Source organism: Vibrio sp. PSi01 (assembly GCF_054960695.1).
In genome coordinates, this window is sequence record NZ_JBHNYN010000004.1 from 230,687 (window position 1) to 346,029 (window position 115,343).

Here is a 115,343-nt window from a genome sequence, read left to right on the forward strand (position 1 = left end):
GGTTCTTACTTTTGGCGAAGGCTACCATAACTTCCATCATATCTTTGAAAACGACTACCGTAACGGCATTTACTGGTGGCAATACGATCCCACTAAATGGTTGATTAAAAGCGCTTCATTGATGGGTCTAGCAAGTAAACTTAAGAAAACGCCTCAAGCTCGTATTGAAAAAGCGGAAGCATCAATGCTATTGAAACGCACGCAGCAAAAGATCATGCACCGTGCCGACAAGCAACAAATAGCAGACAAGCTTCAGGAAGAGTTCGATGCACTTGTATCAAATATGAATGAGTACTATGAAGTTAAAAAGCAGCTACTTGAAAGCAAACGTGAAGACGTCGTGAAAAAGTACGAGCATTCAGTACTAAAAGTTCGATACCAGCAGATCAAAATGAATTTTGAACAACAAAAGAGAAATTGGGCAATGACAGTGGATCAATATGCTTAGTAAAACAATGCGCTTAACACCCCAATAACAACGTTGTTTAGTTCTAACTCAAGAGCCCTCATATTACTATGAGGGCTTTTTAATTTACGCTTCTAATTAAATATATGGAATTTTTGTCTTTATTAAAATAACAAAGGTTAGTTCCAAATATCACACTTTCAATGTAACACCATGTCGATCATCAACTTTCAATGTGACGACTATCACTTACAGAACGATATTCATTCCATAACATTTGCATCCCACAATTCTTTCATGCAATTAGCGGATCCATTTTATGAAATTGTTAAAAACATCTATCGCTTTCGCCATTTCTTCAGCTCTTTTAATTGGTTGCAGCAGCGACACTGATTATGTTCAACCTGAAGAAGTCAAAATCGCAACTTACAACCTGTCTTTTGACCGAACAACCTTTGAAGCTCTTGTAACAGAAATGCAAATCGAACCAAGTGTTCAGGCAACGCTAGTATCCGATTATTTGGATAACACGATTGGTGCTGCAGACAAAGAGACAGCGGCCAAAGTGATTCAGATCCGTAATGTAGCAGCCGTGATTCAAAAGAATCGTCCTGACGTACTTATGATGGCTGAGTTTAACAATGACGGTACTGGCACCGACAAATCGGCGCTAGAAGGCTTCCAGAAAAACTACCTTTCTGTCGCTCAAAGTATTGAAGGTGCAGGCGGCGATGCTAACCTAGAGCCAATCTCATACCCATACTTTGAAAGCTACTCAACCAACACCGGCTTATTGAACGAATTTGGCTTTGATTTAGACAATGATGGTACTCCTGGGACACTACCCGGAGATGCCTGGGGTTTCGGTTTCTACCATGGTCAATACGCGTTTGCTTTGATGTCTAAATACGAAATCGACACGGCAAACACTCGTACATTTCAAGAATTTAAATGGAAAGATCTTGAAGGTTCAACCATCCCAACAATCACAGTGTGTGATGATCCTAGTAAGTTCCCTGTCGGTATGGGTTGTGGCGAAGAGTGGTACACAACTGCTGAGTGGGAAGAAGTTCGTCTATCATCAAAAAACCACGTTGATGCACCGATCCTAATTCCAACTAAAAACGGGACAGAAACCGTTCACTTGCTGATGTCTCACCCTACTCCTCCGGCTTTTGATGTGGGTAAGAACATTGAGCAAAACGCAGCAGAAGTCGACTTCTGGCACCAATACATTCAAAATAAATCGTTCATCTATGATGATTCTGGAAAAACGGGAGGCCTAGAACAAGGCAAGCACTTTGTCATGATGGGTGATCAAAACCTAGACCCAGTAGATGGAGACGGTATTAGTTCTGTAATGCAAGACTTGCACAACGATGCACTGGTTAATCAAGAAGTCACCAATGGTCATTTATACCCGACCAGTTATGGTGCAGCTGAACATGCCGTGGATAAATCGTCATCTCACCCACAACCAAACCGTATCACTTCAACATTTGGACTTGCGGTTGATTACGCTCTTCCATCAGCCACATTAAGTATTATTGAATCTGGTGTTTATTGGTCAGCTTCATATGAAGAAGGACGTCAGTTATTCAATGACTCACGAATTGGTGATTATGGTAACGGTAAAGATGTTTCATCTGACCACCGTATGATCTGGGTAAAAGTAGGCTTTTCAAAGTAGCTGCGTCCCCCCCCCTAAGCTAAAATCATTACTCGATTTTAACTAGCAACAAAAAAGCCCATAGGTCAGAGAACCTATGGGCAAATCAGAGAACATAAACTCTGAGATTTACCAATAAAGCGTTACATTAATGCGCTAACGTCGGGGGAACTAATTAAACGCACGAGCCAATGTGCCGCTCCCTTGATATTGGTAACTGGTTGCGCTGTGGCAAACGAACGCAGACTCACCGGCTTTCAATTTCACGGCTTTCTCTCCGCACATAATTGATACTTCACCTGTCATGCAGAATAAGATTTCTGCACTTCGAACAAACTGCGAACGGCTTTCTCCTTCAACACACTCAAGTACTTCAAAACCAAAATCGTCGACTGGGATTGCGTAACCTAACTTACCGTCCATTTTAGTCGGCGCCAAACGTAAGTCTTCATGATTGATAGACTCAAATTTGGTGTTATCAATCAGCTCAACCACATCCATGTGCTTAGGTGTTAAACCCGCGCGAAGTACGTTATCTGAGTTCGCCATGATCTCTAAGCCAGTGCCTTGTACATACGCGTGTGGCGTCTCAGCATGCAAGAACATCGCCTCACCCGGCTCTAACTCGATCACGTTAAGAATCAATGGTGAGAACAAGCCGATGTCATCTGAATATTCGTCAACGAAGCTCTTAATCAGATCAAAGGCTTCACGTGCTTTTGCTGTGCGTGGACGTTGTTCCATTGCGATTTTTAGCTCGTTTAACGCGGTTGTTTTCTTTTCTCCAGAAAGGCTCATCACCACAGTAAAGAACTGTTTCAAACCTTGGGATGTTGGGAGAGCTTTAAGCGCGTCTAGATCTTCGTTAAGCGTTACAATGTTCGCCTGTTCAAATAAAGAAATAATTTCTGCAACAGGTCTGAATCCGTTCATCGCTTTGTAGAAAGTCAGCGCGTAAACCAACTCTGGCTTATGGTTGTCGTCGCGGTAGTTTCGGTTCGAAGCACCTAATTCAATACCTAAGTCATTCTCTTTTGAGAAGCCAATCTGTGCTTTATCTCTACGAGGGTGAACCTGTACCGACAGTGCTTTATCAGCTGCCAAAACTTTGAACAAGTAAGGAAGATTACCAAAGCGCTGAACGGTGTAATCACCCAATACTGAGATAGGATCTTTCTTGATCAAATCAGAAAGCAATTCGCCATTCTCAGCAATTTTTGAGCAACCATTTGGGTGAGCACCCATCCAAATTTCAGCTTGTGGCTCGTTGTTTGGATTTTCGATACCAAACAGATCATTCATCGCCACTTGGCTGCCCCAAACATAGTTTTGAATAACGTTATCAAGCTTGAATAGATTAGTTTGCATAGTAATTCTCACTGTTGTCTTTTATTGCTAACTGATCGCCTTTACTTTGCATGGGCGTTGGAGTAGATAAAATTTGTTGGCCTAATTGCAGAGTCGCTGCGACGTTTCGAGAGGTACGAATCAGGTTTTGTTCCGATTCACCAAGCACTTGAGACAAAGACTGAGGAGAACGTACGGTTCCAAACAAGCTAGACATTGAGCCGTAAAGCTTTTCAACCTCTTTACCCAAAGAGCCTGCAATACCAATGGTTGGAATATTCAGTTTTTGAGCGCGCTGAGCTATACCAAAAGGTGTTTTACCTTGCAGGGTTTGGTTGTCCATCTGTCCCTCTCCGGTCAAGACCAGTGAAGCACCTTCAAGAACCTTATCTGCATCCAAAGCATCTAGTACCATCTCAATACCCGCTTTAATTTGGATATTGAATGCCAGACTTAACCCCAAAGGTGTACCGCCAGCCGCACCAAAACCAGCGGTGTCGCGGTGATTAGTACCTGTATGTGTTTGAGCGATATCGGCAAAGTGATCGATCGCAGTATCAAGTTGTTCAACTTGAGCTTGTGAAGCCCCTTTTTGTGGACCAAACACGGCACTTGCTCCGCTTTCGCCACACAGTGGATTATTCACATCACATGCGACCACGAACGTCACTTCTTTGCATCTAGGGTGCAGTCCATCAAGATCGATGCTTGCTAACTGGCTTAACTCGGCGCCGCCACCAGATAGCTCGTTGCCTTTTTTGTCGAATAACTTGCCTCCCAACGCTTGTAAGATGCCAGCACCCGCGTCATTAGTTGCGCTGCCGCCCAGACCAATGATGATTTGTTCAACACCTTGATCTAATGCATCTTTGATCAATAACCCGGTACCAAACGAAGATGCGATTAGCGGTGCTCTTTCTTCTACTGTTAATCGGTCTAAACCCGATGCTTGAGCAAATTCCACCAAAGCAGTTTTTACGTTGTCGCCATCAACTGTCTGTTCTAAAGATGCCCAGTAAGCCGAGCAATCCCGTCCGATTGGATCCGTCGTTAGCAACTGCTGCTTCTTGCCATTGAGCGCCGCTAACAACACATCTACGGTGCCTTCTCCACCATCGGCGAGTGGCATTTTCACAAACTCTGCGTGAGGGAAAACGTCAGCAAATCCGCGCTCAATACAAGACGCTACTTGATGGGCGTCGAGTGATTCTTTAAATGAATCGGGGGCAATTACAATTTTCATTGTCGTTCACCATTCCCGCCCACTAAGGTGAGCGGGTCATTGAAATTAGAATTTGATTTGGAATGTTTTCGCTTGGCAAGATGCCAATTCACCAAAAGATAATTCGCCAAAAGACAAGTCACCAAAGGTTTCAATTGCTACATCACCTTCACGAACGCGCTCGTCCATACTTGTATCTTTCCAGCTTGAAACCGCTTGAGTGAAAGAGATTGAGTCCGATACTGAACCACTTTCTGCTGGGTTGTAGACACGCATGATCAACGCATCTTCGTCTTCAGCTTTCTTAAGCACACTTAATACCGCACCCGCTTGTTGCTTCGATAGCAAGCTGAAGCTCATTGGTAGGTTTTGTTCGCCCACATTCAGCTTCATCGCGTTGTAAGGGATCTTGTTGTAGCATTCGATTTGAGTGACATTGTCACGTGCTTGCGCCATGATGTTCGCGTCAATGTGGTTACCCGAGAAGCCACACAGTGTGAATTCACACACTAACTTGCCGCGCACTTGTGAATCTGGGGTCGGGATCTTGATACCAGAAGGACGCCCCGGACGAAGCAATAGCTCTTCTTTACCCAACACGCCAATACCACGGAATAGTGTCAGTGCGAAGGTATCTCTATTTTCGTCACCTTTAGATGCAATCACTTCAAATTCACGCAGACCATTCGACATAATAGCCATACCCGCTTTGCCGTTTTCTAGCGCAGCAAAGTTCATTAACTGATACACAGGAACCGGTGCTTCTTTCCACTTCTCTTCTTCCCAAACCGCCATTGCAGGGTCATTGGTTGGTCGAGTAATACAACCGAACTGGTTATCTGCTACTACAGTTTCAGAAATAAATGGCGTAGGTACTAATACACGTACACGGTGGTCGTCGGCTTGGTTGTCCAATTCCATACGGACTTCGATGCGGCGAGAACCTTGCTTCAATACCACTTGGCATTGCGCTTCAACGAATCCATTTTGACCCGTGCGTTCTTCACGCTCTGTAAGGTTTGCTGGCACGTTCATGCGGAAAGCGATGTTTGCTACCGATTGGAAACCTTGGTGGTCAATTGATGTTTCTACCGGGAATTCATCAGAGTACAACAGCCACTCTTGACGAGATGGAGAGTAATCGTACTCATCGCCGTCATCAGAACCATCTTCTAAACGAAGTGCTTGGTCGAATACTTGCTCTGTCTCTTTATCGAAAATAGTCAGAGTACCGTTGTCGTTTACATTAATTCGGTAGTATTCGTTCTCTAGCAAGTAGTCTTTCTGCTCTGCGACTTTAACTGCGCCCTTCTCATTACCTTGGATGTGTAACGTGGTGAAACCCATCGCTGGCACAGTGCGTTTGATTTGAATATCAAACTCCATGAAAGGGTCGTAGTTGCCGTAGTGAACGATTTGACGGTCTACTTTACCTGGGTCGATTTGGCGCTTGTCTTGGATGAAGTATTCAACTGGGTTTTCGTTTTCATCAAAGATAGAAAATTCTTGAGCACGGATAGTGATGGTTGTGTTCACCACTTCTTCACGCTCATACGGAGAAAGGTTAAACATCGCCAGTTTGTCGCAACCTTCGCGATCCGGCATATGGTCAACGATTTTACGTTTGTAGAAGTGGATTAGGTTTGTCGCCATGTCGTCCGCAAGGATGTAACGGTTTAGGATTTCAGCGTGTACCTTGTCTGAACAACAGCAACCAATAGAGTCATGAGCATGGTTCTTCATGCTCTCTTTCCACATTTTCTCAATCAAACCGTGGTGATATTCGAAACCTAATGTCCAAGCGATAGACGCTAGAGGTTCTAGGATGTTTACAATCTTGTTTTCGATTTCCGCATGGATCAGTTTGATGTCCATACGTGTTGACGAAATCGTGCGGTGAACACGCATGTATTTACCGTCGTTGAATTCGCCTTTGATTGTGTCGAGTTGGTCGCGCGCTGCTTCTACTTTCTCGAATACTTCTTCAAAGCGACTCATTGAGAACTCGCGATCTGGGTAGATTTCGCGAAGCTTGTCCATTACTTCAAAGATATCTTTTTGAATCGGCATTTGATCGTGGCCGTTCGGTAGCAAGATATCTTTAGTCACCGATGGCTTTTCTAGCACTGGGAAGTACTTATCTAAACGAGCACGCAAGCCTTCTTCGTCTTGTGGAAGGTATTTACCAATCGCGTAACCTAGCGGAAGCACTTGTGCCACCACTTCACTGCCGTCATTAGACTGCCATAAGAATTCTGTTTTGTTTGTGCCATGACGCTCTGAACAACCACGCCAGAACATTGCACGCGTGATGTCGAAGCCGTTGTAGATCATTGGCAGCTGTGAGCTCATGCTGAATGAATCTGGTAGGTAACCAATCTTCATTGCATCGCCAAACTTCATGCAGTCACGAATACCATACATCATGTTACGTACAATTGACTCACCAGAAACTTGCATTGTGTCGGTTTGAGAATACCAAGGGCCAATAATTAACTTGCCCGCTTCAACCAATGCTTTTACGCGCTCTGTGTTTTCTGGTTTGATTGCAAAGTAATCTTCTAGAACGGCGGTTTGACCATCTAGAACGTAATATTTGTATTCTGGATCGCTCTCCAGACGGTTCATGATTTCTTCCATGTTGTTCACAAGAAGAATACGAGACTCTTCTGTTGTGAAATACCATTCACGATCCCAGTGCATGTGAGGAGTAATATGTACGCGTGATGTAGTCATAATCATTTACCTAAATGTGTCGCTTCGAGTAAATCTTAAATTCGAGCTCAAATACGACTAAATTAAATTTTTTCAAGGGGTTAAGATTGGCTGCCACTAAATTTAGGGTGCAGAAAACCACGCCCAGAATCTGTGTGAATAAAACCGCTAGGAGCACAGGTATTTAGGACAGCCAGTTGTTTGTTATTTTTATATATTGATTTCGCAGTGAGTTAGGAGCTAACCCAAAATTCAGTTAGTTCTGTGTTGCAGTACTTGCTTCAAACTTACCCTTTTTTACAGCGTGACCACGCCACATCAGAAGAGTAATCGTTGAAATTACTGTGCCGACAATCGCAGCACCGAACCAGATTGCAGCAGCAGAGAATGCGCCCAAACCAGAATCGTGTAACAAGAAGATAGAGAAGATACCTGCACCCGGAGTCGATAAACCAATACCTGCCGCGCCAACCATTGCACCTGTAACCACAGAGCCTAGTAAGAATGAGCCGATTACACGGATTGGATCTTCAATCGCCATTGGGATTGCACCTTCGGTAATACCCGCAAGGCCAAGTAGCCATGTCGATTTTCCGGTTTCAATCTCAAAGTCTTTGAATAGGCGTGGAGCAATCATGGTTGAAGCCGTTACAGTGAACGCCGATACCATTTTTACTGAACCAAATATTGCGTATGGGCCATAAACACCGTTCGCCATTGCACCTAAGCAGAATGCGTAAGCAGCTTTGTTTACAGGGCCACCTAAGTCGAATGATACAAACAGACCAAGAATCGCACCCAATAACAGCGCATTGGTGCCTGACATACCGTTCAACCAGTCCGTTAGACCTTGGTTTAGGAACGCTACAGGTTTACCGATAACAAACAGCATCAAGCTACCCGCTACCAAAGTACCAATCACAGGGTAAAGGTAGAAAGTAAGGAATCCGTTAAACGCAGGACCTAAGCGAACATGCTCTTTTACCCAACGCATCACATAACCAGCAATCAAACCACCAACAACACCGCCTAGGAAGCCTGAGCCAATGATGTTTGCTGCAATACCCGCGGCAAAACCAGGACCAAGTGCGGGTTTGTCTGCTAATGAGTAAGCTGTGTAAGCCGCCAGTACTGGCACCATCAATGTACCCAGTAGGCCGCCACCTAGTTTGCGATACATCCATAGCCAAGAATCTTTTGTTGCGTAGAGCTCTTGCAGGTCAAAAATTTGCGCGATAAGAACAGCAACCGCAAGAACAGTACCACCAGCAACGATAAGAGGAACCGCGTAAGAAATACCAGAAAGCAGTGCTTGTTTAAGCTCAGTTTTCAACGGCAGTTTTTTCGGTTTGTCATCGGTAGCCATTTTACGTTCTGCACCGTTACCTTTTTTCGACTCTTCAATCGCTTCATTAAGAATGCGTTCACCGTGCTTAATCGGTTCTGCAACTGGGGTTTCAACACGAGGAATGCCATTAAAACGCTCAGATCCTTTAATCGCTACTTCAGCAGCAAACACACACGCCACAGCATTATTAAGTTGTTCCGCAGTTAAGCGATCTTCAATACCGTTTGCGCCCTGCTTTTCAACATGAACCTTGTAGCCAAGCTTTTTGCCGGCTTTTTCTAGGTACTCTGCCGCCATATAGGTATGAGCAATACCTGCAGGGCAAGCAGTAACACATACAATTGTCGGTGCATTTGTATCTAAGTTGTCTTGTTTTTCTTCTTGTTGATTGTCGCCATCAAGAAGCGCAAAGATTTCTTCAGCCGTTGTCGCTTTTAATACCGCTTCGCGAACATCGTCGTCGACCAATGTAGTTGTCAGTGCAGTCAGCAGATGCATGTGGGTAGAACCCGCTTCTGCATTTGGAATCGCAATTAGGAAGATAAGATTTACATCTTCGTCTTCGTCCAAGCCTTTCCATTTCATGTCTTCTTTAAGCGTTGCGACAGCGAAGCCAGCTTCTTTAACCGCGTCAGTCTTGCCGTGCGGTACAGCTAGGCCTTCACCAAGCGCTGTCGGGCCTTGCTCTTCACGAGCAAATACTGCATCAAGATACTCTTGCTTGTTATGCAGTTTGCCTTGCTGATCCAGTTGGTCAGCAAGTGCGTAAATCGCCTCTTCTCGACTGCTAAACGTAGTTTGCAGATTCACGAGCGACTTATTCGTTAGAGTAGTAAGTTTCATAACCTTTGTCCCATAGTCACGGATTAGTACGACAGTCGTCCCTGTCGACGAGAAGAATAATACAACTTCAAGACATTTAATCCGTGATCACGATCTCACCAATACATATTTGTATTTAATTTGTATTTAAATCGTATTGGTAAATCCTTTAAGAAAGCTTGTTATGTATCGTTTAATTTGTATTATATGTACTACAAAACGCCGATACGACGCTCACACTAACCTTTAAAACAAGGCTTATATAGAGCAAATTTACGTATTTAAGGTACAGGTTGTTAATCAAAGTCTAGTTGTTCTAGCGCACAAACGAGGCAAAAATGGCAAGACTCCCGATGTATCGCCAAATCGCAGATGCAATAAGAGAAAAGATCAGTTCTGGTGAGTATAAGGTTGGAGAAGCACTCCCAACAGAAGCGCAACTGCGTGAAGTTTTTTCTGTAAGCCGTGTAACGGTTAGACAAGCGCTCAAGCTCCTGATCGAAAATGATGAACTCGAAAGCGTTCAAGGCAGCGGCACTTATGTCAAAGAGAACAAAATCAATTACGACATTTACAAACAGTCGAGCTTTCAAGAAAAGTGGGCGCATTTGGATGTGGTTACACACAGTGATGTTCTAGCCTTTGAAATGAAGCCCTGTTCTTTGGCGATGTCTGAACATCTAGATATTAAAGAAGGCGAATTAGTTTTCTACGTAAAGCGTGTTCGCTTCATAGACAACAATCCAATCACGGTTGAAGAAACTTGGTTACCTGTTGCCCTATTCCCAGATCTCACCTATCAAGTGATGCAGACATCAAAGTACGACTTTATTGAGAACACCAAAGGCATGGTGATTGATAGAAGTGAGCAAGAACTGGTGCCGATTCTTCCGCCTGAAGACGTTGCTAAACAGTTAGGGATTGACCCAACTCAGCCTATCATTGAAAAACGTACTCGAGGTTACCTCGCCAATAACACGGTGTTCGAGTACAGCCGTAACTACTTCACATCTAACGATTACAGATTTACTTTGGTCGCAAGACGCCAGAGATAATACTCATCAGCAAGTTTCTATAACAGTAGATGACCAACACAGAGAGCGCCTTGTTCTCTGTGTTTCTGTGCTGTTATCTCAATCATAAACCTAACTTTCTCCCCAAAATATTCCTAAACCAATATCAAGCAACCTCACGAAAGATCATTCACGTTCATTTAAATACTGTTCGCGCACTTTGAACATAAACTAAGCGCCAAATGACAAGAACAACAGTCGACAGGAATGTAGATGAATACCAAACAACTTGAGGACGCTGTAAGTGAAGTGACCTTGTTCAACCAGCACCTGCACTTAATCCAATCCGTGCATACCATTCCGACCCCAAAAATGAATTGGGAGTCGATTGCGATAGAACCTGCACCAGTAATGCCAACAGTTCGATTCGATCATAAAGTCAAAGCCATAGAAGCGCTTGATGAATACAAACCATACTGGCTAGATATTCTGTTGGGTAACAAGTCTAAGTTTCACACCCTCACAAGCAATGTCGAGCGAGCAGCAGAAAAAGACATAGAGCAATATAAAACGGAATTTGTACATTGGGTTCAGAACTACAGCTACTGGGTAAAAAGCAATCAGTTATCGAAAGGCGTTTTGAATAACGATAGCCAAGCAAAGTTGTCTGCCCTTTCTAAAGCTCAGCAAAACCTGATGAACGTAGCGGTGGTCGACACCAAACTGATTAACCATAACTTCAATACCTATAAGAATGGTCACCTGTTAGAAATCAACATTCAGGTTAATAAGCACAACGTGATCCCTAAAGAAAAAAAGGTATTGTGCCAAGGCGAAGTAAAGCTTGAAACGATGTCTCTTTATGAAAGCAATACCTTATATCGTGAGTACGTGTGCAGCTGTATTCTTAAATGTGCGCAAGATGCTTTCAATGTCTTACCCGAGACGAGCGTCTTGGTCAACGTTGAACAGATTTCAGCAGATCAATCGAGCGAAACCATCGTTTCATGCCATGTAGAACAAGGACTACTCGAGTTCTTATTAATCGAAGACGATAAACCCTCTGAGACACTTGAATTCTTTGTCCACATTGAAGATTTTAATCCTCATCGAGGTAATGGGTTCTCAGCGATAAAAACGATCTTTTCGCCTTTGCCTATTGCGTCGTAACTCACTCGCATTTTCGATTCAATCATTGACGACTCTTCACGACTAACCTTGCGTTCATCGTGTTCAATCACCTTATATACCAAACCATTATGTCGACACACGCTATCTCACAAACAACGCGCCCATTAACCAACACAGTTTCATACACACGATCCTTAATAAAGCTACCTTTAGTTCTAATCGCTATCTCTATGCCCGTATTTGCCGAAGAAGTTGAAGAAGTAGAACTCGAGGGCGACATCGTATTAAGCGAAGGTTCTGACTTACAAGAAGAAGCTCAAGCATCCCCTTTTACAACCCTGACCAAACTCGGGTTTATCTACTCACAAAACACCAGCTCATCTTTGTCGATCAACTCTGGAATCTCTGTTGGATACAAAAAAGAGAACTGGGGCCAACGAGTTCAGTTTGATACCTACTATACCGATGCTGAAAACGATGAAGACGGCACCAATCGCTATACCACCAACTATGGCATCAGCTATGACTTGAACGAAGTCACCTATTTGGTCGCGACAACACGTTTTGAACACGACCACTTTGGTACTTATCGTAAGCAATTTATAACGGCTACAGGATTGGGTCGCCACTTTTATGATACTGAAAGAATCAAACTTCAAGGCTCTGCTGGTCCGGGTTACCGAATCAGTCAACGGCAATCCTCCGATGAAGAGTTCCCGAACAAAGAGAACTATGAACTGATCGTGAATGCCAGTGTTGATGGCTCTCTGACGATCACAGAAACGTTTTCTATGGGGGCAACGGCTAACATGGCTTACGGTGAAGAGAACACCAATTACAACCTCAAAGGCTATCTAAAGAACATATTGATGGGCAATTTAGCTCTGACTTTTGATACCGAATACATCTACAACACCACTGTCGCATCAGACCAAAGTAACGCCGAAATCTACAGCTCAATGAACCTCAACTACGATTTCTAAATTACGCTTCCCCATCGAACATGCAAAAGGATTTGCATGATCGTTCAGAGAATCATTACTAAGCCGTATACGAAAACCAACCTCATTGACTCTAGCTCTAGCTCCATAACTAGAAAAATTGTATTGAGATGTGTTTTTGGGATCGGTAGCTCAAAGCTCTGTCAACAAAATGTAAAACCGCTCTTTAGCCAATGAAAACCTCATGGTTTATCGATAAAGTTTGCTCACCTTTTGTATTACAAATTATTTTTATGTTCAACTATCAACAACCTTTAAAATACCTCAAAGTTGCTGCGTTTATCTCTAGTGGATTATTACTCGCTGGCTGTGAAGCTAATGCTAAAAGCGAACAAGCAGAGCTTAAAACATGCACAGATTGCAATTGGAACATCGAGCAATGGAAAATCACCCTTCCAGTCAGTGGTGACGATTACTACAACAATGGCCGTAGCAGCGCAGCCGAGCTCATTCCCCAAGAATGTAATGGTAAAGAGTACTTAACCAACGACACTCATCTTCCTTGGTTCTCTCGTGAGTCTGTTAATGGCGAAGAACGTCTAAAATTCACCGTTGATCTTGGTGGTCAAGTTTCAACTACAGCAAACACAAAATACGCTCGTTCGGAACTTCGTGAATTGTATAAGTTCAATACCGAAAATCGATGCAGCACTAAAGACCAAAACTGGGCGGTAACAGGGACACATGAACTTAAAGCGACAGTGAGCGTTGATCAGTTCCCGAATAAAGACGTGACAGGCAGTGACCCAAAAGTCGTTCTCGGCCAAATTCATGGTAAAGACATTAAACAAGCGCTAGTGAAATTGCAGTGGGATGGTGAAAATAAGCCGGTACGTGTTGTTCTGAACGATTCATTTCTACCAGGAAACAAAATGTGTAGCGACTGTCAGCCATTCAGTGTCAACCTAGGAGTCGCACCTGCAAACCTAGATTGGGATTACACGATTCGCCTCGATGAGCAAGGTATTTACCTTTCAACACTCATTAATGACGAATTATCAGAGCGCTTCTTACCTTGGGGCATCGAAACAGAAGATCGTGATGGTAACAAGGTTACGTTGTCAAAAGCATGGTTAAAGGAAGAGTACTACTTTAAAGCCGGTCTTTACGCCCAAATAAAGCCTTCAAGAGAGTTTGCTGGTCAAGTATTCTCGGTTAGCTTTTCGAAGATCAATATTGATCATAGATAGAATGTCACCCCATCAGTTGTGTCTAAAATCACTACTGATACTTGAAAACGGCGTGTGGGTATCTCATCCATACGCTGTTTTATCACTGATACGCCCACGACATCGCAACTCGCTAAGTTAAACTTGCGTTCAAATGACCTCGCCTAAGCAAGGACTGAAAGCTTCTTAAAGTAACCCCTCCTTCACGCTGATTATATAGAAAACGTTAATTCTGTTTTGCCCAGCGGCCCGTTTATCTACAAACCTTGGTGTAATAGATTGGTTGCAAGCAAACAAAAGGAGCGAACACATTATGTTATCTAATCAACTAGAGCGCGCACGTGCCATCGATTTACCAACACGAGAAGCGATGCTTCAACGAGCTCCTTCTGTACAACAGTTTTGGGACAACAATAAGGGCTTGTTCAGCGAGGCTTGGAAAGAATGGGAAGCAAGCGCGGAAGGCAGTCAATTGGGTTTCGACGATTCGCTGTTAGATGCCCGCCTGCGTGAAGCTGTTAGAGAAGCTTGGCAAGATCCAGAGAAAGAAATCGCGGTAAAAGACTTACTCGAAGAGATCTCTCCTGGGGTGTTTAAGTTTCAGTTCTTTGATGCTGAACGTCTCGCTGAGTTGCGTGATTACTTGGAAGCGGTCTCTAACGCTCAAATCCCGCTGCGCCCACCATACGGCATAGTGCTTAACCGTGGTGGAGCAATGTTAGACAGCCGATCTGAAGGTTATTTAGCCGCGCCAAGTTTCCAAGCGTTTTACCGAGATTTACTCGACAGTTACATGCGCCCTATCGCTCGCTTATTGTTCCCTGAAATCATGGGTTACGATACGCAAACTTTTGGGTTCTCGATTCAGTATCAAGCGAACAAAGATACCTCTTTACGCCTGCATACTGATGCGTCTTCTGTCACGCTCAACATTAATATAAATATGCCAGATGAAGAGTTTTCAGGGTCAGAACTTAACTTTTATGATCCTGCTACAGGTAAGATGAACGAAACGACATTCACACCCGGTGTCGCTATGATTCATCGAGGAAACGTTGCCCATGCGGCACTGCCGATAACAAGTGGTGAACGTTCAAACTTGGTATTGTGGTTGTATGGCGATCGTGGACAAATACCACACCACAATTCGTCATTAGAGCCTATAAATGCGCATCAACGCTGGACGATACCAACCGCGGTACATGATAATTTTGCACCGTTCTAGGCGATTTTGAACAGTTCTAGACAGCTTCGCACCATGTTAAATGATACAAACTCTCCTAACCATTCACTGCAATTGAGAGAATAAATACAAACGCGCCCACCATGGCCATGGTAGGCGCGTTTTAGTTTTCACTTCAATTAACTGGTCAATCTATATGGCGAGTTATGCGGGTTTCGTTCTCAACCGAGTCAGTATGTCCATCTGTTTTAGATTCGCCATACCAACGTAAGCCACTGGCACTAAGAACAGTGAGAAGAAGGTTCCGGCTGTCAAACCGCCGACTAATACCAAACCAATATTGATTCGACCTAAGGAACCCGGGCCATCCGCCAATGCCAATGGCAATGAACCGAGGATCATCGTCAGTGAGGTCATCAAAATTGGACGTAACCTTGAACGCGCACTGCTGATCGCCGCTTCTTTCGCACTCGCGCCAGATTTACGTTTCTCGTTGGCAAACTCCACCAGCAAAATACCGTGTTTGGTCACGAGACCAACCAGTGTCAGCAATCCTATCTTCGAGTAAATATTCAGGCTTTGACCAAATACCGAAAGCGTCAAAATCGCGCCCACAATACACAATGGAACCGTCAGCAAGATTATCATTGGGTCAACAAAGCTTTCAAACTGCGCCGCCAAGATCAAGAAGATGAAAATCAACGCCAATACGAACTGCACTTGTGCGCCCGCGGTTGAATCAACCAGATCTTTAACTACACCATTGAACTCGTAGCTCTGAGCAGGTTTCAACAGGCTTGGTACCGTGTCATCAATGTATGCCTTCACGTCGCTCGCCGTATATCCGGGCATCAAGTCCGCGGTGATTTCAGCGCTGTCTTTACCCATGAACGTCTTGAAATTAGATTCCGACGTCACTTGTTTAATCGATACAAACTGAGATAAAGGAAGCCTTTGACCCGACTGTGAATCCACATACAGCTTATCGAGCACCTTGAAATCACCAAGATCACTTCGGTTCACTTGAGCTTGAATCGGGTATGTATAACCGTCGTCCGCTTGCAAATCTGCGGCTTTAACAGAACCAAGGAACGTCGATAACGCATTGGTTACGTTACCGTAATCAACACCAGACAATACAATCGCATTGCGATCAATCGACAAGTCATAACGTAACTGGTCACGCAGCATTGAGTTCTTAATGTTGGTCACGCCCTCGTAATCCTCAAGCGCCTTAACGACTTCGCTCGCGGTTTCAGACAACACAGTGGTATCACGGTTAACCGTCGTCAGTTCAAGGATCATGTTGGTTGCAATGTTCAAGTTATCTGCTGAGCGAACCTTGAAGGACATGCCGTAAGCAGAGACTGAACTTTGTGCCTTAGCGATAAACTCGTTTACCAATTCATCAGCTGACTGATCACGCTCGCCCCATGATTTCAATAAAACGTGATTGGTCGGAGTCCCTTCGATGTAAGATAAATTCGCTTCTACTGAACTATCACCTTTGAACACATTGTTAAGTTCCGCGTTGTTATCTAGATGGTATTGACGGCCAACACCTGTTGGTGGTGTAGAGGTCACCTCAACAAAACCGGTATCTTCCGTTGGAAGCAATACTTGAGGCATTTTCCAAACCGCTAAGGCCGATAAAGCGATCAGCATTAAAGCAATACCACTCATCAGAGCCTTACGATCAAACCATTTGCCTAGCTCTTTGGTGTATAAATCCGATAACATATTCAGTTTCGCATCAACTTTTTGATACCACTTCGCCGGGGTTGATACCGGCTTCATTAAGTAAGCACTCATCATTGGTGAGAGCGTTAACGCCACAAACCCAGAGATGATCACCGCTGCTGCAAGCGTGAACGCGAACTGCCTGAATAGATCGGCGGTTAGGCCTGCCATCAAGCCAATTGGTAAGTAAACAACCGCCAAAGTCAGCGTCATCGCAATCACTGGAAAGACGATCTCTCGACACCCTTTAATTGCAGCATTGAACGGCGTTTCACCCTCTTCGATATGACGGTAGCAGTTTTCAGCCACAACAATCGCATCATCAACCACCAAACCAATGGCGAGAATGATAGCGAGAATCGTCAGTACGTTGATACTAAACCCAAGTAAATGCATGACGGCAAATACGCCTATCACACACACCGGGATGGTGATGATCGGAATTGAAGCGACTCGAAAAGAGCCAAGGAATAGAACCACCACTGCTGAAACCAAAACAATCGCTTCAACTAAAGTCATGAAGCCTTCATCAATTGCAGCTTTAATGAAATCCGCTTGGTTGTAGACCATCTTCATCTCAATGCCTTCTGGCAACTGAGGCTGAATCACATCGATTTGTTTCTTAACTTTATTCGCTACTGTGACTGGGTTTTCACTTTTTAGCGGTAACACCTGAATCGACATTGCTAAGTTGTCATCGACTCGAAGAATACTCGGGGTTAAGCTTTCTTCTCCCATTTTAACTTCTGCAATATCGCCGACACGAATGATCTTGCCGTCATCAACACGGACCACCAAGTCTCGTACATCATCAACACTGGTCACTTGATTGACTGGGTTGATTGAGAAATCTCTTACCTGACCTTTGATGGTACCCGCTGTAAACGTCGCATTGTATGAACTTAATGTACCTACCACGTCTGATGCGCTCATATTGAGCGCCATCATGCGATCCGGTTGCAACCAAACTCGCACCGCTTTTTCGCTGCCACCATACGGTCCCCAAATGCCACCCACACCTTGAATATGCTTAAATTGAGGCACTACTTGCTGGCTAATGTAGTCGTACATATCTTGCTTAGACATCTTGCCAGTATTCACAAACGTGATGATGTTACTCGGCATACTGGTGTCAGAAGAGTCATCCGTGACCGTTGGCTTATCCGTCATACTTGGCGGGAAATCACCAATCGCTTCCACGCTGCTGCGCAGGTTGTTCATCAAACTGGTGTATTCGACGTCATCAATGTCATCTTCAAAGATGATTTTTAGATTACACGTGCCCTCCTGACAGTCCGTCGTCATGGTTTTCACACTGTCGAGGCCGGTTGCAGCAGTAATCAGTTTGTCGGCCACATTGCGCGACATAAATTCAGCGCTCGCGCCATTGATCGCAGCCGTTACCGTGGCTGAAGGTGTTTTATGTTCAGGGAAATATTGGATCGATAGTTTCTGAAATGACAGCAGGCCAAATAAGACAATTGCGATACTCAGAACTGACGCAAACACAGGGTGCTTAATACAAATCTCAGGAAGCTTCATTCAGATTCTCCTTCGCTACAGCTTCCTTGCTTAGTGTGTCCTTACTGTGAGTTTCCTTGCTGTGAGTTTCCTTGCTGTGAGTTTCGCTCGATGAATCCTCAACAGTCGCACGGGTCTCTGCTTGCTCGCTGTTTTCCTTGATCGCTTCGTCTACACCTTTCGATGCTTCCGTCCAATCAACCGAGGGTTCAATCGGATGTGGTTCAGGTACTAGCTCAACGGTTTTCTGCTCAGCATTTGGGTTCATGACCTTAACCAACGACGCTTTCTTGAGGTTCTGCTGTCCCGTCACCACGACGTCATTGCCAAGCTTCAAGCCTTTCTCTACAACAACGTAACCATCGTTAGTATTCACACCTAATTCGACAATGCGTTGCTCGATTTTTTCACCATTCACAACCCAAACAAAACGCTCTGTATCTTTGGCTTGAACGGAGTTTTGAGAAACCACCATCTGCGTTGAATCTTCGCTGGTCATCTGACTTACTTTAGCAAACATACCCGGAACTAAGCGATGCTCTGGGTTAGTCACGTGCGCGTGCACCTCTACACGGCCTGAGCTCTCGTCCACTGCTGGCGCAATGTAATCCACCACACCAGAAAACGCTTCATCGATAAATGCATCAACTTGTATGGATACATTCTGCCCTAGTTTTGCGTTACCCAAGTCAGACTGTCCAATTGAATACTGAACTTCGACAGGATCGAGTTTGATCAAACTCACCAACGCAGTTGAGCTATCAATCTTACTACCCACTGAGTGGGTAAAATTTGTTAGCTGCCCATCAAATGGCGCAACCAACAAATAGTCATTCATCAGCGCTTCTTTCTGACGAAAATCAGCAGCGGCTAGGTTCGCCTGTTCGCCCAGTTCTTCCACATCTTGTTGAGACATCGAGTCAGGCTGTTTCTTTAGTAATTCTTGTACACGCTTTAATTTCGACTTTGCTAACGCTAGAGAGCTTCTTGCTTTGTCTAAATCGGCTTTCGCTTTGGTATTGTCCAACTGGGCGATCAGTTCGCCTTTTTTAACTGGATCTCCATCTTTGAAATGGATATTAAGAATTTTGTCGGAGGCACTAAATGTCAATGCAGCAGAATCCGTTGCCCTGATTTTGCCAACCTCGTTGATTGAAGAAGTGAAGGCTTGTTTGTGCGCTTTTTCGATAGTCACAGGAATTAAGTTTGAGTCTTGGGCAAACGATGGAGAGATATGTAAGGCAAACAGTGCCAAACAGATTGTTTTACTAAGCTTTGTAAATTTCATTTTTAATAACCATAACCGTTGAATTCGTCTGAATTAAAACGTTTTTCTAAGCAGCTATTTCTTACTTAATGAGCTTCCAGCTATTTAAATAATGCTAAAACAGCTAATAATGAGAAAAGGGCTCAACTCACTGTCGAGCCCTGCAATTTTTATATGATTCCTAAATTTTTACGTTCTGAACTCCAAAGTAAAAGTTAAAAACGATGCTGATACTGAACACCGATCAAGAGAGCATCGGCAGTCACATCAGCAGTTATATTGGAACTCGTTCCTGGGATCGTCGTCAGGCTTTCGTCAATATCTTGTGATTCTCCGATGATAAATCCGACACCAATGTCCACAGAACTGGCAGCCGTGAAGTTATATGTCCCTCCGACCGTGAGCCAATGACGGTTAACATCAGGAATTGATAACGATGTAAGTTCATCAGTTGGGGAAATGTCGTACATATAACCCGCTCGTAGAACGATGTCTTTCGACATGGTGTACGTACCACCGACAGAAATATGCCCTGCATCTTTCCATTGATACTCTTTAATTGAGTCGTCATAAGAGTCAGATGTTAGCGAGTCAAATTCAGACCAGTTCACCCACTGCAGGCTGTAGTGAAAAGCCCACTGTTCGTTGAGCTGGTGCCAACCGGAAAACTCTAGAGTGTCAGGTAACGGTACATTCATCTTGTCGGCAGGGACACCACCTTTAGTAATGTCACCTTCCACTTCGATATCTGGGCTGTAACGGTAGGTAATACCAAATCTATTGCGTTCATTAACCTGATAAGTCATACCAACATTAGCCCCCAAACCGAAACCATCGGCATCTACGTTTAACAAGTTTTGGCGGTATATTTCGCCCTCACCGTAAATAACATCTAGCCCTATGCCCAAATTGATTTTTTTAGACAACTCGTAAGCCACAGCGAAACCCACATTGATACTGGAAAGCGCCGTTTTTCCTCCAAACTCATCCGCTTCGAACGAGTTATCAAATTCTACGTCGGTACCAAAATTAGAGTGCACCGTCGCCCCCAGAGTGAACTTAGAACCTTCGATTGGATGTACATAATGAATGTTCGGAACTAATGTCCCTGCGTCTAATGATTGGTCATCTAACATTTCAGTATCACCAATCATTGGTGTGTAGCTAACGCTAGACACATCAATACCACTATCGATATAGATAGCGCCGACAGAGAGTGTTGGTTGCTCGATGTAAGCCATCGCAGCGCTGTTTTTAGCAACAATTGCCGCGCTATCTGCCATCACTGCATCACCGGCGAATGCACGACCTAACCCGGTTGCAGACTGCGCGTTAAGTTGAAAGCCAGCCGCATTAGTCAGGCAAGGGACAAGAGCAGCGGCAGTGCTCAGTAAGAATTTATTCTTCATCTTGAGGCACCTCGGTTTCGATGTGATCTTCGTTATTAATGACGACTACTGCACCGTCACTCATTACCATAGAAGCAACGGCAATTTGTTGAGTGTCCACCGCTTCACGAACGTCTGACATGTTTTCACCTGGTGTGCCCGGTAAGCCATTTTCATCAACGGGACCTTCATAGGGGAACAGATACGTACCATGCCCGCCGGTTGTGGTTCGTACTGCTCCACGCTTTTCATTAATATTTTCTGATGTGCCTGTTATTGGGTCTAAGCCAAGCGCAGTAATCAGTGGTTCAGTACCAGTACGAATGTTACCTGGCGCGGTATTGGGAATTACGCTATCTGGGACATAGTCAACACCAACGTCACAAGTCTCCCCGCAATCTCCAACGGCAGCTAACAAAAGAGTTGGCTGCTCAGCAGCGACTTGGCGAGAGATAAAGCTCGCAGGGTCAGCACTATCAATTGTTGCTTGGACCCCTTGTTTAAGGTCTGTCACAACCAAATCGAAGATGTCATCCTCTAGCTGACTAACAAGCAGCGCGTTATCTGTTGAAAGTGCGACAAAATCACGAAGCGCTTCAATGCACTGCTGATTCGTTGCTTCTGTTGTACATGTATCTGGTATCACCGTTTCAGCAATGCCGCGCTGAACATCTGGGGATTTCTTAACCCCTTCTGACATTTCAGGGCCTAAGGTTTGAGAGGACAGAACCAAGTTAGTTAGCCCCTGTCCCGGAACAACAAAGTTTACAGTGTTGAAAGTAAAGTCTGAGTTAGCCGTAAGTGCTCGAGACGCTTGACTGAATTCACTTACCATCACCGACATGATTCCTCCCAACGATTGCCCAATTAGATGAACGTTATTGTTATCAACCCAACCTTCTTGGCTCAACGCATAGCGTAGACCCAAAAAATCAGAAACAGACTGCTGGAGGTTAGAACGAAGCGCTAAAGGGGAATCAATATTGATGAAGAAGGCTTTGTTTGCTCGGGCACTAATTTCCACGTGCTCAGGGCTTGAGTCATAACGTATCCGCTCACCGTGATATGGCATATCGATCGCAACCACGGCATAACCTTTATCAGTATATTCCGCAGCCATTAAAGAAGCAGTGCCGCGCTCTGCTGTAACACCATGAATAAAAATAGCGACAGGTAACTCTATAAAACTATTCCAGTTAAACTCTTTTGGTACGTATATATCTGCCGTCATCTCAAGGTCTTCTGTTTTTTGAGGCATTGGATTCTCCGCAGTTGGAAAACTACCGGAAGTGTTGGTAATCCATTCATACAGTGGTGGGCAATTTTCTTTCGGGTCAAATTCATCGACGATACATTCCGCCTCCCTCTCTTTTGTAAAAGGTAAGTACGACGGAATTTTTAGCACTTTTGTATACAGGTTATATCCCCGCTTTTCCTCTACAATTACAAGCTCTTCTTGGGTGAATGAACTACCATATTGCAGATGGTTTCTTTTCATTGCATCTAGCGACGAATACGAACTCTGTGTTTTAAACTGCGCAGCATAAACGGGAATACCTTTCTCTGGATTTAACGCATAATATGATTCAATAGCACTCAATACTTGATCTTGAAGGACTTCTTCTTTTTCGTTATTTAATGGGACGTCTGAATAAATCAACTCATCAAAACTGGCATCTGCTTTTAAAGGCTCATTAAATTCAGTTTTTACCCCGTCAGTAACAACGATCGAATAAGTCGTCCCCTCTTTTAATCCTGATTCGCACTGAATAATTATATTGGAACCATCGGCCGATATTTGAGTGTCAACTTCATCACCTGTTATTTCATCAATTAATACAACATTCCCGGCTAAGGTTTCGTTATTGAGTGGATAACGTTTATCAGAATTAACACTTTTTAGAGGAATCAAAATCGGTTCTGCACAAAGTCCCCAACCGTCTAGGGCTGCGTATGAGTTGTTGTAGTCCTGATAATACGCGTCGTTAGTCGATGACATTACGACAACGTCTTCACCGACACCGGATATTGTTCCATCCTCGTCATACCCATAACCATCGTTCGGTTTTGGTAATTCATTAATGTTGTAGGGAACTAATATCAATACGGCATCTTGAGCCGAGTCTTCAGACTGACAGCCGAGTAAGGCAAGCGTAATTAGTCCACATATATACGGCTTATTGAAATCTTTCAAAACAGCTCCTTCGTAGCTTTCGCATTTAACTGGTGTGGTCATGCGATTTATCGTTATTTGAATTGCCGATTGAGTCGGAGGTAAGCTCGACTTTTATTCGTAGAGAGCAAGGCAACACAGAGTTGGAATGACACGTTGATAAAACTACGTAAGAAATTTGAGCAGTTAACCCACACCCACTAAATCAGCGTCACCCGTTAATGATCTAATAGCGACTGGCGGCAAGCACCTGAAACCACATTAAACAACCTCAAAAAGGTTTATAAGGGAATATAAAAAGAGGGATAATCAAACAAATTCAATTATTTAAACATAAAATAAGACAAAGTGAGTGAGTTTATATTTATAGTGGTATTTGTTATATTTAAGTGAGAACGCTTATAACAATGAGAACCCAGATGTCTGCTGAATTTATTATCAATGATGATATACAGGTCAATTTAGAAGAGAGTGAAATCCATCACTTTAAGACAGGTCGTACGTACCCAATAGGTTCTAACGAATCAGAGCTACTTAAGTTTTTTATCTCGAGACCCAATGAGGTGATCACGCGCCAAGTTCTTATTGAACAAGTGTGGGTGTCTAAAGGTATCTACGTTGAAGATGGCAGCCTAATGCAAACCATCTCGATTTGCCGAAAAGCGTTAGAAGATAAAAGGGGGATAATCATCGTCACTGAGCGCGGTAAAGGCTACCGATTTGCAGGACAAGTGACACAAGACAAAGAACGCGCGCTGCGTATAATTCAATCGCAACCAATACAAGAAACGAAACAACCTGAAGACAACACAGCGCCAGAAAGATCACCAACCGCGGCTAAGAAAAAAACAATTAGTGTACTAGCACTGATTGTATTATTTGTAGTGACTGCAGGTTTATCCCATTATCTGTTTTCTTATTTAGATAGAAATAGCCTAGGCGAAGATCTCGTGGGTCAACATTTTATCTCTTGTAAAATCGAATCCGACGAGTTCACTTTTAATGAATTATTCAACGTGACGCTTTACGAATATAAGGGAAGAAAAATCATCATCGATAATTCAGGAAAATCTCTGAGCTTCCCAAGTGAATTTAAAGGAGTGACTTGTGAATAAAGAAAAACAGATCTTCGTTGCAATCGCCATAATCGGTATTATGGCCGGATGGATGACAACCTTTATTCCTCAAAGTTATCTTAAAGGTCATTATTTATCCAACACAGCCTCGGTGGTCAACCCACAAGAAAAAGTCATTTATAATCAAGCTGCCGTTAATATCGAGTTTAAGAAGAATAACAGCTATGAATTGTTATATGTCTCTACGAAAGAAGCTGGCTTTGCGTCGTCAGGTACTTACGTGGTAACCCAACACGACATTTCTTTAGACGAGACTCAACATGAACAAATCATACCAAATAGAGAGCTCACATTTTACGAAAAGGTGATGATCAGTGAAGGTGCAGTGCTTTCTTCAGATGCCATGGCTTATATCCCACTAAATAATGATGAATTATTATTGGTCACTCAGCGCGGAATGATTCACTTCTGTAAAAAAGTGATATGCGCCGACCTGCCCACTTACTCGAATGCAGATCCTGAATTGAACATTAACTAATCGTTTAACTATCAACTATTTCGGTCAGTAGCTGTACTTAAGCCAATACGTTAGGAGCTATGCATTTCCACATCAATTCAACTCTCGCTGAAGCCTACTTAACTTTCCATTCCCAGTAGGCATCAGTTCATAAATTAATCCGATATCATGTAAAAATACACACTTCTTTTTAGTTCTGCACGTTAGGCTCCAAAAGTCATAGATTTATAAATCCACACCTTTGTATACAACTCCTCACTATAAAGGTGATCCAAGTTATATTCTATTGAGATAGATAATTTGTTTATTAACATCTAAACAACAGTAGTTGTTCATGATTTACAACCACAATTAACATCAAAGAAAATGTTTGTCTTAGATCATATCAACCTCAACTATGCCTCGTGCCACAGTGCAGTTTTCTGTACATTCATTGTCATATTCTGAAACACTTTCTTATATTTTTTTAAACTTTGTGGAGATTTCTATGTTAGAGCTCTTGATCGGATTAGTGATTACTATCGCTGTTGGTTACTTTATTGTGAAAGGCTATAAAGCGGCAGGTGTATTACTGACAGCTGGCCTTGCCCTACTTCTTATTACTGGCCTTATAGGTCACACAGTCTTACCCGCTAAGGTCGCTTCAACAGGTAACATGGTTACCGACTCACTAGAATTCGTTAAGTACATGCTTCAGTACCGTGGAGGCGGCCTAGGCATGCAAATCATGCTTCTTTGTGGCTTTGCTTCTTACATGACGCATATCGGCGCAAACAATGTGGTAGTAAAACAATTCTCTAAACCGCTTGCTGCTATCAAATCTCCATACGTACTTCTTGTTGCGGCTTACATCGTAGCGTGTCTAATGTCTCTAGCAGTAAGTTCTGCAACAGGCCTTGGCGTGCTATTGATGGCGACCCTATTCCCAATGATGACGGCAATGGGTATTTCTCGTCCAGCAGCGGTGGCGGTTTGTGCATCACCTGCAGCAATCATTCTTTCACCAACGTCGGGTGATGTGGTTATCGCAGCAGAAAAATCAGGTATGTCTCTTGATGTGTTTGCTGTTCAAACGGTACTGCCTGTTTCAATATGTGCAATCATTGTGATGGCTGGTGCCGCTTTCTTCTGGAACAAGTACCTAGATAAGAAAGAAAACACGCCAATGGAAAAAGTAGACGTTTCAGAAATTGAAACGAATGCGCCGGCTTTTTATGCTGCTCTTCCATTCTTACCTATTTTTGGAGTATTTCTATTCAACGGTCGTACCATTCCGGGCCTTTCACTTGATATCTACACCATCGTAGTAGGTTCAATTTTCGTGGGCGCTGTTATCGATTACGTTGTGAAGAAGTTTGACGGCGAAAAAACACTAGAAGACCTAGATTCTTGCTACCAAGGTATGGCCGAAGCATTTAAAGGCGTAGTAATGCTGTTGGTTGCGGCGGGTGTATTTGCTCAGGGCCTAATGTCTATCGGTGCAATTGATAACCTAATCGGCCTTGCTGAATCAGCTGGCGCTGGCGGTATCGCATTAATGCTTATCCTGACTGGTCTAACAGTTGCTGCTGCTATCGCGACAGGTTCTGGTAACGCGCCATTCTATGCATTCGTAGAACTGGCTCCGTCACTTGCTGCGAAAATGGGCTTGAACCCTGCGTTCCTAATCATCCCAATGCTTCAAGCGTCTAACTTAGGCCGTACAATTTCTCCTGTTTCGGGTGTAATTGTAGCGACTTCTGGCATGGGTAAAATCAGCCCGTTTGAAGTCGTTAAACGTACTTCAGTACCAGTAATCTGTGGTCTTATCACGGTGATCTTCGGTACGCTTGTTCTAGTACCAATGGCAGCTTAATTGTCAGTAAAACAGACATGATTATTTGGATATAAAATGCCCTAATAAAAAGGCGCTGAACTTAGTAAGTTCAGCGCCTTTTTTAATGTCACAGTTCAATATCATTCGAAGTATCGTGAGAGATTATCGTAATAAGCTCATGTTATTTGATCCTACATTTGAAATAAACAATACGGCTTGAAATAGTTTTACTTCAAAAGAATAAGCCCTACTTCATTTCACCATAACGTTCTAGATACAGAACCGTCGCGGCAGTACGAGAAGGCACTTGCAGCTTTTTAAGAAGGCTCTTCATATGTACCTTAACTGTCGATTCAGAAATAAACAGATGGTCTGCGATCTGCTTGTTACGATAACCTTTCGCAACTTCTTGAAGGATCTGCATTTCACGCTCAGTTAGTTGGTCGAAGATGTCGTTACGGCTCTCAGCATCATTTAAGTAGCGAGATACAACACTGCTGTAGGCTTTATCACCACTATGCGCTTGCTTAAGCAATTCAATGAGTTCATCTGGTTCAGTGTCTTTCAATAAGTAACCATCAGCGCCCGCTTTTACGATAGCTTCGATGTCTGCGGGGCTATCTGATACTGTTAGAATGACAATGTTAGCGCTAGAGCCATCAGTACGAAGTGCTTTCAAGGTATCTAACCCTGACATGCCCTTCATATTAAGATCAAGAAGGATCAAATCAGGTTCTTCTTCATGAGCAAGAGCAACTGCTTCAGTGCCGTTGCTCGCTTCTGCAATCACTTCGAATTCGTCTTCAAAGCTCAGTAATTGGCTTATACCTCTGCGCATCAATGGATGATCATCAACCAGCATTACTTTACAAATCGTCAACTTTAACTTCCTTCAAACTTTTATATTTCAATATGACTGTACAGCCTTCACCTTGAGCTGCTTCAATCGATAAGTCGCCATTCAGTCTTGCCGCACGCTCCTGCATAATGCTCATCCCATAGTGGTTCATTTTGGAACTACTTGAGTCAAAGCCGTCTCCATTATCTTTAATCACGACTAACACTTCACCGTCCTCATCGATACAGCATACATCTATCAAGTCAGCATTGGCGTGTTTTATGGCGTTTATTGTTGCTTCACGAATCAACTGAAGCAAATGAACCTGACTATGAGCATCAAGTTCAATGGATGAAAGATTATTGTTTAGGTTAATCTTCGCATCCGTTCTTTCACTGAGTTGTTCAAGCATGGTACTCAAAGCATCTCCAAAGTTACCCTCTTTTATCGTTAACCTGAACGTAGTGAGCAACTCTCTTAATTGAGTATAAGCACCTGCAATACCATTACCGATCTCTGACGCTATTTGTTCAGACTGCTCGCGGTGCTTTTGTTCGGGTAGTTTACCAATAACACGCTTCAATAGCGTCACTTGGATCTTTAAATACGATAATGATTGAGCCAAGGAATCGTGTAGCTCACGAGCGATCGTCGCCCGTTCTTCCATAATAATCAGTTGCTCAGCTTTCTTTTGAGCTCGATTATAATAGATAGCTCTCGATAACAGTTGAATAAAGCTCTCAATCAATGCCTTAGTAGAATGCCCATGATGATACGAGCAATAGAGATAACCGAGAATAAGTTCGTTATCATCAAGCTTCATTTCGAACTTTTCATAGTCTTGAGTCGAGTCATATCCCTCGTCCATGACCAATGAGCGACCTGAATTATCAACAATCTCTAGCCTCAATGATTCAATGCCCTCAAGGCTAACTAGGTGCTGCAAAATCGCTCTAAAATTTTCTGGGGCGATACGCGTAACGGTCAACTCTTGTGAAGAATTATAAAGCGCCTGCAACGATTGGTTAGCGTTTTGCAGTTCTATTGTTTTCGCGTCAACAACATCCTCAAGATTTCGATAAAGAGCACCTAAATCCTTGGCCATAGAGTTAAAGGTTTTGGTCAAAATACCCAGTTCGTTGTTACTCGTAATGTTTAACTGAACCTCAAAGTCTCGGTTTTTGATTCTCTGACTTGCTCGAACCAACGCGTGTAAAGGTTTAACAACTTGTTTACGAACAAAATGAACAACAAAAAGAGATATGACCAGAATGCCACCTAGACCGATTCCCCCAGCCCACGCCAATTTTATCAATTTGTATTCTGAGTACTCTTGTAACTTGTAAACAAAGCCATCAATTTCGGCAACAAAATTTTCAACTAAAACTAAATAATGTTTTCTGTCTTCACTATTCAATACCCGCTTGAGCTCATGCCAACGACCAATAATTAAATAATAGTCTTCCGTTATGTCTGTTGGTACATCCCAGCTAACCAATTCAGCCATTGAAGGCGAATACAAAGATTTTTCAAATTCATGAATGTGAGAATCGTAATCAACTGATTCTATTTGAATATCATGCGCTAAACGGTAGCTCTGCATACGCATAGAGCCTGCCACGTTGACTGCTTCTGCATCGTTGAGACTAGACGCCAATGTGAAGATTGCAAAACCTGTAGTAGCAACCGAAAGAAGCAATATAAATAGCAGAGATTTCGCTATTGTACTTGTTACAGATGAAACCGGTTTAATAAGCAAAAGCAATGTCCTAGGTAAAGATTAGTGGCTAGCGGAAACCTATTGTCACACATCAAAAAACAGAGCTCCATTCAATATGTGACCAAACGCTTCGTAATTTATTGATCTAAGACAATATAGGATCCCATTTAGCCCTTAAGGGGTATTTATACAAATATTTCTAAAACTACACTACTTGTGAGGATAAATGACAAGATATTAACAAAACAATGATCTACAATTACAACATCTTAGCAACATTAGCAGGCAATCAGTGGTAGACCTATCGAAACGCCGCCTATTTTCTAGGCGAAAAGTAGATTCAAGCCAGATTCGTTTGCCTTGGATAAAAAGCCTAGAAAGCTTCGCAGATGATTGTACACGTTGTGGTAAATGCATCGAAAGTTGCGAGAGTCACATCATCATTGTTGGCGACGGTGGTTTTCCTACTGTCGACTTTTCTAAAGACGAATGCACGTTTTGTTATCAGTGTGCTGACGTTTGTCCTGAACCCATTTTCAAGCCCAAGGAAGAGACGCCTTGGCTGGCTAAAGCAAATATCTCTGATAAATGCTTAGCCCAACAAAATGTTGAATGCCGAAGCTGTGGTGACATGTGTGAACCTATGGCCATTCAATTTCAACTTAGAGCAGGCAGTGTTGCTCTACCAAAAATCGAGTTAAATGAGTGTAACGGTTGTGGAGCTTGCGTAGCAGTTTGCCCTACTTCAGCTATCCTTGTGAGTAATGCATAAAACAAAAATAACGAGAGCAATTTATGGCACTAAATGAAGTGCATATATCAAGTTTAGTCGTGCATGTGAGCCCAGAGCACCTAAACGAGATCAAAGCTGAAATCGAACAATTTGACAACGCCGAGATTTTCGGAGACAGCCCTGAAGGCAAGATCATCGTGGTCCTAGAAACCGAAAACCAAGGTTTTGTAACGGATACCATCGAAGCAATAAATAACATTAAGAACGTTTTAGGGACAGCTTTGGTTTACCACCAAATCGAAACTGAACTCGACGAAACGGATTTAGAAACTGGAAGCAATAATTCTCAACTTGAGGGTGAAGTATGAAAATGACAAGACGCGCGTTTGTGAAAGCAAACGCAGCTGCATCAGCGGCAGCCGTTGCAGGTGTAACACTACCAGCAACAGCAACCAATCTGATTGCTAGCTCTGATCAAACAAAAATCACGTGGGATAAAGCGCCTTGTCGTTTTTGTGGTACAGGCTGTTCAGTACTAGTAGGTACTCAAAACGGCAAAGTAGTCGCAACTCAAGGCGACCCAGAAGCACCTGTAAACAAAGGCCTTAACTGTATTAAAGGCTACTTCCTTTCAAAAATCATGTACGGTAAAGATCGTCTTGAAACTCCTCTTCTACGTATGAAAGACGGTGAATTCCATAAGGATGGTGATTTCACACCAGTATCTTGGGACAAAGCGTTCGACGTAATGGCTGAGAAATGGAAAGCTTCTCTGAAAAAGAACGGCCCTACGGGTGTTGGTATGTTCGGTTCAGGTCAATGGACAGTAATGGAAGGCTACGCAGCCGTTAAGATGATGAAAGCGGGTTTCCGTTCAAACAACATCGATCCAAACGCTCGTCACTGTATGGCTTCAGCGGTTGGTGCATTCATGCGTACTTTCGGTATTGATGAGCCAATGGGTTGTTATGATGACTTTGAACACGCAGACGCATTTGTACTGTGGGGTTCAAACATGGCAGAAATGCACCCAGTACTATGGACTCGTATTACAGACCGCCGTCTAAGCCACCCACACGTTAAAGTAAACGTACTGTCTACTTACTACCACCGTTCTTTCGAGCTTGCAGACACAGGTTACATCTTCGAACCTCAATCAGATCTTGCGATTGCTAACTTTATCGCAAACTACATCATTCAAAACGATGCAGTAAATTGGGATTTCGTAAATAAGCACACGAACTTCAAGCAAGCAACAACAGACATCGGTTACGGCCTTCGTGATGACGATCCTCTACAGAAAGCAGCAGCAAACCCTAACTCAGGTGCCATGACTGCAATCACTTTCGAAGAGTACAAAGCTTCTGTTGCTGAATACACAGTTGAAAAAGCCTCTGAAATGTCAGGCGTCTCTCAAGAAGATCTGATCAAGCTGGCTAAGCAATATGCCGATCCAAACATCAAAGTAATGTCACTTTGGACTATGGGTATGAACCAACATACTCGCGGCGTTTGGATGAACAGCCTTGTGTACAACATCCACCTTCTTACAGGTAAGATTTCTACTCCAGGTAACAGCCCATTCTCACTTACTGGCCAACCATCTGCGTGTGGTACAGCTCGTGAAGTTGGTACGTTCTCTCACCGTCTGCCCGCAGATATGGTGGTTGCTAACCCTAAACACCGTAAGATTGCAGAAGACATCTGGAAACTTCCAGAAGGTACTATCCCACCGAAACCAGGTGCTCACGCTGTTGTTCAAGACCGTATGCTTAAAGACGGTAAGATCAACGCGTACTGGGTAATGTGTAACAACAACATGCAAGCGGGTCCAAACATCAACACTGAGCGTCTGCCAGGTTACCGCAACCCAGACAACTTCATTGTATGTTCTGACCCATACCCGACAGCAACAGCTCAAGCGGCTGACCTTATTCTTCCTACAGCGATGTGGATCGAAAAAGAAGGTGCTTACGGTAACGCAGAGCGTCGTACACAAGCATGGTACCAACAAGTTAAAACCGTAGGTGAAGCTAAGTCTGATCTATGGCAAATCATGGAATTCTCAAAACGCTTCACTGTCGAAGAAGTTTGGGGCGAAGAGCTTCTAGCTAAAGCACCTGAGCACCGTGGTAAAACGATGTATGACGTGCTTTACAAAAACGGCAACGTTGATGCGTTCCCATTGTCTGAAGCTCAAGAGCTTAACGACGACGCACAAGCTCAAGGTTTCTATGTTCAAAAAGGTCTATTCGAAGAATATGCTGCCTTTGGTCGAGGTCACGGTCACGATTTAGCACCATACGATCGCTACCATCAAGTTCGAGGTCTACGTTGGCCTGTTGTTGACGGTAAAGAAACACTATGGCGCTTTAAAGAAGGTTCAGATCCATACGCGAAGAAAGGTTCTGATTGGGACTTCTACGGTAAGCCAGATGGTAAAGCACTGATCATCAACGCACCATACGAAGCACCACCTGAAGTACCAAACGATGAATACGACATGTGGCTATGTACAGGTCGTGTTCTAGAGCACTGGCATACAGGTACTATGACTCGTCGTGTACCAGAACTTTACAAAGCAGTACCGGATGCGCTTTGTTACATCCACCCTGCTGATGCAAAAGCTCGTGGCCTGCGCCGTGGTGATGAAGTTCTTATCGAAAACAAACGTGGCGAAGTACGCGTTCGTGTTGAAACTCGTGGTCGTAACCGTCCACCACAAGGCTTGGTTTTCGTACCATTCTTTGATGCAAGAATTCTGATCAACAAGTTGATCTTGGATGCAACGGATCCTCTGTCTAAACAGACGGATTACAAGAAGTGTCCAGTTAAGATCACTAAGGTTTCTTAAGCGCCAATTACTTTCGGAACCTAGATACAAGATCTAACGTATTTAATATTGCGACTACTTTTTTCATCACTTTTTGAAGGAAGTAGTCCACTCAAAGAATTAGCCTTTAGGCGGAGAAATTAACCATGAAAAAACTGATTACTGCCCTACTATCAGCTGGTCTTTTGCTAGCTGGTGCAGCTCAAGCTGAGCTTGATAATCCAGGCGGCATTGGTGGCGTAGAGTCTCTACGTGGCGCAAGTGAACTTGAAGCAACTCGCGCAGCGGATGACTTCAAAAAGTTCCCTCGTGACCAAGTGTTAGAGAGCGACTACGTATACCAACCACCTCTAGTACCTCATACTATTCGTAGCTATGAAGTTTCTCTGAACGCGAACAAGTGTCTTTCTTGCCACAGCTGGAAAAACGCAAAAGAAATGGGTGCGACTAAAGTAAGTGTAACTCACTACATGAACCGTGAAGATGCGGTACTTGCAGACGTATCACCTCGTCGTTACTTCTGTCTACAGTGTCACGTACCTCAAGCTAATGCTAAACCATTGGTAGAGAACGAGTTCAAACCTGTAGATTCACTGCGTTAATCGTAGCCGGACGGTAAGAGAGGCTATACATGATAAAATTACTTAAAGCGTTTTGGAAAAGACTGGCGACGCCAAGTAAAGCAGCGGTAGGCGTTGTTTTATTCTTGGGTTTCTCGGGTGGTCTTTTATTCTGGGGTGCATTCAACACCGGTATGGAGGCAACGAACACGGAAGAGTTCTGTTCTGGTTGTCACGCACCAATTGTTGCTGAGATCCAAGAAACGATCCACTACTCCAACCGCTCGGGTGTTCGTGCTATCTGTTCAGATTGTCACGTACCTCACGAGTGGACAGATAAAATTGTTCGTAAAGTTCAAGCATCTAAAGAATTGTATGCACACTTTATTGCGAAAACCATCAACACTGAAGAGAAGTTCAAAGAGCGTCGTGCTCATCTAGCTGAACGCGAGTGGGCTCGATTGAAAAAGAACGATTCACTTGAGTGTCGTAATTGTCACCAGTTTGATTACATGGATTTCTCAGAACAGAGCCCTCGTAGTGCCAAACAACACTCGACTGCGCTAGCTTCTGGCGAAAAAACATGTGTAGACTGTCACAAAGGTATCGCACATAAACTACCAGACATGCACGGCGTTGAAGGCTGGCAATAAGGAGCGATTGAATGAGTACTTTAGAGAGCGTAATTTGGCATATCCTAGGTTACAGTGCTATGCCAGTTATCATTCTTGGTGGCTTTGCAGGTGTTGCAGCCGTATCTCTTTGGATTTTATCTATGGGTAAAGACAAAGAAATCGATTAGAAATTGAGATTACATCAACTCCTTCCAGTTATTTCTGATATGAGTTGATACGAAAAGCCACTGATTATTTCAGTGGCTTTTTTATTATCTGACGTTGAATGTCTTTATTATTGAATGTGACTTAACACCCTAAGCTTCTTTTTCTGGCGCTTCTTTCTCTGCGGTCTCTTTATCAACCTTCTCTTTATCGACAATCGGCAGAACCTGTTTTACATAGTTGCCTGGTGCTTTGCCTATCACCGGGTGAAGTTCTGAGCCTTGCTTGAAAGGTTCGATTTTTTCGTCAGTTTCAAAGCCCTGTAGCCACAGATCCCAGTGTGTCCACCACGAACCTTCGTTGTGATTTGCATTGTTCAGCCATTCATCCGCAGAATCATCAAGATTGTCGTTCAGCCAGTAGCCGTATTTCTTTTTGTCTGGATGGTTAACAATGCCAGCGATATGACCAGACTCACCCAGAACAAAGGTTTTGTTGCCACCAGTGTTCAATGCTCCGCGATAAGTGCCCTGCCACAAAGCAATATGGTCTTCTTTGGCCGAGATGAAGTAGCTTGGTATTTTGATCTTATTCAGATCAATCCAAACTCCACCCACTTTGACGCCTTTATCCTGAACCAGTTTGTTTTCAAGGTAGAGATCTCGCAGCAAGAAGTTATGACATTTCGCAGCCACGTTAGTGCTATCACTGTTCCAATACAACAAGTCAAATTCCATCGGGCTGCTACCTTTGAGGTAATTATCGATGTAGTAATTCCAGTACAAGCTGTTTTCTCGAAGCAGACTGAATGTCACGCTCAACGAGCGGCCATCCATGTACCCTTTTGCATCATTCTGCTTCTCAACCGCGTTGATTATCGTTTCATTGATGTACGCCCCAACCTCACCCGGTTGAGAGAAATCTAATAAAGTCGTAAAGAAAGTTGCCGTTTTGATGCGCTTCTTCATTCGCTTGGCAGCGTAGTAAGCAACAGTCGAAGCCAGCACCGTACCACCAATGCAGTAGCCAGCTGCGTTAATATGCTCTTTGCCCGTGATGTCTTCAATCGCAGTAACGGCTTTAACAACACCTTCTGTTACATAATCGCCAAATTTCTGGTCTTTTTGTGCTTCACCCGGGTTGCGCCAAGACATCATGAATACGCTATGCCCTTGCTCAAGCAACCAACGTACCATCGAATTCTTTTCACGAAGGTCGAGAATATAGTACTTATTAATAAAAGGAGGAACGATCAATAAAGGTGTCGCATTCACCTGTGGTGTCTTCGGATAATACTGAATTAGCTCAAAAAGTTCGTTTTGGAAGACGACATCGCCCTCTGTATTCGCAACATCAACCCCCACTCGGAAGGCATTATTGTTGGTCATACGAATCTTAAGTATATCAGCACTCGCTTCGACATCGGCTTGCAACTGTTCTAATCCATCGAGAAGATTCTGACCATTTCGCTCAAGCGTCAGTTTCATTAACTCTGGGTTAGTCGCGATAAAGTTGCTTGGCGACAATGCATTGATTGCCTGACGCGAAAAGAAAGCCACACGCTCTTTGGTTTTCTCATCAATGCCTTCAATAGAATTGATGGTGTCAATATAGCTCTTGCTGAATAGTAAATACGACTGTTTGATAAAGCTGTAAAACGGATCGTTTTTCCATGCCTCATCGATAAAACGTTTGTCACCACGGTCTTCGGTGATGACACTTTCGGTGTTGCCCATCAACGCAGTATTTTGCCATATTTTTAACTGCTGCTCCCACCATTGAGCTTGAAGCTGAAGTAGAGCGGCGGGTTGGTTAGCGGCTTGCTCAAAAATTTTCGATGCATCTTCAAAATTCAGTTCTTGCATCGCTTTATTCAGAGGAGATTGCGCGACTTCCTTGTTTTGTTCAAAATTTTCCCACCATTGCTGGTTCGTTTGTTGAAGCTTAACAAGGTAGTCCGAAAAGAAGTGTTGAAACATAACATGACTCCAATAATCGGAAAATCGCCACCGTGCTGTACAGACCAATCTGTAGTAGCTCGATGGCGACTGGTTTTATGCTGGCGTAACTGTTTTCAAGTTATCTGTTGTTAGTGTTTCAACATCTTCTTTGAACTCTTTTGCTGCAGCTTGCAGTTTTGAGCTATCGCTCATCATTTGTTGAGACAATTGAGTAAGTGCCGTTAGTTGCTGGCCGTTAAAAGCGGTGAGGCTATTTACATCTTTGATTTCACTAACTGCTTTCATTTGTGCAAGACCCATATCGGTATAAGTCTGCAACGCATTCATTTGAAGTTCAGTCATTGTTTGAACGTTCTTTGCCACCAACTTATTGAATTTCAAGTACGGTTCGAACTGCTTTTCAGTTTGGTCTGTAATTGTTTTAAAAATATCCGTGTACATAAGTAACTCCTGATGAATACATAGTTTAATGAATTTTTGCGTATCTCATTTCAATAAAGGCTCATCGTTGGCTATGCTACGATGTTTGAAAAATAACCTCGTTAAATTGCTAAGCTTGCCATTGATATATCAGGTTCTAACCTTCAATACCTTTAAGCAAAACAGCGGTTCCCATTCCTCCACCTACACAGAGTGAAGCAATGCCATAAGTTGTCTTTCGAGCAAGCATCTCATGGATAAGTGAAACAATAATTCGATTCCCAGATGCCCCTAGAGGGTGACCAAGCGCGATTGCGCCACCATTGACATTCACCTTAGGTTTGAAGGCTTCTAGCGGTAAATCGTGTTGCTCTGAAAGCTGATACATCACACCAAGAGCTTGTGCAGCAAAAGCTTCATTTAATTCAAAAAGGTCGACTTCTTCGAGCGTCAAATCCGCTTTGTCTAGCGCTTTTGAAACAGCTTCAACCGGACCTAATCCCATGATTTTTGGGTCTAATCCAGATTGTGCGTAGCTGCCTAGTTCTACTAGTGGTGTCAGGCCATATTTCGCGACTGCAGATTCAGACGCTAAGATAATCGCACTCGCACCATCATTAATGCCTGATGCATTACCTGCGGTTACCGTTCCTTCACGGTCAAAAGCTGGGCGCAGCTTTTGCAAACCTTCAAATGTTGCATCTGACTTGGGGTACTCGTCAGTATCAAAGGTGACGGTTTGTCTGCGTTGTTTGACTCCTACAGGCACGATTTGCTGATCAAATTTTCCCGCTTCTATTGCTGATACTGCTTTCTGTTGGCTTTCTAATGCGTAGTTATCTTGAGCAAGGCGTGAAATGTTCAAAGTATTGGCGATGTTTTCAGCCGTCATGCCCATATGGTAGTGATTAAACGCGTCGGTTAGGCCATCGCCAACCAACAGATCTTTCACCGAGATATCACCCATTTTATGCCCGTTACGAATGCTAGCTGGCACAACAAAAGGAATTTGAGACATCACTTCAACACCTGCAGCAACAACAATCTCTGCGTCTTGCGCCCTAATGTGCGCCGCCGCATCCATTACAGATTTCATACCACTGCCGCAGATCATGTTGACGCCATATGCTGGTGTTTCTTCGGGAAGCCCTGCATAGATGGAAGCCTGGCGCGCAACCCCCATACCTTGACCTGCCGAAATCACGTTACCAACTATCACTTCATCAATCGCATCTAACGGAAGGTCCGTCGCCTCAAGTGCACCTTTAATCACCACCCCGGCCAACTCACCCGCAGATACGTTTTTTAGCGCCCCTGTGAACGAGCCTATGGGTGTACGCTTTGCTGCAACAATGAATACTTTTTCCATCATTTCATCTCCTCAGTTCATCCATTAGTGCATGTACAAGCCGCCATTCACAGACAGTGTTTCACCTGTAATGTACGCACCAGATTCACTGGCTAAAAAACCGACTGCATCTGCGATTTCAGTAGGCATCGCTAGGCGTCTCATTGGGATTTGGTTTTTAATTGAATCAAGCACTTCTGGCTTCATTTGTTCAACCATCGGGGTTGCTGTATAACCTGGGGCAATCACGTTTACTGTTACTCCACTACGAGCACCTTCCGCAGCCAAAGCTTTAGAGAAACCAATCATTCCAGCTTTCGCTGCAGAGTAATTGGTTTGTCCAAATTGCCCTTTCAGGCCATTCACTGATGAAATATTAATCACTCGACAATTGCCCTTTTCGCACATAGGTGCAAACAGAGGTTGAGTCACATTAAAAAGGCTGTTGAGATTAGTCTCAATCACGTCTTTCCAAGCATCGGCATCCATCTTCTTAAAGACACTGTCACGTGTAATACCCGCATTGTTGACCAATACATCGACTGTGCCTTCTTCTTCTAACAACTTGCTTAAGCTCAACGCACATTCAGCAGTGTTGGTCACATCTAATTCAAACAATCTCACTTGTTCTTCAGTAAATTGCTTTTCATTAAACCAATCCAATGCACATTGATGATTTCCTGTAAAATATGTCGCGATCACACGATATCCGTCTACAACTAATTTAGAGGAAATTTCTGAGCCGATGCCGCCCTTTGACCCTGTAATTAAAGCAAGCTTTTTCATTAATAGTTCCATCCCTTAAAAGCAATTAAATAACAATGAAGTTAATAAGATAATTTTCTATTCGATAATTAAAATTTCTTTCTCTTTAATTAAACACTACAGGTCAAAGTCAAAACGTATTATTACAAAATTTAATTATTTTAATCTTATCGCTAAAAATATGACCTGCCTCACAAGTATTATGAAACAACTCGCTTACATGAAATTATCCAACCCATTAATTTAAAAGAGATTTTTCATAACCAGAAATATAAAAAAGCAGTAACTTATTGTTTATTAAAAACAAAAAAAAATTATCAAACAATTCAAGAAAAAAGGAAGAACGAGAAAACCAAGCAGTATTTGAGTGATAATCATGGGAAATAATTACCACCTAATCATTATAATTTATTTACCATACATCAAATAAAATTTAATAAATAACTAGAGTCTTAACTATAAATATTATAAATAGGTAATAAAAAGCCCACTCTGATAGAGAGTGGGCTTGTATTTTATATTTTCATAACCAAAGATTATAAAATAAAAATATATGAATTATTAATACATCAAACAATAATGACAAATCGGGTTTTACTTGGTAAATATTTCATCTGTATTTACATCAAGATAAATTTTATTTTCAAGAGAGAGACCACCGCAATAAATAAAATAGACGTCTCGGTCAATGTACCTTACAGACTTAACCCAACCACCTAGCTCTTCAAAGTCACTTGGATCGCATTCTCCTTCAAAGATCAACTTAGCTACCGTGCTTCGAAATTTCTCGCGATGTAGCTTCAGATCATCAGATTTAATCAAGTAAGAATCCAAAATCTCTTTCCTTTCTTGATCAGAAATAATCACTTCGTCATTAGACAGCCCAGACATTAAAATCCATTCTGCAATCTGAGGCCCGCCCTCTTTTAGAACAATGTAATCTGAAATTCTGGCCCATTCACCTTGTTTCTCAAGTACCTCAACTTTTTCACCTTTATAGAGGTAATCCGTTATCAAACCATCAATTTCCGGTTGTTCTAGTACTTCAAGTTTTCTGTCTAGAACGTAAAACTCTGTCTGATCTGGCTCAGGTTTAAGGTCCACTATAGGTACTAGATCAGATTCAGATTGTTGAGCCACATCTTCAATTGGCTCTTCGGTTTTTTCTGGTGGTGTTGAGTCTTTTTTCATAACGAGGAAATAGTAAGCTGCACCTCCTCCGCCCAACATTAGTAATATAAGTGAAGCGATCAGCGCTTTTTTCATCAAATCCACCAGCTCTTCCGTTTTAGGTATACCTCAGTGTACATCAACTCCAGTCACCACTCATCTATACTCTCTATAGTGAACATAGTAAGTAGAGGAAAGTCATGAGTTTTCGGATTAAGCTTCTAATGGTCAGTATATCTTTAAGCACAAATGTAGTTTCAGCACACCATTGTGACCAAGAAACTTGGCGAACCCTTTTGAATCGTCAAATCTCAACTGAAGATCGTTACAATCAATACACTAAAGAATTTAATCAAGCCCTCTCTAGTTATGAATCACAAACCTTACTCTCAAAACATTTCACGGAAAAGCAGGTCATTGAGCTTTGGGTAAAGTACGAAGATAGATTTAATGTGCAGCTCAAAAATCATATGAATACCGCTTATCAAGTATCTGAAGCATTACTAAAACAGGCATACGTCGTCTCTACTGAATTGGATGAAACTCAATCTTTGGTAAGTTCGTGGCAGTCTATGGCCAAGCATTGCGAACGCTCAAAGTTACCCCGACAAACTGAGAGTGCATCGTTACATGTGGTAGGTTCACAATCCCTTGCAAGAGATATAAACACGCTAAGTGGTAAGTTTCGTCAGCTATCTTCCCGATACCATAACGAAGCGACTATGATCGATGCCGCACGCCATGACAAAGTTTCAAGTGGAGATGGGTTGTAGTGAAACACTGTTTATATATCAACGTCTGCAGTTCTAAGTTAGCGCTTTAAGCATTCAGATAAATAGTAAATCAACGCCTTATCAATAAGTTGTAAACATATTGTTTTAACTATCAACAATAAAGTTCAATTTACGACCAATACAAGCGCTTATGTGAGATATTCATCACAAAATACATTTACAAACGCCAGAAAATTGTTATCATGAAACTTCATATAACTTAATAACAAGAAACATTTTGGCTAGGTAATATGCAAAAAACTATGGCTTTCAACTGCTTGAGTAACACGGAAGGAACTGCAGAGATAAGAGGTAAACTTTTATCTGTCGCTAAACACATGGAAGAGTTCGGTTCAGTAAGTGAGCTAGAGCTATGTAAGATATTTGGAGAGACAATTTGGAATGATGGTGTAGATTATCATTCACATGCTTTTTCATTCAGAATAAATATACAAACTGGGGATTGTTCAATCTCTAACTTTAAATATCACTAGTTTTGCACCTATTATATACGGAGTACCTTTAACGAGGTGCTCCGTTTTTTGTTGCCCACGTGATTTCAGTTCGTAAATGGTCAGCAACGTTAAAGTTTCAATAACAAGCCATTTCGTTTTCAGCTCACTTCCACCGCTATGTAAATCTAACCTCTCAGGTCTATGCAAGCTTAATCGGCGTAAATGGGAAGCGGCGCGTTGCCCTTCACTTGCCTTATTGCAAGATGGGTATGTATGTCTTTTACGTTGGAGAGTCGTTGAAGTTTTCTGGTAAATGCCTCGTAAGCCATGAGGTTTGGACTGACAACTTCTAATAGATAGTCATAAGCACCAGACACCACGTGACAACTTATCACTTCTTCCATGTCTACAATTGCACCCTCAAATTTATCAATTGAGACTTCTTGATGGTTGTTTAAACTTACTTCAACGAACACACTCATTGCAATACCAACGTGCTCTCGCGACAAGCTCACACGATAACCATCGATTATTCCTTTTTCTTCTAGTCTTTTGATACGCCTCGCGCACGGCGAAGCCGATAAACCAACCTCATCCGCCAGTTCAGCCGTCGTTAACCTGCCATCTTTTTGCAGCAACTCAAGAAGGTGTCTATCAATTCTATCCATTGTAAATGCCGATAATTAGCCAAATTCATCAATAATTACCTACATCTTAGCAGAAATCATCAAACCCAACTAAAATTCGAACGTAATTTGCCAACTAGAGGCACGAACTCTCCTCCATAATGAACCATCATCCACTTTCTGTGTTTACTATGAAGCTTGGTTATCTATCTATTACTGTCACTTTGCTCATCTGGGCGAGCTTTTTCCTTTCACTTAAAGGCGGCGCAAATTCAGAGCTAACACCAGCAGATATTGCACTGACCCGATTCCTCATTCCGGCATTGGTATTATTACCCTTAGTGTGGAAAGCGCGTTATGCAGTGGCAGCGGTGCCCAATCATTATTTAGTAGGCATGTTTGTGGGTAGTGGTTTGCCCTACTTACTCGTTGCGGGCACAGCCATGCAATTTGTACCTGTCTCACATGGTAGTGCTTTGGTTCCAGGTACGCTCCCTTTGTTCGTAACAGGGATTGCGGTGCTCTTTTTTAAGCAACCGCTTAGCCGACACCGTGTCGTTGGTTTAGGTCTTGTTTTACTCGGGATATTGTTGTTTCTAGGAAATAGCTTAAGCAGCTTCAACTTTGAATACACCAAAGGTCACTTGTTGTTTTTGTGTGGCAGCTTAATGTGGGCGACTTTTACCATCTCAGCACGTGTTGCCAATCTTAATGCGCTTGTGAGTGCGGGTTTCATTTCATTCTGTTCCATCTTGCTGTTGCTGGTCCTTATCCTTACAGGAACCCTCCCTAGCCATTTAATGAGTACACCAATTGCTCAATGGCCAGTCACAGAGCTTGCCGTGCATTCAGCGGTACAAGGCGTTGGTGCAGGTTTAATCGCGGCTTTCACTTATTTGTATGCTGTAAACACGTTAGGGGCAGAACGTTCAGCAGCATTTGGCAGTGCAACTCCGGCCATAGCAACTTTGTTGGCGATCCCACTGTTCAACGAGATTCCGGATATCATGACTTGGTTAGCACTTGGTTCAATTTGTATCGGTAGCTTGGTCGCGAGCAACATTTTCATGAGAAACGACCAGTCTATGCAGTATCAACCGCCAAGCCATAGCAAAGCCTGATGCTGCGTTCCAACCTAAATACAGTTACCCTAAACATCAATTTTAGGGCTTGTAGTACACAGATAAGCCTACAAACGTAGGCTTATCTAAAATCTCCTTTTTCTGAGCTCGCTTCTCCATTAAACTGTCCGACCTTTTTGCAGATCCAAGAGAACACCATGCAACGCGATTACACTTTAACTTGCTTAAACAACATGCCTCGTGAAGAACTAGAAGAATTTAGTTTAAGAATGATTCATCGCCTTGTCCCTGAAGATGCAATGACGGAATTATTTACGTTTGAGCAGGAAGAAGTGACCAGTGAAGAGCGTATGCAATCAGCAAAATTTGATGCGATGCTTCGAATGACCGCAATCGCGCTGAGTGAGGTCAACCTTGCATTTAGCGAGTCAGATAACTCACAACAGAACATCGAGCGAATGACCCGTCTACTACTTTGGCACTTTTATGCGATGTCGTTTAATCTTGAGCAAGCCATCAGCCTTGAAACTCACTGTGAAAAAGTCGAGAAGATTTTATTGAAAGCACCGACAGAAGCGTTTGGTTGGGTAAAAGAACTAACAGAGCTACTTCACTTCTACGCCAAAGTTAATGACGACAAAGAAAACGCATAGACTCGAATATATCTCAACCGAAGGCAGACAGAACTATACCGAAGGCAAGTAAAAACTTTGCTGAAATGAGTTCTCTGCCTTTGTTGTTTCTAACACACTGTGGTGTAGCATCAATATTGACTGAGCGATTTTAGTCCCAATACCCAACGATCCATTAGGTGCTTCCAACTCAATCTCATTGTGTATAACCACTTTCACCCGTTTTGAATCAGCTTCGAGACCAACATTCATCGATACCGGCGTCCCACTTGGGCTATGCCTTAATGCATTATCTAACAAATTCAAGATCAACCTCTCAAGTAGTTCACTGTCACCAACAGCCTTAGTCCCATCTGGTATCTCAATATTGAGCTGCACATTTTTCTGCAAGTATTGGCTTTGTATTGTCTCTAAGCACTCTCCCACCAACTCATTGATGTCAATTGAAGCATAATGATAAGTAGGCACGGGATTATCAAGCTTGGCACTATCTAACAGAGAATGCAGCTGTTGCGATAACTTGTTGCCGTTACGGTAAGCAACATCGATCAGTCGGTCCGATTGCGGATTTTGAATCTTCCACGTCTCTAAATAACCAAGCACACTCGAAAGTGGTGTTTTCAAATCGTGACTGAGCTGTAATAAGCTTTGTCTACGATGCGAGGATTGGTATTCAAGCTGCAAGAATTGTTGTTGAATGTGTTTCGCCATCAATTGATAAGAGCGTGCTATGGGCACTAATTCTGGTACTTGGTGTGTGAAATTAGGTTCTAACCTAAAGTCTTGTTCAGCTTGTTGCTGCAATTTATTGGTTACCACCTCTATTGGGTTCAACAAGCTGCGTTTCACTAACAGATACGCACCAATTGCAAAGCCCAAGATAGAAACCAGCACAAGCCCTGCTAGCGCGATATATGGCGTATCAACCTGGGAATTAGTAATTACAGTATGGCGGTTACTTCCAATAACCACATACAAATAGCCGACAGTAGAACCAAGCTCTTCAATCGCCGCAACAGAAAAGACTTTAGGTGATTCGGGGTTAATCGGGTCCTCTCCCAAGATAGGATAAGCCCCCTCATTTAAAAACTGTTGGATAGGCGCTAAATCGATTTGGCTCGATAATTGGGTACCTTCAGGCGCAGCATGTGTGGTGATATTGCCCTGACTATCAAGAAAATAGATGTCGAAATCCGGACCTATCAACATTAAGGTGTGAAAGATTGATTTGAGCGCTTGAGGATTATAGTCAGTGCCAATCATCAGTGGATTATCGTCACGCATATGCACCGCCAGATCTTTATGTAGGCTCTGCTTGGTTCTTTGTTCAATAGTCTCTTTTTGCCAATGATAAGTGTACGCAATGACCACACTCACCAGAAGAAACCATAGACTTGTAAACAGTACTAAGCGCGATTTAAAACTCATGATTCCTCCTTGTAAACTCTGAATATTCTTTCTTGTTCGTTAACCTAAACAAGCTTATTGAATGTTATGATTTTGACTCAAACTTATACCCGACGCCCCAAACGGTTTTGATAAAATCATCATCGCTATTAGGCGTGGCAAGTTTGGTTCTCAGGCGGTTAACTGTACTGCACACCGTGTGGTGATAACCGGAATGATGAGTATTCCAAACATAGTCAAGTAGCTCATCTTTACTGTATACGCGTCCCGGTCGTGTAGCTAAAAAATGAAGTAAGGTAAATTCTGTTGCAGTCAATGGGACATCTTGATTATTAAGTGAAACCTGATGGCGCTCTGGTTGAATAGTGAGGCCACCAAAGCTCATAACCAATTCTATGGTTGAAGTATCTTGATCTGTTGATTCAGCATGGCTTAAGCGACGGAGTACATTCCTAACACGAGCTTGAAACTCCAGCACACTAAATGGTTTAGTGATGTAATCATCAACACCAGCTTCTAAACCCGACACCTTGTCTAGTTCCGAGTCTCTTGCCGTTAGCATCAATACAGGTGTCCAGTCCTCTTGTTGGCGCAGCAGGCGACAAAAATCGAGGCCATCACCGTCAGGTAAGCCTCGGTCAAGCACAATCAAATCAAACTGACCTCCTTTATACAACGCTTGAGCCTTTGCGATCGAATTAGCTCTGACCACATCATGACCTTGAAATTTAAGATGCATCTGCACCAGTTCTGCCAAGTCATCATCGTCTTCAACCAACAATATGTTTGCCATCAAATTTACCGCAGCACTATTCATGATCCCTGCTCTATTTGGATTTTGCCCACATAAAACTGACCGGAACAGAGCAGGAATTCTTTCATTGCACCTTCAAGTCAATTACTCAGTTCGAGTAATTGTGATTCTTGCGCCTGGGTTAAGGAAACGATGGTTGCCATTTAGTGCCGACGTCGTCAGGCCATCATCTTGGCTTATAATGCCTGCGTGGAAGCTCACTACATCCGTGTCATTTCTTGTGGTGTTAAAGCCTTCACCACCGCCGGCAGGTCCCGGAATGGTTGCAGCAAGCTCGTCGTTCAATTCAGTCCCCGAATCCCAAACATTCATGTTCATAACGAAGGTGTCACCCACGGCTAATGACTTAAGCGACAAACCGGATTCACCAACAAACGCATCATTGGTGTTAACCAACATTGAAGCCACAGAGAGGTAGTCTTCTTGGTTAGGTTCAACACGGATTGAAACAGTGTCGCTTTCACCAGAAAGAATCAAACCATTACCAGAGATGCCTTGATAAACGTTGGCGTCACTGTCACTGAGCGCAATCAACTGTGCATTGCTACCCCCTTCGGCTAAGTATTCAAGTTCGACCGAGGTACTTTGCCCTACTTCAAATAACTCGAAACTATTATTGTGAGTCAGCACCGCAAGTGGAGACATAGGTTGATTTGGCGTGAGGTTAGTGACACTTACATCATATCGGTAGTAATCGTCGTCATCGTCCGGACAGCCAGCTAAGACGGCGACAGATGCAGCGATAAACAAAATTCTAGCTTTCATAGATCCCCCTTACTTCACAACAATAGTGATGGTTGCGACAGGGTTTAACCAACGATGACTACTGCTATCGAGGTCACTGATACCACCCGCCGCATCACTATCACCAATGTTACCCGGATGAATATGAACCTTAGCGTTTGACACCGCAGTTTCTACACCAGTACCACCAGCACCAAAGGTAATAAATGGAGGGTTTGGCATACTGCCTGCCAATTCATCGTTCGCTTCAGTACCCGCATCATAACCGTTGAGCGTTGCTTTGTAAGTGCCAGCTTGAGTTGGGATCTTCCAGCTATCTAAACCCACAAAACCATCATTAGTCGGTAATAGCATTGCGCCTAGCGACAGGTAAGCTAAGTTGCCAGTATCAATATCAAATGTCGTTGCAACACCTGGATCAAGAATACCTGTTGCAGGGTCCTCAACCACTACACCACCCGCATTAGCAATTAAGCTAGATAGGCCTGAAATAGCGCCGCCTTCTGCCATAGCTTCTAATTCCGAAGAAGCCGTTTCACCCGTTCTAAACATGAACAAGCTAGAGTCATGAGCTGCTGCCAAGATAGGCGTAAAGTAGATCCCTTTCGTGGCATTGGTAACGGTCACCTCAAGCTGTGCCGCCTGAACTTGACTTGTTCCAAGCGCCAACATAGCTGAGCTGATCACTAAGCTGATTTGAGTGCGTTTATTCATTTTGATTCCATCCTTTATCGAGTCCTATCGTTGCCAACAAAACGAATAACAGCCAGATACCGTTACCTTTGCCAGAACGAACTGTGGTGTTGTTAACTCTAAGAATGACATTCAAATCTATCAGCAACTTCATTGAATTCTCATAAAACTATCACAAGTTTCTTCAAACTTCTTACTATGCAGAAAGACAGGCATAAGAGACTGATATGTATATAGAAAATCTCGTTATAAAAATGAGAATTACACAAGGAGTCATGCTTCAAGAATAGCGCAGACCAAACGCAAAAAGGCCCAGTCGATATACCGACTGGGCCTTTCTGTGATGTACAAAGCTTCTCTCAGGAAAGCTCTATTCGCTTCCAACTGAGCTCGCCGAACAACACCACTTTAGAATGCGTAGTTTGCGTCAACAAGTTCGCTTACTTCAACTTTGCTTACTTCTGCGCGAGCTTCAAGCCACTGCGCTACTTGCAGTTGCTCTGCTTCTGTCACTGAACGGTAGCGCTCAATAGAACATAAGAAACCTTCGAACAGCTCTAAACCACCGCCACCAAAGCACAGGCCAATGCTATCAATGAAATCGATAAATTCATCGATGAACACATCGTATTGGTCAAAATCAGCAATCGAAGTCGTGCAGCTTACTTCAAAACCTAAAATAGCGAACTCACCTAGGTATAACTTCTTGCGTAGGCGACGATTTTTGTTTTCGATTTTATCTAATTTCATAACTGTCTCTCTTTTCGTTTAATAGAGCATTTATACACAGTTCCTAGCTAATCCCCAAGAGTTTTGTATTACACAATAGCCTTAACGGCAAAAATCGTGCTACAGAAACAAAACCTTAATCAAAACTATAAAAACTTGTCACTTAACTGCTTCACGATTGGTCACACATTGACCCAAGTTATTAACTCATTCGTTGATAGCTGGGTTACTCATGAATAACAAACAATAAAGTCAGCCAACAGGAAGCAGTAGCGATGAGCAAGGAAACATTTAATAGCACTCGTTTCAACAAGAGCAAAAACAAACCTTTCGAAGAAGTATTAGACGCCAACCTATCAAGAAGAAACGTATTGAAAGGCGGTTTGGGTATCAGCGCAATGACAGCCTTTGGTGCATTTGGACTTTCCGGGTGTAACTCTTCTAGTCCAAATGCTTCTGTCGGTAATAGTTCAGGCGCCTCAAGTGCTGTACTGAACTTTGATTCGATTCCGGGTTCACTTACCGATGCGGTTTCCGTTCCACAAGGGTATGTTGCACAAGTTTTAGTTCCATGGGGAACACCTCTAAACGCACAGGGCAGCTCATGGAAAGATGACGGCAGTAATACGAGCACCGATCAGCTCAATGCGCTAGGCATGCATCACGATGGTATGCACTTTTTCCCGCTAGACGACAGTGATACTGATGGCTTGCTATGTATTAACCACGAGTACATAGATACTTCCGCACTGCACCCCAGCGGCCCGACGATTGTGGGGGGTGTTCGCACTATCGTCGATGAAGTTCGTAAAGAAATTAACGCTCATGGTGTATCTGTCGTACGAATTCAACTTGAAGACAATATGTGGACACTGGTCGATAATGATCCACTCAACCGTCGTTATACTGGTGCAACGGTCATGGACCTATCGGGACCTGTTGCGAACACAGAGTTGACCGTAACCCGCTTCTCACAAGATGGCAGCCAAGCTCGCGGTACACTAAACAACTGTGGAAATGGTTTTACTCCTTGGGGCACTTATCTAACGTGTGAAGAAAACTGGCCAGGGTACTTTGTGAATACTGGCATTCGAACTGAAGAACAAAACCGTATTGGTATCGATGATCAAAACACACGTTACTTATGGGAAACTTTGGCAGGTAATGCAGAAGAACGTTTGGATGAATTTACTCGATTTGACGTAGAACCGACCGGCACAAGTTCAATTGACGATTACCGTAATGAAGCAAATGGTCACGGTTATATTGTTGAAATTGACCCATATACGCAAAACTCTCGTGCCAAAAAGCGTACTGCCCTAGGTCGTTTCCGTCATGAAGGTTGTACTTTTGGTAAGCTTGAAGAAGGTCAACCAGTGGTGTTCTACTCTGGTCACGACTCTCGCTTTGAGTACCTATATAAGTTTGAATCAACAGCCAACTGGGACCCAGCAGATGCAAACCCTTCAAATCGCTTGACAGCTGGTGATAAATACATGGATGAAGGTACGTTGTACGTGGCGCGCTTCAACGAAGACAGCACCGGTACTTGGCTGCCGCTAACACTAGAAAGTACCACTGTTTCTGGAGGTACACTGGCGGACAACTTTAACTCGTTAGCAGAAATAATCCTAAACACGGCAGGTGCCGCCGACCTTGTTGGAGCCACTCCAATGGATCGTCCGGAGTGGTGTACAGTAGACCCATACACTGGTTCTGTATATCTAACGTTAACCAACAACACTTCTCGTACCGATGAAACAAACGCAGCAAACCCACGTTTGAACAACAAATTTGGTCATGTGATTCGTTGGGATGAGAGTGAAGCTGCATCAGACTTTACATGGGATATTTTTGTGTTCGGTTCACCAGCCAATGGTGATGCAGACACTAACCGTTCAAGTTTGACTGACATGAACCAATTTGCGAGTCCGGACGGCTTAGCGTTTGATCCCCGCGGTATTTTGTGGATTCAAACCGATAACGGTGCAGACGAAGTTACGTCTTATACTAATGATCAAATGCTCGCAGTCGTACCATCAAAGCTGACAGATGAAAATGGCACTCAAGAAGTGGTTGGTGCCGATAATCAAGCAGAGCTCAAGCGCTTCTTTGTTGGCCCTAACGGTTGTGAAGTAACAGGCTTTACCATCAGCCCAGATTATAAGTCATTATTTGTAAACATTCAGCACCCTGGCAACTGGCCATACAGCACCGATGCAGCAGAAGAAACTCCATCAGGAGTTTCAGTTCGCCCAAGAGCATCTACCGTTGTGATTCGTCGTGAAGACGGCGGTGAAATCGCGGTTTAATAAGCAAATCTAGCTAAGATCAGTAACCTTACTGTTATCTAGCTTCTATTCGCTAGCTAAATCAAATCAAAAAGAGCGATAAGGCTAAATACCCTATCGCTCTTTTTATATTCTATGAGCTAGCTAACCCGTTGAGCATCGTTAGCTAACCAGAATTAGCTCACAAACAACCACACGCCAACGCCCATCATTAACGTACCAGCAATACGGTTCATCAACTTAACGTTATCGGCTTTACCCAGCATATGTTTTAGGCTCTTACCACCTGTCGCATACAAGGTCATGCAGACAAATTCAGAAACGAGAATAATAGAAACAAGAATAAACAACTGAGGCGCCAAATCGATATTACTATTAATGAAAGGAGGCAGTAATGAAATCATGAACGCCCAACCTTTCGGGTTGGCAATTGCTGTCACGAAACCTTGTACCACAAGGTCCCAATCATTGTTCACTTCAGTTGTTTGATTATCAGTACTGATCGCCAACTTGCCTCTTGAACGCCACATCTGAACACCCAAATAGAACAAGTAGCTTGCACCCACAAATTTGAAGGCCGTAAATAACCATGGATAATTAAGCATAATAGAAGCAATACCCAGTACCGCTGCGACAGAAACCACAGCGACACCGGCCAGTTCACCGATCATCATCCATAATGTACGTTTGTAACCAATGCTCATACCCAATGTCAAAGCTAAGGTCATACACATCCCAGGCGTAATTGATACGAAGAAAAACGTGGGAATAAAAGCCCAAAGTAGTGCGCTATCCATATTATTACCTATCGACTTATTTTTATTTAATGGTTCTTGTTTCTTGATCGGGCTTGAAATGAAGCGAGGTTGAAACGAAGTAGTAATGACAATAAACAATCTTACTAAAAATACAAACGAAAAGAGCCACATAACAGTGGCTCTATTCAACACCAACCGTAATTACTTACGACGGTTTTTAATTCGCTTCATCATAGTCAAACGACGCTCAGCACTTGCTTGATCTTGAGGCTCTTCGCTCGCGTTGTTCTTGCGACCCTGACGGTTTTTGTAAGCCGATTTTGTGTTCAACTTCTCAATGTAAGCATCACGTTTCTTCGGTTCATAACCTGGTTGTTCGACACGGCGAATACGTTGTTGAATAAGTGTTTCAACTTGAACAACAGTCAACTCTTCTTCGCGGTTAACGAAAGAGATTGCATGACCTTGTTTACCAGCGCGGCCTGTACGACCAATACGGTGAACGTAATCTTCCGCTAGGAAAGGCATGTCGTAATTAATTACGTGTGGCAAGTCTTCAATATCAAGGCCGCGGGCTGCAACATCGGTTGCTACCATTACACGAGCTCTGCCTTCTTTAAAGTCATCTAATGCACGACGACGAGCACTTTGCGCTTTATCACCGTGGCAAAGAACCGCTTTGATACCATCTAACTTAAGTTCTTTAACTACGTCATTCGCTGTTTCTTTGTAGTTCACAAACACAAGTACTTGGCGCCAGTTTTTACGACCAATCAGTTCAGAAAGCAGTTCTGTTTTACGTTCTTGATCCACTGGATAAACCACGTGGCCCACCGTGGCGGCCGTTGAGTTTTCACGTTCAACACTGATGCGCTTTGGTTTACGTAGAATATCAACTGAAAGTTGGTTTAACTGAGTTGATGTTGTTGCCGAGAACATCATGATTTGTGGAGACGTTTCTACATCCAACATGATCTTACGAACGGCATTGATGAAGCCCATATCGAGGATTCGGTCAGCTTCATCAAACACTAGGAACTCTAGATTAGCAATCGACACGTTACCCGCTTCTAAGTGCTCTTCTAAACGGCCTGGTGTTGCAACCAGAATATCAACACCCAGTTCTAATTGACGAACCTGTGAAGACATTTTGTTACCACCATAAACCGCAGCAACGCTTAGTTCAGTGTATTTCACGTAGTCTTTAATGTTTTGAGCGATCTGTGCAGCAAGCTCACGAGTTGGCGCTAGAATAAGTCCACGAGCCGTGCCACGAGAGGCTTTTTTATCACTGTTCAATAGATGCTGAATAACAGGCAATGAGAATGCCGCTGTTTTACCCGTACCGGTTTGAGCAGTAGCAAAAATATCATGGCCTTTACGAGCCATTGGAATCGCTTTTTGTTGAATTGGAGTGAGTTTTTCATAACCACACTCAGTCAACGCTTTGACTAATTCAGGAGCAAAACCTTGAGAAGAAAATGACATTGTTACGGGTTCCTTAAGCAGACAGCCTACATTCTTATTTCAGCCGAGCACTATAAAGTAATTAGAGTGATTTATCTCACATTTATCGTGATATAACGCAAACTTTCTCATTTAATCGGGTGTTTACCTCACCATCCGCGAAGCAAACACCAGAATCATCATTCCAAACAGGATAATTGGGCTATTTGATACCACACAACTTGAGTAGAATCTGCTCGAGATCACCCCAAGGCATTAACTGCGAATCGATCACTTCCAGTCGGGATTCAAAGCCATCAAGGGAAATTTCATTCACTGATACTACTTGATTCGCGACGTTAAACGCATAGCAGCCTTGATTAGTATTCACGACAGCTTTTACACGCTCAGCCGTCAGATCCGACAGCATTGAGAACAGCGCATCGAAATCAAATTTATGCTCTGCACCAAACAGCCAGCCACAACTAAAGTAACCCTGCCCTTTGTTCTCTTTTCGAATGAACGCTTCACCGGGAGGAAGTAGGAATTGAGGTTCTTGTTCGGCGTGATCATGATGGTGCGATTCAATATGAGATGAAGCACTGCCGTGTACTCTTTCGATATCTAACACTTCCAAAGGCACTTCACCATCATGGATTAACTTGTGGAACACTTTTGATGGCGATTGGTTAGTGACCCAGTCATTAAATACATCGATATCTTCAGAATGCACTAAATCAACCTTAGTGCCTAAAATCACATCAGCACTGCCTAGCTGATCGTTAAAGTTCTGATTCAAGGTGTACTTTTCATTAGATAGATTTCGTGGGTCAACCAAACCAAGCGTCGCTTTTAAATCAACATACGGTGTGTATTGTTCTGAAGTCAGCGTAGCAATAACCTGCTTAGGGTGGCCAAGTCCTGTTGGCTCAATCAACAAGCGATCAGGCTTCTGACGAAGCAAAGCGTTGATACCCACCGACATTGGAACGCCAGCCGTACAACACATACAACCACCTGGCACTTCTTTAATTAGAGCCCCTTGATCTGTCATCAATGCCCCATCAATACCGATTTCCCCGAACTCATTAACCAGAACAGCCCAGCTTTCATTTTCAGGTTTATTTTTTAGCAGGTTCAAAATAGCGGTTGTCTTACCAACACCCAGAAAACCCGTGATTATGTTTGTAGGAACTTTTTTGGTCATATCAGTCCTCCTTTTTTAGGGAGTATATACTCAATTAACGAAAAGTTGACCCCAATCGCTTGTTTATACTGAGAATGATTTATAGAGGAATGATAATTAATAGAATGGCAAGGGATAAGCAGGAGAGATTAAAAGCGGGAATGGATGATCCAGACGAACTAAAGGCGTACTTCATCAGTACGCCTCACCCTCGTTACTCAATCGTGAGTTCGCGAATCAGGAAGCCTTAAATATCGACCTGAACAATTAACGAGGAACTAAAACTTTATTTCTGAATCCATCCAAATTGTGTGTAAAACCTCACTTCTCCTTGCGGTTTGTTATGTTGCTTTACGATTTAACTATGGTTCATTTTTGGGGATATTCAAGCCACCGCCAGATAATCGATCAAAATTGTGACGGTGATACCACTATTACCCATAGATTCCATAAATGGAATGAACGCACTCCATAAATGAAATTCAACTTTTCATCTTTATTACTATAGGATATGAATAGGAAGCGTATAATTCATAACAACCCCGCCTTATCGACACAGGAACCTAACCTCAATGACCAGAAGAGAGAAAATTAAGCAGTCCTTACTCGCAAAAATGCCAAGGGATGCTATCAACCAATTTCTCTCTAGAGACAAAACACCCGCTTCTGTCCTCTTTCTTTCTTGTATCGTTGGCGTGCTTGCTGGGGTTGTTGGCACCTATTTCGAAGTAGCTGTTCATTTCATTTCAGAAACTCGTACCGATTGGCTAAAAGATGAAATTACCAATTTTGTTCCTCTTTGGTTAGCCGCTTTTATTATCAGTGCAGCATTCGCTTTTATTGGATATTTCCTTGTACATCGCTTTGCTCCAGAAGCCGCAGGTTCAGGTATACCTGAAATTGAAGGTGCTATGGACGGAATGCGTCCTGTTCGATGGTGGCGAGTATTGCCAGTCAAATTCTTTGGAGGTATGGGAGCACTAGGTTCAGGTATGGTTTTAGGCCGTGAAGGGCCGACTGTTCAAATGGGCGGCAGTATTGGTCGTATGGTAACTGATATTTTTCGCGTCAAAGATGATGATACTCGACACTCGCTGCTTGCTTCAGGAGCGGCTGGTGGTTTAGCTGCAGCATTCAATGCGCCACTAGCGGGAATCATGTTCGTCGTCGAAGAGATGAGACCCCAATTCCGCTACTCGCTCATTTCGATCAAAGCAGTGATCATCTCTGCTATTTCAGCCAATATTGTTTTTCGTTCCATCAATGGACAATCGGCCGTTATCACGATGCCTCAATATCAACCACCGGAATTAAATGCGCTTTGGTTGTTCTTGTTATTAGGCGTATTGTTCGGTTTGTTTGGCGTAATTTTCAATAAACTGATCACGCTGTCGCAAGACTTATTTGTTGCGATACACAAAAATGACCGCAAACGCTATTTAATCACCGGCACCCTGCTTGGTGGCTGCTTTGGCTTGTTACTGCTTTACATACCTGAATTAACAGGCGGTGGTATTGGTATCATCCCGAATATCACTAATGGTGGTTACAGTGCAAACGTACTGCTGCTGATCTTTTTAGGACGTGTTATCACCACCCTACTTTGCTTCGGTTCAGGTGCTCCGGGCGGCATCTTTGCACCGATGCTCGCACTAGGTACACTCTTTGGTTACGCCTTTGGGCTTACTACAGCAGCATTCTTCCCAGAACTGAATATTGAACCGGGTATGTTTGCGATTGCAGGTATGGGAGCTTTGTTTGCTGCTACGGTACGAGCACCCATTACAGGTATACTATTGGTTATTGAAATGACCAATAACTACTATCTTATTCTACCGTTGATCATCACTTGCTTAGGGGCAGTTATCATTGCTCAAATGCTAGGTGGGCAGCCAATTTACAGTCAATTACTTAACCGTACGCTGAAAAACGAGAAGCTCAGACAGCAAGATCTCCCACAGCAAGATGAAGCACGTTAGCGACATTGTATGCATAACATCTCTGTGATAGGTCAGTACAAAAAGTTAGCTAATTACAAATAACTCAAGAAATAAAGCACACTTTCCCCGTGCTTAATGTCCCGATTCCGCATCAAAATCAAAAAAGCAAACGTTAAACTTGCTATCATCCACTCAAAATTATTTGAGTGCTCTTAACATCTATTGATGGCATAACTGAACGTTCTAGCTAGAACAGACATTCGATAATTCACTCAAATACTATAAATACCTCACATTCTATAAATTATTAAGTTGGAGCAAGTCGTTGAACTGGAGAAGATTAACCCAGGTAAAAAATGTGCCGCCATCTCAGGCGTCTTTAGCACTTGGAGTAATTGGACTAGGACAAGCATGGGCTTTATATGTCCCAGGCATTGGTGAAATCATTCGCCCTTACCTAGCTTCATTTGGCGCACTATTATTGCTGCCCGTTTTATTTCGTTACCTAACGAGTTTAAACACTTTCTTAAATGATATACGCCATCCCTTAAGTGGTAGTTTGATGGCACCAATGAGCATGGCGCTTCTTATCCTGTGTGATTATTTAGCCGAGATCTCTGCAGTCATTGCTTACCCCGTCTGGTTCTGCGCGTTGTTGTTGCACTTTACAATGATGGTATTGTTCTTTAGTTTCCAGATCATCAATTTCAAAATGTCGAACATTGTACCAAGTTGGTTTCTGTATCCGGTGGGCTTGATAAGCAGTTCGTTAGCGGGCACACAATTTGGACACACCGTCTTTTCAGAAACACTTGCAGCCACTTGTATTGGCATCTATTTTCTTATGCTGCCAGTGGTATTGTACCGCTTAGTATTCGAAGGAAATCTACCCCGGCGAGCAAGGCCAACACTGGCCATTATGGCGGCTCCGGTGAACCTGTCTTTAGCCGCTTACTTGGTAAATTTCGACAATCCAGACCCGATTCTTACTGGCGCGTTGGCAGGCATTGCTATCACGATGACTTTACTCATTTACTTATGCTACATCCGATTAATGCGCCTAAAGTTCCAGCCTTCGATTGCTGCCGTCACCTTCCCTTCCGTTATCAGCGCGATAGCTATGCACCGCCTAACTACGTTTTTCGGCGCTGAATATCCACAATGGTATTGGCTGCATAAATTCGGTTTCTTTGAACTGACCATCGCAACCATCTTAGTGATTTGGGTTGCAGGCGGTTACGTGAAAATGTACTGGCCAGAGTTTTTTGATGCTGAATATATGTCTAAGAAGATCAAGCGCCTTTAAAGCTAAACCAAGTAAAATACGGAGCGCGTATCACCACGGATACTCGCACCGTAAGCACATGAGAAACTTATATGCTGGCTATTGGCTAGTTGGTGTTAGATGTTATGCTCCAACCAATAACGTCAATAACCTGTTTACCTTATTAATCGATCAATGCACCCTCTTCGTCAAAGAATGGGTAAGGTCCATCGCTATCATCAATGTAACTGATATGAGAAACGACTGTCCGACCTTTTACCGTTAGCAATTGAATCGCTTTTGGTTCCAGCGAAAATGACGAACATGCGTTCGGATCTAAATCGAGTGTCACTGAATGACTGTGAGATGGCCCAACCCAAACTGGAATTGAATTCCAAACGGCAGTAATAGGTCGATGTAGATGACCTGCGCAGATACCAGTCACATTGCCATATCTTTTAAGGACATCATATAATTCATCACTGTTTTGCAAATTCTGGACATCCATGTGATTAAGGCCAACTTCCATAGGGGGATGATGGATAAATAACATCGCTGGCTTAGTTGAATTTTTAGTCAAAACAGAATCAAGCCACTCCAGTGTTTCTGTTGTTAAATAACCATATGGCTTGCCAATTACAGACGAGTCCAGTCCTACTAATATCAATTCATCTTTCTCGGCCACAAAATTGCAATATTGCGGATGATCAAAGGATACAAGATTCGATAACCCATCACGTAAATTATGCCTATCATCATGATTTCCAGGAATAACATGCAATGGCATTTCAAACTCTGCGAGAGCCTTATTGATCAATTGATACTCTTCAAGCACTCCGAAATCACCCAAGTCTCCCGTCACCACGACACAATCAGGTTTTGGATGTAAAGCATTGATATGATTGACGGCATCATACAAACATTTCAACGTATCGACTTTCTTATAGGCCTGCTTGCCCCCCTGCTTGATGTGCAGGTCTGTCAGTTGTGCAATTAACATAGTATTACTTCTTTAAAAGAATTAGCCGCTCAGGGGCGAACGAGATAATGACAACTTGACCAATTTGGTAATCAACGCGCGCAAAACAATCCACCATCAAAGTGCTTCTTTTCTGTACGCCAGAGAGAGTGACACGCGTGCGGTCGCCAAGAAATACAGTACCAATAACCGTTGCAGTTAGTGCGCTGTTTTCATCAGTTACTTGCGTCAGTAAAATATCTTCAGGCCTTAACATTACACTGATTTCTTTATTAGTAGAGACCTGTGAGAGCACTTGATCAGACAAAGTAATCTGTTTGCCTGTATCCAACATCAGTTGTCCATCACGCACACTCCCTTCGAGTCGGTTCATTTGACCAATAAAATCGGCAACAAAGTTGTTAACTGGCTTCAAATAAATATCTTTTGCTGAACCAATTTGCGCAATTTCTCCATGGTCTAAAACCGCAATGCGATCCCCCATAGCCATTGCCTCTTCTTGATCATGAGTGACATATACCGCTGTAATACCGAGTTTTTTTAAGAGATTTCGGATATCACCACGTAACCTTTGTTTCAGCAGAGCATCTAATGCAGATAACGGTTCATCAAGTAAAAGAACATCTGGTTCAGTGATAATTGCTCTTGCTAAAGCTACGCGCTGACGCTGGCCTCCTGAAAGCTGATGGACATTTCGACTCACATACTTTTCTAAGTCGAACATGCTAAGCATTTCTTTTAGCTTTCTGGTTATCTCAGACGGAGCGACTCCACGAACCTTAAGTCCATAAGCAATGTTTTCGCTAACATTCATATTTGGGAATAGAGCATAAGACTGAAACACCATCCCAACTTTACGTTGTTCGATTGGCAAACACGTAACATCATGATCACCAAACACAATCGTGCCGCCATTTTCATCCGCAAACTCTAGGCCTGCAATCATACGCAATGTAGTTGTCTTTCCGCATCCTGATGGGCCAAGCAAAACTAAGATTTCGCCCGCCTTAATTTTGAGATTTGTCGGCTTTAACGCCAAGGTTCCATCTGGGAATGTCTTCGTAATATTATTTAGCGAAATTTCCACGCCATTTTGTTGTTCTAACATATTGATTTTGATCTTAATTATTTGTCACTGGTTTCTTGTTCAATGCTTGAGCCAAGACCAATAGAGGGAGGATTAAACAAAGGAAAATTAGTGTGTAAGCCGAGCTAATTTCGAGCCTCATTGAAGCGTATGAATCAGCTAACCCCACTGGTAATGTCTTCGTTAATGGCGTGTGCAGCATCCATGTCAGGTTAAATTCACCAATAGACAAAGTGAGAGTCATCAACATACCTGCGACAATACCTGCCTTGCAGTTGGGAACAATTACATCAAAAAATCGCTGCCAAAAAGTCGCGCCAAGACTTGCAGCGCCTTCCTCAAGAACACGGAAGTTAATACTCTGCAAAATTGATAGAACAGACTTAACCATGAAAGGCAGTGTGAAAATCACATGACCAACAAGAATAAACATCCAACTTGAGCGGAAGTCATTAAACCCTCCATACGCTAGAATCAAACCTAACGAAATTGCCATCCCCGGAATTGCAATGGGGAGTGTAAGTAGTTCGTCAAAAATAGAAGCCCATCTACTTTTACTTTTCGCAAGTACGTAAGCACACGGTACACCTATGACAACATTGATTAACGTGGTTGCAATGGCTATTTGTAGGGTTAACCAAATCGTATCTGAATACAGTGCCCATACTTGTTCAACCCAACGAAAGGTAAACCCACTTTTAACACCGACAAAATAGTTATTTGTAAGACCAGCGACTACCGACATAAACACCGGCACAATCAAGAACGCACATACCGTCAATGTGAAAAACAGCTGCATGTAAAAGTATTTATCTTTTTTCATTATTATCCCCCCATCGCTGCAGATGCGTTGCCATAACGCTTAGCCAACGCCAAACAAAACCAAGTCACTAGGCCGAGAATCAAACTCAGTGCAGCTGCCATTGCGAAATTGGCATTGAGCGTAAATTCGGTATATATCGTCATAGGAAGAACGTTGATATTAGTCGCCAACGTAAACGCGGTACCAAATGCTCCCATAGATGTAGCAAAACAAATCGAACCCGAAGAGATTAGGCCGGGGGTTAGCGCCGGAAGCGTGACGTCTTTAAAGATCTGCCAACGATTTGCACCTAGGGATCGACCGGCTTCAAGTAGATTGTGATCAAGCTTTTCCGCCGTTCCCATTACGGTCAATACAACCCGTGGAATAGAAAAATATAAATAACCCAAAAACAGCCCTGCCATCGTATAAGCAAACATCCAACGCTCACCCGTCAACATCAACCCAAGCTGAGCGAAAAGCCCCTGTCGCCCTGAAAGCATGATGACAAAAAAACCAATAACAACACCTGGGAAAGCCAATGGGAAGCTCAGCATTGCAACCAAGACCTGCTTACCTTTAAAGTCATAGCGAGTTAAAAACAGTCCTGAGATGGTCGCTATCGCTAAACTAACCAGAGTGACTAAAACAGACAGTCCAACTGTCGAAATCAAACTTTTTAAATAGATAGGTCTAGTTAAAATATGCCAGTAACTTATAGCGCCGCCATCTATTAGCGAAACCTTGATTAACTGCACGACTGGCAATAGAAAAAATGTACCGCTAACGGTGATGGCTGGCAAAATCAGAAATAAGGAAATACGATCATTTTTCATAGAGATATTGGCGGGTGTAACCCCGCCATCCAACATTTTAATAGGCTATTAGTTCACTTCTCGGATATACATATCCGCAAACGTAGACTGGTTTTCAGACATTTTTGCAAAGTCGACAGAACCAACTCGTTCGTACTCTGTTGCTGGAAGAAATTTACTCTGTGCTTCTTCACTCATAACACCATCAATAACCGGGCGTAAATATGCTTCAGCCCACAGTTGTTGGCCTTTATCTGACAATACAAAGTCTAAAATTTTCTGGGCATTTTCTGAGTTTGGAGAGTTCTTCACTTTACTCATTACATAGGGGACAGCAATTGAGCCTTCCTTAGGAATAACAAAGGCAGCATTAGTAAAGTCATTGTATTTGGCACGATACGCATTGAAGTCATAATCGATTAAGATTGGAATCTCTCCAGAAATCACACGAGCGTAAGAGGTTTGTCTAGGAACTATGGGACGGTTATTCGCCAACTTCTTGAAATACTCGATTGCAGGGGCAAAATTATCAATACTCCCTCCCATGGCTTCATTCACTGCGACCGCACTCGCGTAGCCAACAAAGGCACTCGTTGGGTCTAAGTATCCCACCATCCCACGATATTCAGGTTTTAAAAGGTCTTCCCAACTTGTCGGTACGTCAGCACCATCAAGTGCGTCTACGTTTACAAAAAATCCAATAGTACCGGAATGAATGGCAAACCAATGTCCTTGTGGGTCTTTCATGCCTTCGGGTATCTGGTCCCAATTCTTTGGTTTATAAGCGCTTACAACACCTTGCTCTGTCGCATTAATACCGAAAGAAACACCGTAATAAACCACGTCAGCAACTGGGCTATTCTTTTCCGCAACCAGTTGGGATAAGGACTGACCTGAGTTCTTGTTGTCCATAGGAACTCGTATTCCTAGCTCTTTATTGATCAACTGAAGTTGCCCACCCCAGTTCGCCCATTCTGGTGGACAGTTGTAACAAATAGCATTGGATGCCTGAGCCTGAAAAGCGACGCCAGCAAAGCCAATGAGTAAGCTAGTTAGTTTTCTCATTTTTGATGACTTTCCAGCTTGTAATAAATGATGTTGTGCCATTGTGTTCTCCAACAAATCGTCCGTTAACTAAATTGGGCGGTTACCGGAACCGCACCAAGCGATCCCTTCATTTGTAGTTCATATTTCAGCGAAAATTCACGCTGGGCGATTGAGCCTACTTTCGCATTAAACAAAATATCGACAGCCATTTTCCCCATATCGAAATGTGGGATAGCAACCGTCGCCAAGCTAGGACAAACCAACTGCCCAAGCCCCATACCATCGAAGCCCACGACCGAAACATCTTGCGGGATTCGTCTACCTATACTCCTAAGTGCGTTCATTGTTTTAAGCGCCAGTAAATCATTGCTGCAGAACCACGCTGTAGGGGCAAAATCCCCATTGAATAGCGTCATCTCAGAATCAGTGAATGGGATAAGCTTGTTTTGGTCTACTTCAAGAAGCTGGCTCAATTCGACACCGCTCTCACGTAGGCCTTGCTTAAACCCCTCATATCGTTTTTTCGCACGGTCGGATGAAGCAAAGTGACCAGTAATCATCCCTATCTCTGTATGCCCATATTCAAAAACTTTCTTTGCGACGTCCTTACCTGCTTGATAGTTATCAACGTAAACGCAAGGCTCATTTTCAGTAGATTGGTTGTGCAACAAACAGTAAGGAAACTTAAAGCTCCGCAGTAATTCGAGAGCCGCATTATCCGAAGCGTTAGCTATCGTCAAGATCACTCCTTCAACCCTTTGACGAATAAAATCAACCGCAGCTTGTTGCTCTTGTTCATTGTCATACTGGGTGTCTAAAACTAAAGTTGAGTAACCAAAATGTCTCGCCCGTTCCTGAATACCCGCAACAACTTCTGAAAAGACAGGGTTAAGGAGACTCGGAATCAGTACACCAATCGTCGGATTTTTGTTGAGCTCAAGAGCCTGTGACTTTCTCTCAATTCGATATCCTGTCGTCTCAATCACTCGCTTAATCTTGTTAGCTGTCGTCAAAGCCACTGATTGTGGTCGATTAACAAATCGAGATACCGTTGCTGGAGAAACTCCCGCAAGATCTGCCACATCCTTGATGTTCAATCTCTTTCCTTAACCTGTGCCGTAAGTTGATGAACGAAAGACTAGATGAAGGGTATGACAGTTTTATTAATGAAATCAGCAAAATTAACACTTTTAGCAAACGTTAATTACACGTTCAGAACATATAGAACCACGTTATCAAATGAAATAAATTCGTTTCATACGATAATGCAAGTTTTCTAGTTATCCCTGAGAGAGAAAAATATTTATGTGAGAGGTTATAACAGGGTCGGAAATAGGCGTTCGATTAACGACCGCTTTTTTAACGGGGGGATTTAAGCTAAGTGGACGGCGTAATTTAGCGATACAGAAAATGTAAAATAAGAAAAGTACATACATGTAAAAAAGGCCTCACAATGTGAGGCCTTTGAATAGGCAAGGTGTTAATAGTTCAGGCGAGTGTTAGTAGATCAGGCGAGAACGATTAGAAGTTAGCGTGAGGGCCAAAAACTTCGTAGTGGACGCGAGAGCGGTCTACTTTAAGTGCATCTAACTGTTCTACGATATTCTTCATGAAGCCAACAGGGCCACAGATGTAGAAATCGCTCTCTTCAAAGCCTTTAGTGTCAGAGATAGATGCTAGATCCATTTGACCTTGATGTGTGTTTTCACATGCAGACTCGTCTTTGTTCATGTACCACGTTTTCGCTTCCCAACCTTTGTCGGCAACAATGTCTTTTACGCGAGTAGTGAACGAGTGCTGATCTACATTCTCACAAGCGTGAAGGTAGAGTACTGGCTCGTTTTTCTCTTTAGTGTTTAGGAACTCAAGCATGGACTGCATTGGCGTAACACCAACACCTGCAGAGATAAGCGTTACCGGTTTGCTGCGTTCTTGATAAATGAAGTCACCAGCTGGCGCGTAAAGGCTAACTTCATCACCAACAGCAACCGTGTCGTGTAGGTGGTTGGACACCACACCTTGCGTTTCTTGACCTTGGCCTTCACGCTTCACAGAGATACGGTAGTATTTTCCGTTTGGCCTATCAGACAGTGAGTATTGACGAATCTCGCTGTATTGAGAACCTTCAGGTTTCACTTCGATACCGATGTATTGACCTGGTGTGTAGTCTAAAACTTCACCGCCATCTTTTGGCTGAAGGATAAAGCTTGTTACAAGTGCTGATTCTTCAATCTTATCTGCAATCACAAACGCACGTGCTGCTTCCCAGCCACCTACAGCTTGCTTACGCTGCAAGTAAAGTTCAGCTTCACGATCGATGAATACTTGCGCTAAGAATAGGTAAGCGGCTGTCCATGCTTCTTCAACTTCTGGAGTAAATGCGTCAGCAGCTAATTCACGTAATGTTTCAATCAGGTGTAAACCAACAATTTGGTAATGCTCTGGTTGAATGTTAAAACTGGTGTGCTTCTGCGCAATACGTTCAACCGCTGTTGTAAGCGCTGCTAGGTTTTCAATGTTCTTTGCATAAGCCGCGATAGCTTCAAACAGTGCTACGCCTTGGCGACCTGTTCTTTGGTGAGTCATATTGAAGATATCTTTCAACTCAGGGTTATGCGTGAACATACGTTGATAAAAATGCTGAGTTAAAGCAGGGCCTGCACTCTCAAGTAGAGGAATAGTAGATTTGATGATTTCGATATGTGCATTGTTAAGCATGAATTTACTCCGAACACTGAGCCTTATGACCTATATGTCATTTTGACTACTGAAAATTTAAGAATGACTTATCGATTTTCTGAAACGTTAGTTATTTTTAGAAACCGAGTTATTTTGACTCACTTTTGTTTCAAAAAATCGAGGAACCCGATTAATGCAGCCTGATTGATTGAGATCAAGAATAGTCTTTTCAATCAGCGTTATAATACGTATTCCACGACTGTCATTGCACAATCAGTGCCAAGTTTATCAATCCCCGTCATTACTGGTTTCATTCTCAAAATTCATCTTATAAAAATGTCAAAAAGACCTTTTTTTTAAGTCTATAAGACTCTATTATGTAGATAAACACACACAGTTAGAGTTTTTTATGCAAGATATCTCCGCATCTACCCTCATGGAAATGACCATTGGCCTCGCGAGTGGTGTGAACGATCAAGATCGTTTTAATCGCCTTATCGATGCCATTCGTAAAACCATAACGTGTGATTGTGTCGCGCTTTTAAGCCTTCAAGGCGACACTTTAGTCCCTATTGCAATGCAAGGGCTTAGTCGAGATACATTCGGTCGTCGCTTTATCATTTCAGAACATCCGCGTTTTGAAGAAATCTGCGCGTCTCGCTCTCCTGTTCGTTTCGATGCCGACAGTTCCCTACCCGATCCTTTCGATGGTCTGCTGATAGACCATGATGGCGATCTGCCAATGCACGCTTGCATGGGCTTGCCTTTGCTATTTGGCGATAAGCTACTGGGAATTCTGACGCTAGACAGCCTGAAACCCGATGTTTTCGCAAATATTCCGGCTCGTAACCTAGAAGTTCTAGCTGCTATTGCGGCTTCAAGCATGCAGATGGCATTAACCTTCTCTCAGCTTGAGCATCAAGCAAAACAGTCTAAACAGCTATTAGAAGAACTAAACGTTGAAGCGTGGGAACGCGACGGCGGCGAGTTGATTGGCAACAGTGACACTATGGTCGCGCTTAAAAATGATATCGCTGTTGTAGCGCCTTCTGAATTCAACATCCTGATTCACGGTGATACGGGGGTGGGTAAAGAATTAGTAGCTCGCACCCTGCACCATCAATCACAGCGCAAACGTAAACCACTAGTTTATGTTAACTGTGCTGCTATTCCTGAAAATTTGGTTGAGAGTGAATTGTTTGGTCACGTTCGTGGCGCCTTTACCGGCGCAGATAAAAACCGTTTGGGCAAATTTGCTTTAGCAGATGGCGGCACCCTGTTTCTTGATGAAATTGGTGAATTACCATTGGCCGCGCAAAGCAAGCTGCTGCGAGCACTGCAAAACAACGAGATCCAACCTGTTGGCCAAGACAACATCCAAACCATCGATGTTCGTGTTCTGGCTGCAACCAACCGAGACTTAAAGCAAGAAGTTGAAGACGGCCGATTCAGAGCCGATTTATACCATCGTTTGAGCGTGTACCCTATCGCGGTGCCTGCTCTAAAAGATCGTGATGACGACATCAGCTTGCTAGCGGGTTTTTTCTTAGAACAAGCGCGTCGTAAGCTTGGTATCAACCAAGTTAAGTTCCGTTCTGATGTTCTGGTATTCCTAAACCGTTACGGTTGGCCAGGTAACGTTCGTGAGCTTGAGCACGTGATCAGTCGTTCAGCATTGAAAGCGTTAGCACGTAGTACCAATAAAAACTTGGTGACAATCACCAAAGAGGATTGTGGTCCTCTCGACCAAGATCAGCCTATCGCGACAACACAAGTAAAGAATACGCCTTTATCAACACCAACCATCGATCTTTCAGCCGGTTTACGTGGTGCAACAGACGATTTCCAACGCAGCATCATTACTGAAGTGTTAGAAGATGCCAATTTTAACTGGGCACAAGCGGGACGAGTTCTAAAAACAGACCGTGCAAACCTAACTCGGCTTTCTAAGCGTTTAGGACTAAATGTGGCTAAGTCTCACACGATCGAACGGACAAAATAGATATTAGCGGTTTGTTGCGAGCATCTGACAAAACTTGTGTATATAATGCTGCAAATTGTAACGCTAATTTTAAATATGTAGAGAGAGTTATGAAGTTTATCCGTTGGTTTTTAGGTCGTGTCATCTTGCTATTGAATTTTGTTTTCAGCCCTCGTGGTGTGAAACGTTCTCAAGAAGAGCAAAGCAAAGTGAATGAGCAAGCAAAAACGCACACGTTATACCAGTTCGAAGCGTGCCCATTTTGCGTAAAAGTGCGCCGCGCGATGAAACGTCAATCGGTTCAGTTTGAACTTCGCGATGCAAAAAACAATGAACAACACCGTGCAGAGCTAGAAGCTGGCGGCGGTCGAGTGAAAGTGCCTTGCCTACGTATTGAGAAAGACGGCAAAACTGAGTGGATGTACGAGTCTTCAGACATCGTCTCTTACTTAGAAAAACAATTCGCATAAGCTCACAAGCATAGCGAAAGTCAGATACAAAAAATCCCTCGAATGTGAAGGATTTTTTATTTCTGTTATTTAAGCCTAGTCGAGACAAATCAAACCAATTGAGTAGCGACAGCTCAAAAGATTACTTTGCCACAATCAACATTAACTCGACACGGCGGTTACACGCTTTGCCTTGTGCTGAAGCATTAGTACATGCTGGTACATACTCGCCAAAGCCACGGGTATAGATTGAGCGGCTTGAAACGTAGTGACTTTCCAATCGAGCTTTCACTTCTTTTGCGCGCTGCTCTGACAGAGGATCATTGATTCGATCTGTGCCCGTGTTATCGGTGTGCCCTTCAATCACAACATCGATATCTTGGCGTTGAGAAAGGTAGCTACCTAATGTGTCTAACCATTGGTTGTAAGCAGGTTCAGGAAATGCTGAGCCTGTTTTAAAGTTCACATGCTGTTCAAGCTTTACCATCACATGGTTACCCGGCAGAACTTCAAAATCGATACGGTTTTGTCTAAGGAAAACTTCTAGCGGATCATTGGTTGATACGCCGCGACCATAGTTGGTTGTGATAGTGGTTTGTTGACGAGCGTTGTTTTGGATCGCATAACCACGATTACTCGCTAAAGATGTCGTTTGAACCACACCCCATTCAGGATGCATCAAGTCGTAATCAGTTTGTGGCGCGGTTTCTAGCAGATCGCCACCTAACATACCCGTTGGTAACGTCGTTTCACACCCTGCCAAAGCTATGCTTAACATTATCGCTAAATATCTCATTACTTCACCAACCACTCATGCAGATAAACCATTCACTAATGTCTATATCGGCACCAAGAAAAAAACTTTAGACAAAAACTTTAGACGAAAAAAACACATCCAAAAAAAGTGCTTTTGATCACAGTTAACCGTCAACTAGCCTGTCATCACCCGCTAGTTCGAACTGTTTGAATTTATTTACCTTATAATTGTTTTCCAATTCTTACTAAATAGTTAGAATCTCACGACTTCTCAACGCTAGAGCAAACATTATGTTTAAACCACTTACTAAATTCATTACAGCACTCGCTGCCGTGCTTGTTATCGCGGGCTGTAGTGAAACAGATGAGCCACAACAAGGTGTTCAATACGAAGCACTTCCAGCGGCTCTGACTGAATTTAACTTATCTCCGATCACTGAAATCTTCTCTCTTAATTGTGGTCATTGCCGTCAAATGGAAAGTGCAATTCCAGAGATTGAATCACTGACAGACCAAAAGATTGGCAAAGTTCATGTGACTTTCAACGAAAGTGCTCAAATCAGCGCGATGATCTACTACACAGCGGTAATGCAGCTTGACGCAACGCCTGACCACGCTTTCATGGATGATCTATTCGGTGCGGTTCAAATGGGTGCAGATGCGACTCCTGAACAACGCCAACAAGCTTTAGAAACAGCATTTACTTCTCGTGGTTTGGTTAGTCCATACCAGCTGAATAAAGAGCAACAGGTTGCGCTTTTTGAATACGTTAAGAAAGCAGAAGAAGTCTCAGTAAAAGGTCAAATCAACTCAGTACCAACGTTTATCATCAACGGCAAATATCAAGTACTGACTGCCGGTCACCAAGATGTTACTGGGATCGCAAAAACGATTAACTTCCTTTTGACTCAACCATAGTCACAGCGGTAGTCAATTAATTAACACCCTCTGCATTAACTACGAAACTCAGCATTAACTATAAATAGGTTTTACTATGTCTAAATTTATCATCCCGGTCATTGTCTTTATTTTGGCTGGCTTCATGATCTACCGCACTTGGATGAACCATAAATCTGGCGAAGAAAATATCAAGCAAGGTCAACAGTTCCTCATCGAAAACGGCGCCAAAGACGGTGTGGTTACAACTGAAAGCGGTCTTCAATATCTTGTACTTGAAGAAGGCACTGGTACTGAGCATCCAACTAAGAACAGTAAAGTAACGGTTCATTACCACGGAACACTTATAGATGGCACTGTCTTCGACAGTTCTGTTGAGCGTGGCGAGCCTATTTCATTTGCTCTTAAGCAAGTAATCAAAGGTTGGCAAGAAGGTTTGACTTACATGGTTGAAGGTCAAAAAGTTCGTCTATTTATCCCGAGTAAATTAGCTTACGGGAAAGGCGGCTCAGGTCCTATCCCACCTTCATCGACTTTAATTTTTGATGTTGAGCTAATTGCCATTAAATAACCGAATAGTAATCAAGCAACAATCTCATTGATTTAAGCCCCAACATGCTAGATATGTCGGGGCTTTTTTGTATTTATCCGCTTACCGTTTAGTGCACGCTTGAATCGACAAGTTAAAATCTTCAAGAGCACGCTACCTTAGACGTTATGAAGATTTCACAATGCAGAAAAAACCAACCACTAGACGACTGGTCTAATTTAAATTATAGTAACGTCCATGAACGAAAAAACGAACGATACTCGCCTGCATATTTTGAATGTGGGATATCAATTAATAGTGAACAACGGCTTTAATGGCGTTGGTTTATCGCAATTGCTCAAAGAAGCGGATGTTCCGAAAGGTTCGTTTTACCACTACTTTAAATCGAAAGAGCAGTTTGGCGAAGCATTGATTCAACACTATTTTGAAAATTACATAACTAAAATTGAATCGATCTTAGTGCATGGCGAAGGTAATCATTTTCAACGAATCATCAGTTACTTTTCGCTGTGGACAAAAATTGAAAATGGTACCTGCAACGCTCATAAGTGCTTAGTGGTTAAACTCAGTGCAGAAGTGTCTGATCTTTCTGATCCTATGCGCCAAGCTCTACATAAAGGAGCTGGAAAAGTCACCCATACGATTGAGAATTGCGTTGTTGGTGGTGTTGGAGACGGCTCTATTAAAGTTAATAACAGCCAAGATGCCGCTCAAAACCTTTACTCGATGTGGTTGGGTGCAAGTTTGCTAAGCAAGTTAAGTCAAAGCTCACATAGCTTAGAATCGGCACTGAGACTGACCAAGCAAGTTTTACAAGGTAACGACTAAATACTGAGACCTAAATGCAGGTCACTAGGTGTGTTATCACACAAAAATACACAGTATTAATCGCTATTGATAAAAAATTACCCGCCCTCTTATCAATTTGGTGATGGCGGGATTTTTAGACGACAAGACTAGACGACTGGTCTAATTCTAAATGAACATAATCAAAATTAAGGACATCCAATGACTCAACAAGACAATCGCCGCATCGTATTGGCTTCTCGCCCAGTTGGCGCACCTACTCAAGAAAACTTTCGCTTAGAGACAGTAGCCGCACCAGCAATTAAAGATGGCGAAATGTTACTTCGCTCAGTGTACCTTTCTCTAGACCCATACATGCGTGGCCGAATGAGCGACGCTAAATCTTACGCTGATCCAGTTGCAATTGACGACGTGATGGTCGGTGCAACCGTGTGTCAGGTTGAAGAGTCGAATAACAGCGATTTTGAAATCGGCGAATGGGTATTGGCTTATACCGGTTGGCAAGATCTCGGGGTTTCTAACGGTGAAGGCCTAATCAAACTAGGTAAAGAGCCAACGCACCCTTCTTACGCGCTTGGCATCATGGGCATGCCTGGTTTTACGGCTTACATGGGTTTATTAGATATTGGCCAACCGAAGAAAGGCGATACGCTGGTTGTAGCTGCAGCAACGGGTCCAGTAGGCGCAACCGTTGGACAAATCGGTAAGCTAAAAGGCTGTCGTGTTGTCGGTGTTGCTGGTGGTCAAGAGAAGTGTCAGTACGCTAAAGAGGTTCTTGGCTTTGATGAATGTATCGACCACAAAGCCGACGACTTCGCTGATCAGTTGGCTAAAGCGTGTGACAACGGGATCGATGTATATTTTGAAAACGTAGGCGGCAAAGTTTTCGATGCAGTAATGCCATTACTTAACACCGGTGCTCGTATTCCTGTTTGTGGTCTTATTTCTCAATACAACGCGACTTCGCTTCCTGAAGGCCCAGATCGCATGTCTAGTCTTGTTGGTACCCTACTGGTTAAGCGTATTAAGATGCAAGGCTTCATTATCTTTGATGACTACGCGCATCGTTACAACGAGTTCGCCGTACAAATGACAGAATGGTTGTCACAAGGAAAAATGCAGTACCGTGAACACCTAGTTGAAGGCTTAGACGAAGCACCACAAGCTTTCATGGGCTTATTAGAAGGTCAGAACTTCGGCAAGCTTGTTATCAAAACGAACGAACCTAAATAACTCAATCAGCTGAAGCAGCAAAATAGGCAGAATAATGATTACTTTACATCACCTAAACAAATCACGTTCGAAGCGTATCATCTGGTTATTGGAAGAGCTTGGTGTTGATTACCAAATCAAACCATACCAACGAGACAGTGTCACGTTTCTAGCACCACCAGAATTGAAGTCAGTTCATCCGTTGGGTAAATCTCCAGTCATTGAAGACGATGGCGTCGTGATCACTGAATCTGGCGCTATCACCGAATACCTAATCGACAAATACGGCCAGGGTAAGTTCGCACCAATACGCGGCACAGCAGAATACGTAGAATACTCGCAGTGGCTTCACTTCGCTGAAAGCTCAGGCATTTTACCAATGTTACTTAAGATCTTTGTGATGAAAGACGGCGCCGAGACCAACTTCCTAAGCGGTTACGCAGATGCTGAAAGCCAAAAAATCCTAACCTATGTGAATAATGCACTGGAAGGTAAAACCTACCTAGTTGCAGAAACACTCACTGGTGCTGATTTCATGATGTCGTTCATCGTTGAAATCGTAGGGAACTTTGGAGCAACGGCGCTCTACCCGAATATCGCTAAATACGGTGAGCTTTTAACTAGCCACCCAGCTTACCAAAAAGCAGAACAAGTGGAGTTAGAACACTCGAACTGATCGAGTTTAACTCATTGTATGCCTCCTTAGGGTAAACACAAAAACTAATGAAGCCAAAGCCGATTTATCTTCGGCTTTGGCTTCTCATTTGTCTTCATTTCGACCACAATATCGAACTCTAACTGAACAGCCATAGAGTTTGATCTTAATGTCAGCAAACCTCACTCAATACACACCTCTGCACCTAGTAAATTCGAATGTAGATTTAGCGCTACCGACTCGCTTTACGTTTCCGTATTACTATACCCCGCACCCTACGTGTGAATTAGCTATGCTGCAGCTTCAACAGTCGCTTACGGACTGTGGTGTCAATGAAACCTCGCAAGGTAATCTCTACGCAGTGCTGCTTGTTCAGAATCCAACCACGCAAGAGTTGGGCTACCTTTCTGCGTTTTCAGGCTTGCAGTTAGATCCGGCTTTGATCTATCAGTTAAACAACATTAACTTTGTTCCACCAGCCTTCGATTCAGAAAAGTTTCAATCTCAAAATAGTGCAAACCTCGCTCTGCAGTTGCAACTAGAGAATGACATTAAGAAGCTACAACAGTCGCACAACCTGGACACATTATTGGTAGAGCTTGAAGAGTTAAAAGTCGAATCAGCACAAGCTATCGAGTCCTTTCAGTTAGCCATGGCCGCAAATAAAGCTCAGCGCAACGAACTCAGAGAGCAAGCCAATCACGAAAAGGCATTAGGGAATCAAGAGTTAGCATCGAACCTACTCAAGCAATTAGGTAACCAAAGTAGCCAAGAAAAGCGAGACTTAAAAGGACTTCGTATAGAATGGAAACAGAAGATTGCAGAACGACAATCGCAAGTTGATGCGATAGAAAGTGAACTGAAAAATCGTAAGCAAGGTTACCAAGTCATCTCGGCACAATTGGAAACTCAACGTTTATCGCACTATCACTTTATCAATCAAGCCAAGCAATCCAAGAGCTTGCTAGAATTATTAGACGGTAAAGATGCTCTTGAGGGCTCGGGAGATTGTTGTCTACCTAAGTTGCTCAACTTTGCGTTTGAATGCGGTCTAAAACCTTTGGCGTTGTCTGAGTTTTGGTGGGGGCAACCACCAAAATCTCAAATTCGCCAACACGGTAATCTATACCCTGTTTGCCAAAGCAAAAGCTTCGAGATTCTAGACCATCAACTTATCGGTATTGAATTGGAAGATAACCCTTTGATCGTTAACCCTGCAATCGGCAAATCTTTCGATATTGTTTATGAAGACAAAGAGATCGTGGTGGTAAATAAACCTGACGAATTTCTCTCGGTTCCTGGAAAGTTTATCGAAGACTCAATTTATACACGCATCAAGGCGCGTTACCCAAATGCGACAGGCCCTTTGATCATCCATAGACTGGACATGTCGACCTCTGGCTTATTAATTTTGGCGCTTACAGCCGAATCCAATAAACACATCCAGAAGCAATTTATCGATAGAACCGTAGTGAAACGATACACAGCTCTTTTAGAGGGTGAAATAGACGGTAAATCTGGCGATATCAGCCTGCCGTTGCGTGGTGACATTACAGACAGACCAAGACAGCTGGTTTGCCATAAGCATGGCCGAAATGCAGAAACCTATTGGGAAGCGGTCAGTAGCAACAATGGTAAAACTAAGATTCACCTATACCCCAAGACAGGGCGTACCCATCAGCTTCGGGTGCATTGTGCTCATCCATTAGGCCTTGGTTTACCGATTCGCGGTGATGACTTATACGGATACAAACGCGAGCGCTTACACTTACACGCTGGCTACCTAAAGTTGATTCACCCAACAACCGGAGAATGGATGGAGTTTGAAGTACCGTCAGAATTCTAGATGACCAATTGTTACTCTTACCCTTTGTGCCGTTAAAACAATTCAGGGTTCTACATCTGCTTAAGATATAAAACCCTGAAATTTGATTTTTTAATGTGCTTATCGCAGCTTAGTAACGTACTTGCACGGCTAACTTTAACACTGTAGGCGTCTAGCCCATCACATCTGTGCGTTGCTCCACACATTCGTATGAGCCCATTTCGAATTCGCGACAGATCCAAGGCCTATTTTCGTAAATAGTGCACATCAGAGTTTCTCTATCTACTGCAGAACACCAGCCATCGTCTAATCTCAGCATGGTTTCACCGCCCCATTCGTCATAAGCAATATGCTCTTCAGGAACGCCCGTATCTGTGATAATCATAACCTCTAAGCGACAACAGCATGCCTGACAATTGGCACATGTGACTTCGGGTTCAGTTACGTTCTTTATCTCTATGGTCATAAGTGACTACATTGCTAAATTTTGCGTATAGTAATCGAAACCGACCGCCACGGCTAATAAAGATAGCGAAGACGGTGCTTTCATCGGTGTATAAACAACAATGGGCCCTGTGATTCACTCACAACGCCCAAAACATTTCAGCTTTCATCACGAACGGATTGCCATTTGTTCTACCTAGAACAAACCCGCAAAAAACAGCTTAATGTAATCCATAATTCGCTTGAAGATACCGCCTTGTTCAACCGCTTCAAGTGCGATCAACGGTTGAGTTTGCACATCTTCACCATCAACGGTGTAATGAACTACACCCAAGGTTTGGCCTTCTGTAATTGGAGCTTTCAGTTCAGAGTTGAGCTCGATAGATGCAGTCAGTTTTTTACTGTCTGACTTAGGCAAAGTAATAAATGTATCTTCTGCAACACCTAGCTTCAATGTGTCTTGCTCACCAAACCACACTTTCTCTTCAGCAACTTGATCGCCACCTTTATGCGGATTTAGCGTGTCGAAGAAACGAAAGCCATAGCTCAATAACTGTTTGCTGTCTGACTCACGACTCTTAACACTTGATGCGCCCATCACGACAGCGATCAGTCTCATCTCACCTTGCGTAGCAGAACTTGCTAAACTATAGCCAGCACCAGACGTATAGCCCGTTTTCATGCCATCAACAGTTAAGCTTCTATCACGAAGCAAACCATTCCGGTTATGCTGTGTAATGCCGTTATAACTGAACGAGCGCTCGCTATATAAGCCATACACATCTGGCAGATCCCGTATAATAGCGCGGCCTAAAAGCGCGATATCGTAAGGCGTTGAGTAAAGATCGTCTGCGTCTAAACCATGTGCATTAGCAAAGTGGGTATTTTCTAGCTTTAAAGACGTAGCCCAAGAGTTCATTAGATCAACAAAAGCGTCTTGTGAACCTGCTACATGTTCTGCGATTGCAACACTAGCATCGTTGCCCGATTGAATAATCAAACCACGGTATAAGTCCATCATTGCGACATCGGTGTTCACTTCAATGAACATTTTTGAAGAGTCCGGGAAGTTCTTCGCCCACGCGTTTTCGCTGATTCGTACTTGATCGTCAGCAGAGATGTTACCTCGTTTCATCTCTTGTCCAGCCACATAACTGGTCATCAGTTTGGTCAAGCTCGCTGGATTTAACTTAGTGTGCGAATTTTTTTCTACCAGCACATCACCAGAATTAAAATCAATTAACACATACCCTTTTGCACCTAAACTAGGTGGGCTTGGTACTATAGAAGGTGCTGCCACAGCTGCATTACTAACCATCGCTGCGTTACTTACAATGAATATACTTAATAGAGGAAGAGAGTATTTGGAAAACAGTTTCATTGAATCAAACCTAAGTTAACGTTTTGACCAGTATAGACAAATGCTAGCAAAAGAAGCGCGAACTTTACGTTGCTTTACGCAAATGTACCTTTAGTTACAAATAAAAAAGTATAATCTGCGATCTGTCCATTTTTTAAACAAGTAATATTGACTCAGTGAATGTATTTAATGTTTAGTTTGAACGTTGTGGCATGTGTCTAAATAGCATCTCAATAAAGCCTGTTATACGCTGTTTACTTTCATTTAGCTCTAAGTCAGATTGAATTCCAGATTGAGCCAACGCCTGCCATTGTACAACTTCAGAGTTAGGGACGAAAAAGACAACATAGAGAGATCCTTTCTCTGCTAGTTTTCCATCGCCGTCATAAAATGGTACCCCCGTTGAGAGCTTAATAGCATTGAAAATAGAGTCGTCATTAAGTACTGACTCCTCAGCTAAACCAAAACCGACAACAACGTCGCCAACACCGCCAACACCGCCATCTTGCCTCAACTGATAGCCTTTCGCTGCTAATTGATCTCGAATTACATCACGTACTAGGTCGGTAACCATCGTCTTGTCGTATTTCTTAGACAGGTAGACTTTCTCTGATTCAGGATGCCATGAGTACGTTACGACACCATGTTTCATGAAATCGAAGTCTCCACTCGTGACCACACCATAGCTATGAGTGGGTGGTATTTCTTGCGTTGTACAAGCTACAAGCCCAATTGTAATCAAAGCCAACAATGCTGCTTTCTTTATGCCCTTTATTGCACAAATAGATCGTTTTATCATTCGTGGCTTCCTTACCTATATAAGAGTAAATATCAATTCAAGCTCCAACATAAACAGTAATTATATTAAGAGATAGTGCATTAAACGTTTGCGTAATCGCTAACCTTCACTTCTGCCAGTTTTGGGGGTTTAATCACAAAAAAGGACTTGGTATAGTCTACCCCGTTAAACATAACCAGACCATTCGAGGCACGGAGCTTCCTCAATCATCTCATGAAGAGAAGAATTGGTACCGACAAAGTATCGGCAAATTTAAGAGGGTCAAACAATGGAATTCAATATGGTTGAAATTTTAGGTTACGCTGCGTCTATTATGGTCGCAATTTCATTAACAATGAAAGACATCGTTCGTCTGCGTGTCCTTAACTTTATTGGCTGTACTCTCTTTACAGCATACGGCGTTATGATTGATGCATGGCCGGTTGTTGCAACCAATGGCTTCATCGCTTGTGTAAACATCTACTTCCTTGCAAAAATGCAAAAGGAAAAAAAAACGGAAGCGATGAAAGCAGCGAAAGCTTAGATTAGCGACTAACACTTTCAAGTAATTCTGAAAAAGCCCAAACCGTTCTTCTCGTACTAAAAAAGGCAGAAGCACAGTTTGGGCTTTTTTATGTCTTTCGTTCTCTAAAGCTTCATGAATAAGCGATGCGGTATTCGTTTTCTCGATATACCTGACAATTATTACGACCGCTCTCCTTCGCTTGATAAAGTGCTTGGTCGGCTTTATCTATCGTACCTTCGATATGAAATAGCACTTGAGCATAACAACACCCGGCACTGATCGTCACTGGCGACACCAAGCCTTGGGTTTGCTCTACGCTATGTCTAATTGCTTCAGACAGTTCATATAACTGACGCTCATCGCAGTCAAAGGTCACCAAAATAAACTCTTCGCCGCCATATCGAGCAATCAGGCGTTCATTATTTACAAAATACTTTAAGGTTTGGGCAACTGCGCAGATCACTTTATCGCCTTCTGCATGCCCATATTGGTCATTAACCAACTTAAAATAGTCAATATCCAACAGGATAACCCCGACACCTTGCAAAGGGTAAGGCGAACAATCTGTTATTTTTAGCTTTACCTGTTCAATAAAGCTGCCCCGGCTGTGAATTCCTGTCAGGTAGTCAAGGCTCGCGACATTTAAGATCTGTAAATGGCGATGGCGTAAATAAAGCACTAAAACCGCGATAATACTGAGCAAACTGACCACAAGTGCCATTAAGCTGACAAGCAGTAACCTATGATTTTTGTTTAGCTCTTGCTCCAGGACACCAGCTGAAATAACCCAATTCAAATACGGGTAAAACTTATAGAAAATATTCTTACTGGTTGTACCGTTGTCTCTAGATATTGAGTAACTGAAATGCCCCTCTGGATTAATCATTACTTTATCAATAAGCAACTCTGAAGAGTAATTGATTAACGCCTTTAACTGCTCATGCTCAAAGCTAGGTTGGAGAACTAATTCACCCTCTAAATCAACAATATAAACGTAACCACTATCACCGTAAGAGTATTTTCTTAGCTTGTCTTTTAGCGCTTCAAGATCAACCAAATACATCAACTCATCTTTATAAGTCGTTGCAACTAAGACATTACCTCCAGGTAGCCTAACGGAGTATGCCACTTTCGCGCGTGGGTTTACCTCGTGTGGATTGGCGTGGTAATACTGTGACATTCCTGACTCTACGCTCAGTTGCTGTCGAATATGCGTTAAATGTGCACGACTTTTACCTTCAAGGAATGGATGGTATAGGTGGATACCTTGTGGTGACATCAAATAAATGTAACCCGACTCTCCGATGGTCAATTCATTAGCAATTTTTTTTACTTCTTGGACTTGTTGCTCAGGGCTGACAAGCAGCATGTGAGATGTCACCGTGTCGGTCACACCCGTTAGATAGGTCTTTATTGCTTCGTTAACTGTGGTGTCTACAATATCGTAACTCGCGTTCACAATTGTACGAAAGAAAAATTGGTTGGATTCTGATAGTGATTCGTTAGTTCGGTTAAATTGCAGAGCTGAAAGAATCAAAGAAACAACAGCCAGAACAATTGAAAAACTAAGAATGTATTTACGTCTGACTGTCAAAGATTACCCCATAATTTTCTAATTTTAGGTAACGTTACTAATTTCCATATAAGCAGACTGTTTTATATCATATTTGTCAGTTTTACTGAACGAACGTCGCTATTTTTAAGGCTTTCTATACGCAATCTGTGACTTATAGCAAAAACGCCGAACTGGGTTCAGTGCGGCGTTTTAATTTTACTTTTAGAATAAGCTAATACATTGATAATTTGGGATAATACATTCATATCTATTATCAATTATTGCGTTCTTACCATTGTCTTACGAACAAACTTTAGTCCAACTGCCATCGCTACCCGGTTCAGAACTTGTCCACCAATTTGCTTGGTAAATACTACCGTTGTACACCACTTGGTCACCTGTATTTGCATGGCTTGAGTTACCCGCCCAATCGTTCTGAGGTAAATCAGGATAAACGACTATACCTGCCGTATCACAAGTACCAGGACTAGTGCCGCCATCACCAGGGTTGCCTCCACCAGAACTAATATCACCGAGTGGTAAGTCTGGTTGCTCAAAGCTAAAGGCATAATCGACTCCGTTCACACTCACAGCATAGTTAGCAGGGCCCGAGATTGGCAGGTAATACACTATATCTAGCTCATACACACCACCTGCAGGAAGTTCTTCCCAAGTCGGCAAAGTAAACGCTACTCGATGCATGGTTCCATCTAATCCACCAATGTTATCCGCACGAGTATGACCCGAAGCAATCACAGTTAAACCACCACCAGATTGATCTTTTGCATTGTCAGGCGCCGATACTGGAATATCGAATTGAAACTCGGTACCGCCAGGAAGTGCTTGCCCTGTGTTGTTTGTAAACGTGATCTTAGGATTGATTGGGTAGTTTTGGTCACCGACTTTGAAGCCACCAACTGAAACCGTAATATCTAACGCTTCTGTCGGGATAGCACCAGTCGCCACTTTGTTTCCGTATGGAGTCGCAGACTTAAACTTATCGTAGATAGCTTTCGTCATTGTATTACCCATGTGGAACTCACCGTTACCGCTGTTACACGCTTGTTCTGTCGTATCGATTGAAGTTCGGTTGCCACTCGCATCGAGTACATAACAGTTATAATCACCTGCTAGTTCCCAGAACATGATACCGCCGATCTCTTTGTCGATAACGTAGTCTGCTTTCACATCAATAGACTGTTTATCTTCCGTTGAAAGGAATACGCCCTTCTCTGCATTCCACAACCAAGGAGCAACCGCCACGCTGTCATAGTTACGCGTGTAAGTACCTGCTAAAACATCCGACGGATCATTTACAGGATCAAGCTTGTAAGCCTCAGCGTAAGAACCCCAAATACCTTTCTCTAGGTTCTTAGCGTGCCACATTGGGTTAGAGCCCGCGCCCATTTCGTTGCCTTTCGGATCGGTATCGTGCCACATGTTATCGATACCAATAGCGCCATGACCACAGTTGTTCTTCTCACCTTCACCGGTGCCTGCTGAACATTCAGCTTGGTTTGGTAGGGCAGCTCGACCCCAAAGACCATTTTCGCCACCTGTCACACCTTGCCAGCCACGAGTGTAATAAGGCACACCGATGTTAATACGACCTGCTGGCATAGAGCCACGGAAGTAATGGTAAGCCCAATCGGTGTTCAGGTAACCGATACCACCGTAAGCCGCAGTACCGTAAACGTTCCACTGTGCTAACTCTGAGTCTTTACCTGTATCAAACAACGCAGCGTTATGACCTACGTGATCGTTCCACGCACCGTGAAGGTCATAAGACATGATGTTTACGTAATCGAGGTATTTGGTTACATCGAATGTTTCCATACCGCGCAGTAGGTAACCAGAAGAAGGAGCCGCGATCGTTAACATGTAGTGATTGCCATCTTCAGCAGACGCCACATCAAGCTTCTCACGCAACACTTTCATCAACACTTGGTACGAAGCCCACAGGTATTGACGACGCGGCTCCATGAAGTCTTTGTCGTACGGATTACCGGCACCCGCCATAGAAGTTGGGTATTCGTAATCGATATCCAGACCATCGAACTGGTACTTACGCAGCATTTCAACCGCTGAAGTGGCGAATGTTTCGATACCTTGATGGTTAATAGAACCGTCGGCGTTGGTCGTCATTGTGTAGAAACCACCATCAGCCACTCGGCTACCGTCAGTGGCGAAGTGACCACCCGTTTCCGCCCAGCCACCGATTGAGATTAAAGTCTTAACATCGTGTTTTTTCTTAGCGGTCGCTAATGCACCGAAGTGGCCTTTGAAGCCTAAGTTAGGATCAACTTCAACGCCCGGCCACTCTTTACCAACCGCTGCGTTGTTCGGATCGTTCACATCACCCACGTTTACTTTGCCATCTGAGCCAATGCTCACGAAAGCGTAGTTAATGTGTGTGAGTTGTTCCCAAGGGATGTCATTTACTAGGTAAGCAGCTTGTGGGTCATCCCCTGCACGCCAGCTGGTGAAGTAACCAATGACACGACGTGGGTGATCCGCGCCCATTTTCTCACGGCCTTCATCATCGTAAATAGTACAGTAAGGAACATCGACACCTTGGGTTTGATATAAGCCATCAGGTCGACAAGTGCTCACCGTTGGTGTGCCATTCACCGTCAAAGAAGCCAGCGCTGAATCTGTCGTTGCGCCTTGATTGTCAGTCGCTTTTACGTAAACCGCTAAAGAACCCGCTTGAGTGGTTGTGTAATCAAGCGTGTAAGGGTTAGTTGCAGCTGTGCCAATAAGAGCGCCTGCCACATAGAAATCTACTTTGTCAACCGTGCCATCGCTGTCTGCTGCTGTTGCGGTAAGCGTTACTACACCACCAACATCGACCGAAGCTGCTGAAAGCGCAACCGAAACTGTCGGCGCTTCATTCCCTGGCTGTGCTGAATCAACAGATACAGAAACCGCGCTTGCAACACTCGCTGCGCCTTCATTGTCCGTTGCAACAACTGAAACTTGATGGTTGCCAGACGTTGCAGACCAAGCTGCTTCGAATGGTGCCGATGTCACAACCGCGACCGAAGCACCATCGACAAAGAATTCCACGGAAGCAACAGTGCCATCAGCATCGAGTGCTGTTGCGCTTAATACGACATTGTCGCCTTCAACAATTACATCTGATGCCGTTGGTGCTGTTAACGAAGCCGTTGGTGCTTCATTTGGTGTACCACCGCCTCCATCCCCGCTACACACATCTAGCTTTTTCCACTGTGCATAGTCACCTTCAAATTGGCTTGGGTTGTTGTTTTGATTCCAGTAATTTGCTGAGTACGCGCTGCCGTCATGTGAAACCTGATCACCACCGGTGTATACCGTGGCAGAGTCCCACGTTTCTAACGTTGAACAATCAACAGCCGCATAACTGTTGAACGCCATCAAGCATGACGCGGTGAGAGTACTGAGTGTAAAAACCGTCTTGGCCACTCTTCCTTGGTTTAGGTGCATGTTAGCTATCCCTTAAGTTGTTGTTTCAAGATGTTTAATTTAAATGGGGCTTTACTTACCACTTAAATCTCTTCGCAAAACAACTGTAGGTAACAACGTAAATTAAACACCTAAAATATTCTTTATTTATAAAATGACTCGCATTAATTTGCTGTATGCATGCAATGACTCGACACTTATTTTGCACCAACAACTAATATTAATTTATTTCGGAAAGCTAAAAATAACGTATCTAAAATCGGGAATGTGATCTGGATTCAAGACAAAACTCGCGTTAAAACTAGCCAAAAAGTAGAGATTTACAGTCGATTCAAGCTTCTTTTATGAATTCGCCCACTTTTTGGTAACAAATGTGTTAGTATCTGCGGCTTTTTTGACGAACCTCACATTACTATGCAAGTGTGAGAGAAATACATAGGCTTAAAAGAGCCTAATTTAGCGGAGAAATAATGTCCAACTTGACGCAAGTCGCCAACGAAAACATCAACGCAGAATCTACTTCTATCGATTTCAATAAAGCTCAATCTTTGGGTGAAAAACTGGAACTCGGAAACCCAGTCTTCTGGCTTAGTGGCAGTTTTTTAACCCTCTTTGTCGTACTCGCCTTCACCAACACCTCCGTGTTGTCCGAACTTGTTAACATCGGCTTCAACTACTCTACCAAGTGGTTCGGTGCTTTCTGGCAAGTCCTTCTACTTCTCAATTTCATTATCGGCTTAGTGCTAGCACTAGGACGTACAGGCCACGTTCGTTTAGGAACGCTTGCCTTGCCTGAAATGACCACTTTTAAATGGATGTCTATCGTCTTATGTACGCTGCTAGCCGGCGGTGGTGTGTTCTGGGCAGCCGCAGAGCCAATTGCTCACTTTGTTTCAGCACCGCCACTTTATGGCAATGCTGATCCTCAAGCGATGGCGTTCAACGCTCTATCACAATCTTTCATGCACTGGGGTTTCCTTGCATGGGCCATCTTAGGTGGCTTATCTTCTATCGTACTAATGCATCTGCATTACGATAAAGGCCTCCCTCTTAAGCCCCGTACTCTTCTTTACCCTGTCCTTGGCGACAAAGCGATTAACAGCTGGGTTGGTAACGTAGTCGACGCATGCAGCATTGTGGCTGTAGCCGCAGGTACTATCGGCCCTATTGGTTTCCTTGGCCTACAAATCAGTTACGCCCTGAGCGAACTGTTTGGCATTTCCGACAGCTTTGCAACTCAAAGTATCGTTATTATCTTTGCTATCGCAATGTACACGCTTTCTGCTTTGAGCGGCGTGAACAAAGGCATCCAACTGGTTAGCCGTTACAACATCATCTTATCAGTGTGCCTAATCGGCTACATTCTGCTAGTAGGCCCAACGAGCTTTATCATTGATGGCTATCTACAAGGTATGGGCGAAATGGTGGATAACTTCATCCCAATGGCACTGTACCGCCAAGATACAGCGTGGCTAGGTGGCTGGACGGTATTCTTCTGGGGTTGGTTCTTAGGCTATGGTCCGATGATGGCAATTTTCATTGCTCGTATCTCACGTGGCCGTACGATTCGCCAAATGATCGTTTCTATCAGCATCGTTGCACCGCTAGTAACGTGTTTTTGGTTCAGTATCGTTGGTGGTAGTGGTCTAGCGTTTGAATTAGAGAACCCAGGCGTAATTTCTAGCGCGTTCGAAGGCTTCAACCTTCCTGCTGTGCTACTGGCAATTACCGCTCAACTGCCGTTCCCTACTTTGATTGCGATTCTGTTCCTTATCCTGACGACCACGTTCATCGTGACAACAGGTGACTCGATGACTTACACCATCAGTGTGGTAATGACAGGCACTACAGAACCAAATGCAGCCGTACGTACCTTCTGGGGTATCATCATGGGTGCAGTAGCAATTGCGCTTATCTCAATGGGTTCTGGCGGTATCTCCGCTCTACAGTCGTTCATTGTGATCACAGCCGTTCCGGTATCGTTTATCTTACTGCCATGCTTATGGCACGCACCGAAGATCGCGAAACAGATGGCCAGAGATCAAGGTCTCGCTTAATGCCTAATCCGATTTAGTTTCGGGTAGCGTTTAAAACGAAAAAACCACTCAAGTGATTCACCTGAGTGGCTTTGTTTTATCGGTTTGTTACTTGTATTAACGAATTCCGCTTATTGAAACTTTTCACCCGCAGCAGCCATGAACGACTTTTCAACCAATAGCTCAGGATTTGCGAGTTCTGCTTTTGCACATGCACGGCTTGGTGCACAACCTTCAGGGAACCATGAATTCCATACTTCATTAAATACATAAAAAGTTAGTGAAATCAGTCAGATAAACAATCACTGACTGAATTACGTTACGCACAACATCACTTTCTTTCCATAATAATCGAGACGAAAAAGGGACATGTATAAGCTACCTAGATAAATTCACTAATTATCATCATCACAGCGAAATTAAATTTTTACTTGTACGGTCATATTCAAGGATTTTATTAAATGGAGTATTTTTATGCATGTTCAAACCTATGATTTAAAACAGAGTAATTGGGGATATAACCTTGGCGTGATTGGTGTCGCATTGGTGTTAACTTGGATTGGTATCTACAAATTTACCCCAACCGAAGCTATGCTCATTGAACCCCTTATCGCTAATCACCCTGCGCTGAACTGGCTCTACAGCCTATTCTCAGTACAAGCGGTTTCAAATATCGTTGGTGGTGCAGAAATTATCGTGGCTGTTGGGTTAATCGTAGGATTCATTAACTCTAGAGTGGCCTTTTATTCTGGCATCGCAGCAGCGGCTATCTTTGCCGTAACACTGAGCTTCCTAATTACAACGCCAAATACTTGGAAAGTATCGGATGGCATCTTAGTTACTAATTTCTTCCTAGTGAAAGACATCCTGTTTTTAGCGATCGCTATTAGCGTAATCGAACGTAACAAATCTCAGAAGTAACCGTAAATCTATAAGTGGCCGTAACATTAAACCTTGAAATAAAAAGGCTCGAAGCTGGCTAGAAGGACACTGCCAGCTTCTAATGTATAAAGTTTTACTCTGTACTAGCATCGTGACTAAAGCCCTGTCTTGTCACCAAGCCCCATTTTTCGCCCTGATATTGATCTTCTACGTAGTTACCTGAGGTGTAGTCACTAATAACCCCTTTCCAAAACTTAACAGCATGTTCGTCTGGTTTATCTCCGATGATCTTTGTATTGATTCGCACAACAATTGATGTGAGCGCATCTTGTCTAAATTTATTATCTCTTTGATGATAGAACAAATAATAAATATCAAACATTCACTGAAGAAGATATAGCCTTACGATAATGATTGGCGTCTTGGTTTTGCCCTTTAAATACAACGTAATTCTCTACATGCGCAACTAAGTCAAAACCGGCCTTGGATAAAATTTTATTCGAACCGACATTACCTACTAGCGCATAGGCATCAACATATTTAAGGGAGGATTGCTCGGCCAAGTAGATAAGTAACTTCCTCACCGCGTTAGACGCAATACCTTTAGAACCAAATGCGTGCCCCACTCGATAACCTAGTTCTCCACTTTCAGCGTTCTGGTCGATATCACGAACGTTGATTCGCCCACATATAGTGCCATTAGCGTCTTTGACCAACATAGGAATCATCTCGCCATTATCGTATTCAGTTAGAAAGCTCATGACTTGCTCGGCAGCACCCGCATTGGAATAGAAACGGTCTTCCCGTGCTGGAACAAATTGCTCAAACCACTCTCTATTTTCGACTTCAAACTCCAATAAAGCACTGACATCGCTTGGGTGAAGTAAGTGTAAAAATACATCCATAATCAATACTCTATCGCTTATCTAACAAGCCATTTTAAACACTGATACTAAAATCACAATCGAACCTAAGAGATTATGCCGTGAGAGTTCAGGTGAGTTGGAATGATGAGAGTTAATACTGAATCAAAGATTATAAGGATTAACTTATCAAAACAGTCCAACTAAAATAACCGAAAACAACACACCACCGAAAAAACTCGGTGCGTGAAATGACTGGACTTTAGCTTTCATACTCTCTCTAGCTATTTCTTCTTGGTAAGTCTTAACGGCAAGTTCTTTTACGTAATTATTTTGCATAATAAGCTCCTTTTAAATGGTTAAGAGAAGCTTAAGACTTGAAGTTAGGTTGAGGTAAAGCAAAAAATCAGATTAATTGAACACTTTTTTTGTTACTCGAGGATTACCTTGAACACATCGTTATTTACACCGCCAACATCCACTAATCCTCCCGGTTTCATAAGAAGCGTGGTATTCAATTGCCGTGTTGAACGTGGCTCTTTCGTTTCTCTAATCACTAACATATTAATCAAGAACTCAGAGTCTTGCTTTGATATTGAGCCTGAAAAAGTCACGCTTTCAACTCTATCTGCAAGTATAGAATTAAATGTTTTGTCTTCTAACACACCCGCGGAGATCGATTTATCGCCATAAAAAAGTGTGATGGTTGTTGGGTCAGGTGCCAACTCTTGCTTGGATGAACACCCCATAATAGCTAGGCACAACATTAAAATAACTCTAAATTGCATAAACTGAATTTCTTACGTTAAGCATCTGTTTTTCATATTAAAACACTTCAACTCTATAAACACCATATCTCTGGGATAAGCTTAGTTGTATTACTTCGAGTAACTTGTGTTAAGAGGCTTAATGAAGGGGATATTTCTTGGAATGGGGCCACTAATCAGAGAATCGGCTCTGGTTCCTTGTTAGGAACTAGAGCCTGAATTTAAATGCTTTTATCGAAGGGGTTCAATGGATCTAAGCGAGGACGTCTTGTGGAGGTGTACCTTCACAGTTAGAAACGACTGCATCTATTTGCACTAAAGCATTCATAGGAATCTTTGAAACCCCTACCACTGTTCTTGCCGGTAAGTCAGCATTAAAGAACGTAGTGTAGATCTCGTCTACCACATCAATATCTGAAACATCTTTAAGCTGAATATTAATTTTCACCGTATCGTCCATCCTATGGTCAACACTTTCAATGATCGCCTTAATATTCTTAAGGCATTGTTCAACTTGCTCTTTTATGCCACCTGAAACTATTTCATTGGTTTTCGGATCTAGTGGTAGTTGACCAGAAATATGATTGTAGTGAGAGAAAGCAACGGTGTGAGAATAAGGCATGAATGGCGCATCAACTGTATTATTAGCTTCAATAACCAGTAAGCAAGTGTCTTCTGGCAGTTGTGGCGGTGTGCCATCGCCATGTGAAACGGATGTATCAATTTGAATTAAAGCGCCCATTGGTAATTCTGCTGCATTAACAACGGTACGAGCAGGAACATAGCTTGGGAAGAATTTAGCACAAACTTCATTTACCACTTCCGTATCTGCGATATTTTTTACGTATATAGTCGTTTTAACCACATCACTCATGACATGACCGATGCTTTCTAGAATCGCTTTAATGTTTGATAGACATTGTGACGTTTGCGCTTCGATACCACCATCAACCAACTCACCTGTATTTACATCGATAGGCAATTGAGCAGAAAGGTTGTTGTAGTGAGAAAAAGCCGCTGTCTGCGTCGATACAGCACTCTGAGGTGCATTATCTGTATTTCTTGATACCTTAACTAGTGCGCAAGGTGCTTGTGGTTTAGTGCCTTCACCGTTTGAAATCAAAGCATCCATTTGAACTAGTGCATCGCTGTTTTGCAGTGCAGTTACACCGACAACGGTACGTGTAGGCATGCTGTTGTTAAAGAAGCTTTTGTAAACTTCATCGATAGCATCGATATCAGAAATATTCTTAACGAAAACATTAACCTTCACTACATCATCCATAACATGGTCGATGCTTTCAACAATGGCTTTAATATTATTTAAGCATTGTGCTGCTTGGTCTTTAATATCACCAATCACAACTTCACCTGTTTTAGGGTCAACAGGTAATTGAGCTGAAAAGTTATTATAATGAGAAAAAGCGACCGTTTGTGTAGATACAGAATTTGTTGGTGCGTTTTCAGTATTTCTTGAAATTTTAATGATATCGCTACTCATAGGAATTATCCTTTAAATAATATAGGAATACGTATTTATAGTGAACAATCGTATTAGAAAGAATGATTAAAGTAGCGCCATGTTAAGTGAATTATTAGAGGGTAAACGTGATATCCATCAGACTCTCAGTTGACTATAAATCAGCAAGTTACAGAATAATTAGTCATCAAACGACTAATTATCCATGATAAGGGGCTTTATCGAGTGCTAGATTATCTTTATTTTCTAATCATTCAATAATCATGAATATAATCTCAGAAAGAACGAGGGATATTTTTCGCAATTTAGATTATATTTGATAAGTTGTTCACACTAATAGTCCTAAAATGCTCTTACCAGATTAATTATCGCGCTAACTATCTTATATACGTGCATAAACTCTTAGGCTAGTTAACTAATTATTTACAGGGCTACTGTTATGTAAATACATTAATAATATATTCGATAATCCAATACCAACAAGATGACAATATCCATAATTAGATACATTTACTCATATAATTAAACAAATGTGAGACTCAGGGGAAATACATGAGAAAAATGGTTGTGAACCAAGTAGTAACGCTTTCTAGAAAGAAAAACTACACCGCTCTTGGCGTGGTATTGAAGTGACGCTTAAATTCACGGCTGAATTGGGATGGGCTCGAATAACCGACTCGACGTGCAGCATCGCTGATACGAAGGCCTTCTAGCTGAATCAGTTCTTTGGCTTTGTTGAGTCTTACCTTTTTCAAATATTGAAGTGGTGACTCAAAGGTGACATTACGAAAAGCATTATGGAAGGCAGACACACTCATGTTGGCTTCGTCGGCAAGCGATTGAACAGTGATGGTTTGGTCATACTCTTCATGCACTTTAGACAGCGCTTTAGCGACACGTGCGTAATGGCCGTCATGATGAGCTAAGTCAAACAGCACACGCCCTTCTGTACCGGTTAATGCGCGGTAGACAATTTCCGTCACCATGGCATCACCCAATATGTTGGCTTCGATGTCGCAATGCAGCATTTTGACCAACCGAGTAAAGCTCTCTAGCATCTGCTCTTCCATTGGCGTCGATTCTAAGCCACTCGAATTCTGTTTGTGCTTGTTGCAGTAGCTCTCTAGGAAGCCTTGGTCTTCGAGCTTTTTGACTAAGCTATGCAAGCGCTGAGAGTCGATACTGATCGACAAACCAAGCAATGGCTCACCATTAACAGGCAAGGCTTCGCACTCCAATGGCATTGGCACACCGACAACTAGATAGTCGCCCGCAGCATATGTGACAGGCCTGTCACCAATATAGATGTTCTTTTTACCTTGTCCGAGCATGATAATACCAGATTGGTAAGTGAAGGGTTGACGCAGATTCCCGACACTGCTCCTGTACAGCCATACACCGCCAATTTCAGTTTCTCTGATTCCTTCAAGATCATCCCAACCTTTGTGTTCTACATAAGACTGTAATAAATGCGCGAGTGTTTTCATAAGTGGCGACTTTCCATTCCAAGTGCTAAGAATATGTAAACTAGAGTAGATTAGAATATCAATTTTGTAGAAATAGGCAATTTATTTGGAGAATCAGCTCTTCATTACCCTGATTTACTGTACTAATATGCAAATATAGAAATTGAGCAATGAACCAAAATAATAAATTCAGCTTTACACAAGGAACTTAGAATGCAATTCACTTATGTTAATCCTACTGTTATCCACTTCGGTCAAGGCCAAATCAACGCTATCAGCCAAGCGGTTGATACTTCAAAGAAAGTACTTGTCATCTACGGTGGCGGTTCAATCAAAAGCAACGGCGTTTACGATCAAGTAGTCGCTTCACTTAAAGATCACGCTTGGATTGAGTTCTCTGGCGTTGAAGCGAACCCAACAAAAGAAACATTAGACAAAGCAGTCAATCTTGCTAAAGAAGAAAACGTAGAGTTCATTATCGCTGTTGGTGGTGGTTCAGTAATCGACGGTTCTAAATACGTTGCTGCAGCGGCTAAATACGACGGCGACGGTTGGGACATCTTAGCGGGTAAACACCAGGTAACAGAAGCGACACCAATTGGCGCAGTACTTACGCTTCCTGCGACAGGTTCTGAATCTAACATGGGTGCGGTAATCACTCGTAAAGAGACACAAGAAAAACTGGCCTTCATGAACCCTGCTGTTCAACCTAAGTTTGCGGTTATGGACCCAGATGTAATGAAGTCTCTTCCAGAACGCCAACTGATTAACGGTTTGGTTGATGCTTGGGTACACGTATGTGAGCAGTACATCACAATGCCAACAAACGCGATGGTTCAAGATGGTTACGCAGAAACACTGCTGAAAAACCTACTTGTGCTTGGCAAGCAATATGACGAGCGTGACAACGACGCATGGCGTGCAAACCTAATGTGGACAGCAAACCAAGCGCTCAATGGCTTAATTGGTACAGGTGTTCCTCAAGATTGGGCAACGCACATGATTGGTCATGAGTTCACAGCACTATGGCACGTCGACCACGCTCGCTCTCTTGCGATCGTTCAACCTTCATTACTTCGCAACCAAATCGAAGCGAAGCGCGGCAAGCTAGAGCAAATGGGTCGTAACGTATTTGGCCTAGAAGCAGGAGCTGATCTAGCAGAACGCACTATCGATGCAATCGAAGCGTTCTACCACAGCCTAGATGTACCAACTCAGTTCGATGGCTATGAAACAAATAAAACAGCAGCAGTCGATAAAGTTGTCGCTCAACTTGAATCTCACGGTTACCTAGAGCTGGGCGAGAACAAAGCGATCACGCCAGCAAAAACACGTGAAATCTTAGAGTCTGCAATTCAATAAGAATTGCTAAAACTATAAGAAAGATAGGGTAAACGATAAATCAAAGCTGATGCGGTCAGTGTGATAAATCACAAAACATGATTTGTGCCGTCACACTGAACTAATTTCTTTATTATCTCGTACATCAAAAAACAGTGCTCAATTTGGGCGCTGTTTTTTTGTTTGCCCTACATGATGTTATTAAATTCTCATAAGCTCTTAATTTTATGTGCAATCACATTTCTATATTGTTAAGGTAAACCTGTCTCTTTACTAGGTATGAACAACGATTTGAACAATCTCAAGGAAATGGTTAAGTTTAAGTCACTTAACAAGTGGTATGGTGGTTTTCATGCCCTAAAGGATATCGATTTAAAGATTGAACAGGGAGAAATAGTGGTGATTTGCGGACCGTCTGGTTCGGGTAAATCAACCTTGATCCGCTGTATCAATCAGCTAGAACCCTTCGAGAGTGGCGAGCTTTCCGTGCTAGAACAAGCGCTCCCGTGTAAGTTCAACACTCCTGGCCAGGTTGGAATGGTGTTTCAGCACTTCCATTTATTCCCCCATCTTACTGTGCTTGAAAACCTGACTCTGTCTCCGATTCGTACGCTCAAGAAAAGCAAAGAAGCAGCAGAGAAAACGGCGATGCATTATCTCGAATGTGTACACATTGCAGAGCAAGCGAATAAGTACCCAGCTCAGCTTTCTGGTGGCCAACAACAACGTGTTGCGATTGCTCGCTCTCTTTGTATGAAGCCTGAACTTCTATTGTTTGATGAACCAACATCTGCGCTTGATCCGGAAATGATCAATGAAGTGCTTGATGTGATGGTTGAGCTTGCCAGTGAAGGGATTACCATGGTGTGTGTGACACATGAAATGGGCTTTGCAAAGCGTGTTGCCGACCGTGTCATATTTATGGATGAAGGACAAATCGTGGAATCCAATACACCACAATGCCTGTTCGAGAATCCTCAACACGAGCGTACTCAAGCGTTCCTAAATCAGATTCTGACTTACTGATGCTGCTTAAAATAGTGAAGCCTGCCCTATCTGCGTTAGTACAAATTGTTGTACTCGCGGCAGCTGTTATCTGGATCCTCGATTCTGGCGCACAAGCCATGGGATACAGCTGGCAGTGGGAACGCGTGCCCGACTACATTGCCTTTTATGAAGACGGCGAATGGTGGCCTGCAGAATTGATGGAAGGGCTACTCGTTACCATCAATATCTCTTTGATTTCTTTGGTCGCTACGCTAGTTATTGGTTTAACTACAGCTTTGCTACGAAATTCAAATTCCGCAGTTGGACGCACTTTAGCCACCAGTTATGTCGAGTTGATTCGCAATACCCCACTATTGGTACAAATTTATTTGCTCTATTTTGTGTTTGGCCCCGTATTAGGGCTGGATCGTTTTAGCACAGCCGTTTTAGCCTTAGCACTTTTCCAAGGTGCATATACCGCTGAGATATTTAGGGCTGGTCTGAACGGTATTGCAAAAGGACAATTTGAAGCCGCTCAATCTTTGGGCTTATCAAAGACCTATACTTATTGGGATGTGATTCTTCCTCAGGTAATTCAACGCACCTTGCCACCTTTGACAAATGAAGTCATATCTCTTATTAAAAATTCTTCGATTGTGAGTGTCATGGCAATTTTCGACCTAACAACCGAAGCCAGAAACATCGTTTCTGAAACCGCGATGCCATTTGAGATTTGGTTCTCTGTGGCGATCATCTATCTTGCTCTTACACTTTCACTTTCTGCCGTTGCAGCTTGGCTTGAGCATAAGCTCGGAGCTAACTGGCGAACACAATAAGGATTTATCAGCATGAAGCTATTTAAAACCGCAATTACAGCTCTACTTGCGCTTGCCGTAAGTTTGCCTGCACTTGCTTCTGAAACGCCAAACCTAGATAAAATCAACGAACGTGGCTCTCTACGTGTTGGTATGTCGACTTTTGTACCTTGGGCAATGCGTAACAAACAGGGCGACCTTGTTGGCTTTGAAATCGATGTGGCAAAACGCCTCGCTGAAGATTCAGGCTGGAAAGTTGAGTTCGTACCGACGGCGTGGGATGGGATTATTCCTTCTCTACTGTCGAACAAGTTTGACGTGATCATCGGTGGTTTATCGATCACTGAAGCACGCTCTAAGAGTGTGCTGTTTACTGAACCTTACTCTCATTCAGGTGTTCAATTAGCAGCAAACAAGGAACTAGCTGAAGGCTTTACACAGATCTCTGATTTCGATTCTCGTCGTGTGAAAATTGCAGCACGTCGCGGCGCATTCACGGTTCAAGTGGCTCGTGAAACTTTCCCGAAAGCGAAAGTACTTCAGTTCGATGACGATGCTCAAGCGTTCCAAGAAGTGCTAAACGGCAATGCACACGCGGTTATCGCATCTAGCCCGAAACCTGAGCACGAAACAATCAAAAACGCAGACACTCTATTCATCCCATTTGAAGAACGCCTATCAAAAGGTAATGAAGCATTTGCTGTGCGCCTAGGTGAAACAGACAAAACTGAGTTCTTCAACGCGTGGATCAAAGCACGTACTGAAGACGGTTGGTTGAAAGACCGTTACGAGTACTGGTTCTCTACTCTAGATTGGCAAGATCAGATTGCTCAAGGTCAGTAATCTGAAACTGAGCTCAGTTTTTAATATGATCTAATCTGTCGAATCTAAATAAAGGCAGTGCGCTGTTTGCACTGCCTTCTCATCGAAAACTTAAGTAGCCTTTTTAAGTAGCTTTATTTGATTCGTTTTAGATCCAAGCAACAACCCAATAATAATTAATGTTTAAACAGGAATGACGTGAGTAGTACTAGCGCATTATCAACGCCCAAGCCCAACCTTCACACGAAGCCTTGGTATCAACGCCTCAATCTATTAGATGGAGTGTTGTTTGCCATCATTTGTGCGTTCGCAGGTTGGCTTTATTATCGTTCTTCTGTCGGTATCAACTATCAGTGGCGATGGGAAGACGCGTTCACATTAATTTTTATTCCACCTTCTCAAGGCAGTATTCCTTACTTCTTCCAAGGCTTGGTCGCAACATTGCGTTTGAGCTTGTGGAGCATGGTGTTAGCGCTCTCTTTCGGTACCCTGTTAGGGGTAGCAAGACACTCTAAGATCGCTTTCTTCAAAACACCTGCGTTGATTTTCATTCAATTGGTTCGAAATATTCCGCCATTGGTATTTGTGTTTATCTTTTACTTCTTTGTCTCTAACCAGCTGATCCCTCTACTTGGTTTAGAAAGCATTTTACGTGAACACAATGGAGAAATTAACGCTGTTCAAGATTTCCTATTTGGGCCCGCAAACCTTTGGGAAAACTTAGCCTCTGGTGTTATCTGTATTGGCCTGCTCTCTTCAGCTTATATCGCTGAAGTGATTCGAGCTGGTTTAGAAAGCATTCCTAAAGGGCAATGGGAAGCGGCTGATTCACTCGGGTTGTCGGCATTCTCTAAATATCGATTTGTAGTTGGCCCTCAGGTATTAACGGCGATTACGCCACCTTTGGCAGGTCAGGCAATTTCGCTAGTAAAAGACACCTCAATTGTGTCACTGATTTCTATTCAAGAGATGACGTTTGTTGGCACCGAAATGGCGAACTCTTCCGGTTTGATCTTCGAGATCTGGCTGATTGTAGGCGCGGTTTACTTCGCACTATGTTTCACCCTTTCACGTATTTTCAAAGTCATCGAACAACGTTCGAGTGTTTACCTTAACCGTTAAAATTAATGTTTATTTTCGCGTGAATTCGAGCGTCAGATCGATGGCCAACATCAACACCTAATTGATAATATTCATCAACTTAACCTGATTGGTTTAACTCATTGACCAATCAGGATTAATTCGCTAAAAACTATCTATCGAAACACAGCAAACCCCTCATTTAAACACTATACTTTCAGTACCCAATTTCATTGATTCTTCTCAAGGACTTCACTCAGCATGGACAATCATAAACAAAGAGCTTTTTGCGCCGTTGTGGGCGCATTGGTTGGAGACGCTGCTTCAATGGGGCTGCATTGGCTGTATGACCAAGAGAGGATCTTACAGGTAGCTGGCTTTGAGCCAGAATTTCGTTCGCCAAACCAGTTCGATTATCAAGACAAAGGATATTTCGCGCACCAAGGAAAAACCGCAGGCGATCAATCGCAATACGGTGCTCAGTTATTGGCGATGGTCGACAGCCTAGTCGACAATCAACAGTACAATGAAGCGAGTTACATTAAACACTTCCGCTTCTGGTTTGATTTTGGTGGCAGCTGGCAAGGCTACATTGATAAAGCCACTCGTATGAGCTTGCTGAACATACATCAATTAGAGCTAGCTGATGCCCCAATCACTGCTTGTGGCGCAGATGACACCCAGCTACCTGCTGTTTCAAAGCTAATTCCTTTGGTGGCGTGTACTTACACTTCTCACACTTTACCAGCGATGGTCGATAGCGCAGTGCGAGTCACCAACAATAACGATAAAGCGGTAGAGTGGGCACAAGCCATCACCCTACTGATTCAAGCTGCGATACAAGGTAATTCACCACTACAATCGGTAGAAATGGTAAGACAAACCTGCAGCAAGTTTATACACGATCAAATCGATGAAGCACTGGCTGAACCTGAGCTTTCAATAACAGATGCCGCGAAGAAGTTTGGACTGCATTGTGAACTGAGTGCCGCGTTCCCACTGCTGATTCGCATCATTGCGGGTGCTCAGAATTATAAACAAGGCATTCGCGACAACATCTTATGTGGCGGTGACAGTTGCGGGCGTGCAATTGTGATTGGCGCGGTATTAGCGGCGTGTTTCTACGAAGAAGATGGCGCGATTCCAACTGAGTGGCTTAGTAAGGTAAACCTTAATGGCGGTGTATTGTCTCTGCCTATTGAATAACATTTTTCGTTCAAGAATCAATGACTATGGCAATAACGTAAAGGTGCCATAGTCATCTAATCAACGAATCATCCAGTCAGCTAGCCTTCAAAATCACTGACTTCCCATTTATTGCTCACTTCGTTCGTCAACAATTCCTGAAAAGGTTCAACATCTTTCTGTTCCCACAAGTCAACTTGCACATTGAAAAAACGGTCTTTCTGTTGAGTCGCATAAACAAACAGTGGAGAGACCGTTACAGCGTTCTCCTTAATGGTATGCTCAATACCTAAGTCAACGCTAAGAAATGATTTACCACCATTGACAGCAAGGCCACGACGCATATTGCATCGGAACTGCGTTAAGATGTAATTTCCCGGTTTGATACCATCAAACAGTGCGTATTTAGCGTCTTCATATACAAACATACGTAGGGTTTGTGGTTCAGAACCAACCAAGTTCCCATCAATTTTTTCTTTTAAATCAAATACGAAGGTTTCACATGGGTATGTCGAGTCGTGCTTAGAGATAATCGTTGCAATAGCGAGTGCACCATTTCCCTGTGGTTCTGACAATGTATCTGTAGCTGTATTTGGAAGTGTTTTACAACCAGTAATCCCGATAGCCAATGCAGCAATTAAAAAACGTTTCATATAAAGCCTTTATTATTATCAATGAAATCATGCGCAGACACTATCATTAAAAACAAAGACTCCAACCACAAATTTATAAAAGAGTGATATTGTTAACATTGTTTTATTTATCAATAACTAACATAAAAACTCTCCACTTTGATTTACCCAATAGAGTCACTTTCAAGGAAGATCTCTTCAAGTTGTTCATTGTTAACTAAGAGGCGTTTGTTGATACACCTCCCATGTCTATGAATGCATTTTTATGCCAGTCGTTTAAATGTTATCCGTTTAAAGAATATCTATTTACGCCACATATAGACAAACTGGTCGTTTTGCGAGGTGATTTCAAAGCCAAACCTCAAGTACAACTCCCCAACTCGATTACCTTGTAAATAACACAACGCCACAGGCTTATTGAGTTTGGCTGCTTGAGCTAAGCAATCCGTTAAAACTTGGCTACCAATGCCCTTTCCATGATACTCAGGTAACAAAAAGAATCGGCAAAAATAGAAGTGATCGTCTTTGTCTTGAAGTAACACACTGCCAATCGCTTTGCCTTGATGTTCAATGATCTCGGGCCGTTCTTCAGCCCACTCTTCGGCGTGTATATCTCGTTGAACTTGCTCATCCCAACCAAATACAGCCTTGATTGGCTCAAACTCCGCGGCTTTTTTTAGATCGAACAGAAATTCATAATCTGATGACTGAGCGGGTCTTATCGAATACTTCAAAATATCTCCATATAAATCCTATTCCCGCCAACTAATCGTCTGACTAAGCCCTACAATACATGGTGTACTCTTGATGCCCTGTGTGCTCATCGGCTTGTTCACTTACGATCTTAAAACCTTGAGAAAGGTAGAACTCAATGGTCGCTTGATTCTCTTTGTACACATTCAATAACAAGTTCGGACATTCAAGCTTGGCATGTTGCATGAGCTGTTTCCCGATGCCACTCCCTTGATGCTCAGGGCGGACAAAGATCGCCGCTAGTATCCCTTCGTAAAGTGAATAGAAGCCGCGAACCTGACCATTGACTTGATACACATAGCTCTGTGATGCAGGAATATATAGGTCGCGCATATTAGCCACTTGCGACTCCCAAAACTCAGGAGTCACAAAGTCATGGGCTTTTATCGAGGCGGTTAACCAAAGATTTAAAACGGCTTCAATATCGGCTGGGTTGTACTCTCTAATCATCTTAATTCTCAGGCAATTAATATTGTTTAAACTGCGAACCAATATGCCAAGAAGCGACGTAAATTCATTGAAGATTTACGACAATGTCCCAGTCAGAATTATTGAACGGTAATGATAGACCAATACCATTGGCCGCTATTGTTTCTTAACGTATTTCGCCGTAACGAGCATTTCACCGCCACCATCCAGCTTGCAATCTAACTGATGATCTTTGCCTTCACTAATTCGTCTGATTACCGCTTTAGTGCCTATTTTCAGTACAGAAGAACTGCCTTTAATTTTTAGATCTTTAATGAAGGTAACTTTATCGCCAGTGTCTAATACAACACCATTCACGTCCTTTACACGCGCGGCTTCTCTTTCTAAACGCTCCTCTTCTGGGTTCCATTCATAGGCACACTCAGGGCAGATTAGGTTGTTTTGGTCTGGATAGACATATTCAGATTGGCATTGCGGACAAGGAGGTAAAGACATACGTTAATACTTAATTTAAATAGAATTTACGTCCATTTTAATGACTCTTGCTAGGCTTAGCGAGCACAAACCTAACAAATTATCTCAAGATAAACCTAACGTCGGAAAAGAGCGGCTCTGAAACGGACAAACACAGCCGCTAAGCTGTGTTTGTTTATGAATCGAGTGTGCCTGAGCGACAGTTGTAAGCTAGTCAGATTAACGCTCTACTTTTGGTGAGTAGATCGAATACGCCGTGATTTGTCCTGCCACAATCGCGGAGAACATAAACAGCGCCGATAAACCGATACTCGGGATCGGCAAGATTGATTGCTCAAACACAGATTGACTCGCACTCACCAATACTCGGCTACCCGGAACCAAGATGATGATACCCTGCACGATGTAAATAGAGCCGGTGAGCTCCATCTTTTTAGCAATCCAAGTTCCGTACAAAGTAATAAGAACCGTGGTTACCCAAGTACCCACAACCCAACCACTATCAAAACCAAGGTAGAACGGCCCCCACATGCCAAGAACCGCAACTGGCAAGCCAAGCAAAATGTCTTTAGGGCGCGCATTGAACATTACCCCGATAGACACAGAGATCAGCACTAAACCCGATATATGCATCCACGTGGGCACTGCATTGATATAGTCAATAGAGACCGCTTGTCCCCATATCGCTTCACCAATATTGAGACCCATGATAATCCCAACAAACAATTTGATTAGGGTTAAGGCACTCTGGCCGAGCAAACTAGTACCTGAAACTAAATCATTAAAGGCCAAACACTCTAAAGCGTTGGCTATAGATAAACCGGGGACAAACAAGACGATAGAGGCAATACACAACGCCCAAACAGGTATTGGTAGCCCTGTACTCGCTAAAAAAGCCACGAAGATACCCGTTAACAAAGCTGAGATGAACTCAACCGCGATAGCACGACGTGAATGAAGAACTTGCTGACAGACCCAAACCATTAAACCCAACAACGCAGAGAAACCGACCGCTTCCAGCGTACTGCCAACTAGCATTAAATACGCAGGTGGAATCCCCATATTGGCAAGTGCAGTCACAAATTTAGAGTAACCGACAGGCTCTGGGACTGGTTCGCTACTAGGCTGATTAATACGAATGATGGTATTGGCCAACAAACTCAGATTAATTGAAGCTGGCTTTAGACGCTTAAGAATTACGGCGTTGTTATCGTCTGGGAATTGATAATTGATCGCGGTTGGCGTCGCTTGAATCATTACATCAACGCCGTGCTTTTTTGCATAGAATTGTGTATATTTTTCAAGCTTATACGGAGCACAACCACTGCGGTGAAGAGTATCACCAATTTCAACAATTTTGTTAATTCGGTACTGAGAAGGCATGGGTATTTGAGGCGAGACAAAATGTGCGGCAAATGTACCAAACGATAGACGGAATGACGAGACTTTTGCGTGAATTATCAACTAAATTCGTTACTTTTTTCGTCAAAGACTTAGAAGCATCGATAACTCTACTTATTTGCAATTAGTTTAATGAATATAACGCATCGTTCGAAAGTTAAAACTATGCATCCACACTGTTATTAAAATACTCGAAAATTCGGTTTAGAATCAATTTGTGTTAACACACGTAACCTCGAACTTTGCTCTTACTTTGGACCTATTTGGGATATAAATGGCCACCAATGTAACTTTATCGAATCGAATGAAACGCTTCCCTATTACAAATAATGGTTATCTAGATAACGGTTATTTGAGAGCCTCCTGCTTAACGAGATTTTAGTCACATTTTATTCACTCTCAGGACGCCAGATATGATTGAAAAACTAGCGGAGTGGTGGTTATGCGAGCACTTAGAATAAAAATGAAAGAAAAAGGTTTCGTTTTCAGTTAGATGTGGCATTATCAAACTCGTTAAGACGATGTGCGTACATCGTATAATGGCTATTACCTCAGCCTTCCAAGCTGATGATGCGGGTTCGATTCCCGCTGTACGCTCCAGTCTTCTTGATGCCTAAGTCTTACTCTTAAGACAGTGTGCGTGCATCGTATAATGGCTATTACCTCAGCCTTCCAAGCTGATGATGCGGGTTCGATTCCCGCTGCACGCTCCAACTTCTGTTTAGTTACAAATCTCTTTAGTTACACTATCCCTTTAGATTCAGCATCTCCTCTTAGCTTCAAAACCTAAAACAATTAAAACTGCGCACTTCATTGTGTGATTCTTTGTATTGAAAAAGAGCAATACCAAATGGTATTACTCTTTGAATATTCTTAATTTAATTGATTACCTCAATCAAGCTGCCCTTCATCTAAAGCAGAAGTAACCCATACTAGCGGCGCATTCCAGTTGATGGTTATCTCGTTCAACGTCCAAGCTCCAATATTATCGCTGTAACACGTTTGTCCAACACACTTACCTTTCATCACAGCGGCAATAGGATCACTAAAACTTACCGAATTTGGGCCTCCAATTAACGCACCCGGCGCTGGTTTTGGTGAACTTTCATCAGCAGCGTAAGCCCAGAATCGATGATGAGGATTCTCAGCAGGTTTCGTTCCATAACCAGTAACATAAGAGATATTCATCGGGTTACCTCCGAGGATATAATCCATCGCACTAGCCGCCGCTTTGATGTATCGAACATCATTAGAAAAATCGTGAGCGTAAATCAAAAAAATACTTCGGTTTACAAGGTTGGAGTTTGAGCCCCAGGAATACTCTTCGACTGTATAAGGGATGTTGTAGCCTTCATTGGCAACTTGCTTAGTATAAGATTCTGCCGTTTTAATGATGTTCTTACGTGCTTGTTCAATAACTTGGTTGTCCAATGAGTTAGGTACCACGGCTAAACTCACGGTGCCCGCAGGCGCTATATACTGCCAATACATGTCACCATCGGCATTGATATTACCTTTAGGCACTTCAAGATAGTGTCGCGAATCAACCAATACCTCTTTATAAGCCTCATCATTGGTTGTGATAAAGAGCTCGGCCGCAGCCCAGTATCGCTCATCACTCAATTCGATATCATCATACGGCCCTGACCCCGTGAAGTTGTCGTAAGCATAGATATCTTGATGTTGATTTGCGGCGTTCCACGCTTTGGTCGCTGAATCCAAACATAACTGCGAGAAATCACTGTCGATATCTTTCCAAATACGTGCACACTGAGCACCAATGGCGGCCAAATTCAATGAGGCCGCTGTCGTCGGATAACCAACATAGCGTTTCTGAGTATCTTTGTGTGGCGGTAATGGCATACCAGTCCAAGACTCATCCGCGATCTTGTGGAATGCCAGCCCTCTCGCGTTAATCTCGGTAAGTTTTAACTGTTTACTGGCAGACTGATTACCAACAGGAACAGCGATAGGCGTGTCAGAGTCAACTTGCATCGCTAACATGAACTCTATGTTCCAGCGAGCTTCAGACAACAACGGGTTAACGCCATTGGTTGCTTCAGGGATTTTTACTTTGCTCTCTGAAAAAGGAAGTGATTTGTTCTCTAAGAACTTCCCTCGCTCATATAAATTCAGGAGTGTCCAAGTTGAAATACCACTATTTACTGTGTACTTACCATGGTCGCCCGCATCGTACCAACCACCGGTTGCATCAATAGTCAGATCACAGCCAGGCCATCTATTTCCCCAACTATCGACTTTATCAAAACATGTTGCAGTATCGGACATGTGACCCCCGGGTCTCGCAAGATCTTCACGTTGAACGAACTCTGGCTTTATTTCAATGCCGCTACGATTTTGATAGAAGTAAGACAACGCATCGAGCTTCAACTTACTGTAAACATCGTTTCGAATATCGAATGGATAGCTGACATCGTCGTCGACCTTGACCGTTAAACCTTTCATCGTGTCTGTATACTTTGATAGGTTTACTCGGTGAATATGCTCACCCGACGCTTTATTCAAACCGAATACTTCTGTTTTACCGAGATCAAGGCTGCTCCCTGATTTAGAGACTAATGCCCATTTCAAAGGTGTTGTCGAAATGTTTTCAACAAAAATATATTTATCGGATTTCGGTAAGAAGCCAACTTGATTGGCTCGAATAGGCATCTTAGTCGCCACTTTTACAAATGGTTTGCCTACGACAGAAACATTGTCTACACAGATGATACCTTCCTTCTGAGCGCCCAGCTGAAACTGGAACTCTGTATCGGCATCACTATCAAGCTCTTGTAAAAAATCAAACGTATAGTTTTGCTTATCTTCGGATACACCTACTTCGGTTAGAAAATAGTGCGTATAGGGAGGCCCTTCATGTTGAATCAAGGCTTTCATCTCAGTATCAATATTCGCATATGCATCGAACGATACCTGATATTTCTGACCTTGCTCTAAGCCAATACCGCTATGGCCTAAAATGATATCCCAAGAATTTTTTCCTGGGTTTTTAATATCAATACACGCTTCATTACTTTCTGTAGCTATGTTGGCGCCAGCATTCCACCAACCATCCATATTGCCTTTAAAGTGACTATTTCTAATCTGCTCTTCTGCGTGAATAGCTCCAGAAGATAAAATCATGATAATCGCGAGAGATAACGTTCCTTTTTGCATCATTATTCCTTAGAGATGTTTCATATATCCAAAGAAACTAGCGAAATAGATTCAATAATAGAGCGTTAACATTCGCAAAAAATGGACTCGTAAAAATAAATATTATGATTTCTTGTGATGTTTAACACTAAGGAACAAGCTCATGAATCAATTGCATGGATAGACAAAACGATATTGTGCTAGTGCTTCTCAATTAAACTCAGATTTCATAAAAGTGCGGGTTTAATAATCTTGGTCAATATCCAAAAAAACAGTTGTGTTAATGTGCGCGCATTAGCAACAACCAAAAATAATTAAAAATGTTTAAAAGCAATGAGTTAACAATAAACATCGAAGCAATCAATGTCGCACTGTCAAAAGTCGAAAATGCGAACAAAATTCAGCTTAATACGTTGAAAGGTTATGTGAGCAGCGAACCAGAACAGGCCGTGCTTGCGTTTCGTTCTTTGAATGAAGTGGAATCGATCGACGACAAACTTAAGAAGATCATGTCCGAGTTACCGCATCTGAGCGGCGAAGCTCACCATCTGCTGGAAACTTCTATCTTGCTACAGTGATTCTAGCTACAGATAAGCCTCAGCCAATACAAATTAGTTCATGTATTCCTAGACAGGTTGAGACTTATCTTTAACTGAACACTCTATTTAACCAATGACTTAGCGGCCACACAAAGCTGTACTGGTAGGTTGAAATGAATAGGTGATGTAAGAGCCTCGCATTACTCCCAAAAGTTCCACCATTTTTTGCTGTTTTCCTCACGCTGCTGTTGGCCTTTTTCTGAACCTTTCCCCTCTTCTTTACGCTCTTGTTCCGCTTTTTTGTCTTTCTGCTTTTCTAATCCCGACTTTTCTTCGTCCTTATCCATATCATCTTTAAGCTTCTCTTTCTTATCTTTGAGCTTCTCTTTACTCTCTTCGAGGGCTTCTTTCTCGTCTTCTAAATCATCAAGCTCTTTATCTAACTTCTGCTTATCTTTTTTGTTCTTACTTTTTTTCGCTTTTTTCTTTCTCTCTTCGATCATCGAATCAAGCTGCTTCTCACGATCATCCATTTCGCCTTCAACTTTTTTTGCCTCAGCGAATGTTTTTACTTCTTCTAAATCGGGTTTACCTTTACCAGCCCACTCAGGTTTAGCAGCAATGCTGTGGGTCGACCACGTTATCAAAGCACCCGTTACTGCAAGTACTAGAACTGTCTTATTCATCCTTAAACTCCTATTCCTATAGTCTTTTAAAGCTAATACCTAAATAACACTAAAACAAGGTAGCCATACCTAGCGCTCATCCCTTTGAAGTAGATATGGCTTGTGTATCACCTTATAGCGTTACTGCCTTGACCATGCCCGCTTCAGCATGACCAGGAATATTGCACGCGAACTCTACGTTATTATCACCATGAAAATGCCAAAGCATCTGCTTCGCTTTACCCGGCTTAACCGTGACTGTGCTACCCGAGTCATGAGCGTGATTACCCATGTTTTTCATCATTTCACGATGTTCTAGCTGCTCTGAGGCAGAACCAATCGAGAATTCGTGATCAATCTTGCCTGTATTCATCACAACAAACTGCACTACGTCATTTGGCTCTATATCGACCTTGTTTTTAAATGTGATTTTCATATCATCACTTAGCAGCACATGAACCACTTGATCGGGCTTCGCGCCTTGAGCTGGCATCCCAACTTCTGACATACCTTCCATGTCCATCATTCCATCCATATTCATCATCTTGGAATGGTCCATCTTTCCACTCGTCATCATACTGTGATCCATTTTTGAATGATCCATTCCTCCATCTTTCATCATCGAGTGATCCATGCCTGAATGATCTTTACTTGAATGGTCAAGAGCAGAGTGATCCATTTCAGCAAAAGCCGTTGCAGTGGTCAGTGTTAGAGCGATAGCAATTAGTGTCTTTTTCATGGTCGTTCCTTAGATTAATTCTGTTTTATGTTAGTTTCACATATTCATGTGGTGCGCCCTTACCTACCCCTATATCGCAAGTAAGGGCTTCATAGTCAGTGCGTTATTTGCTTGTCTCGTTTTGGCTCTGAGTAATCTCTCGCTGTTTCCAGAGCTTAAAGATTGCAGGCAACACCAGTAGGGTGAGCAACAGCGCAGAAGCCATACCTCCTATCATTGGTGCGGCAATTCGTTGCATCACTTCAGAGCCCGTACCCTCGCCATACATGATTGGAATTAGGCCGATAATCACCGTAAGTACCGTCATCATCACAGGGCGCACACGCAGTCCTGCCCCTTCACGGATCGCATCCGTTAAGTCTTCACTCTGAAGTGCTTGATGGTTCTGCTCCGCATCCAATTTTTTGTAGTGCCATGCTTGGTTTAGGTAGACCAACATGATCACACCTATCTCAACAGCAACCCCGGCAAGCGCGATGAAGCCCACACCCACCGCAATGGAGAAGTTGTAATTGAGAACATGCATTAGCCATAGGCCGCCAACCATCGCGAGTGGCAATGTCAGCATGATCATCATCACCTCACCGACACGGCGGAAACTGAGGTAGAGCAACAACATGATGATGGCGATGGTGATCGGCACAACGACACTCAAACGCTCCTTCGCACGCTCCATGTATTCGTATTGACCAGACCAAGCGAGCGAGTAACCCGCCGGTAATACAACTTGTTCGGCAACGACTTTTTGCGCTTCAGCCACGTAAGAACCTAAATCACGACCATCAATGTCCACGAACACCCAACCGTTAGGGCGTGCGTTCTCCGTTTTGATCATCGGTGGGCCATCTTCATAACGAATATCAGCAACATCAGAGAGAGAAATTCGCGCACCGTTTGGTGTCACTAACGGTAGGTTCTGCAACTTAACGACAGAGTCACGATAGCTTTGTGGATAGCGGACATTGATTGGGTAACGTTCTAGCCCTTCAACGGTTTCACCCACGTTCATGCCACCAACCGCAGTCGAGATAACCTGTTGCACTTCTTTAATGCTCAAGCCATATCGCGCAGCAGAGCGGCGTTTAATGTCTATCGTCACATAACGCCCACCAGCAACACGTTCGGCATACACAGAAGCCGTACCGCTAACACCATTTAAGATAGGTTCCAGCTGAGAACCAATATCTTCAATTACACTCAGATCCGGGCCTGCGATTTTGATACCGATTGGGGTTTTAATGCCGGTCGCTAACATGTCGATACGGGTTTTGATTGGCATCACCCAAGCGTTGGTTAAACCGGGGAACTGAATCAGATCATCAAACTCTTTATGCAGCGACTCTGTAGTGACGCCGTCACGCCACTCATCTCGTGGTTTAAGCTGAATAACCGTTTCAATCATGGTCAGTGGCGCAGGATCGGTTGCCGTTTCTGCGCGTCCGATTTTGCCCCATGTGGTTTCGACTTCTGGAATGGTTTTGATGAGCTTGTTGGTTTGTTGCAACAACTCACGAGCCTTACCTATTGAGATACCCGGATACGTGGTTGGCATGTACATCAAATCCCCTTCGTCCAAAGGAGGAATGAACTCACTACCAAGCTTGCTGGTTGGGTAATAGGCAGACGCCATTAAGCCAAGTGCGATAACAATCATCACCTTTGGATATTTTAGGCTGAGGTTTAGAAGCGGCTTGTACATCGCCACTAAACTGCGGTTAACTGGATTCTTGTTTTCAGGTAACACGTTGCCACGAATAAAGTAGCCCATTAACACAGGCACAAGCGTGATAGCCAAACCGGCTGCGGCGGCCATCGCATACGTCTTGGTAAATGCAAGTGGTGAGAACATCTTGCCCTCTTGGCCTTCTAACGCGAACACAGGCACAAAACTCAAGGTAATGATGATGAGCGAGAAGAACAGTGGCGCACCAACTTCTTCTGCCGCTTTGCCAATTACCTGCCAACGGTTTTTGTCAGTGAGCGGAGTCCGTTCAATGTGTTTATGAACGTTCTCGATCATTACTATGGCACCATCTACCATGGCGCCAATCGCAATCGCAATCCCTCCAAGAGACATGATATTGGCGTTAATACCCTGCCAATGCATCACAATGAATGCACCCAATATACCGACAGGCAGACTTAGAGCGATAACCAACGACGAACGGATATGGAACAGAAACAGCGCACACACGATCGCAACCACGATGAACTCTTCAGCCAGCTTCTTCCATAGGTTTTCAACGGCTGAATCAATCAAAGTTGAACGGTCATAAGTCGCGACAATCTCGACACCATCAGGTAAGCCCGCTTGCAGTTCAGCGAGTTTGGATTTAACCGAGGCGATCACTTCACTGGCATTTTCACCAAAGCGCATCACGATAACGCCGCCAACCGCTTCGCCCTCACCATTGAGTTCAGAGATACCACGACGCATTTGCGGGCCAAGGTTAATGTCAGCAATGTCACCTAATAGCAGCGGAGTACCTTTGTCGGTCACTTTTAACGGCAAAGATTGAATGTCTTCGATACTTGTGAGGTAGCCGGTTGTACGAACCATGTGCTCGGCTTCCGCAATCTCGACAACAGACGCTCCTGTTTCTTGATTACCATCTTGGATTGCCTTGTTGACTTGCTGAAGCGTCAGGTCATATGCACGTAACTTGGCAGGATCAATCTGTACTTGGTACTGCTTCACCATGCCGCCAACGGTCGCAACTTCAGACACACCTTCTACGGTTTGCAACTCATACTTCAAGAACCAATCTTGCAAACTGCGAAGTTCTGCTAAGTCGTGCTTACCGGTTTTGTCTTGCAGTACATAGCTGTAAACCCAGCCTACACCAGTTGCATCTGGTCCTAGTGTTGGCTTCGCACTCGATGGCAAGTTAGGTGCAACTTGGCTTAAGTACTCCAACACTCGTGAACGCGCCCAGTACATATCGGTATCGTCATTGAAGATGATATAGACATAGGAATCACCAAAGAACGAGTAGCCACGAACCGTTTCTGCACCCGGAACGGCTAACATCGCCGTTGTGAGCGGATAAGTCACCTGATCTTCGACTACTTGAGGCGCTTGCCCCGGATAGCTGGTTTTGATGATCACCTGGACATCAGAAAGATCTGGGATAGCATCGACGGGCGTATTTTTAACGCTGTATAAGCCACCAAATACGATGGCGACCGTGGCAACCAGAACCAAGAATCGGTTACTGATGGACCAACGAATGATTGCATTGATCATAGTTCGCCCTCACCCGTGCTATTCGTCGGTTCAAGAGATTTGAGCACATAATCAGAACCTTGCTTCGCCACTAGAAACCGAATGCTTTGACCCTCGGTAAACTCGGATAAATCAAGGTCATCACTTACTTGGAAGTTCATTTCACCCGCCTTCCAATTCCAGTCAGGCACTGGCTTGTGATTTACGGTGATCATGCCAAAATCTGCCATCAACATAGTGATGTCACCTGTTACCCAAACTTCGCCAGCGATCTTGTGTTTGTTGACCTTGTAATCAACAACCTCGTACTGCCCTGACTCTGTCTTTCTCATCTCAAAATCAATTGCCTTACCACGCTGCACGTCACTCATGTCCAAGCCTTCCGCAAAGGTGAAGTTCATCACCATGCCCGGCCAATCCCATTCTGGAACAGGCTGATGGTTAATCGTCACCATGCGACTGCCTTGCATAACATCGGAAATTTCACCGTTTGCCCATACAGTTTCAGCATCTTCCTCAACACCATTGATGCGCGACAGATCAGCTGATTGGCTAGATTCAGAATCCAACATGAAGTGCGCAGAAGTGACAATGTTTTTGCCTTGCTCCAGCCCTTGAAGCACCTCTATTTTTTCGCCAGCTTCACGACCAACCTCAATACGAGCAGAACGATACTTTCCAGAACCTTCTGACATTACCACTCGAGTCATACCACCGGAGTGAATCACCGAAGATCTTGGGATAGTAAGAACGGCTTCATCACTAATGGGTTTCAGCGCAATATTGGCAAACATATTTGGCTTTAGCTCGCCGTGGGGATTGGAGAACTTCAAACGAACGCGCAAAGTTCGAGTTTTTGGGTCAAGGATTGGGTAAACGTAATCGACATTACCTAACCACTCTTTGCCGGGAATCGCATCTAGAGTCATCACCGCATTGCTGCCTGATGAGATCCAGTGCGCTTGGCGCTCAAACACTTCGGCATCAACCCATACTTCCCCTAGTGGGCCTGCACTGATCACCGCTTGTTCTGGTGAAAGGTAACCACCTTCTCGAATATTCAGACTTGCAATGACACCATCGGCTGGCGCTTTAATTTTAATGGTTTGCGAAGCTTTGCCTTGTCGCGTAATAGCGCGGATTTGCGTCTTATCAACACCCAAGGTAATCAAGCGTTCAGTCGAGCCCTTGATCAAACCTTTACGACCCGTTTTATAAGCACTGATCAACTCTTCTTGTGCTTTAACAAGCTCTGGAGAATAGAGTGTGAAAAGCACATCACCTTTGTTTACCTTCTCACCCACTGCGTTGATATAGAGCTTCTCAACCCAGCCAGCTGCTCTTACGTTGGTTTGCCACAATGTACTTTCATCAAACGCCACATAACCCACGGTTTCAATCCGAGGAGACAACGCTTCAAAGTTAACTGTTGCTGTTTTGACACCAAGATTATTTTCTACCGACGGGTCGATAAACACAGTTCCCGCCTTGTCTGGTCCCGCACTTGAGTCATCCGCATAAACAGGAATTAAATCCATCCCCATTGGTGACTGCCCCGGTTTGTCTCGCTGATAATTTGGGTCCATCGGAGCCACCCAGTACAGAGGCTCATCCTTGGTTTGTTTACTTACTTCGGCGTCTGTACTCGTTGCCATTGCTGACATGTTATGTGCTGACCCAACGACAAAGTGATTCACACCAAACCCCAATGCACCACCGACCAATAAAGCGATTGTTGCTACTTTTACTGTATTCATTGTCTATTCCCTTATTGATTGGCTGTGTGTTTAGTTGCGCTTGAGTTGAGTTGTGGTTGGTTTACTTGGTATTCAAAACCACTGATTAACGCCGCCAGTTTGCTGTTAACGATATTGAGATCGGTGATCAAACGTTGTTGCTCTAACTTAAGCGCCAGCTCATCGGTCGTTGTTAAAATGACATCGTTAAACTGAGCGGTATTGTTTTGATAACCCCTTTCAACCGCGCTGATTCGGGCTGCGGTTTGAGGAAGCAAGGACGTTTGATAGCGATCTAATCGCTGGATAAGATTTGATCTGTCCACCAGCAATGCGTTCACTTGCGCGTTCATTTGGGAAAGTAAGGTGTCTTTTTGAGATTTAGCCGCACCAACTTGATACTGAGCAGCCGATAAGTTTTTATCTTGTCGATTCCCCGTAAACAGCGGAATGTCGACTGTCAGATAAGCACTCACCAAATCAGAAGCAGGTTCACCCGCCATGTTATTGGCTTGGCGGTACGCATACATCACTTCTACCCCAAACTGCGGGGTATAAGCTTGCTCGGCTAACTCAACCTGAGTTTGATTGGAGGAAATACTGACATCGGAGATCTTAACCAAAGGATGGTCAGTCAGTAGCTGGTAGTGCTTGGTTGAATCGGTATTGGTCGCTAATTTGCTTTCTAACAATGACCAATCGATTTGGTTAGTTGCATTCAATGTGCCCTGAGAATCAAGAACCTGAGAGCCTAGCCAATCAGAACCCAACCATTCAGAAAGCTGAGAGATTAAACGTCGTTGAACCTGTTGGTTTGCCTGAAGTTTCTCATCAAGCTTGCTCACTTGAAGCTGAGCATTAAGCAGATCTTGTGCTTCACTTTTACCAATCGAGTAATTGGTTTGTACATAATTTTCAAGCTCAAGCAACAAACGACGATTTTCACGCATAACACCTTCTGCGACTTTCTGGTAACCCAATTCAAGCCAAAGCTGCGTCATGCTATTCGCAACCGTCAATTCTCTTGCTTGCACCTGCAAAGCTAAAGCATCAGCCTGTTGGCCTGCCTTTTTCTGTTGGAGGTTAAGCGTATCGCCACGCTCAAACTGCTGCATCAACCCTACCGATATATTAGTCATCGGGTCTTCGTCGAATTGAAAGCTATCGACAGGCAAACCGCCAAATCCAACTTTTAATTTCGGGTCCATTAAGGTCGCGTTGGCAATGCCCGTTTCTCGCATCGCTTGAGACTGAGCAAAGTACTGTTTGCGATTTCCATCTTCGCTTAAAGCAATCTCAATCAGTGTATTGAGTTGCTGCGTCGAACTTGCTTGGTCATGTGCTGAAATATCTTGAGCATTTGAAGCTGACGCAGTGGTAGCCGCGAGCGTAGCACTTGAAAACAAGGCCATAGGCAAGGCAGCAGCAACCACTAAGCTCGTGTTCATGACAAACACAGAGGTTGTTGGTTTCATATTCACAATGAATGTCCATATCTAGCGCTAATTAGCGCATAAAAAAGAATGACTTATCAGATTTAGCTAACTGATAGAGCTGTATTTTTAGATATAGATTTATGCAGTGGGCGGGCGTAACAAAGATTGAGCACGTGCGACTTTCTGGCCAATCGTGACCGATTGAAAACGAGCTAATGAAAAGGAAAGTTGATCAACGGCTTGAACAGCCTGAATTGGATAGGGACTTGCAGAACACATTGAGGCACAGCAATCGGCACTCGAACAATGGTTACCCATCATCGAACTGCCGTCTTCGCTCATTGAAGACATATCGTATTGAGCCATCAAAGCATGGGCACTCATGTTAGAGTCTTCAGCGTGTACTTTTTCACTCATCACATGACACCCTGCCATTGAATCATTAACCGAAGTACCGCTGTGGTAACAAGCCGATTTGCTCGACCCCATTTCCATCATCATTACTTCAGTCATCAAGGCTGAGGAGCTTGAGGCATAGCTAGACATCAACATCGCAATGATGCTGAAAACAATAATCCAAGTTTTTCGGAATGTGTTTGTCATAGCTTACCTTTAGGTTTTCAAGGTAACTATAAAGGTTACCCTTAGGGTAAGGTCAATGATGAAGTACACAGATGTGATGAAATTGATGGTAGTTGCTGAATAGATGGACAAAAAGAACACTCAACAAGCAACTGAGTGTTCCTAATACTAAGTTCAATTAATCGTTTACCGGGGTTTGCGCATCATACTCAACTAGCGAATTTTTGAGTGCCTGTAGATCAGAACCACTTAAGTGCTTCCTCAATAATTCAAACTTATCTTCAGGCCAGTCGTATATTTTCATCGAAATCAGTTCTTCAATAACAGACTCGTCGAAACGGTATTTAACCACTTTCGCAGGAGAGCCACCGACAATGCAGTAGGGAGCGACGTCTTTTGTCACAACACTATTTGCAGCAACCACAGCGCCTTCACCAATCGTTACTCCTGGCATTATCATGGCTCGCATGCCTAGCCAAACACCATCTTCAATATGAGTGTCACCCTTGCCGATATACGCGTCTTCAATCACGTCCATAAACGGATACAGTGAAAACCAATCCACTCTGTGAGTATGATTTCCGCCCATGAGAATGACAACTTCTGCGCCAATGCAAACATAGTCACCAATATAGAGTTCGTCGATTTCCCATCGAGGCTCCCACTGGCGGCTGACTTCGTCACCATGTAAATAGCGTACTACCGATTGTTCGAAGCCATTATCCCAACAATCACTGTAATAACTGTGTTGACCTTTTACGTGAATATTGGGGTTGGTTACGATTTCATGCAGCAACTCGAATTTGGACCAATGCTTGTTTTGCATTTTTACCTCTGATTAATCTTTATTAGTTAAATATCAATATACTCGACCATACAGATTCAACGTGCACAGCTTCGCTGACGTAGTAGCAATGGGTGCCCTGATACATCAATAGTGTAGTCACAGTTGAAATGATCGTAATGCCGCTAAAACTAAAAAGGTGTCAGTGGATTCGAGGTTGCTTTAAGAGAGGAAGTAATTTCAAAGTTTGCTCAGTTGGTTATCGATAACTTGGTTAGATAATTTACAGGTGTATTGTATCCGTTAATGCACACTCATTTGACACAAGAATGTGATTAATAAGGTTTCAAATATCGTTTTTAGAATACAAGTTTGAGCCTGTAATTAACACAAACTCAAACTTAGACTCGCTTATTAATTTAGGCTTACGCTTGGGTCTAGGATCAGCGATTACATGCGAGCGAGCTGTACTTTTCTGTCTTTATTCACCACGCAAAAGTTGCCGCGCTTAGTACGACACTTAGAGCATCGCTCACATTCAACAGGACTTCTATCCCCTTCCTTCCAACGCTTAACTAAATGAGGCTCTGATAGCAGAGGTCTTGAAAGCGCGAAGTATTCAATACCCGTGTTATTAGCGATGGCTTCAATCGCATCGAAATCTGTCAATCCACCCACAGTGATCACCGGAATATTAACGTCTTGGCTGATAGCATGACCATATTCGTGAAAATAACCTTCAGCTTGAATAGTGAATCCATCGTGATATTCGCCAATCATGGTGTCGGCTTTACCATGGATGTTGCCTGACACCACGATGCCATCAACACCAATTTCTTCAAGCTTCTTACACACCGATCGAGTTTCATCAAACGTCACTCCGCCCTCGAAAAACTCAGAAGCTGTAAGCTTAACTAAGATAGGAAAGTCATCACCTACCAACTTACGAGTCGATGTGTAGATCTCAAGCAAGAATCTCATACGATTTTCTAAGCTACCGCCGTATTCATCTTCACGTTGGTTGTAATAAGGGCTTAAGAACTGGTTAATCAGGTAGGTGTGTGCAGCATGAATCTCAACGCCATCAAAGCCTGATTTTTGTGCTCTCAAAGACGCTTGAGCAAAGGCATCAACAATGTAGTCGATCTCGTCTTTGGTCATCGCTTTGCCTAGTGTTTGAGTTCCTTTTTCCGGAACCTCGCTTGGTGCGTAGATCACTCGTTCGCCAAGATCATGCGTGGTTTTGGTGCCACCATAAGCCAATTGCATTACTATGTTAGAGTCGTTGTCGTGCACCAGTTGAGTCAGTTTCTGATACTCTGCAATGAATGAGTCGTTATACATCCCCATCATGCCCGCATTAGGCTTTTCTTCTTCAACGATGTTCGCGTAACCCGTCACGATCAGGCCGACTTCACCTTGAGCCAACTCTTCGTAGATAGCGTACAGTTTATCTGTCATATGCCCATCCTCGGTGGCCATATTTTCCCACGTTGCACTTCTCATGAAGCGATTCTTTAGTGTCATCTTGCCAATGTGGGTTTCTGTAAACAAAGTGCTCAAGTGTCTTCCTCTCAAAATCGTATTACGCAAGTTACCCATTAAGCATGGGCACTGATTCAAGCGGATAGTACAGAGAATATGGCAGGTAAAACTTAATCTAGATTAAGAGAGCGGCACTCTTATATGAGAGAGGTATAGAAAGCATCAAAAAGAGATAAAAAAGATTGGAGAAATGGTAATAAAAGAAAGTCGCTCAACTTTAATAAGCGACTTTGTTCAATTTAATCTGGACTAAGTCAATGGTTCTTACGAGAGGTGTCCACCTGCGAATTGCTACCTGCTAACAGCTATTTAAACTCATAGGTATAAGACGCACCAACACTGTTATTCTCACCGAAGTCATCCTCAGCAAAAATAGTGAAGAAATTGAACGACTGGGCGTCACTCAATTTGTAGCTAGCACCGACCCCTGCCCAATAGCCTGAATAATCATCAGAACCCATAGAGCCACCACCAAAGCCCATGATAGACCACTCTTCAGTTATCGTTTTCAGACCAAATGCACCAATATAACCGCCATGAGTCGAACTCGGCATCAATACATAATCAGAACCCACATTCTCATCATCGAATACCGCCACTTCACCATCGTTATAGCTGTAGCCAGCCATCGGGAAGATTTGCCAACCAAAGGGTTCGATATCGAAATAACTCAATGGAACAAATGTTCCGATACTGTAGTTATTCTTGTAAGCATCGTTGTCGTATTCAGAGCGACTAAAGTTGAAATTGACGATCCCCAAAGGCAATAGCCATGAGCCGCCCACTCGCCATTCTTCGCCGTCTGCATTAACGCGCGCGTTGATCATTCGCGCTTCATCAAGCCCGATAGAGCCCGAAAACTTCAGTTCTTCGTTATAAGCAATGCCGGCTTTGGTTACGATTTTAGTCGGATCATCAGGGTGCTTCTCTTCAGCCAAAGCATCCATCGATCCGAACGTTGCCACAGCAACAAGTAATAGATTACGTAATGTCATTAGAAGGTCACACTAACGCCAACAAAGTGGATACGGCCATCGAAAGAGCCATCAACCATTAAACGATCCATTTCAACCGAACCCAAATCCGCGTATTCGTAGAACACGTCGATCAAGATATCATCCCAATACGTTGAAGCACCTACTGAGTAGCGATACTGTTCGCCAACAGGGAGGTCAACCCATTGCATTGACGGATCGTCTTGTGGAGAGGTTTCGTAAGAGAAGCCCGCTTTCAAGCGCCAATCTGAGTTCAATTGATAGTCAGCACCAACAGCAAATTTCCAAACGTCATCCCAGTCACGTTCTAAAGTCTGACTAATTGGCAGATTGCCGTTTTGGTTTGTACCTAGGTCTAAAACCGTACTATCCCATTGGCTCCAACGATGAAACTGAATGCTTGCCAATAAATCTAATTGAGAATTCAATGCGTAGCTTGCACTGACATCAACTAGTTCAGGAACATCAATACCAGTGTTTAACGAACGCTGCCCACCAGTAAACACATTTACGTCATTGTTAAATTCATGTTCGAGCTTAGAACGATAGCTCGCACCCAACTTAAGTTTTTCTGTTGGTGTATACATCACACCAAGATTATATCCGTAGGCCCAGTCTGTATCTTGCTTAGCTGTAAAAAGAGAAGATAACTGTTGTAATGCAGCCCAACTCAATTGAACGCCCGCACCAACTGACCACTGTTCATTAAGCTGATAACTCAGTGATGGATTCACTTGCATTGCTGTGAGAGTGATATCTTCTAGAAGTGCAGCACCCGCCCATTCACTGCCGTAATCAAGGCTTGAACCACCGACAGCACCAAGCGCGATACCAAGGTGTAATTTGTCGGTAACTTGATGTGCATGAAACGCGCCAAATGAAGGCAACACTGAATGGCCTTTACCATCCTGCTTGTCCCCGTTATCTTGATATTTCATCTCAAGATCAAACGCCATAGTATTAATGGTCGTCTTGCTTTCGCCCATGTGAGACATAGTGGCTGGGTTGGTCCACATTGCAGCAGCAGAACGAGTATAAACACCATCACCAGCACCAGTAGTACCAGCGTTAGCAACAACGGCCTCTTGTAAAAAAAGGCCACTTGCAAATGCTTTTAAGCTAGTAAAGATTGCGGTGGCAGCTAGAGAGTAAGTAAAAGTTTTGTTCATCAGATTGCTCATTTAGCCTTAGACATAAAATTGCTCTAAGGCTACCGCAAAGTCCCATAAACAAAGGTAATAACGATTATTCCTGTACAAGCCCTACTTAAAGGTTCTGGGAAGATATTTTCGTGGTTTATCGTTATGAGTTTCACGCTGGATGGCAATCGCTCTGTTCTTCCTTGCTCCAACTTTGATTTGATACCAAGTCTCTAAAAACAGCGC

Annotated in this window: 102 protein-coding genes, 2 tRNA genes and 1 pseudogene (2 of these 105 running past the window's edge); 43 read left to right on the plus strand and 62 right to left on the minus strand. The window is 43.2% G+C overall.

Features of this window, described 5'->3' with window-relative positions; genetic code table 11:
- Both ACFI6G_RS08260 and ACFI6G_RS08265 read left to right on the plus strand, forming a co-directional pair.
- Positions 1–448 carry the end of an acyl-CoA desaturase gene (locus ACFI6G_RS08260; RefSeq protein ID WP_462710232.1) on the plus strand. Its footprint begins 695 nt before the window's first position, so only the last 448 of its 1,143 coding nucleotides appear in the window; its start codon lies off the left edge, out of view; the stop codon is at positions 446–448.
- Between the two features lie 277 nt (positions 449–725).
- Entirely contained in the window at positions 726–2,096 is a 1,371-nt protein-coding gene (locus ACFI6G_RS08265) for an endonuclease/exonuclease/phosphatase family protein (RefSeq protein WP_016793379.1), read from the plus strand.
- A 150-nt stretch (positions 2,097–2,246) separates the two neighbouring features.
- Here the strand turns inward: ACFI6G_RS08265 and manA are convergent, their stop codons facing one another.
- The 4 genes from manA to mngA form a co-directional block, all read right to left on the minus strand.
- On the minus strand, positions 2,247–3,443 hold the full coding sequence (gene manA, locus ACFI6G_RS08270) for a mannose-6-phosphate isomerase, class I (RefSeq protein ID WP_010430016.1): 1,197 nt from the start codon (positions 3,441–3,443) through the stop codon (positions 2,247–2,249).
- Positions 3,433–4,665, minus strand: coding sequence for a glycerate kinase (locus tag ACFI6G_RS08275; RefSeq protein ID WP_010430017.1), 1,233 nt, complete (start codon positions 4,663–4,665; stop codon positions 3,433–3,435). The genes manA and ACFI6G_RS08275 overlap by 11 nt, the downstream gene beginning before the upstream one ends.
- Positions 4,666–4,710: 45 nt before the next feature.
- Positions 4,711–7,380 carry a mannosylglycerate hydrolase gene (gene mngB / locus ACFI6G_RS08280; protein ID WP_102297745.1) on the minus strand — a complete coding sequence of 890 codons (2,670 nt, stop codon included), beginning with the start codon at positions 7,378–7,380 and terminating at the stop codon, positions 4,711–4,713.
- 235 nt (positions 7,381–7,615) lie between these two features.
- Complete coding sequence (gene mngA / locus ACFI6G_RS08285) at positions 7,616–9,550, minus strand: PTS 2-O-a-mannosyl-D-glycerate transporter subunit IIABC (RefSeq protein ID WP_154724211.1); 1,935 nt, start codon at positions 9,548–9,550, stop codon at positions 7,616–7,618.
- Between the two features lie 317 nt (positions 9,551–9,867).
- Between mngA and ACFI6G_RS08290 the strand changes: the two genes are divergently transcribed.
- From ACFI6G_RS08290 to ACFI6G_RS08310, 5 genes are all read left to right on the plus strand, one after another.
- Complete coding sequence (locus ACFI6G_RS08290; protein ID WP_010430026.1) at positions 9,868–10,584, plus strand: GntR family transcriptional regulator; 717 nt, start codon at positions 9,868–9,870, stop codon at positions 10,582–10,584.
- 231 nt (positions 10,585–10,815) lie between these two features.
- A complete protein-coding gene (locus tag ACFI6G_RS08295; protein WP_010430029.1) occupies positions 10,816–11,712 on the plus strand; it encodes a hypothetical protein in 897 nt (298 codons plus the stop codon).
- A gap of 191 nt (positions 11,713–11,903) precedes the next feature.
- The gene (locus tag ACFI6G_RS08300) at positions 11,904–12,656 is read left to right on the plus strand and encodes a DUF481 domain-containing protein (RefSeq protein ID WP_010430032.1); all 753 of its coding nucleotides are present in this window, start codon (positions 11,904–11,906) and stop codon (positions 12,654–12,656) included.
- Positions 12,657–12,847: 191 nt separating this feature from the next.
- The gene (locus tag ACFI6G_RS08305) at positions 12,848–13,864 is read left to right on the plus strand and encodes a polysaccharide lyase family 7 protein (protein ID WP_016793384.1); all 1,017 of its coding nucleotides are present in this window, start codon (positions 12,848–12,850) and stop codon (positions 13,862–13,864) included.
- A 292-nt stretch (positions 13,865–14,156) separates the two neighbouring features.
- Complete coding sequence (locus ACFI6G_RS08310) at positions 14,157–15,068, plus strand: 2OG-Fe(II) oxygenase family protein (RefSeq protein WP_010430038.1); 912 nt, start codon at positions 14,157–14,159, stop codon at positions 15,066–15,068.
- A gap of 162 nt (positions 15,069–15,230) precedes the next feature.
- Here ACFI6G_RS08310 and ACFI6G_RS08315 read toward each other — a convergent pair whose 3' ends face one another.
- The 4 genes from ACFI6G_RS08315 to ACFI6G_RS08330 form a co-directional block, all read right to left on the minus strand.
- Positions 15,231–18,308, minus strand: a complete 3,078-nt coding sequence (locus ACFI6G_RS08315; protein ID WP_462710233.1) for an efflux RND transporter permease subunit — start codon at positions 18,306–18,308, stop codon at positions 15,231–15,233.
- Positions 18,295–19,575, minus strand: coding sequence for an efflux RND transporter periplasmic adaptor subunit (locus tag ACFI6G_RS08320; RefSeq protein WP_016794625.1), 1,281 nt, complete (start codon positions 19,573–19,575; stop codon positions 18,295–18,297). Before ACFI6G_RS08320 ends, ACFI6G_RS08315 begins: the two co-directional genes overlap by 14 nt.
- 194 nt (positions 19,576–19,769) lie before the next feature.
- Positions 19,770–20,963 (minus strand): outer membrane protein transport protein, encoded by a 1,194-nt coding sequence (locus ACFI6G_RS08325; RefSeq protein ID WP_016785302.1) that lies wholly within the window; start codon positions 20,961–20,963, stop codon positions 19,770–19,772.
- A complete protein-coding gene (locus ACFI6G_RS08330) occupies positions 20,953–23,178 on the minus strand; it encodes a lipase (RefSeq protein WP_462710234.1) in 2,226 nt (741 codons plus the stop codon). Before ACFI6G_RS08330 ends, ACFI6G_RS08325 begins: the two co-directional genes overlap by 11 nt.
- A gap of 356 nt (positions 23,179–23,534) precedes the next feature.
- On the opposite strand from ACFI6G_RS08330, the gene ACFI6G_RS08335 reads away from it, so the two are divergent.
- The 3 genes from ACFI6G_RS08335 to dcuC all read left to right on the plus strand — a co-directional run bounded on the left by ACFI6G_RS08335 (position 23,535) and on the right by dcuC (position 26,563).
- A complete protein-coding gene (locus ACFI6G_RS08335) occupies positions 23,535–24,230 on the plus strand; it encodes a winged helix-turn-helix domain-containing protein (protein ID WP_010430057.1) in 696 nt (231 codons plus the stop codon).
- The gene (locus ACFI6G_RS08340; RefSeq protein ID WP_010430060.1) at positions 24,223–24,729 is read left to right on the plus strand and encodes a hypothetical protein; all 507 of its coding nucleotides are present in this window, start codon (positions 24,223–24,225) and stop codon (positions 24,727–24,729) included. The genes ACFI6G_RS08335 and ACFI6G_RS08340 overlap by 8 nt, the downstream gene beginning before the upstream one ends.
- Positions 24,730–25,195: 466 nt before the next feature.
- Positions 25,196–26,563, plus strand: coding sequence for an anaerobic C4-dicarboxylate transporter DcuC (gene dcuC, locus ACFI6G_RS08345; RefSeq protein WP_016788598.1), 1,368 nt, complete (start codon positions 25,196–25,198; stop codon positions 26,561–26,563).
- A gap of 208 nt (positions 26,564–26,771) precedes the next feature.
- Here dcuC and ACFI6G_RS08350 read toward each other — a convergent pair whose 3' ends face one another.
- Both ACFI6G_RS08350 and narQ read right to left on the minus strand, forming a co-directional pair.
- Positions 26,772–27,404, minus strand: coding sequence for a response regulator (locus ACFI6G_RS08350; protein WP_010430067.1), 633 nt, complete (start codon positions 27,402–27,404; stop codon positions 26,772–26,774).
- Positions 27,391–29,121 (minus strand): nitrate/nitrite two-component system sensor histidine kinase NarQ, encoded by a 1,731-nt coding sequence (narQ, locus tag ACFI6G_RS08355; protein ID WP_010430070.1) that lies wholly within the window; start codon positions 29,119–29,121, stop codon positions 27,391–27,393. Before narQ ends, ACFI6G_RS08350 begins: the two co-directional genes overlap by 14 nt.
- 253 nt (positions 29,122–29,374) lie before the next feature.
- Between narQ and napF the strand changes: the two genes are divergently transcribed.
- The 6 genes from napF (at position 29,375) to ACFI6G_RS08385 (ending at position 34,010) form a co-directional block, all read left to right on the plus strand.
- The gene (gene napF, locus ACFI6G_RS08360) at positions 29,375–29,854 is read left to right on the plus strand and encodes a ferredoxin-type protein NapF (protein ID WP_010430072.1); all 480 of its coding nucleotides are present in this window, start codon (positions 29,375–29,377) and stop codon (positions 29,852–29,854) included.
- 23 nt (positions 29,855–29,877) lie between these two features.
- On the plus strand, positions 29,878–30,183 hold the full coding sequence (locus ACFI6G_RS08365; RefSeq protein ID WP_010430075.1) for a chaperone NapD: 306 nt from the start codon (positions 29,878–29,880) through the stop codon (positions 30,181–30,183).
- Positions 30,180–32,669, plus strand: coding sequence for a periplasmic nitrate reductase subunit alpha (gene napA, locus ACFI6G_RS08370; protein ID WP_016785308.1), 2,490 nt, complete (start codon positions 30,180–30,182; stop codon positions 32,667–32,669). The genes ACFI6G_RS08365 and napA overlap by 4 nt, the downstream gene beginning before the upstream one ends.
- Before the next feature lie 125 nt (positions 32,670–32,794).
- A complete protein-coding gene (locus ACFI6G_RS08375; protein WP_010430099.1) occupies positions 32,795–33,250 on the plus strand; it encodes a nitrate reductase cytochrome c-type subunit in 456 nt (151 codons plus the stop codon).
- Positions 33,251–33,279: 29 nt separating this feature from the next.
- Positions 33,280–33,861 (plus strand): NapC/NirT family cytochrome c, encoded by a 582-nt coding sequence (locus ACFI6G_RS08380; RefSeq protein ID WP_010430100.1) that lies wholly within the window; start codon positions 33,280–33,282, stop codon positions 33,859–33,861.
- 11 nt (positions 33,862–33,872) lie between these two features.
- A complete protein-coding gene (locus tag ACFI6G_RS08385) occupies positions 33,873–34,010 on the plus strand; it encodes a TIGR02808 family protein (protein ID WP_010430103.1) in 138 nt (45 codons plus the stop codon).
- Positions 34,011–34,139: 129 nt separating this feature from the next.
- On the opposite strand, the gene phaC is transcribed toward ACFI6G_RS08385, so the two are convergent.
- The 5 genes from phaC to ACFI6G_RS08410 all read right to left on the minus strand — a co-directional run bounded on the left by phaC (position 34,140) and on the right by ACFI6G_RS08410 (position 39,756).
- The gene (gene phaC / locus ACFI6G_RS08390) at positions 34,140–35,966 is read right to left on the minus strand and encodes a class I poly(R)-hydroxyalkanoic acid synthase (RefSeq protein WP_010430106.1); all 1,827 of its coding nucleotides are present in this window, start codon (positions 35,964–35,966) and stop codon (positions 34,140–34,142) included.
- 75 nt (positions 35,967–36,041) lie between these two features.
- Positions 36,042–36,389 (minus strand): phasin family protein, encoded by a 348-nt coding sequence (locus ACFI6G_RS08395; protein ID WP_010430107.1) that lies wholly within the window; start codon positions 36,387–36,389, stop codon positions 36,042–36,044.
- 136 nt (positions 36,390–36,525) lie between these two features.
- Complete coding sequence (locus ACFI6G_RS08400) at positions 36,526–37,737, minus strand: acetyl-CoA C-acetyltransferase (protein ID WP_010430109.1); 1,212 nt, start codon at positions 37,735–37,737, stop codon at positions 36,526–36,528.
- 24 nt (positions 37,738–37,761) lie between these two features.
- Complete coding sequence (locus ACFI6G_RS08405) at positions 37,762–38,502, minus strand: SDR family oxidoreductase (protein WP_010430111.1); 741 nt, start codon at positions 38,500–38,502, stop codon at positions 37,762–37,764.
- Positions 38,503–39,075: 573 nt separating this feature from the next.
- On the minus strand, positions 39,076–39,756 hold the full coding sequence (locus tag ACFI6G_RS08410) for an SH3 domain-containing protein (protein WP_010430114.1): 681 nt from the start codon (positions 39,754–39,756) through the stop codon (positions 39,076–39,078).
- 119 nt (positions 39,757–39,875) lie between these two features.
- Between ACFI6G_RS08410 and ACFI6G_RS08415 the strand changes: the two genes are divergently transcribed.
- Positions 39,876–40,424, plus strand: a complete 549-nt coding sequence (locus ACFI6G_RS08415; protein WP_016768115.1) for a hypothetical protein — start codon at positions 39,876–39,878, stop codon at positions 40,422–40,424.
- 251 nt (positions 40,425–40,675) lie between these two features.
- Positions 40,676–40,918, plus strand: coding sequence for a hypothetical protein (locus ACFI6G_RS08420; RefSeq protein ID WP_010430121.1), 243 nt, complete (start codon positions 40,676–40,678; stop codon positions 40,916–40,918).
- A gap of 170 nt (positions 40,919–41,088) precedes the next feature.
- On the opposite strand, the gene ACFI6G_RS08425 is transcribed toward ACFI6G_RS08420, so the two are convergent.
- Positions 41,089–41,547, minus strand: a complete 459-nt coding sequence (locus tag ACFI6G_RS08425) for an Lrp/AsnC family transcriptional regulator (protein WP_010430125.1) — start codon at positions 41,545–41,547, stop codon at positions 41,089–41,091.
- Positions 41,548–41,696: 149 nt separating this feature from the next.
- Here ACFI6G_RS08425 and ACFI6G_RS08430 point away from each other — a divergent pair, with 149 nt between their 5' ends.
- Positions 41,697–42,626, plus strand: coding sequence for a DMT family transporter (locus ACFI6G_RS08430; protein WP_016790307.1), 930 nt, complete (start codon positions 41,697–41,699; stop codon positions 42,624–42,626).
- Between the two features lie 158 nt (positions 42,627–42,784).
- Entirely contained in the window at positions 42,785–43,240 is a 456-nt protein-coding gene (locus ACFI6G_RS08435; protein WP_010430132.1) for a hypothetical protein, read from the plus strand.
- Between the two features lie 33 nt (positions 43,241–43,273).
- Here the strand turns inward: ACFI6G_RS08435 and ACFI6G_RS08440 are convergent, their stop codons facing one another.
- From ACFI6G_RS08440 to ACFI6G_RS08465, 6 genes are all read right to left on the minus strand, one after another.
- Complete coding sequence (locus tag ACFI6G_RS08440) at positions 43,274–44,647, minus strand: sensor histidine kinase (protein ID WP_010430137.1); 1,374 nt, start codon at positions 44,645–44,647, stop codon at positions 43,274–43,276.
- A 64-nt stretch (positions 44,648–44,711) separates the two neighbouring features.
- Positions 44,712–45,443, minus strand: a complete 732-nt coding sequence (locus ACFI6G_RS08445) for a response regulator transcription factor (RefSeq protein ID WP_016785312.1) — start codon at positions 45,441–45,443, stop codon at positions 44,712–44,714.
- Positions 45,444–45,524: 81 nt separating this feature from the next.
- Positions 45,525–46,205 carry a spondin domain-containing protein gene (locus ACFI6G_RS08450; RefSeq protein ID WP_016785313.1) on the minus strand — a complete coding sequence of 227 codons (681 nt, stop codon included), beginning with the start codon at positions 46,203–46,205 and terminating at the stop codon, positions 45,525–45,527.
- A gap of 9 nt (positions 46,206–46,214) precedes the next feature.
- Complete coding sequence (locus ACFI6G_RS08455) at positions 46,215–46,898, minus strand: spondin domain-containing protein (RefSeq protein WP_010430143.1); 684 nt, start codon at positions 46,896–46,898, stop codon at positions 46,215–46,217.
- Positions 46,891–47,031, minus strand: a complete 141-nt coding sequence (locus tag ACFI6G_RS08460) for a hypothetical protein (protein WP_016768121.1) — start codon at positions 47,029–47,031, stop codon at positions 46,891–46,893. Before ACFI6G_RS08460 ends, ACFI6G_RS08455 begins: the two co-directional genes overlap by 8 nt.
- 254 nt (positions 47,032–47,285) lie before the next feature.
- Positions 47,286–47,627 (minus strand): YggL 50S ribosome-binding family protein, encoded by a 342-nt coding sequence (locus ACFI6G_RS08465; protein WP_004731398.1) that lies wholly within the window; start codon positions 47,625–47,627, stop codon positions 47,286–47,288.
- A 254-nt stretch (positions 47,628–47,881) separates the two neighbouring features.
- Between ACFI6G_RS08465 and ACFI6G_RS08470 the strand changes: the two genes are divergently transcribed.
- Complete coding sequence (locus ACFI6G_RS08470) at positions 47,882–49,918, plus strand: PhoX family protein (protein WP_016794616.1); 2,037 nt, start codon at positions 47,882–47,884, stop codon at positions 49,916–49,918.
- A 155-nt stretch (positions 49,919–50,073) separates the two neighbouring features.
- Here ACFI6G_RS08470 and ACFI6G_RS08475 read toward each other — a convergent pair whose 3' ends face one another.
- The 3 genes from ACFI6G_RS08475 to ACFI6G_RS08485 all read right to left on the minus strand — a co-directional run bounded on the left by ACFI6G_RS08475 (position 50,074) and on the right by ACFI6G_RS08485 (position 53,308).
- Positions 50,074–50,694 (minus strand): LysE family translocator, encoded by a 621-nt coding sequence (locus tag ACFI6G_RS08475; RefSeq protein WP_032547766.1) that lies wholly within the window; start codon positions 50,692–50,694, stop codon positions 50,074–50,076.
- Positions 50,695–50,856: 162 nt separating this feature from the next.
- On the minus strand, positions 50,857–52,143 hold the full coding sequence (locus ACFI6G_RS08480) for a DEAD/DEAH box helicase (RefSeq protein ID WP_010430156.1): 1,287 nt from the start codon (positions 52,141–52,143) through the stop codon (positions 50,857–50,859).
- 181 nt (positions 52,144–52,324) lie between these two features.
- A complete protein-coding gene (locus tag ACFI6G_RS08485) occupies positions 52,325–53,308 on the minus strand; it encodes a CobW family GTP-binding protein (protein ID WP_010430159.1) in 984 nt (327 codons plus the stop codon).
- Positions 53,309–53,859: 551 nt separating this feature from the next.
- On the opposite strand from ACFI6G_RS08485, the gene clcA reads away from it, so the two are divergent.
- Together clcA and ACFI6G_RS08495 are read left to right on the plus strand one after the other, a co-directional pair.
- Positions 53,860–55,266: a H(+)/Cl(-) exchange transporter ClcA gene (clcA, locus tag ACFI6G_RS08490; RefSeq protein ID WP_010430161.1), complete on the plus strand. Its 1,407-nt coding sequence runs from the start codon at positions 53,860–53,862 to the stop codon at positions 55,264–55,266.
- 286 nt (positions 55,267–55,552) lie between these two features.
- Positions 55,553–56,533 (plus strand): TDT family transporter, encoded by a 981-nt coding sequence (locus ACFI6G_RS08495; protein WP_022571033.1) that lies wholly within the window; start codon positions 55,553–55,555, stop codon positions 56,531–56,533.
- A 142-nt stretch (positions 56,534–56,675) separates the two neighbouring features.
- Here the strand turns inward: ACFI6G_RS08495 and ACFI6G_RS08500 are convergent, their stop codons facing one another.
- The 7 genes from ACFI6G_RS08500 to hmpA form a co-directional block, all read right to left on the minus strand.
- A complete protein-coding gene (locus ACFI6G_RS08500) occupies positions 56,676–57,491 on the minus strand; it encodes a phosphodiesterase (protein ID WP_016794613.1) in 816 nt (271 codons plus the stop codon).
- Positions 57,492–57,495: 4 nt separating this feature from the next.
- Entirely contained in the window at positions 57,496–58,578 is a 1,083-nt protein-coding gene (locus ACFI6G_RS08505) for an ABC transporter ATP-binding protein (protein ID WP_016794611.1), read from the minus strand.
- Between the two features lie 13 nt (positions 58,579–58,591).
- Positions 58,592–59,380: an ABC transporter permease gene (locus tag ACFI6G_RS08510; RefSeq protein ID WP_016768126.1), complete on the minus strand. Its 789-nt coding sequence runs from the start codon at positions 59,378–59,380 to the stop codon at positions 58,592–58,594.
- Between the two features lie 2 nt (positions 59,381–59,382).
- Positions 59,383–60,195 (minus strand): ABC transporter permease, encoded by an 813-nt coding sequence (locus tag ACFI6G_RS08515; protein WP_462710252.1) that lies wholly within the window; start codon positions 60,193–60,195, stop codon positions 59,383–59,385.
- 48 nt (positions 60,196–60,243) lie between these two features.
- Positions 60,244–61,281, minus strand: a complete 1,038-nt coding sequence (locus ACFI6G_RS08520; protein WP_016768128.1) for an ABC transporter substrate-binding protein — start codon at positions 61,279–61,281, stop codon at positions 60,244–60,246.
- Between the two features lie 23 nt (positions 61,282–61,304).
- On the minus strand, positions 61,305–62,318 hold the full coding sequence (locus ACFI6G_RS08525; protein WP_016793406.1) for a LacI family DNA-binding transcriptional regulator: 1,014 nt from the start codon (positions 62,316–62,318) through the stop codon (positions 61,305–61,307).
- 424 nt (positions 62,319–62,742) lie between these two features.
- Positions 62,743–63,939, minus strand: a complete 1,197-nt coding sequence (gene hmpA / locus ACFI6G_RS08530) for an NO-inducible flavohemoprotein (protein ID WP_016793408.1) — start codon at positions 63,937–63,939, stop codon at positions 62,743–62,745.
- A gap of 370 nt (positions 63,940–64,309) precedes the next feature.
- Between hmpA and norR the strand changes: the two genes are divergently transcribed.
- Both norR and ACFI6G_RS08540 read left to right on the plus strand, forming a co-directional pair.
- On the plus strand, positions 64,310–65,902 hold the full coding sequence (gene norR / locus ACFI6G_RS08535) for a nitric oxide reductase transcriptional regulator NorR (RefSeq protein ID WP_016768129.1): 1,593 nt from the start codon (positions 64,310–64,312) through the stop codon (positions 65,900–65,902).
- Positions 65,903–65,991: 89 nt separating this feature from the next.
- The gene (locus tag ACFI6G_RS08540) at positions 65,992–66,351 is read left to right on the plus strand and encodes a glutaredoxin family protein (protein ID WP_010430193.1); all 360 of its coding nucleotides are present in this window, start codon (positions 65,992–65,994) and stop codon (positions 66,349–66,351) included.
- 121 nt (positions 66,352–66,472) lie between these two features.
- Here ACFI6G_RS08540 and ACFI6G_RS08545 read toward each other — a convergent pair whose 3' ends face one another.
- Positions 66,473–67,108 (minus strand): OmpA family protein, encoded by a 636-nt coding sequence (locus tag ACFI6G_RS08545; protein WP_016768131.1) that lies wholly within the window; start codon positions 67,106–67,108, stop codon positions 66,473–66,475.
- 269 nt (positions 67,109–67,377) lie between these two features.
- Between ACFI6G_RS08545 and ACFI6G_RS08550 the strand changes: the two genes are divergently transcribed.
- From ACFI6G_RS08550 to ACFI6G_RS08575, 6 genes are all read left to right on the plus strand, one after another.
- Positions 67,378–68,004, plus strand: coding sequence for a thioredoxin domain-containing protein (locus ACFI6G_RS08550; RefSeq protein ID WP_016785322.1), 627 nt, complete (start codon positions 67,378–67,380; stop codon positions 68,002–68,004).
- A 76-nt stretch (positions 68,005–68,080) separates the two neighbouring features.
- A complete protein-coding gene (locus tag ACFI6G_RS08555; RefSeq protein ID WP_016768133.1) occupies positions 68,081–68,554 on the plus strand; it encodes an FKBP-type peptidyl-prolyl cis-trans isomerase in 474 nt (157 codons plus the stop codon).
- Positions 68,555–68,770: 216 nt separating this feature from the next.
- Positions 68,771–69,361 carry a TetR/AcrR family transcriptional regulator gene (locus ACFI6G_RS08560; RefSeq protein ID WP_016794609.1) on the plus strand — a complete coding sequence of 197 codons (591 nt, stop codon included), beginning with the start codon at positions 68,771–68,773 and terminating at the stop codon, positions 69,359–69,361.
- Positions 69,362–69,541: 180 nt separating this feature from the next.
- Positions 69,542–70,573 carry an NADP-dependent oxidoreductase gene (locus ACFI6G_RS08565; protein WP_016785323.1) on the plus strand — a complete coding sequence of 344 codons (1,032 nt, stop codon included), beginning with the start codon at positions 69,542–69,544 and terminating at the stop codon, positions 70,571–70,573.
- A gap of 34 nt (positions 70,574–70,607) precedes the next feature.
- Entirely contained in the window at positions 70,608–71,228 is a 621-nt protein-coding gene (locus ACFI6G_RS08570; RefSeq protein WP_010430209.1) for a glutathione S-transferase family protein, read from the plus strand.
- Positions 71,229–71,376: 148 nt separating this feature from the next.
- Positions 71,377–73,053, plus strand: coding sequence for an RluA family pseudouridine synthase (locus ACFI6G_RS08575; protein ID WP_462710235.1), 1,677 nt, complete (start codon positions 71,377–71,379; stop codon positions 73,051–73,053).
- Positions 73,054–73,204: 151 nt separating this feature from the next.
- On the opposite strand, the gene ACFI6G_RS08580 is transcribed toward ACFI6G_RS08575, so the two are convergent.
- The 3 genes from ACFI6G_RS08580 to ACFI6G_RS08590 form a co-directional block, all read right to left on the minus strand.
- Entirely contained in the window at positions 73,205–73,498 is a 294-nt protein-coding gene (locus tag ACFI6G_RS08580) for a YkgJ family cysteine cluster protein (RefSeq protein ID WP_017076090.1), read from the minus strand.
- Positions 73,499–73,672: 174 nt separating this feature from the next.
- Complete coding sequence (locus tag ACFI6G_RS08585) at positions 73,673–74,857, minus strand: serine hydrolase (RefSeq protein WP_462710236.1); 1,185 nt, start codon at positions 74,855–74,857, stop codon at positions 73,673–73,675.
- 172 nt (positions 74,858–75,029) lie between these two features.
- The gene (locus ACFI6G_RS08590) at positions 75,030–75,635 is read right to left on the minus strand and encodes a DUF4136 domain-containing protein (protein WP_016796292.1); all 606 of its coding nucleotides are present in this window, start codon (positions 75,633–75,635) and stop codon (positions 75,030–75,032) included.
- Between the two features lie 268 nt (positions 75,636–75,903).
- Here ACFI6G_RS08590 and ACFI6G_RS08595 point away from each other — a divergent pair, with 268 nt between their 5' ends.
- Entirely contained in the window at positions 75,904–76,158 is a 255-nt protein-coding gene (locus ACFI6G_RS08595) for a YgjV family protein (RefSeq protein ID WP_010430226.1), read from the plus strand.
- Between the two features lie 112 nt (positions 76,159–76,270).
- Here ACFI6G_RS08595 and ACFI6G_RS08600 read toward each other — a convergent pair whose 3' ends face one another.
- On the minus strand, positions 76,271–77,734 hold the full coding sequence (locus ACFI6G_RS08600) for a sensor domain-containing diguanylate cyclase (RefSeq protein WP_010430229.1): 1,464 nt from the start codon (positions 77,732–77,734) through the stop codon (positions 76,271–76,273).
- Positions 77,735–77,995: 261 nt separating this feature from the next.
- Positions 77,996–81,163, minus strand: a complete 3,168-nt coding sequence (locus tag ACFI6G_RS08605) for a chitinase C-terminal domain-containing protein (protein ID WP_462710237.1) — start codon at positions 81,161–81,163, stop codon at positions 77,996–77,998.
- 449 nt (positions 81,164–81,612) lie between these two features.
- On the opposite strand from ACFI6G_RS08605, the gene ACFI6G_RS08610 reads away from it, so the two are divergent.
- Positions 81,613–83,199: a BCCT family transporter gene (locus ACFI6G_RS08610; protein ID WP_016785965.1), complete on the plus strand. Its 1,587-nt coding sequence runs from the start codon at positions 81,613–81,615 to the stop codon at positions 83,197–83,199.
- Between the two features lie 110 nt (positions 83,200–83,309).
- Here the strand turns inward: ACFI6G_RS08610 and ACFI6G_RS08615 are convergent.
- Positions 83,310–83,493: pseudogene (locus ACFI6G_RS08615) on the minus strand (Rid family hydrolase); the annotation flags it as partial.
- A 159-nt stretch (positions 83,494–83,652) separates the two neighbouring features.
- Between ACFI6G_RS08615 and ACFI6G_RS08620 the strand changes: the two are divergent.
- Entirely contained in the window at positions 83,653–84,099 is a 447-nt protein-coding gene (locus ACFI6G_RS08620; RefSeq protein ID WP_462710238.1) for a DUF417 family protein, read from the plus strand.
- Between the two features lie 94 nt (positions 84,100–84,193).
- On the opposite strand, the gene ACFI6G_RS08625 is transcribed toward ACFI6G_RS08620, so the two are convergent.
- From ACFI6G_RS08625 to ACFI6G_RS08650, 6 genes are all read right to left on the minus strand, one after another.
- A complete protein-coding gene (locus ACFI6G_RS08625) occupies positions 84,194–84,442 on the minus strand; it encodes a hypothetical protein (RefSeq protein ID WP_010430255.1) in 249 nt (82 codons plus the stop codon).
- Positions 84,435–84,965 (minus strand): GNAT family N-acetyltransferase, encoded by a 531-nt coding sequence (locus ACFI6G_RS08630; RefSeq protein WP_016768139.1) that lies wholly within the window; start codon positions 84,963–84,965, stop codon positions 84,435–84,437. The genes ACFI6G_RS08625 and ACFI6G_RS08630 overlap by 8 nt, the downstream gene beginning before the upstream one ends.
- Before the next feature lie 147 nt (positions 84,966–85,112).
- Positions 85,113–85,262 carry a hypothetical protein gene (locus tag ACFI6G_RS08635; RefSeq protein ID WP_010430259.1) on the minus strand — a complete coding sequence of 50 codons (150 nt, stop codon included), beginning with the start codon at positions 85,260–85,262 and terminating at the stop codon, positions 85,113–85,115.
- Positions 85,263–85,354: 92 nt separating this feature from the next.
- Complete coding sequence (locus tag ACFI6G_RS08640; RefSeq protein WP_010430262.1) at positions 85,355–85,711, minus strand: hypothetical protein; 357 nt, start codon at positions 85,709–85,711, stop codon at positions 85,355–85,357.
- Positions 85,712–85,943: 232 nt separating this feature from the next.
- Positions 85,944–87,191: a RidA family protein gene (locus ACFI6G_RS08645; protein WP_016785330.1), complete on the minus strand. Its 1,248-nt coding sequence runs from the start codon at positions 87,189–87,191 to the stop codon at positions 85,944–85,946.
- Positions 87,192–87,772: 581 nt separating this feature from the next.
- Positions 87,773–88,657, minus strand: a complete 885-nt coding sequence (locus tag ACFI6G_RS08650) for an AraC family transcriptional regulator (protein ID WP_010430267.1) — start codon at positions 88,655–88,657, stop codon at positions 87,773–87,775.
- 192 nt (positions 88,658–88,849) lie between these two features.
- Here ACFI6G_RS08650 and ACFI6G_RS08655 point away from each other — a divergent pair, with 192 nt between their 5' ends.
- From ACFI6G_RS08655 to ACFI6G_RS08680, 6 genes are all read left to right on the plus strand, one after another.
- Positions 88,850–89,998 carry an iron-containing alcohol dehydrogenase gene (locus tag ACFI6G_RS08655; protein WP_010430270.1) on the plus strand — a complete coding sequence of 383 codons (1,149 nt, stop codon included), beginning with the start codon at positions 88,850–88,852 and terminating at the stop codon, positions 89,996–89,998.
- 258 nt (positions 89,999–90,256) lie between these two features.
- Positions 90,257–91,003, plus strand: a complete 747-nt coding sequence (locus ACFI6G_RS08660) for an amino acid ABC transporter ATP-binding protein (RefSeq protein WP_016768142.1) — start codon at positions 90,257–90,259, stop codon at positions 91,001–91,003.
- Positions 91,003–91,800, plus strand: coding sequence for an amino acid ABC transporter permease (locus ACFI6G_RS08665; RefSeq protein WP_016785331.1), 798 nt, complete (start codon positions 91,003–91,005; stop codon positions 91,798–91,800). Before ACFI6G_RS08660 ends, ACFI6G_RS08665 begins: the two co-directional genes overlap by 1 nt.
- A 12-nt stretch (positions 91,801–91,812) precedes the next feature.
- Positions 91,813–92,622 (plus strand): transporter substrate-binding domain-containing protein, encoded by an 810-nt coding sequence (locus ACFI6G_RS08670; RefSeq protein ID WP_010430279.1) that lies wholly within the window; start codon positions 91,813–91,815, stop codon positions 92,620–92,622.
- A gap of 177 nt (positions 92,623–92,799) precedes the next feature.
- On the plus strand, positions 92,800–93,723 hold the full coding sequence (locus tag ACFI6G_RS08675; protein ID WP_010430282.1) for an amino acid ABC transporter permease: 924 nt from the start codon (positions 92,800–92,802) through the stop codon (positions 93,721–93,723).
- A 219-nt stretch (positions 93,724–93,942) separates the two neighbouring features.
- Positions 93,943–94,887, plus strand: coding sequence for an ADP-ribosylglycohydrolase family protein (locus tag ACFI6G_RS08680; protein WP_010430284.1), 945 nt, complete (start codon positions 93,943–93,945; stop codon positions 94,885–94,887).
- A gap of 80 nt (positions 94,888–94,967) precedes the next feature.
- Here ACFI6G_RS08680 and ACFI6G_RS08685 read toward each other — a convergent pair whose 3' ends face one another.
- The 5 genes from ACFI6G_RS08685 to ACFI6G_RS08705 all read right to left on the minus strand — a co-directional run bounded on the left by ACFI6G_RS08685 (position 94,968) and on the right by ACFI6G_RS08705 (position 98,537).
- Positions 94,968–95,519 carry a hypothetical protein gene (locus ACFI6G_RS08685; protein WP_010430287.1) on the minus strand — a complete coding sequence of 184 codons (552 nt, stop codon included), beginning with the start codon at positions 95,517–95,519 and terminating at the stop codon, positions 94,968–94,970.
- A 281-nt stretch (positions 95,520–95,800) separates the two neighbouring features.
- Positions 95,801–96,232: a GNAT family N-acetyltransferase gene (locus ACFI6G_RS08690; RefSeq protein WP_010430290.1), complete on the minus strand. Its 432-nt coding sequence runs from the start codon at positions 96,230–96,232 to the stop codon at positions 95,801–95,803.
- Positions 96,233–96,275: 43 nt separating this feature from the next.
- Positions 96,276–96,701 carry an N-acetyltransferase gene (locus tag ACFI6G_RS08695; RefSeq protein WP_010430294.1) on the minus strand — a complete coding sequence of 142 codons (426 nt, stop codon included), beginning with the start codon at positions 96,699–96,701 and terminating at the stop codon, positions 96,276–96,278.
- 135 nt (positions 96,702–96,836) lie between these two features.
- Positions 96,837–97,175: a zinc ribbon domain-containing protein YjdM gene (locus ACFI6G_RS08700; protein ID WP_010430297.1), complete on the minus strand. Its 339-nt coding sequence runs from the start codon at positions 97,173–97,175 to the stop codon at positions 96,837–96,839.
- A gap of 198 nt (positions 97,176–97,373) precedes the next feature.
- A complete protein-coding gene (locus tag ACFI6G_RS08705) occupies positions 97,374–98,537 on the minus strand; it encodes a threonine/serine exporter family protein (RefSeq protein ID WP_010430301.1) in 1,164 nt (387 codons plus the stop codon).
- A gap of 543 nt (positions 98,538–99,080) precedes the next feature.
- Between ACFI6G_RS08705 and ACFI6G_RS08710 the strand changes: the two genes are divergently transcribed.
- Positions 99,081–99,155, plus strand: a tRNA-Gly gene (locus ACFI6G_RS08710).
- A 38-nt stretch (positions 99,156–99,193) separates the two neighbouring features.
- Positions 99,194–99,268, plus strand: a tRNA-Gly gene (locus ACFI6G_RS08715).
- A 178-nt stretch (positions 99,269–99,446) separates the two neighbouring features.
- Here the strand turns inward: ACFI6G_RS08715 and ACFI6G_RS08720 are convergent.
- A complete protein-coding gene (locus tag ACFI6G_RS08720) occupies positions 99,447–101,732 on the minus strand; it encodes a glycoside hydrolase family 9 protein (protein WP_462710239.1) in 2,286 nt (761 codons plus the stop codon).
- Positions 101,733–102,031: 299 nt separating this feature from the next.
- Between ACFI6G_RS08720 and ACFI6G_RS08725 the strand changes: the two genes are divergently transcribed.
- Positions 102,032–102,289, plus strand: a complete 258-nt coding sequence (locus ACFI6G_RS08725; protein ID WP_016788617.1) for a hypothetical protein — start codon at positions 102,032–102,034, stop codon at positions 102,287–102,289.
- A 161-nt stretch (positions 102,290–102,450) separates the two neighbouring features.
- Here ACFI6G_RS08725 and ACFI6G_RS08730 read toward each other — a convergent pair whose 3' ends face one another.
- From ACFI6G_RS08730 to ACFI6G_RS08780, 11 genes are all read right to left on the minus strand, one after another.
- Positions 102,451–102,936, minus strand: coding sequence for a hypothetical protein (locus ACFI6G_RS08730; protein ID WP_016793419.1), 486 nt, complete (start codon positions 102,934–102,936; stop codon positions 102,451–102,453).
- A 112-nt stretch (positions 102,937–103,048) separates the two neighbouring features.
- Positions 103,049–103,654: a copper-resistant cuproprotein CopI gene (copI, locus tag ACFI6G_RS08735; RefSeq protein ID WP_016793420.1), complete on the minus strand. Its 606-nt coding sequence runs from the start codon at positions 103,652–103,654 to the stop codon at positions 103,049–103,051.
- Positions 103,655–103,757: 103 nt separating this feature from the next.
- Entirely contained in the window at positions 103,758–106,901 is a 3,144-nt protein-coding gene (locus ACFI6G_RS08740) for an efflux RND transporter permease subunit (protein WP_462710240.1), read from the minus strand.
- A complete protein-coding gene (locus ACFI6G_RS08745) occupies positions 106,898–108,637 on the minus strand; it encodes an efflux RND transporter periplasmic adaptor subunit (protein WP_010430328.1) in 1,740 nt (579 codons plus the stop codon). The genes ACFI6G_RS08740 and ACFI6G_RS08745 overlap by 4 nt, the downstream gene beginning before the upstream one ends.
- 11 nt (positions 108,638–108,648) lie before the next feature.
- Entirely contained in the window at positions 108,649–110,091 is a 1,443-nt protein-coding gene (locus ACFI6G_RS08750) for a TolC family protein (RefSeq protein ID WP_016768149.1), read from the minus strand.
- A gap of 99 nt (positions 110,092–110,190) precedes the next feature.
- Complete coding sequence (locus tag ACFI6G_RS08755; protein WP_010430346.1) at positions 110,191–110,655, minus strand: hypothetical protein; 465 nt, start codon at positions 110,653–110,655, stop codon at positions 110,191–110,193.
- Between the two features lie 157 nt (positions 110,656–110,812).
- Positions 110,813–111,460, minus strand: coding sequence for a CatB-related O-acetyltransferase (locus ACFI6G_RS08760; RefSeq protein ID WP_016785339.1), 648 nt, complete (start codon positions 111,458–111,460; stop codon positions 110,813–110,815).
- A gap of 408 nt (positions 111,461–111,868) precedes the next feature.
- A complete protein-coding gene (locus ACFI6G_RS08765) occupies positions 111,869–112,981 on the minus strand; it encodes an NADH:flavin oxidoreductase (RefSeq protein WP_022571036.1) in 1,113 nt (370 codons plus the stop codon).
- A 287-nt stretch (positions 112,982–113,268) separates the two neighbouring features.
- Positions 113,269–113,958: a hypothetical protein gene (locus tag ACFI6G_RS08770; RefSeq protein ID WP_046209273.1), complete on the minus strand. Its 690-nt coding sequence runs from the start codon at positions 113,956–113,958 to the stop codon at positions 113,269–113,271.
- Positions 113,958–115,127 carry an OmpP1/FadL family transporter gene (locus ACFI6G_RS08775; RefSeq protein WP_462710241.1) on the minus strand — a complete coding sequence of 390 codons (1,170 nt, stop codon included), beginning with the start codon at positions 115,125–115,127 and terminating at the stop codon, positions 113,958–113,960. Before ACFI6G_RS08775 ends, ACFI6G_RS08770 begins: the two co-directional genes overlap by 1 nt.
- A 93-nt stretch (positions 115,128–115,220) precedes the next feature.
- A protein-coding gene (locus tag ACFI6G_RS08780) for a crotonase/enoyl-CoA hydratase family protein (RefSeq protein WP_016785343.1) crosses the window boundary here: on the minus strand, positions 115,221–115,343 show its 3' portion. 690 nt of this gene lie beyond the right edge of the window; the window shows 123 of its 813 coding nt (coding positions 691–813); its start codon lies beyond the right edge, outside the window; it ends in the stop codon at positions 115,221–115,223.

What these genes read in the sequence shown, in the direction of transcription:
- phaC (WP_010430106.1), bottom strand. Translation starts at nt 35,966, where the DNA reads ATGTTTCAACACTTCTTTTCGGACTACCTTGTTAAGCTTCAACAAACG.
- ACFI6G_RS08405 (WP_010430111.1), bottom strand. Translation starts at nt 38,502, where the DNA reads ATGAAAAAGCTTGCTTTAATTACAGGGTCAAAGGGCGGCATCGGCTCA.
- ACFI6G_RS08550 (WP_016785322.1), top strand. Translation starts at nt 67,378, where the DNA reads ATGTTTAAACCACTTACTAAATTCATTACAGCACTCGCTGCCGTGCTT.
- ACFI6G_RS08745 (WP_010430328.1), bottom strand. Translation starts at nt 108,637, where the DNA reads ATGAATACAGTAAAAGTAGCAACAATCGCTTTATTGGTCGGTGGTGCA.
- ACFI6G_RS08265 (WP_016793379.1), top strand. Translation starts at nt 726, where the DNA reads ATGAAATTGTTAAAAACATCTATCGCTTTCGCCATTTCTTCAGCTCTT.
- ACFI6G_RS08590 (WP_016796292.1), bottom strand. Translation starts at nt 75,635, where the DNA reads ATGATAAAACGATCTATTTGTGCAATAAAGGGCATAAAGAAAGCAGCA.
- ACFI6G_RS08730 (WP_016793419.1), bottom strand. Translation starts at nt 102,936, where the DNA reads ATGAATAAGACAGTTCTAGTACTTGCAGTAACGGGTGCTTTGATAACG.
- ACFI6G_RS08295 (WP_010430029.1), top strand. Translation starts at nt 10,816, where the DNA reads ATGAATACCAAACAACTTGAGGACGCTGTAAGTGAAGTGACCTTGTTC.
- ACFI6G_RS08570 (WP_010430209.1), top strand. Translation starts at nt 70,608, where the DNA reads ATGATTACTTTACATCACCTAAACAAATCACGTTCGAAGCGTATCATC.
- ACFI6G_RS08415 (WP_016768115.1), top strand. Translation starts at nt 39,876, where the DNA reads ATGGTCAGTATATCTTTAAGCACAAATGTAGTTTCAGCACACCATTGT.
- ACFI6G_RS08460 (WP_016768121.1), bottom strand. Translation starts at nt 47,031, where the DNA reads ATGAAGTTGCTGATAGATTTGAATGTCATTCTTAGAGTTAACAACACC.
- ACFI6G_RS08290 (WP_010430026.1), top strand. Translation starts at nt 9,868, where the DNA reads ATGGCAAGACTCCCGATGTATCGCCAAATCGCAGATGCAATAAGAGAA.
- ACFI6G_RS08430 (WP_016790307.1), top strand. Translation starts at nt 41,697, where the DNA reads ATGAAGCTTGGTTATCTATCTATTACTGTCACTTTGCTCATCTGGGCG.
- ACFI6G_RS08465 (WP_004731398.1), bottom strand. Translation starts at nt 47,627, where the DNA reads ATGAAATTAGATAAAATCGAAAACAAAAATCGTCGCCTACGCAAGAAG.
- ACFI6G_RS08505 (WP_016794611.1), bottom strand. Translation starts at nt 58,578, where the DNA reads ATGTTAGAACAACAAAATGGCGTGGAAATTTCGCTAAATAATATTACG.
- ACFI6G_RS08560 (WP_016794609.1), top strand. Translation starts at nt 68,771, where the DNA reads ATGAACGAAAAAACGAACGATACTCGCCTGCATATTTTGAATGTGGGA.
- ACFI6G_RS08310 (WP_010430038.1), top strand. Translation starts at nt 14,157, where the DNA reads ATGTTATCTAATCAACTAGAGCGCGCACGTGCCATCGATTTACCAACA.
- ACFI6G_RS08520 (WP_016768128.1), bottom strand. Translation starts at nt 61,281, where the DNA reads ATGGCACAACATCATTTATTACAAGCTGGAAAGTCATCAAAAATGAGA.
- ACFI6G_RS08565 (WP_016785323.1), top strand. Translation starts at nt 69,542, where the DNA reads ATGACTCAACAAGACAATCGCCGCATCGTATTGGCTTCTCGCCCAGTT.
- norR (WP_016768129.1), top strand. Translation starts at nt 64,310, where the DNA reads ATGCAAGATATCTCCGCATCTACCCTCATGGAAATGACCATTGGCCTC.
- ACFI6G_RS08740 (WP_462710240.1), bottom strand. Translation starts at nt 106,901, where the DNA reads ATGATCAATGCAATCATTCGTTGGTCCATCAGTAACCGATTCTTGGTT.
- ACFI6G_RS08620 (WP_462710238.1), top strand. Translation starts at nt 83,653, where the DNA reads ATGCATGTTCAAACCTATGATTTAAAACAGAGTAATTGGGGATATAAC.
- ACFI6G_RS08630 (WP_016768139.1), bottom strand. Translation starts at nt 84,965, where the DNA reads ATGGATGTATTTTTACACTTACTTCACCCAAGCGATGTCAGTGCTTTA.
- ACFI6G_RS08725 (WP_016788617.1), top strand. Translation starts at nt 102,032, where the DNA reads ATGTTTAAAAGCAATGAGTTAACAATAAACATCGAAGCAATCAATGTC.
- ACFI6G_RS08385 (WP_010430103.1), top strand. Translation starts at nt 33,873, where the DNA reads ATGAGTACTTTAGAGAGCGTAATTTGGCATATCCTAGGTTACAGTGCT.
- ACFI6G_RS08485 (WP_010430159.1), bottom strand. Translation starts at nt 53,308, where the DNA reads ATGACCAAAAAAGTTCCTACAAACATAATCACGGGTTTTCTGGGTGTT.
- ACFI6G_RS08645 (WP_016785330.1), bottom strand. Translation starts at nt 87,191, where the DNA reads ATGAGTAGCGATATCATTAAAATTTCAAGAAATACTGAAAACGCACCA.
- ACFI6G_RS08470 (WP_016794616.1), top strand. Translation starts at nt 47,882, where the DNA reads ATGAGCAAGGAAACATTTAATAGCACTCGTTTCAACAAGAGCAAAAAC.
- ACFI6G_RS08760 (WP_016785339.1), bottom strand. Translation starts at nt 111,460, where the DNA reads ATGCAAAACAAGCATTGGTCCAAATTCGAGTTGCTGCATGAAATCGTA.
- ACFI6G_RS08635 (WP_010430259.1), bottom strand. Translation starts at nt 85,262, where the DNA reads ATGCAAAATAATTACGTAAAAGAACTTGCCGTTAAGACTTACCAAGAA.
- ACFI6G_RS08770 (WP_046209273.1), bottom strand. Translation starts at nt 113,958, where the DNA reads ATGACATTACGTAATCTATTACTTGTTGCTGTGGCAACGTTCGGATCG.
- ACFI6G_RS08475 (WP_032547766.1), bottom strand. Translation starts at nt 50,694, where the DNA reads ATGGATAGCGCACTACTTTGGGCTTTTATTCCCACGTTTTTCTTCGTA.
- ACFI6G_RS08315 (WP_462710233.1), bottom strand. Translation starts at nt 18,308, where the DNA reads ATGAAGCTTCCTGAGATTTGTATTAAGCACCCTGTGTTTGCGTCAGTT.
- ACFI6G_RS08375 (WP_010430099.1), top strand. Translation starts at nt 32,795, where the DNA reads ATGAAAAAACTGATTACTGCCCTACTATCAGCTGGTCTTTTGCTAGCT.
- copI (WP_016793420.1), bottom strand. Translation starts at nt 103,654, where the DNA reads ATGAAAAAGACACTAATTGCTATCGCTCTAACACTGACCACTGCAACG.
- ACFI6G_RS08755 (WP_010430346.1), bottom strand. Translation starts at nt 110,655, where the DNA reads ATGACAAACACATTCCGAAAAACTTGGATTATTGTTTTCAGCATCATT.
- ACFI6G_RS08325 (WP_016785302.1), bottom strand. Translation starts at nt 20,963, where the DNA reads ATGAAGAATAAATTCTTACTGAGCACTGCCGCTGCTCTTGTCCCTTGC.
- ACFI6G_RS08695 (WP_010430294.1), bottom strand. Translation starts at nt 96,701, where the DNA reads ATGATTAGAGAGTACAACCCAGCCGATATTGAAGCCGTTTTAAATCTT.
- ACFI6G_RS08720 (WP_462710239.1), bottom strand. Translation starts at nt 101,732, where the DNA reads ATGCAAAAAGGAACGTTATCTCTCGCGATTATCATGATTTTATCTTCT.
- ACFI6G_RS08445 (WP_016785312.1), bottom strand. Translation starts at nt 45,443, where the DNA reads ATGAATAGTGCTGCGGTAAATTTGATGGCAAACATATTGTTGGTTGAA.
- ACFI6G_RS08545 (WP_016768131.1), bottom strand. Translation starts at nt 67,108, where the DNA reads ATGTTAAGCATAGCTTTGGCAGGGTGTGAAACGACGTTACCAACGGGT.
- ACFI6G_RS08555 (WP_016768133.1), top strand. Translation starts at nt 68,081, where the DNA reads ATGTCTAAATTTATCATCCCGGTCATTGTCTTTATTTTGGCTGGCTTC.
- ACFI6G_RS08700 (WP_010430297.1), bottom strand. Translation starts at nt 97,175, where the DNA reads ATGTCTTTACCTCCTTGTCCGCAATGCCAATCTGAATATGTCTATCCA.
- ACFI6G_RS08680 (WP_010430284.1), top strand. Translation starts at nt 93,943, where the DNA reads ATGGACAATCATAAACAAAGAGCTTTTTGCGCCGTTGTGGGCGCATTG.
- ACFI6G_RS08455 (WP_010430143.1), bottom strand. Translation starts at nt 46,898, where the DNA reads ATGAATAAACGCACTCAAATCAGCTTAGTGATCAGCTCAGCTATGTTG.
- ACFI6G_RS08515 (WP_462710252.1), bottom strand. Translation starts at nt 60,195, where the DNA reads ATGAAAAATGATCGTATTTCCTTATTTCTGATTTTGCCAGCCATCACC.
- ACFI6G_RS08580 (WP_017076090.1), bottom strand. Translation starts at nt 73,498, where the DNA reads ATGACCATAGAGATAAAGAACGTAACTGAACCCGAAGTCACATGTGCC.
- ACFI6G_RS08365 (WP_010430075.1), top strand. Translation starts at nt 29,878, where the DNA reads ATGGCACTAAATGAAGTGCATATATCAAGTTTAGTCGTGCATGTGAGC.
- ACFI6G_RS08330 (WP_462710234.1), bottom strand. Translation starts at nt 23,178, where the DNA reads ATGACCACACCAGTTAAATGCGAAAGCTACGAAGGAGCTGTTTTGAAA.
- mngA (WP_154724211.1), bottom strand. Translation starts at nt 9,550, where the DNA reads ATGAAACTTACTACTCTAACGAATAAGTCGCTCGTGAATCTGCAAACT.
- ACFI6G_RS08425 (WP_010430125.1), bottom strand. Translation starts at nt 41,547, where the DNA reads ATGGATAGAATTGATAGACACCTTCTTGAGTTGCTGCAAAAAGATGGC.
- ACFI6G_RS08595 (WP_010430226.1), top strand. Translation starts at nt 75,904, where the DNA reads ATGGAATTCAATATGGTTGAAATTTTAGGTTACGCTGCGTCTATTATG.
- ACFI6G_RS08420 (WP_010430121.1), top strand. Translation starts at nt 40,676, where the DNA reads ATGCAAAAAACTATGGCTTTCAACTGCTTGAGTAACACGGAAGGAACT.
- ACFI6G_RS08480 (WP_010430156.1), bottom strand. Translation starts at nt 52,143, where the DNA reads ATGTCATTTTCTTCTCAAGGTTTTGCTCCTGAATTAGTCAAAGCGTTG.
- ACFI6G_RS08650 (WP_010430267.1), bottom strand. Translation starts at nt 88,657, where the DNA reads ATGAAAACACTCGCGCATTTATTACAGTCTTATGTAGAACACAAAGGT.
- ACFI6G_RS08305 (WP_016793384.1), top strand. Translation starts at nt 12,848, where the DNA reads ATGAAAACCTCATGGTTTATCGATAAAGTTTGCTCACCTTTTGTATTA.
- ACFI6G_RS08655 (WP_010430270.1), top strand. Translation starts at nt 88,850, where the DNA reads ATGCAATTCACTTATGTTAATCCTACTGTTATCCACTTCGGTCAAGGC.
- ACFI6G_RS08665 (WP_016785331.1), top strand. Translation starts at nt 91,003, where the DNA reads ATGCTGCTTAAAATAGTGAAGCCTGCCCTATCTGCGTTAGTACAAATT.
- ACFI6G_RS08685 (WP_010430287.1), bottom strand. Translation starts at nt 95,519, where the DNA reads ATGAAACGTTTTTTAATTGCTGCATTGGCTATCGGGATTACTGGTTGT.
- ACFI6G_RS08400 (WP_010430109.1), bottom strand. Translation starts at nt 37,737, where the DNA reads ATGGAAAAAGTATTCATTGTTGCAGCAAAGCGTACACCCATAGGCTCG.
- ACFI6G_RS08510 (WP_016768126.1), bottom strand. Translation starts at nt 59,380, where the DNA reads ATGAAAAAAGATAAATACTTTTACATGCAGCTGTTTTTCACATTGACG.
- ACFI6G_RS08320 (WP_016794625.1), bottom strand. Translation starts at nt 19,575, where the DNA reads ATGAAATTTACAAAGCTTAGTAAAACAATCTGTTTGGCACTGTTTGCC.
- ACFI6G_RS08640 (WP_010430262.1), bottom strand. Translation starts at nt 85,711, where the DNA reads ATGCAATTTAGAGTTATTTTAATGTTGTGCCTAGCTATTATGGGGTGT.
- ACFI6G_RS08670 (WP_010430279.1), top strand. Translation starts at nt 91,813, where the DNA reads ATGAAGCTATTTAAAACCGCAATTACAGCTCTACTTGCGCTTGCCGTA.
- ACFI6G_RS08750 (WP_016768149.1), bottom strand. Translation starts at nt 110,091, where the DNA reads ATGAAACCAACAACCTCTGTGTTTGTCATGAACACGAGCTTAGTGGTT.
- clcA (WP_010430161.1), top strand. Translation starts at nt 53,860, where the DNA reads ATGACCAGAAGAGAGAAAATTAAGCAGTCCTTACTCGCAAAAATGCCA.
- ACFI6G_RS08625 (WP_010430255.1), bottom strand. Translation starts at nt 84,442, where the DNA reads ATGTTTGATATTTATTATTTGTTCTATCATCAAAGAGATAATAAATTT.
- ACFI6G_RS08585 (WP_462710236.1), bottom strand. Translation starts at nt 74,857, where the DNA reads ATGAAACTGTTTTCCAAATACTCTCTTCCTCTATTAAGTATATTCATT.
- ACFI6G_RS08300 (WP_010430032.1), top strand. Translation starts at nt 11,904, where the DNA reads ATGCCCGTATTTGCCGAAGAAGTTGAAGAAGTAGAACTCGAGGGCGAC.
- hmpA (WP_016793408.1), bottom strand. Translation starts at nt 63,939, where the DNA reads ATGCTTAACAATGCACATATCGAAATCATCAAATCTACTATTCCTCTA.
- ACFI6G_RS08705 (WP_010430301.1), bottom strand. Translation starts at nt 98,537, where the DNA reads ATGCCTTCTCAGTACCGAATTAACAAAATTGTTGAAATTGGTGATACT.
- ACFI6G_RS08540 (WP_010430193.1), top strand. Translation starts at nt 65,992, where the DNA reads ATGAAGTTTATCCGTTGGTTTTTAGGTCGTGTCATCTTGCTATTGAAT.
- ACFI6G_RS08660 (WP_016768142.1), top strand. Translation starts at nt 90,257, where the DNA reads ATGAACAACGATTTGAACAATCTCAAGGAAATGGTTAAGTTTAAGTCA.
- napA (WP_016785308.1), top strand. Translation starts at nt 30,180, where the DNA reads ATGAAAATGACAAGACGCGCGTTTGTGAAAGCAAACGCAGCTGCATCA.
- ACFI6G_RS08335 (WP_010430057.1), top strand. Translation starts at nt 23,535, where the DNA reads ATGTCTGCTGAATTTATTATCAATGATGATATACAGGTCAATTTAGAA.
- mngB (WP_102297745.1), bottom strand. Translation starts at nt 7,380, where the DNA reads ATGACTACATCACGCGTACATATTACTCCTCACATGCACTGGGATCGT.
- ACFI6G_RS08435 (WP_010430132.1), top strand. Translation starts at nt 42,785, where the DNA reads ATGCAACGCGATTACACTTTAACTTGCTTAAACAACATGCCTCGTGAA.
- dcuC (WP_016788598.1), top strand. Translation starts at nt 25,196, where the DNA reads ATGTTAGAGCTCTTGATCGGATTAGTGATTACTATCGCTGTTGGTTAC.
- ACFI6G_RS08575 (WP_462710235.1), top strand. Translation starts at nt 71,377, where the DNA reads ATGTCAGCAAACCTCACTCAATACACACCTCTGCACCTAGTAAATTCG.
- ACFI6G_RS08500 (WP_016794613.1), bottom strand. Translation starts at nt 57,491, where the DNA reads ATGTTAATTGCACAACTGACAGACCTGCACATCAAGCAGGGGGGCAAG.
- ACFI6G_RS08380 (WP_010430100.1), top strand. Translation starts at nt 33,280, where the DNA reads ATGATAAAATTACTTAAAGCGTTTTGGAAAAGACTGGCGACGCCAAGT.
- ACFI6G_RS08275 (WP_010430017.1), bottom strand. Translation starts at nt 4,665, where the DNA reads ATGAAAATTGTAATTGCCCCCGATTCATTTAAAGAATCACTCGACGCC.
- ACFI6G_RS08440 (WP_010430137.1), bottom strand. Translation starts at nt 44,647, where the DNA reads ATGAGTTTTAAATCGCGCTTAGTACTGTTTACAAGTCTATGGTTTCTT.
- ACFI6G_RS08775 (WP_462710241.1), bottom strand. Translation starts at nt 115,127, where the DNA reads ATGAACAAAACTTTTACTTACTCTCTAGCTGCCACCGCAATCTTTACT.
- ACFI6G_RS08605 (WP_462710237.1), bottom strand. Translation starts at nt 81,163, where the DNA reads ATGCACCTAAACCAAGGAAGAGTGGCCAAGACGGTTTTTACACTCAGT.
- manA (WP_010430016.1), bottom strand. Translation starts at nt 3,443, where the DNA reads ATGCAAACTAATCTATTCAAGCTTGATAACGTTATTCAAAACTATGTT.
- ACFI6G_RS08610 (WP_016785965.1), top strand. Translation starts at nt 81,613, where the DNA reads ATGTCCAACTTGACGCAAGTCGCCAACGAAAACATCAACGCAGAATCT.
- ACFI6G_RS08450 (WP_016785313.1), bottom strand. Translation starts at nt 46,205, where the DNA reads ATGAAAGCTAGAATTTTGTTTATCGCTGCATCTGTCGCCGTCTTAGCT.
- ACFI6G_RS08395 (WP_010430107.1), bottom strand. Translation starts at nt 36,389, where the DNA reads ATGTACACGGATATTTTTAAAACAATTACAGACCAAACTGAAAAGCAG.